Source organism: Selenomonas sp. oral taxon 478 (assembly GCF_001189555.1).
GTDB classification, from domain to species: Bacteria; Bacillota; Negativicutes; order Selenomonadales; family Selenomonadaceae; genus Centipeda; species Centipeda felix.
Genome location: NZ_CP012071.1, coordinates 1,834,693 through 1,950,035 on the forward strand (window position 1 = coordinate 1,834,693; position 115,343 = coordinate 1,950,035).

General features: G+C 57.2%; 93 protein-coding genes, 1 other RNA gene and 1 riboswitch (2 of these 95 only partly in view). Of the genes, 76 read left to right on the forward strand and 18 right to left on the reverse strand.

Going from position 1 to position 115,343, the window contains the following annotated elements; genetic code table 11:
- The 4 genes in view from ADJ74_RS08550 to ADJ74_RS08565 are tightly spaced (at most 45 nt apart) and all read right to left on the reverse strand, a layout consistent with a single transcriptional unit that may run on beyond the window.
- On the reverse strand, nucleotides 1-468 hold the 5' portion of the coding sequence (locus ADJ74_RS08550) for an aminodeoxychorismate/anthranilate synthase component II (RefSeq protein WP_050343500.1). The gene continues 108 nt to the left of window position 1, outside the view; the window shows 468 of its 576 coding nt (coding positions 1-468); the start codon lies at nucleotides 466-468; its stop codon lies beyond the left edge, outside the window.
- On the reverse strand, nucleotides 452-1,951 hold the full coding sequence (locus tag ADJ74_RS08555; RefSeq protein ID WP_050343502.1) for an anthranilate synthase component I family protein: 1,500 nt from the start codon (nucleotides 1,949-1,951) through the stop codon (nucleotides 452-454). The genes ADJ74_RS08550 and ADJ74_RS08555 overlap by 17 nt, the downstream gene beginning before the upstream one ends.
- On the reverse strand, nucleotides 1,948-2,253 hold the full coding sequence (locus tag ADJ74_RS08560) for a hypothetical protein (protein ID WP_050343504.1): 306 nt from the start codon (nucleotides 2,251-2,253) through the stop codon (nucleotides 1,948-1,950). Before ADJ74_RS08560 ends, ADJ74_RS08555 begins: the two co-directional genes overlap by 4 nt.
- Before the next feature lie 45 nt (nucleotides 2,254-2,298).
- On the reverse strand, nucleotides 2,299-3,528 hold the full coding sequence (locus ADJ74_RS08565; protein WP_050343506.1) for an FAD-dependent oxidoreductase: 1,230 nt from the start codon (nucleotides 3,526-3,528) through the stop codon (nucleotides 2,299-2,301).
- A 208-nt stretch (nucleotides 3,529-3,736) separates the two neighbouring features.
- On the opposite strand from ADJ74_RS08565, the gene ADJ74_RS08570 reads away from it, so the two are divergent.
- The 8 genes from ADJ74_RS08570 (at nucleotide 3,737) to rbr (ending at nucleotide 13,871) form a co-directional block, all read left to right on the forward strand.
- Nucleotides 3,737-5,740, forward strand: a complete 2,004-nt coding sequence (locus ADJ74_RS08570) for a methyl-accepting chemotaxis protein (protein WP_050343508.1) — start codon at nucleotides 3,737-3,739, stop codon at nucleotides 5,738-5,740.
- A 262-nt stretch (nucleotides 5,741-6,002) separates the two neighbouring features.
- Nucleotides 6,003-7,202 carry a saccharopine dehydrogenase family protein gene (locus ADJ74_RS08575; protein ID WP_050343510.1) on the forward strand — a complete coding sequence of 400 codons (1,200 nt, stop codon included), beginning with the start codon at nucleotides 6,003-6,005 and terminating at the stop codon, nucleotides 7,200-7,202.
- Complete coding sequence (nspC, locus tag ADJ74_RS08580) at nucleotides 7,202-8,338, forward strand: carboxynorspermidine decarboxylase (protein WP_050343512.1); 1,137 nt, start codon at nucleotides 7,202-7,204, stop codon at nucleotides 8,336-8,338. The genes ADJ74_RS08575 and nspC overlap by 1 nt, the downstream gene beginning before the upstream one ends.
- Nucleotides 8,339-8,461: 123 nt before the next feature.
- On the forward strand, nucleotides 8,462-10,204 hold the full coding sequence (locus ADJ74_RS08585; protein ID WP_050343513.1) for an FAD-dependent oxidoreductase: 1,743 nt from the start codon (nucleotides 8,462-8,464) through the stop codon (nucleotides 10,202-10,204).
- Between the two features lie 13 nt (nucleotides 10,205-10,217).
- Nucleotides 10,218-10,745: a NapC/NirT family cytochrome c gene (locus tag ADJ74_RS08590; protein ID WP_050343515.1), complete on the forward strand. Its 528-nt coding sequence runs from the start codon at nucleotides 10,218-10,220 to the stop codon at nucleotides 10,743-10,745.
- Nucleotides 10,746-10,915: 170 nt separating this feature from the next.
- Entirely contained in the window at nucleotides 10,916-11,494 is a 579-nt protein-coding gene (gene ahpC, locus ADJ74_RS08595) for an alkyl hydroperoxide reductase subunit C (protein WP_050343517.1), read from the forward strand.
- A gap of 83 nt (nucleotides 11,495-11,577) precedes the next feature.
- Nucleotides 11,578-13,212, forward strand: coding sequence for an FAD-dependent oxidoreductase (locus ADJ74_RS08600; RefSeq protein WP_172664544.1), 1,635 nt, complete (start codon nucleotides 11,578-11,580; stop codon nucleotides 13,210-13,212).
- A 125-nt stretch (nucleotides 13,213-13,337) separates the two neighbouring features.
- A complete protein-coding gene (gene rbr / locus ADJ74_RS08605) occupies nucleotides 13,338-13,871 on the forward strand; it encodes a rubrerythrin (protein ID WP_039980914.1) in 534 nt (177 codons plus the stop codon).
- Nucleotides 13,872-13,976: 105 nt separating this feature from the next.
- Here the strand turns inward: rbr and ADJ74_RS08610 are convergent, their stop codons facing one another.
- A complete protein-coding gene (locus tag ADJ74_RS08610) occupies nucleotides 13,977-14,837 on the reverse strand; it encodes an NAD(P)-dependent oxidoreductase (protein ID WP_050343521.1) in 861 nt (286 codons plus the stop codon).
- A gap of 148 nt (nucleotides 14,838-14,985) precedes the next feature.
- On the opposite strand from ADJ74_RS08610, the gene ADJ74_RS08615 reads away from it, so the two are divergent.
- From ADJ74_RS08615 to ADJ74_RS08650, 8 genes are all read left to right on the forward strand, one after another.
- Entirely contained in the window at nucleotides 14,986-16,596 is a 1,611-nt protein-coding gene (locus ADJ74_RS08615; protein ID WP_050343523.1) for an MBL fold metallo-hydrolase RNA specificity domain-containing protein, read from the forward strand.
- 126 nt (nucleotides 16,597-16,722) lie between these two features.
- Nucleotides 16,723-21,030: a 2-hydroxyacyl-CoA dehydratase gene (locus ADJ74_RS08620; protein WP_050343525.1), complete on the forward strand. Its 4,308-nt coding sequence runs from the start codon at nucleotides 16,723-16,725 to the stop codon at nucleotides 21,028-21,030.
- 191 nt (nucleotides 21,031-21,221) lie between these two features.
- The gene (locus ADJ74_RS08625) at nucleotides 21,222-21,578 is read left to right on the forward strand and encodes a LysM peptidoglycan-binding domain-containing protein (protein WP_050343527.1); all 357 of its coding nucleotides are present in this window, start codon (nucleotides 21,222-21,224) and stop codon (nucleotides 21,576-21,578) included.
- 144 nt (nucleotides 21,579-21,722) lie between these two features.
- Nucleotides 21,723-23,642: a threonine--tRNA ligase gene (gene thrS, locus ADJ74_RS08630; RefSeq protein WP_050343529.1), complete on the forward strand. Its 1,920-nt coding sequence runs from the start codon at nucleotides 21,723-21,725 to the stop codon at nucleotides 23,640-23,642.
- 193 nt (nucleotides 23,643-23,835) lie between these two features.
- Nucleotides 23,836-24,402: a translation initiation factor IF-3 gene (gene infC, locus ADJ74_RS08635; RefSeq protein WP_009442622.1), complete on the forward strand. Its 567-nt coding sequence runs from the start codon at nucleotides 23,836-23,838 to the stop codon at nucleotides 24,400-24,402.
- The gene (gene rpmI / locus ADJ74_RS08640) at nucleotides 24,389-24,586 is read left to right on the forward strand and encodes a 50S ribosomal protein L35 (protein WP_039980908.1); all 198 of its coding nucleotides are present in this window, start codon (nucleotides 24,389-24,391) and stop codon (nucleotides 24,584-24,586) included. The genes infC and rpmI overlap by 14 nt, the downstream gene beginning before the upstream one ends.
- 50 nt (nucleotides 24,587-24,636) lie before the next feature.
- Complete coding sequence (gene rplT / locus ADJ74_RS08645; RefSeq protein WP_050343531.1) at nucleotides 24,637-24,990, forward strand: 50S ribosomal protein L20; 354 nt, start codon at nucleotides 24,637-24,639, stop codon at nucleotides 24,988-24,990.
- A 50-nt stretch (nucleotides 24,991-25,040) separates the two neighbouring features.
- Nucleotides 25,041-25,883: an RNA methyltransferase gene (locus tag ADJ74_RS08650; protein ID WP_050343533.1), complete on the forward strand. Its 843-nt coding sequence runs from the start codon at nucleotides 25,041-25,043 to the stop codon at nucleotides 25,881-25,883.
- A 28-nt stretch (nucleotides 25,884-25,911) separates the two neighbouring features.
- Here ADJ74_RS08650 and trxA read toward each other — a convergent pair whose 3' ends face one another.
- Nucleotides 25,912-26,229 (reverse strand): thioredoxin, encoded by a 318-nt coding sequence (trxA, locus tag ADJ74_RS08655; protein ID WP_050343536.1) that lies wholly within the window; start codon nucleotides 26,227-26,229, stop codon nucleotides 25,912-25,914.
- 283 nt (nucleotides 26,230-26,512) lie between these two features.
- Between trxA and ADJ74_RS08660 the strand changes: the two genes are divergently transcribed.
- From ADJ74_RS08660 to ADJ74_RS08675, 4 genes are all read left to right on the forward strand, one after another.
- Nucleotides 26,513-28,204, forward strand: coding sequence for a bifunctional diguanylate cyclase/phosphodiesterase (locus ADJ74_RS08660; RefSeq protein ID WP_050343538.1), 1,692 nt, complete (start codon nucleotides 26,513-26,515; stop codon nucleotides 28,202-28,204).
- Entirely contained in the window at nucleotides 28,204-28,695 is a 492-nt protein-coding gene (gene queF / locus ADJ74_RS08665; RefSeq protein ID WP_009442613.1) for a preQ(1) synthase, read from the forward strand. Before ADJ74_RS08660 ends, queF begins: the two co-directional genes overlap by 1 nt.
- On the forward strand, nucleotides 28,692-29,525 hold the full coding sequence (locus ADJ74_RS08670; RefSeq protein ID WP_050343540.1) for a pyridoxamine kinase: 834 nt from the start codon (nucleotides 28,692-28,694) through the stop codon (nucleotides 29,523-29,525). Before queF ends, ADJ74_RS08670 begins: the two co-directional genes overlap by 4 nt.
- A 68-nt stretch (nucleotides 29,526-29,593) precedes the next feature.
- A complete protein-coding gene (locus ADJ74_RS08675; RefSeq protein WP_050343542.1) occupies nucleotides 29,594-30,253 on the forward strand; it encodes a TatD family nuclease-associated radical SAM protein in 660 nt (219 codons plus the stop codon).
- A gap of 105 nt (nucleotides 30,254-30,358) precedes the next feature.
- Here ADJ74_RS08675 and thiT read toward each other — a convergent pair whose 3' ends face one another.
- Nucleotides 30,359-31,012 carry an energy-coupled thiamine transporter ThiT gene (thiT, locus tag ADJ74_RS08680; protein ID WP_039980906.1) on the reverse strand — a complete coding sequence of 218 codons (654 nt, stop codon included), beginning with the start codon at nucleotides 31,010-31,012 and terminating at the stop codon, nucleotides 30,359-30,361.
- Nucleotides 31,013-31,238: 226 nt separating this feature from the next.
- Between thiT and pheS the strand changes: the two genes are divergently transcribed.
- The 3 genes from pheS to ADJ74_RS08695 are packed head-to-tail and all read left to right on the forward strand — an operon-like array spanning nucleotide 31,239 to nucleotide 34,988.
- Nucleotides 31,239-32,267, forward strand: coding sequence for a phenylalanine--tRNA ligase subunit alpha (gene pheS / locus ADJ74_RS08685; protein WP_009442608.1), 1,029 nt, complete (start codon nucleotides 31,239-31,241; stop codon nucleotides 32,265-32,267).
- A 12-nt stretch (nucleotides 32,268-32,279) separates the two neighbouring features.
- Nucleotides 32,280-34,715, forward strand: coding sequence for a phenylalanine--tRNA ligase subunit beta (pheT, locus tag ADJ74_RS08690; protein ID WP_050343545.1), 2,436 nt, complete (start codon nucleotides 32,280-32,282; stop codon nucleotides 34,713-34,715).
- A 15-nt stretch (nucleotides 34,716-34,730) separates the two neighbouring features.
- A complete protein-coding gene (locus ADJ74_RS08695) occupies nucleotides 34,731-34,988 on the forward strand; it encodes a cell division protein ZapA (RefSeq protein WP_009442606.1) in 258 nt (85 codons plus the stop codon).
- 39 nt (nucleotides 34,989-35,027) lie between these two features.
- Here ADJ74_RS08695 and ADJ74_RS08700 read toward each other — a convergent pair whose 3' ends face one another.
- From ADJ74_RS08700 to ADJ74_RS08715, 4 genes are read right to left on the reverse strand one after another with little or no spacing between them, the layout of a single operon-like run.
- The gene (locus tag ADJ74_RS08700; protein WP_050343546.1) at nucleotides 35,028-35,834 is read right to left on the reverse strand and encodes a TonB family protein; all 807 of its coding nucleotides are present in this window, start codon (nucleotides 35,832-35,834) and stop codon (nucleotides 35,028-35,030) included.
- Nucleotides 35,835-35,838: 4 nt separating this feature from the next.
- Nucleotides 35,839-36,246: a biopolymer transporter ExbD gene (locus ADJ74_RS08705; RefSeq protein WP_009442604.1), complete on the reverse strand. Its 408-nt coding sequence runs from the start codon at nucleotides 36,244-36,246 to the stop codon at nucleotides 35,839-35,841.
- Nucleotides 36,246-36,866, reverse strand: a complete 621-nt coding sequence (locus tag ADJ74_RS08710; protein WP_050343548.1) for a MotA/TolQ/ExbB proton channel family protein — start codon at nucleotides 36,864-36,866, stop codon at nucleotides 36,246-36,248. The genes ADJ74_RS08705 and ADJ74_RS08710 overlap by 1 nt, the downstream gene beginning before the upstream one ends.
- A 22-nt stretch (nucleotides 36,867-36,888) precedes the next feature.
- Nucleotides 36,889-39,324: a TonB-dependent siderophore receptor gene (locus ADJ74_RS08715; RefSeq protein ID WP_050343550.1), complete on the reverse strand. Its 2,436-nt coding sequence runs from the start codon at nucleotides 39,322-39,324 to the stop codon at nucleotides 36,889-36,891.
- A gap of 528 nt (nucleotides 39,325-39,852) precedes the next feature.
- On the opposite strand from ADJ74_RS08715, the gene ADJ74_RS08720 reads away from it, so the two are divergent.
- The 5 genes from ADJ74_RS08720 to ADJ74_RS08740 are packed head-to-tail and all read left to right on the forward strand — an operon-like array spanning nucleotide 39,853 to nucleotide 44,145.
- Nucleotides 39,853-41,004 (forward strand): PIN/TRAM domain-containing protein, encoded by a 1,152-nt coding sequence (locus tag ADJ74_RS08720; protein ID WP_050343552.1) that lies wholly within the window; start codon nucleotides 39,853-39,855, stop codon nucleotides 41,002-41,004.
- 22 nt (nucleotides 41,005-41,026) lie between these two features.
- Nucleotides 41,027-41,797, forward strand: coding sequence for a 2-C-methyl-D-erythritol 4-phosphate cytidylyltransferase (gene ispD / locus ADJ74_RS08725; protein WP_050343554.1), 771 nt, complete (start codon nucleotides 41,027-41,029; stop codon nucleotides 41,795-41,797).
- On the forward strand, nucleotides 41,794-42,270 hold the full coding sequence (ispF, locus tag ADJ74_RS08730; protein WP_050343556.1) for a 2-C-methyl-D-erythritol 2,4-cyclodiphosphate synthase: 477 nt from the start codon (nucleotides 41,794-41,796) through the stop codon (nucleotides 42,268-42,270). The genes ispD and ispF overlap by 4 nt, the downstream gene beginning before the upstream one ends.
- A gap of 11 nt (nucleotides 42,271-42,281) precedes the next feature.
- Nucleotides 42,282-43,226: a nitronate monooxygenase gene (locus ADJ74_RS08735; RefSeq protein WP_050343558.1), complete on the forward strand. Its 945-nt coding sequence runs from the start codon at nucleotides 42,282-42,284 to the stop codon at nucleotides 43,224-43,226.
- Between the two features lie 16 nt (nucleotides 43,227-43,242).
- The gene (locus ADJ74_RS08740) at nucleotides 43,243-44,145 is read left to right on the forward strand and encodes a hypothetical protein (RefSeq protein ID WP_050343560.1); all 903 of its coding nucleotides are present in this window, start codon (nucleotides 43,243-43,245) and stop codon (nucleotides 44,143-44,145) included.
- Nucleotides 44,146-44,248: 103 nt separating this feature from the next.
- Here ADJ74_RS08740 and tnpA read toward each other — a convergent pair whose 3' ends face one another.
- The 3 genes from tnpA to ADJ74_RS08755 form a co-directional block, all read right to left on the reverse strand.
- On the reverse strand, nucleotides 44,249-44,722 hold the full coding sequence (gene tnpA, locus ADJ74_RS08745; RefSeq protein WP_050342360.1) for an IS200/IS605 family transposase: 474 nt from the start codon (nucleotides 44,720-44,722) through the stop codon (nucleotides 44,249-44,251).
- A 165-nt stretch (nucleotides 44,723-44,887) separates the two neighbouring features.
- Nucleotides 44,888-46,651 (reverse strand): nicotinate-nucleotide--dimethylbenzimidazole phosphoribosyltransferase, encoded by a 1,764-nt coding sequence (locus ADJ74_RS08750; RefSeq protein WP_050343562.1) that lies wholly within the window; start codon nucleotides 46,649-46,651, stop codon nucleotides 44,888-44,890.
- On the reverse strand, nucleotides 46,648-48,837 hold the full coding sequence (locus ADJ74_RS08755; protein WP_050344265.1) for a Tex family protein: 2,190 nt from the start codon (nucleotides 48,835-48,837) through the stop codon (nucleotides 46,648-46,650). The genes ADJ74_RS08750 and ADJ74_RS08755 overlap by 4 nt, the downstream gene beginning before the upstream one ends.
- A gap of 169 nt (nucleotides 48,838-49,006) precedes the next feature.
- Between ADJ74_RS08755 and ADJ74_RS08760 the strand changes: the two genes are divergently transcribed.
- Nucleotides 49,007-49,456, forward strand: a complete 450-nt coding sequence (locus tag ADJ74_RS08760) for a Fur family transcriptional regulator (protein ID WP_050343564.1) — start codon at nucleotides 49,007-49,009, stop codon at nucleotides 49,454-49,456.
- Between the two features lie 257 nt (nucleotides 49,457-49,713).
- On the opposite strand, the gene ADJ74_RS08765 is transcribed toward ADJ74_RS08760, so the two are convergent.
- Nucleotides 49,714-50,172, reverse strand: a complete 459-nt coding sequence (locus ADJ74_RS08765) for an S-adenosylmethionine decarboxylase family protein (protein WP_050343565.1) — start codon at nucleotides 50,170-50,172, stop codon at nucleotides 49,714-49,716.
- A gap of 298 nt (nucleotides 50,173-50,470) precedes the next feature.
- On the opposite strand from ADJ74_RS08765, the gene ADJ74_RS08770 reads away from it, so the two are divergent.
- The 10 genes from ADJ74_RS08770 to ADJ74_RS08810 all read left to right on the forward strand — a co-directional run bounded on the left by ADJ74_RS08770 (nucleotide 50,471) and on the right by ADJ74_RS08810 (nucleotide 60,495).
- On the forward strand, nucleotides 50,471-51,505 hold the full coding sequence (locus ADJ74_RS08770; protein WP_039980900.1) for a rod shape-determining protein: 1,035 nt from the start codon (nucleotides 50,471-50,473) through the stop codon (nucleotides 51,503-51,505).
- On the forward strand, nucleotides 51,502-52,443 hold the full coding sequence (gene mreC / locus ADJ74_RS08775) for a rod shape-determining protein MreC (RefSeq protein WP_050343567.1): 942 nt from the start codon (nucleotides 51,502-51,504) through the stop codon (nucleotides 52,441-52,443). The genes ADJ74_RS08770 and mreC overlap by 4 nt, the downstream gene beginning before the upstream one ends.
- Entirely contained in the window at nucleotides 52,440-52,934 is a 495-nt protein-coding gene (gene mreD / locus ADJ74_RS08780; protein ID WP_050343569.1) for a rod shape-determining protein MreD, read from the forward strand. Before mreC ends, mreD begins: the two co-directional genes overlap by 4 nt.
- Before the next feature lie 46 nt (nucleotides 52,935-52,980).
- Nucleotides 52,981-54,768 (forward strand): penicillin-binding protein 2, encoded by a 1,788-nt coding sequence (gene mrdA / locus ADJ74_RS08785; protein WP_009442587.1) that lies wholly within the window; start codon nucleotides 52,981-52,983, stop codon nucleotides 54,766-54,768.
- A gap of 9 nt (nucleotides 54,769-54,777) precedes the next feature.
- Nucleotides 54,778-55,425, forward strand: coding sequence for a septum site-determining protein MinC (minC, locus tag ADJ74_RS08790; RefSeq protein WP_050344266.1), 648 nt, complete (start codon nucleotides 54,778-54,780; stop codon nucleotides 55,423-55,425).
- A 10-nt stretch (nucleotides 55,426-55,435) separates the two neighbouring features.
- Nucleotides 55,436-56,230: a septum site-determining protein MinD gene (minD, locus tag ADJ74_RS08795; RefSeq protein WP_009442585.1), complete on the forward strand. Its 795-nt coding sequence runs from the start codon at nucleotides 55,436-55,438 to the stop codon at nucleotides 56,228-56,230.
- A 12-nt stretch (nucleotides 56,231-56,242) separates the two neighbouring features.
- The gene (minE, locus tag ADJ74_RS08800; protein WP_050343571.1) at nucleotides 56,243-56,524 is read left to right on the forward strand and encodes a cell division topological specificity factor MinE; all 282 of its coding nucleotides are present in this window, start codon (nucleotides 56,243-56,245) and stop codon (nucleotides 56,522-56,524) included.
- On the forward strand, nucleotides 56,521-57,627 hold the full coding sequence (gene rodA, locus ADJ74_RS08805; RefSeq protein ID WP_050343573.1) for a rod shape-determining protein RodA: 1,107 nt from the start codon (nucleotides 56,521-56,523) through the stop codon (nucleotides 57,625-57,627). Before minE ends, rodA begins: the two co-directional genes overlap by 4 nt.
- A gap of 39 nt (nucleotides 57,628-57,666) precedes the next feature.
- Nucleotides 57,667-57,792, forward strand: coding sequence for a secretion protein HlyD (locus tag ADJ74_RS11615; RefSeq protein ID WP_071586092.1), 126 nt, complete (start codon nucleotides 57,667-57,669; stop codon nucleotides 57,790-57,792).
- 93 nt (nucleotides 57,793-57,885) lie between these two features.
- Nucleotides 57,886-60,495: a TIGR03960 family B12-binding radical SAM protein gene (locus ADJ74_RS08810; RefSeq protein WP_050343575.1), complete on the forward strand. Its 2,610-nt coding sequence runs from the start codon at nucleotides 57,886-57,888 to the stop codon at nucleotides 60,493-60,495.
- A 45-nt stretch (nucleotides 60,496-60,540) separates the two neighbouring features.
- Here the strand turns inward: ADJ74_RS08810 and ADJ74_RS08815 are convergent, their stop codons facing one another.
- Together ADJ74_RS08815 and ADJ74_RS08820 are read right to left on the reverse strand one after the other, a co-directional pair.
- Nucleotides 60,541-61,440, reverse strand: coding sequence for a transglycosylase domain-containing protein (locus ADJ74_RS08815; protein ID WP_084708974.1), 900 nt, complete (start codon nucleotides 61,438-61,440; stop codon nucleotides 60,541-60,543).
- Entirely contained in the window at nucleotides 61,428-62,201 is a 774-nt protein-coding gene (locus tag ADJ74_RS08820; protein WP_050343577.1) for a DUF4931 domain-containing protein, read from the reverse strand. Before ADJ74_RS08820 ends, ADJ74_RS08815 begins: the two co-directional genes overlap by 13 nt.
- 160 nt (nucleotides 62,202-62,361) lie before the next feature.
- Between ADJ74_RS08820 and trmD the strand changes: the two genes are divergently transcribed.
- From trmD to ADJ74_RS08835, 3 genes are read left to right on the forward strand one after another with little or no spacing between them, the layout of a single operon-like run.
- Entirely contained in the window at nucleotides 62,362-63,156 is a 795-nt protein-coding gene (gene trmD, locus ADJ74_RS08825) for a tRNA (guanosine(37)-N1)-methyltransferase TrmD (RefSeq protein ID WP_050343579.1), read from the forward strand.
- A 37-nt stretch (nucleotides 63,157-63,193) separates the two neighbouring features.
- A complete protein-coding gene (locus ADJ74_RS08830) occupies nucleotides 63,194-64,651 on the forward strand; it encodes a nicotinate phosphoribosyltransferase (protein ID WP_050343581.1) in 1,458 nt (485 codons plus the stop codon).
- Nucleotides 64,652-64,668: 17 nt separating this feature from the next.
- Nucleotides 64,669-65,541, forward strand: coding sequence for a shikimate dehydrogenase (locus ADJ74_RS08835; protein ID WP_050343583.1), 873 nt, complete (start codon nucleotides 64,669-64,671; stop codon nucleotides 65,539-65,541).
- 146 nt (nucleotides 65,542-65,687) lie between these two features.
- A riboswitch (molybdenum cofactor riboswitch) is annotated at nucleotides 65,688-65,838 on the forward strand.
- A gap of 111 nt (nucleotides 65,839-65,949) precedes the next feature.
- Here the strand turns inward: ADJ74_RS08835 and ADJ74_RS08840 are convergent.
- Nucleotides 65,950-66,885 (reverse strand): aldo/keto reductase, encoded by a 936-nt coding sequence (locus ADJ74_RS08840; protein WP_253271690.1) that lies wholly within the window; start codon nucleotides 66,883-66,885, stop codon nucleotides 65,950-65,952.
- Between the two features lie 187 nt (nucleotides 66,886-67,072).
- Here ADJ74_RS08840 and ADJ74_RS11300 point away from each other — a divergent pair, with 187 nt between their 5' ends.
- The 34 genes from ADJ74_RS11300 to addA form a co-directional block, all read left to right on the forward strand.
- Nucleotides 67,073-67,228 carry a hypothetical protein gene (locus ADJ74_RS11300; protein ID WP_157040604.1) on the forward strand — a complete coding sequence of 52 codons (156 nt, stop codon included), beginning with the start codon at nucleotides 67,073-67,075 and terminating at the stop codon, nucleotides 67,226-67,228.
- Nucleotides 67,218-68,525, forward strand: coding sequence for a nitrogenase component 1 (locus tag ADJ74_RS08845; RefSeq protein WP_050343588.1), 1,308 nt, complete (start codon nucleotides 67,218-67,220; stop codon nucleotides 68,523-68,525). The genes ADJ74_RS11300 and ADJ74_RS08845 overlap by 11 nt, the downstream gene beginning before the upstream one ends.
- Nucleotides 68,518-69,810 carry a nitrogenase component 1 gene (locus tag ADJ74_RS08850; RefSeq protein ID WP_050343590.1) on the forward strand — a complete coding sequence of 431 codons (1,293 nt, stop codon included), beginning with the start codon at nucleotides 68,518-68,520 and terminating at the stop codon, nucleotides 69,808-69,810. The genes ADJ74_RS08845 and ADJ74_RS08850 overlap by 8 nt, the downstream gene beginning before the upstream one ends.
- A gap of 27 nt (nucleotides 69,811-69,837) precedes the next feature.
- The gene (locus ADJ74_RS08855; protein WP_050343592.1) at nucleotides 69,838-71,238 is read left to right on the forward strand and encodes an MATE family efflux transporter; all 1,401 of its coding nucleotides are present in this window, start codon (nucleotides 69,838-69,840) and stop codon (nucleotides 71,236-71,238) included.
- A gap of 283 nt (nucleotides 71,239-71,521) precedes the next feature.
- Nucleotides 71,522-72,469 (forward strand): aspartate carbamoyltransferase catalytic subunit, encoded by a 948-nt coding sequence (locus tag ADJ74_RS08860; RefSeq protein ID WP_050343595.1) that lies wholly within the window; start codon nucleotides 71,522-71,524, stop codon nucleotides 72,467-72,469.
- Nucleotides 72,470-73,762, forward strand: a complete 1,293-nt coding sequence (locus ADJ74_RS08865) for a dihydroorotase (RefSeq protein ID WP_050343596.1) — start codon at nucleotides 72,470-72,472, stop codon at nucleotides 73,760-73,762.
- Nucleotides 73,759-74,832, forward strand: coding sequence for a glutamine-hydrolyzing carbamoyl-phosphate synthase small subunit (carA, locus tag ADJ74_RS08870; protein ID WP_050343598.1), 1,074 nt, complete (start codon nucleotides 73,759-73,761; stop codon nucleotides 74,830-74,832). Before ADJ74_RS08865 ends, carA begins: the two co-directional genes overlap by 4 nt.
- Nucleotides 74,833-74,836: 4 nt before the next feature.
- Entirely contained in the window at nucleotides 74,837-78,064 is a 3,228-nt protein-coding gene (gene carB, locus ADJ74_RS08875; protein ID WP_050343600.1) for a carbamoyl-phosphate synthase large subunit, read from the forward strand.
- Nucleotides 78,036-78,821: a dihydroorotate dehydrogenase electron transfer subunit gene (locus tag ADJ74_RS08880; protein WP_050344269.1), complete on the forward strand. Its 786-nt coding sequence runs from the start codon at nucleotides 78,036-78,038 to the stop codon at nucleotides 78,819-78,821. The genes carB and ADJ74_RS08880 overlap by 29 nt, the downstream gene beginning before the upstream one ends.
- Complete coding sequence (locus ADJ74_RS08885) at nucleotides 78,811-79,743, forward strand: dihydroorotate dehydrogenase (protein WP_009442566.1); 933 nt, start codon at nucleotides 78,811-78,813, stop codon at nucleotides 79,741-79,743. The genes ADJ74_RS08880 and ADJ74_RS08885 overlap by 11 nt, the downstream gene beginning before the upstream one ends.
- Nucleotides 79,744-79,890: 147 nt before the next feature.
- An RNA gene (rnpB, locus tag ADJ74_RS10645) (RNase P RNA component class A) lies at nucleotides 79,891-80,249 on the forward strand.
- A gap of 36 nt (nucleotides 80,250-80,285) precedes the next feature.
- Nucleotides 80,286-80,948, forward strand: coding sequence for a C40 family peptidase (locus tag ADJ74_RS08890; protein WP_009442565.1), 663 nt, complete (start codon nucleotides 80,286-80,288; stop codon nucleotides 80,946-80,948).
- Nucleotides 80,949-81,140: 192 nt separating this feature from the next.
- Nucleotides 81,141-82,232, forward strand: a complete 1,092-nt coding sequence (dprA, locus tag ADJ74_RS08895; RefSeq protein WP_009442564.1) for a DNA-processing protein DprA — start codon at nucleotides 81,141-81,143, stop codon at nucleotides 82,230-82,232.
- Nucleotides 82,195-84,525, forward strand: a complete 2,331-nt coding sequence (gene topA, locus ADJ74_RS08900; RefSeq protein WP_172664526.1) for a type I DNA topoisomerase — start codon at nucleotides 82,195-82,197, stop codon at nucleotides 84,523-84,525. The genes dprA and topA overlap by 38 nt, the downstream gene beginning before the upstream one ends.
- A complete protein-coding gene (gene trmFO / locus ADJ74_RS08905; protein WP_050343605.1) occupies nucleotides 84,522-85,844 on the forward strand; it encodes a methylenetetrahydrofolate--tRNA-(uracil(54)-C(5))-methyltransferase (FADH(2)-oxidizing) TrmFO in 1,323 nt (440 codons plus the stop codon). Before topA ends, trmFO begins: the two co-directional genes overlap by 4 nt.
- Nucleotides 85,841-86,380, forward strand: a complete 540-nt coding sequence (gene hslV / locus ADJ74_RS08910; RefSeq protein ID WP_050343607.1) for an ATP-dependent protease subunit HslV — start codon at nucleotides 85,841-85,843, stop codon at nucleotides 86,378-86,380. The genes trmFO and hslV overlap by 4 nt, the downstream gene beginning before the upstream one ends.
- Nucleotides 86,377-87,774, forward strand: a complete 1,398-nt coding sequence (gene hslU / locus ADJ74_RS08915; RefSeq protein ID WP_009442560.1) for an ATP-dependent protease ATPase subunit HslU — start codon at nucleotides 86,377-86,379, stop codon at nucleotides 87,772-87,774. The genes hslV and hslU overlap by 4 nt, the downstream gene beginning before the upstream one ends.
- A 170-nt stretch (nucleotides 87,775-87,944) precedes the next feature.
- Nucleotides 87,945-89,282 carry a replication-associated recombination protein A gene (locus ADJ74_RS08920; protein WP_050343609.1) on the forward strand — a complete coding sequence of 446 codons (1,338 nt, stop codon included), beginning with the start codon at nucleotides 87,945-87,947 and terminating at the stop codon, nucleotides 89,280-89,282.
- 2 nt (nucleotides 89,283-89,284) lie between these two features.
- The gene (gene speD, locus ADJ74_RS08925; protein WP_009442558.1) at nucleotides 89,285-90,106 is read left to right on the forward strand and encodes an adenosylmethionine decarboxylase; all 822 of its coding nucleotides are present in this window, start codon (nucleotides 89,285-89,287) and stop codon (nucleotides 90,104-90,106) included.
- 26 nt (nucleotides 90,107-90,132) lie between these two features.
- Nucleotides 90,133-90,699: a helix-hairpin-helix domain-containing protein gene (locus ADJ74_RS08930; RefSeq protein ID WP_050343611.1), complete on the forward strand. Its 567-nt coding sequence runs from the start codon at nucleotides 90,133-90,135 to the stop codon at nucleotides 90,697-90,699.
- Nucleotides 90,696-93,143, forward strand: a complete 2,448-nt coding sequence (locus ADJ74_RS08935) for a DNA internalization-related competence protein ComEC/Rec2 (protein WP_050343613.1) — start codon at nucleotides 90,696-90,698, stop codon at nucleotides 93,141-93,143. The genes ADJ74_RS08930 and ADJ74_RS08935 overlap by 4 nt, the downstream gene beginning before the upstream one ends.
- A 237-nt stretch (nucleotides 93,144-93,380) precedes the next feature.
- Nucleotides 93,381-93,872 carry a hypothetical protein gene (locus ADJ74_RS08940; protein ID WP_050343615.1) on the forward strand — a complete coding sequence of 164 codons (492 nt, stop codon included), beginning with the start codon at nucleotides 93,381-93,383 and terminating at the stop codon, nucleotides 93,870-93,872.
- A gap of 61 nt (nucleotides 93,873-93,933) precedes the next feature.
- Nucleotides 93,934-94,824 carry a ribosome biogenesis GTPase YlqF gene (gene ylqF, locus ADJ74_RS08945; protein ID WP_050343617.1) on the forward strand — a complete coding sequence of 297 codons (891 nt, stop codon included), beginning with the start codon at nucleotides 93,934-93,936 and terminating at the stop codon, nucleotides 94,822-94,824.
- 26 nt (nucleotides 94,825-94,850) lie between these two features.
- Nucleotides 94,851-95,630, forward strand: a complete 780-nt coding sequence (locus ADJ74_RS08950; protein WP_050343619.1) for a ribonuclease HII — start codon at nucleotides 94,851-94,853, stop codon at nucleotides 95,628-95,630.
- Entirely contained in the window at nucleotides 95,620-97,758 is a 2,139-nt protein-coding gene (locus ADJ74_RS08955; protein WP_050343621.1) for a hypothetical protein, read from the forward strand. Before ADJ74_RS08950 ends, ADJ74_RS08955 begins: the two co-directional genes overlap by 11 nt.
- 96 nt (nucleotides 97,759-97,854) lie before the next feature.
- Nucleotides 97,855-98,166, forward strand: coding sequence for an EscU/YscU/HrcU family type III secretion system export apparatus switch protein (locus tag ADJ74_RS08960; protein ID WP_009442488.1), 312 nt, complete (start codon nucleotides 97,855-97,857; stop codon nucleotides 98,164-98,166).
- Nucleotides 98,163-98,519: a YraN family protein gene (locus tag ADJ74_RS08965; RefSeq protein ID WP_050343623.1), complete on the forward strand. Its 357-nt coding sequence runs from the start codon at nucleotides 98,163-98,165 to the stop codon at nucleotides 98,517-98,519. The genes ADJ74_RS08960 and ADJ74_RS08965 overlap by 4 nt, the downstream gene beginning before the upstream one ends.
- A gap of 148 nt (nucleotides 98,520-98,667) precedes the next feature.
- Nucleotides 98,668-100,314, forward strand: coding sequence for a putative manganese-dependent inorganic diphosphatase (locus ADJ74_RS08970; RefSeq protein WP_039980876.1), 1,647 nt, complete (start codon nucleotides 98,668-98,670; stop codon nucleotides 100,312-100,314).
- 79 nt (nucleotides 100,315-100,393) lie between these two features.
- A complete protein-coding gene (gene pcrA / locus ADJ74_RS08975; RefSeq protein ID WP_050343625.1) occupies nucleotides 100,394-102,634 on the forward strand; it encodes a DNA helicase PcrA in 2,241 nt (746 codons plus the stop codon).
- 7 nt (nucleotides 102,635-102,641) lie between these two features.
- Entirely contained in the window at nucleotides 102,642-104,675 is a 2,034-nt protein-coding gene (gene ligA, locus ADJ74_RS08980; protein ID WP_050343627.1) for an NAD-dependent DNA ligase LigA, read from the forward strand.
- Nucleotides 104,676-104,733: 58 nt separating this feature from the next.
- Nucleotides 104,734-105,879 carry an exonuclease SbcCD subunit D gene (locus tag ADJ74_RS08985; protein WP_050343629.1) on the forward strand — a complete coding sequence of 382 codons (1,146 nt, stop codon included), beginning with the start codon at nucleotides 104,734-104,736 and terminating at the stop codon, nucleotides 105,877-105,879.
- On the forward strand, nucleotides 105,876-108,956 hold the full coding sequence (locus ADJ74_RS08990) for an AAA family ATPase (RefSeq protein ID WP_050343631.1): 3,081 nt from the start codon (nucleotides 105,876-105,878) through the stop codon (nucleotides 108,954-108,956). Before ADJ74_RS08985 ends, ADJ74_RS08990 begins: the two co-directional genes overlap by 4 nt.
- Nucleotides 108,953-112,549 (forward strand): PD-(D/E)XK nuclease family protein, encoded by a 3,597-nt coding sequence (locus tag ADJ74_RS08995; protein WP_050343633.1) that lies wholly within the window; start codon nucleotides 108,953-108,955, stop codon nucleotides 112,547-112,549. The genes ADJ74_RS08990 and ADJ74_RS08995 overlap by 4 nt, the downstream gene beginning before the upstream one ends.
- Nucleotides 112,503-115,343 carry the 5' portion of a helicase-exonuclease AddAB subunit AddA gene (gene addA / locus ADJ74_RS09000; RefSeq protein WP_050343634.1) on the forward strand. The gene runs 942 nt beyond the window's last position, so 2,841 of the gene's 3,783 nt are visible here — the first part of the coding sequence; the start codon lies at nucleotides 112,503-112,505; its stop codon lies beyond the right edge, outside the window. Before ADJ74_RS08995 ends, addA begins: the two co-directional genes overlap by 47 nt.

The following is a 115,343-nucleotide window of genomic DNA, read 5'->3' on the forward strand; positions in this document are numbered from 1 at the left end:
GCGCACCCCCATGATCGTTCCGTCGTCGAGCTGACTCGTCACGTCCAGCACATCGGGCAGGTTCTCGCGCGCGATGATGAGGGAGTGGTAACGGGCGACCTCTGTGGGATTCGGAATATCGCGGTAGAGCCCCGTGCCGGAGTGACGGATGGGGGATGCCTTGCCGTGGACGATTTCTCCCGCGCGGACGACGCGTCCGCCGAAGACCTCGCCGATGGCCTGATGCCCGAGGCAGATGCCGAGAAGCGGGATCTCGCCGCCGAGCTGACGAATGACCTCCTCGGAGATGCCCGCGTCCTGCGGAATGCCGGGACCAGGCGAGATGATGATGCCGCGGTAGTCTTTCGCGCGAATCCCGTCGATGGAAATTTTGTCGCTGCGGACGACCTCGACCTGCGCGCCGATGTCGCTGAACAGCTGATAGATGTTATAGGTAAAGGAGTCGTAGTTATCAAGCAAAAGCAGCATTGTTCTCGACCTCCTCTACCACCTCAAAGAGAGCCTTTGCCTTCTGCAGGATCTCGAGGTATTCCTTCTCGGGCACGGAATCCTTGACGATGCCCGCCCCCGCCTGGATGATTGCCGTATCGTCATGCTCGATGCACATGGTGCGCAGGGTGATGCACATATCCATGTTGCCGCGAAAGTCCATGTATCCTACGGTTCCCGCGTAAAAGCCGCGTTCCTGCGGCTCGAGCTCGTGGATGATCTCCATGGCGCGCAGTTTCGGTGCACCGCTGACCGTGCCGGCAGGGAATGTGGCACGCAGGACGTCCATGGGTGCGTAATGCGGGGCGATTTCACCGACGACACTGCTCACCATGTGGGAGACGTGGGAGAACCGTTCGACCGCCATCAGCTTCGGCACGCGCACCGTGCCCGGGACGCTGATGCGGCCGAGGTCGTTGCGTGCGAGGTCGACGAGCATGGCGTGCTCGGCACATTCCTTTTCATCTGCACGCAGATCAGCTGCGAGACGCGCATCCTCCTCATCGTTCGCACCGCGCTTTCGCGTTCCCGCGATGGGGTAGGTATAGACCGTGCTGCCCGCCACCTTGATCAGCATCTCAGGGGATGCTCCGACGAGCTTAACTGCGCCGAAGTTGTAGTAGAACATATAGGGGGAAGGGTTGACCTGCCGCAGACGCCGATAGAAGAGGAACGGCGGGCGCGTGATCTTGGCGCGGAAGCGGAAGGAGGGAACAGCCTGAAAGATGTCGCCGGCATAGATATGTTCCTTGACCGTTTTGACTGTCTCCAGAAATTCCGTCGGCGCCGTTCCGTACTGCGCCATAAAGTCAATGGGCGCTGACCGTTTGCTCGGCGGTGCTGTGGGCAGGGCACAGGGAGCGGCAAGGCGGCTGCGCATGGCGGAGAGGCGATCGGCGATCACATCGTAGAGCTCGCCCGCATCATCCCCCTCCTTGATGTCGGCGAGGTAGTGCAGACGTGCACTGTTGCGCAGAGCATCGTAGACGACGAGATAGCGGCACATCATGAATTGCCCGAGCAGATGCTCACCGCCGAGATGAACGCCGCGTACGCGGTCAAACGTCGCAGCCGTTTCGTAGGAGAAGTAGCCTGCCAGTCCGCCGTGGACGAGCGGCAGCTGTTCTTTGTCCTCCGCAGGGGTAAAGCGTGCCGCATATTCCTTCATTGTATCATGCGGCGCACCCGAGATGCTCTTCATCAGGCCGTTTTCGTTGATGAGCAGCTTGTCGGCAAAGACCTGCACGCGCACGAATGGCTCACCGCCGATGAAGGAGTATCGTCCGAACTGCTGCTGTGTCGTATCGACGGACTCCATGATGTAGCCCTTCTTTTCGCCGACCAACTTATAGTAGATGGAGACGGGTGTGTCGAGATCCATCGTCAGCTCTGTGGAGACAGTGATGAGATTTGCCGTTTTTGCCGCGCTGATAAAATCCTCTTTGGTGTGGCTCAGCTTCATTGATTGATCTCCATGACGACCTCGCGCTCCTTACGTCCGAGAATCCAGCCGAGCACCTTCAGTTCTGCGTAGAGCATCTGCTGCTGCTCACGGTTGTTCTCGTGGCTGCCTTTCAGCTGTTTGTACTGCTTGCGGCCGAGATTGTAGCGCGCGAGGATCTCCGCCTCACTGCGCATCTTGTGGCGTCCGCCTGCGTGCATCCGCACCAGCTCCTCCACATCGGCGTCGGTGTAGGTGGGGGGAGCGGGGGGCTTTGCCATCTGACGGACGAGGTCGGTAATCTCGTGATCGTTCATGCTCATGGCACTCTTCCTTTCTTCTTGGGGAAATACGGGCGTTCTTGGCGGTTACACGTTGGCTTCGCGCGCTTTCAGGTACCGGATCATGGCGTCGGCGGTATGCTTCGCCTCCTTGACGACCTGCACGACATTCCACGGGCCGAACACGACGTCACCCGCCGAGAATACGCCGTCACGGTCGGTCATGCCGTTCTCATCGACCTTGACCAGGCCCTTCTCATTGAGGTGGATGCCCGTCGTCGTGCGTACGATCTTGTCCTTCGCTGCCTGACTTGCCGCGATGACCGTACTGTCGGCGGGGATGAGATACGGCTCGCCCTCACTGATGAGCTTCTGATTCTCATCGAAGACGCGGTCATACATCATGGGTCCCTCTGGTGTGACGGAGTGAATGCCTTTTGCGTACTGGATCTCGCAGCCATCCATGAGTGCGTATTCCAGCTCGCGCTCGCTCGCAGAGATGCCGTTGCGTCGTGCGTAGATCGTGACGTAGCGGCTGCCCTTGCGGATTGCCGTACGCGCAACATCCATTGCCGAGTTGCCCGAGCCGATGACAGCGACGCGGTCGCCGAGGTGGTAGACGTCGGGGTTCTGGAGATAGTTGACGGCAAAGTGGCAGTTGCCGAGCGTCTCGCCGTGAATGCCAAGACTCTTGGCGCGCCACGCGCCCGTGCCCATGAAGATGGCCTCATAGCCGTCGCGGAAGAGATCGTCGACGCTGATTGCACCGCCGATGGTCGTGTTCGGACGGATGTGGATGCCGAGCGTCAGGAGTTTCTCGGCGTAGCGGTCAAGCGTCGAGGGCGGCAGACGAAAGTCGGGGATGCCATAGCGCAGCATGCCGCCGATCTTCTGCATCCGCTCGAAGATGGTCACGCCGTAGCCCTCCTGTGCCAGCTTGACCGCTACGACGATGCCCGCAGGTCCCGCACCGATGACGGCGACATTGTGTCCGTTGTAGGATTTGCGCGCGAGGACGAGCTTGTCGAGATAAGTGTCTGAGATGTAGTGCTCGATGCTTGAGATCTGGATGGGTGCGCCACGTCGTCCCTGAATGCAGTGCCCTTCGCACTGGGCATCATGGTCGCAGACCAAGGAGCAGAACACACTCATGGGATTGTTGTCGTAGAGCATCGCACCCGCCTCATTGATCTTCCCGTCGAGGAAGAGGCGGATCATCTCAGGGACATTTGTCTGCACGGGGCAGCCCTGCAGGCGGCACAACGGCTTTTTGCACTGGAGGCAGCGCCGCGACTCGTTAATTACGTGAACAGCCATGTAGCTAATCCTTTCGTTTTGTCGTATCGCTTCTTAAAATGAAAATACACGAAAACATTATAGCACAACTCGTTCCCGCTGTCATAGATGCAGAAAAGAAAGCGTTCTGTCGTAATACAATATATTGTTGCTTTTAAAAATTATTTGCAAAGAATTAGAATACATGATACTATTTCTGCGTTGGAATCATGATGTGGGAGGAGATATCATGCAGTTCAGATCCATTCGGACAAAGTTTTTGGCATCGCTGCTGCCAGTGATGCTGATCGGATTTCTCGCGTTCTTTGGCATCAGCTATAAAATGGCAAGCAATATGCTCATTGACAACGCGGATACGATTGGCAAAGGGGTCGGCAAGCAGGCGGCACTTGAGGTGCAGCGTCTCTTTGAGACGAATGTGGTGCATTTGGAGATCCTCGCGGAGGACAATGCCATTCTGCACGGCAGCGATGAGGAAAAACTTGCTGCCCTGCAGGCGGTGCAGTCTCAGACAGAGGTGTTCTCGAATGTGGCATACCTCGATCGAAACGGTGTCGGAATTGATACGGAGAGCGGCTCTGTCGACCGTTCGGATCGCGGCTATTTCAAGCAGGCAGTTCAGACGCAGAAGACGGCAATCTCGGGGCCGATCATTGCGACATCAGGGAAGGCGATTGCCGTCATCGGTGTTCCTGTAAAGGAGAACGGCTCGGTCGTCGGCGTGGTCGCGGGGACGGTCGTTCTGTCGCGCTTCGACGAGCTCCTTGCGAAGATGAATCCCTACCGCACAGGACAGGTGCTTGTGATGGATGAGTCGGGCATCGTGATGATCCATCCTCACGATGAGGCACAGGTTGGCAAGCTGGATTTCAGCAAGGAGAATTCGAGTGCCAAGCTCTCAAAGGATCTTGTGGATGGCTTTAAGTCCATGCTCGACAAGGATCAGCCGACGCTCGTCCACTATGAGCGTGAGTCCGGCGAGGAGATGACGGGCGTTCTTGTGCCGATTCATCTCGACGGACGGCGCTGGGTGGTCATGTCCGAGGCATCGAACAGTGAAATCCTTGCGAATGCCCATGACCTCCTGCTGGTGCTTGCAGGGCTGACCCTCATCATTGTGATCCTTGTTTCGGGCGTTATCTTCTATATCTCGAATAGCTTTGCAGATAACATCAAAAAGGCGGTACGCGTCTGTGAGACCATCAACAGTGGCGACCTGCGCGAGATGCCGCGCACCATTACGTCGCAGGATGAGATGGGGCAGCTCTCCGATGGCTTGGCACAGATGCGCCATACGCTCAACGTGCTGATCAAGAAGATCCAGTCCAACGCCGCAGAGCTGTCGAACTCGGCAGAGGGGCTCACGGAGGCATCCCATCAGACGGCAGAGGCATCCAACCATGTTGCCGCGTCGATTGCCGAGATCGCCGAGGGGATCGAGCGGCAGTCCACCTCGTCCACCTCGGTGGCAGGAGCGGCAACGTCGATTTCCGGGCATGCAGCCGATATGGCGAAACAGGCGGATGCCGTTGCCGAAGTGTCACAGCATACCGTCGAGCGCGTACGCGAGGGGCGCAGTTCCATCGATGAAGTCGTGAACTACATGGAGCAGATCAAGACGGGCTCGGAGACGGTCGATGCCGCGATTGCAGCACTCGGCAAGGGCTCGGAGGAGATCAGCAAGAGCGTTGAGGTCATCGGCAGCATTGCAGAGCAGACAAATCTGCTTGCGCTCAATGCCGCCATCGAGGCTGCGCGTGCAGGCGAGCATGGGCGCGGTTTTGCCGTCGTCGCCGAGGAGGTCAGAAAGCTTGCCGAGGAATCGGGTGAGTTCTCAAAGAAGATCTCTGAGATCATGACGTCCGTGCAGGCGGATATGGAACGCGCTGTTGAGGCGGGAAAGCGCGGCAATGAGTACGTTGGACACGGCCTCACCTCCGTGCGCACAGCAGATGAGGTGTTCCAGTCGATTGCTGCGGCGATTCAGCAGCTTGGCGACGGGATCGAGGGGATTACGTCCGGCATCCGTCAGATGGAGACCGAGACGCAGACCGTACGCGCCCAGATCGACGAGATCCAAAAGATCAGTACGGCAAGTGCGGACAGCAGTCAGAGTGTCTCTGCGGCGACCGAGGAACAGTCCGCCTCCACGCAGGAGATCGCCGCCGCGTCGCGCCGTCTCTCGGGGCTTGCCGAGGAACTGGCGGAGGAGACCAAGAAGTTTAAGTTATAGGGAAACACTGATAAAATGAGGTCTGCCAGATTGGCGTAGATTTTTCGTCCGAACGAGGTGGAAAACCGGACGCAGAGTGGTGCTCTGTGGAGGATTTTCCGCCGAAGTGCGGACAAAAAAGATGCGTCAAGATGGTTGAACCGAATTTATCAGTGCTTCCATAGAGCTCATCAAAACGGATGGGCTGCGTAAGAGGGAGTCACTGCTCTTGCAGTGGCTCCTTTCCTGTTGTATGATAAGAAGCATAAAAGGAGGCGTTTTCATGGGAAAAGCGATGATTATCGGTGCGGGCGGCGTGGCGAGCGTTGCCGTGCATAAATGCTGTCAGAACCCCGAGGTGTTTGAGGAGATCCTCATCGCCTCGCGTACGAAATCAAAATGTGATGCGCTGAAGGAAAAACTGGATGGCGGTAAAACGAAGATTCACACCGCTGCCGTAGATGCAGACGATGTGCCTGCCCTGACGGCACTCATCAAGGATTTCGCGCCGGACGTCGTGCTGAATCTGGCACTCCCGTATCAGGATCTGCACATCATGGATGCATGTCTCGCAGCGGGCGTTCACTATGTGGATACGGCGAATTACGAGCCGGAGGATACGGCGAAGTTTGAGTACAGCTGGCAGTGGGCATATGCTGACCGCTTCCGTGCGGCAGGGCTGACGGCTCTCCTCGGCTCAGGCTTTGACCCTGGCGTGACGGGCGTTTTCAGCGCCTATGCGATGAAGCATGAATTCGACGAGATCAACTACATCGACATTCTCGACTGCAACGGCGGCGACCATGGCTACCCCTTTGCGACGAATTTCAATCCGGAGATCAACATCCGCGAGGTATCGGCAAACGGCAGCTATTGGGAGAACGGTGCGTGGGTTGAGACGAAGCCGATGGAGATCAAGCGCGTCTACGACTTCGCCGAAGTCGGCAAAAAGGATATGTACCTCCTCCATCACGAGGAGCTGGAGTCCCTCGCGAAGAACATCAAGGGGATCAAGCGCATCCGCTTCTTTATGACGTTCGGCGAGAGCTATCTGACGCACCTGCGCTGTCTCGAGAATGTCGGCATGACCTCGATCGAGCCGATTGACTTTGAGGGGAAGCAGATCATCCCGCTCCAGTTTCTGAAGGCCGTCCTGCCCGATCCTGCGAGCCTTGGCCCACGGACGAAGGGCAAGACGAACATCGGCTGCATCTTCCGCGGAAAGAAGGGCGGTGCAGAGAAGAACTACTATCTTTACAATGTCTGCGACCATGAGAAATGCTATGCCGAGGTCGGATCGCAGGCGGTCGCCTATACCACGGGCGTGCCTGCGATGATCGGCGCGATGATGGTCATGACAGGGACGTGGCGGAAACCCGGCGTCTTTAACGTCGAGGAGTTCGATCCGGATCCGTTCATGGATGCGCTGAATCGGTGGGGGCTGCCGTGGCAGGAGAGCCATGACCCCGTGCTGGTGGACTGATGGCGGCGAATGCATGGCGTGCGGAGTGGAACGAGGTTCCCACGCCGGCCTATCTCGTCTATGAGGAGCTCTTGGAGAAGAACCTCAAAGTCCTTGCCGAGGTCGCAGAGGATACGGGAGCAACGATTCTCCTCGCACAAAAGTGCTTCTCCATGTATCACTACTATCCGCTGATTGGGCGCTATCTGGCAGGGACGACAGCAAGCGGCATCTATGAAGCGCGCCTCTCGCAGGAGGAGATGGGCAAAGAAAACCACGTTTTTAAGCCCGCCTATGAGGATGAGGAGATCGAACAGCTCGCGTCGATCTGCGATCATATCATCTTTAATTCGTTTTCCCAGTGGGAACGGTTTGGCACGGTGGCACGTCTGCACGGTGCGTCCTGTGGGATGCGCATCAACCCCGAGTGCTCGACGCAGGATCATGCCATCTACGATCCGTGTGCACCGGGGTCACGCCTTGGCGTAAAGATTGCGGATTTTCGTCCCGATCTTCTCGCGGGGCTCGACGGCCTGCACTTTCATACGCTCTGTGAGCAGGGGGCGGATGCACTTGAAAAGACGCTTGATGCCGTGGAGGAAAAGTTCGGAAAGTACCTCCATGGGATGAAGTGGCTGAACTTCGGCGGCGGTCACCATATTACGCGCGCGGGCTACGATATTTCCCTGCTCAAGAAGCTGATTCGCCGCGTACAGGAAAAATACGATGTGGCGGTCTATCTCGAGCCGGGGGAGGCAGTCGCGCTGAATGCGGGCTTTCTTGTCTCCGAGGTACTCGACGTGCAGGCGGGCGGGAACGTGATCCTGAATACCTCCGCCGCCTGCCACATGCCGGATGTCATCGAGATGCCCTACCGCCCGCCTGTCGTCGGCGCGGGCGAAGCGGGGGAGAAGGCGCATACGTACACGCTGGCAGGGCCAACCTGTCTGGCGGGCGACACGATTGGAACCTACTCGTTTGATGCGCCGCTGCGCATCGGCGACCGCGTTGTATTCGGCGATATGGCAATCTATACGATGGTCAAGAACAATACGTTCAACGGGATGCCGCTGCCGCATATCATTGCCGTCTCTCCGCAGGGAGAATGGGAGACGGTACGCACATTCGGCTATGATGATTTTAAGATGAGACTTTGACCAAAGGAGAGAACTGCTGTGAGGGCAGATTCTCTCCTTTTGAATAGATATTGCCTATGACAAACTAACTTGTGTTTATTTCTGCGCCGCCTTATAATATTCCCATAGAAGGGAGCAGATCGTATGAAAGAGAACGCAGAACTGAGCCGCAGAAACTTTCTCAAAGGGAGCGCACTTGCATTGGGGGGGCTCGTCGCCGCGCCGACACTGCTGACGGGCTGCGCCGCGAATCCCAACGATCACCTCATCCCGCCCAAGGCGCCGGAAGGAGCACCGCCGCCGCCCGCGTGGCTCGGGACAGCACCGGAGATTCCAGCGGAGAAAATCAGCGATACGTACAGTGCGGACATTGTCATCGTCGGCGCAGGCCTTGCGGGTCTGACGGCGGCGCGTGCGGCATCGGAGCACGGGGCGTCTGTTCTTGTCATGGAGCGGGCGAGTACATGGCAGTGCCGCAGTGGACAGTTCGGCACGATCGGCAACCGTTATCAGCGGGAGTTGGGCATCAGCTTTGACAAGAATGCCGCCATCCTCGAAAATATGAAGCAAATGGGCTACCGTGCCGATCAGCGCATGTGGAACTACTGGGCGGAGCACAGCGGCAAGGATTTTGACTGGATGCTCAACCTCGCTCCTGCCGTTCACGTGATGAAGGAGACGGATACGGAGCTCGACCGCACGAAGATCAACCTGCAGATGATGCACTATCCGCTCCCGCCGGGATACAATCGCAGCGAGGAGAACAGCCCGACCTATCCGACGGTGATGACGCTCCTGCCGAGTCAGGAGCCGCTGCTGACGTTGGTCTATGAAAAATGTCTCGCGCAGGGCTGCAAATTCATCTATGCAACGCGTGCCAAGAAGCTCGTCCGTGAGGCGGACGACGGGCGTGTGACGGCGGTGATCGGCGAGGACATTCACGGAAAGATTGTCCAGTGTACGGCACGCAAAGCCGTGATTCTGGCGACAGGGGACTACGGCAGCAACAAGGAAATGATGTCATATTTTGTTCCGTGGGCAGTCGATTATCTGAACGTCTTCCCAAATCGCGACGCGTGGGATACGCCGACGAATACGGGCGATGGGCATCGGATGGCGGCATGGGTCGGCGGCAAGATCGAGGACGGTCCTCACGCGCCGATGATCCATACGCTCGGCGGTCCGCTCGGCGTCGATGCCTATCTCCTGCTCAACGACGACGGACAGCGGTTCGTCAACGAGGACATTGGCGGACAGCAGCTCTCCTGCGCCATTTATCGTCAGCGCGGCAGCTACGCATGGCAGATCTTTGATGACAACTGGCCGGAGCAGCTGGGGGCGATGGGCGTTTCCCACGGGAGCGTAAACCACTGTGTTCCTGCCGCAGAGAACCCGAAACTTCCGCCTGACTGTCAGTGGGCGATCGGACGGACGTCCTATACCTCGCGCGAGGATCTGGACAAGACGCCGGGACTCATCAAGGCGGGCAGCATCGAGGAACTCGCGGCGGCACTCGCGCCGGACCGCCCTGCCGTACAGCGTACGATATTGGCGGAGATCGCACGCTATAATGAGCTTGTCAATGCGCATCAGGATCGGGATTTCGGTAAGGCAGCGAAGCGCCTCTTTCCCCTTGAGAAGCCGCCGTTCTATGCGGGCAAGATGCTTGGCGGGGCTCTCCTGGTCAATATGGGCGGACTGACGGTGAACCCCGAGGACGGCAACGTACTGGATGCAGAGAACCACGGCATTCCCGGACTGTATGCGGCCGGCAATACACAGGGCGGACGCTTTGTCGGAGATTACCCTGTGGTGACGGCAGGCGTCAGCCATGCCTTTGCGCTCGTCTATGGGCGGCTTGTCGGCAACGTTGCGGCGCAGCTCTGAGAAAGGCGGGACAATGAAGATGTTTCAGAAATTCAAAGAGCCGCGCACCCTATTGGTGCTCGTGATCGTACTCGCAGCGTGCGGCTTCGGCGGACTCGCCATCCTTTCCCAGGTCAGTGCAAACCCTGCGTTCTGCGTGAGTTGTCACAATATGCAGCCCGAGTATGACAGCTATGCGCAGGGGAATCTGCTCGCAAAGCAGCACGCAGATGCAGGCGTAACCTGTCACGACTGTCATGAGCCGACGCTGCTCCAGCAGATGAATGAGGGCTGGCTCTTCGTAACGGGGAACTATGAGAGCCCCATGCCGAAGTACGGCTATACGAATGAGCAGTGTCTCTCCTGCCACACCTTTGAGGGGATCAAACAGGCGACGGCGCGGTATGGCAAGGAAAATCCGCACGACCCCGTGCATCTGGCGGGCAATGAGAATCCGCAGAACTGTGCGGACTGCCATTCGATGCATCATCCGCAGTCGGCAAAGAAATGTACGGCCTGTCATCCTGTGAGCTGGAAACTGGATTCGAGTTGGGAGAAGTAGGGGAGAAGGCAAAGTACTTTGACAATATCCATGTAAACAAAAATAATTATTAAAAAGTATAAATTTCTATTGACATGAAAAATTTTCCGTGCTATGATGTGACCATCAAAAGAACAACGATGGTCGTGCAAATGATAGACGGCCATTTCCATCAACAAAGGAGGATATTCATGTCACTCATCAACAAGGAAATCAGCGATTTTAAGGCAGATGCTTTCCAGAAGAAGGCAGGCGCACAGGGCGAGTTCACGCAGTACACAAAGGCGGATCTCAAGGGTAAGTGGAGCGTGTTCTTCTTCTATCCCGCAGACTTCACGTTTGTCTGCCCGACGGAGCTTGCGGATCTGCAGGACGAGTATGCAGAGTTCCAGAAGCTCGGCTGCGAGATTTTCGGTGTCTCCTGCGACTCCCACTTCGTCCACAAGGCATGGCATGAGAGCTCCGAGCTCGTCGGCAAGATCACCTATCCGATGCTCGCTGACCCGACGGCAAAGCTCGCACGCGATTTCGACGTCTACATCGAGGATGACGGACGCGCTGAGCGCGGCACGTTTGTCGTGAACCCCGAGGGCAAGATCGTCTCCTATGAGGTAAGTGCGGGCAACGTCGGCCGCAACGCGAAGGAGCTCCTGCGCAAGGTGCAGGCACTGCAGTTCGTCGCAGAGCATGGCGATGAGGTCTGCCCCGCACGTTGGAAGCCGGGCGAAAAGACACTGAAGCCCAGCTTTGATCTTGTCGGCAAACTCTAAGCGTATGGAGTGGGGCACTTCGCGAGAGCGCTCGTGAGGTGCTTTTTCCTATGAGGTGGAAAAGAGGCGGTTTTGTGGAAAATATGTATGATGCCGTGATTGTCGGCGGCGGTCCCGCAGGACTGTCTGCCGCGATCTATCTGGCGCGTGCGAAGTGCAAGGTGCTTGTCATCGAAAAGGAGAAGATCGGCGGGCAGATCACCATCACTGCCGATGTGGTCAACTATCCCGGGACAGGACGCGTGAGCGGCACCGAGCTCGCAGCGCAGATGGAACATCAGGCGCGTGGCTTCGGGGCGGAATTCATCAGCGCCGAGGTCACAGGACTGAAGTTGGATCAGGACATCAAGGAAATAGAGACGACAGCCGGTGCCGTACAGGCACTGAGCGTGATTCTCGCGACGGGAGCGAACCCACGTCGAATCGGCTTTGCCGGTGAGGAGGAGTTCCGTGGGCGCGGCGTCGCCTACTGTGCAACCTGCGATGCGGAGTTCTTTACGGGGATGGATATCTTCGTTATCGGCGGCGGACTTTCTGCTGTTGAGGAGAGCATCTTTCTTTCCCGCTATGGGCGGTCGGTCACGATTCTTGTACGCGGCGATAAATTCCGAGCACCGCAGACGACAGTGGATGCACTCGCGGATTACGAGAACATCAGCGTGCGTTTCAATACCGTGGTGGAGCGTGTCGGCGGCGATGCAATGATCTCCTATGCAGATTTTCGCAACAATGCGACAGGTGAAGTCGAGCATCACATGGCGGCGGAGGGAGAGACCTTTGGCGTCTTTGTCTTTGCCGGCTACGTACCGAATACGGAACTGTTTCGTGGGCTGATCGATCTCAATGAGCAAAACTACATCATCACGAACGAGGACAAGGAGACGAATATCAAGGGCGTCTTTGCCGCCGGCGATGTCTGCATCAAGTCTCTGCGTCAGGTGGTGACGGCGGTCTCTGACGGTGCTGTCAGTGCCGTTTCGGCGGAGCGTCACGCGGCAGCGGTCCATGACCGCCTGAAACTGCCCTCGTTTCCGCGCTCCGGTGTGGATCCGAAGCGTTTTGAGCAGCGCAAGGCCTCCATCGAGAAGAAGTCGGCTGTCGGTGATGAGGAGGAAGGTTTCATCTCCGAGGAGCTGCGCGAGCAGCTGCTGCCTGTCTTTGATAAATTTGCCTCCACGGTTCGCTTGGTCGGTCGTTTTGATAGCGGCGCGCTTTCGGCCGAGCTGCGCGGCTTTATGGATGAGTTCGCGGAGCTGTCGCCCAAGGTGAGCTGCACGGAGACCGCGATAGAGTCTGGTGAGGAGCCGGGGATTTCCATTCTGCACGCGGACGGTACACCGAGCGGGATCGTCTACCATGCTGTTCCGGGCGGACATGAGTTCAACTCGTTTATTCTCGCGCTCTACAATGTCGCAGGGCCGGGACAGGAAATTCGCCCTGAGACGCGCGAAAAGATCGCACGGATTACGTCACCCGCCGATGTCAAGGTACTCATGTCCCTCTCCTGCACGATGTGTCCCGACGTGGTCACTGCCGTGCAGCGGATTGCGGCGGAGCGTGCGGATGTGCGTGCCGATATTTATGACATTCGCTATTTCCCTGACCTGAAGAAAAAGTATAATGTCATGAGCGTTCCCTGCGTTATTGTGGGGGAGGAGCTTTTCTTCGGCAGGAAGAATATCGATGAGATTGCCGATGTTTTGGTCAGTCGTGCCTAAGAAATCAGTGATTCCCTAGGGAATCAGCGATTTCCTAATATGCTGCGCCTCTGAGCAGGGCGCAGAACGGCACTTTTGATAGATGTAATATATGTGTATTGTGTATTTGTGGAAGGAGAAACATGATGGAACTGAAGGGATCACAGACGGAAAAGAACCTCTGGGCAGCGTTTGCGGGTGAGTCGCAGGCACATACGAAGTACCTCTACTACGCCTCGCAGGCGCAGAAGGATGGTTATCAGCAGATCTCGGACATCTTTAACGAGACGGCGCGCAACGAGAAGGCACATGCCAAGATCTGGTTCAAGCTCGTGCACGGTGTCGGCGACACGAAGGAAAACCTTGCCGATGCCGCTGCCGGCGAGCATGGCGAGTGGACGAGCATGTACCCCGAGTTTGCCCGTGTGGCGCGCGAAGAGGGCTTCGATAAAATTGCCCGTCTCTTCGACGCAGTCGGCAAGATCGAGAAGGAGCATGACGAGCGCTATAAGATCCTCCTCTCGAATGTGGAGGAGGGCAAGGTGTTCCGCCGCGATGAGAAGATCATCTGGCAGTGCCTGAACTGCGGCTATGTCTGCGAGAGCCCGCAGGCACCGGCAAAGTGCCCGGTCTGCGAGCATCCGCAGTCGTTCTTCCAGCAGCTTGTTCGTAACTACTGATTTCGATAGTAGGATACTGAAAAGCCCCGCCGTTTGGCGGGGCTTTTTGCTGTCATTTTTAGGAAATAGCAGTAAGACTATTCCTTAAATCAGCTGGATATTTCGTTATTCATAGTACTTTAAGAGACTCTGTGTTCCCTCTGTACCACTGCCGCTCTCCTCCAGGGAGCGCGCCTCACGCAGGACCTGCTCGAGCACGGGGAGGTCGATGCCGTATTCCCGGCTCGTCTCGGCACCGATATTCATATCCTTGACGAAATGCTTGATCATGAACCCGGGGGCGAAGTCTCCATCGAGTGCCTTACGAATCATATTGCTCATCTGGAAACTCGCGGCCGCACCACCCGAGATGGAGGAAAACACCTTCTCGAGATCAAGCCCAGCGGCACGCGCATAGGCAAATGCCTCACAGGCACCTGCGAGCGTCCCCGCAATGGCGATCTGATTCGCGGCCTTGGTCTTTTGTCCCGCGCCAGCAGCACCCTCATAGACGATATTTTTGCCCATCGCGGCAAAGATGGGCTGCATGACGTGGAATGTGTCCTCGTCGCCGCCGACCAAAATGTTCAGCGTAGCGTTTCGCGCTCCCATATCTCCTCCCGTGACAGGGGCATCGAGGGCATGGATACCGCGCTTTTTCGCCTCCTCATAGATGCGGACGGCGAGCGAGGGGGAGGAGGTCGTCATATCGGCGACGTATGTACCGGGGGCTAGGTTGTCGAGGATACCGTCAGCATCGAGGTAGATCTCCTCCACGTCCTTCGGGTAACCGACGATGGTGATGACAGCATCCTGTCCCGCCGCGCACTTGCCCGGGCTTTCACAGTAACGTGCACCGCGCGCAAGGAGCGGCTCTGCCTTGCTTTTCGTACGGTTGTAGACGCTGAGCTCATAGCCTGCATCGATGAGATGCCCTGCCATCGCTGCGCCCATGATGCCGAGACCGATGAATCCAATTTTCTTCATAGCATTTCCTCCATTCTTCTTCATATACCTTCAGTGTAGCAGGATGAAGCAAAAAATCAAGGGAATCACGGATAATTGCAGGATTTTTTCGATTGATTCCGAATCTTATACGTATATAGGAATGAAATGTAGGAAGGACGGATGACGGATGCGATTGGAATTTTTAGGGGCAGCACATGTCGTTACGGGCTCGTGCTTTCTGATCCATACGGGTGACCATAAGTATCTGGTGGACTGCGGTATGTATCAGGGCACGCGGCGGCTGCGCGAGATGAACTATGAGCCATTCCCGTTCAACCCTGCTGAGATCGATGCGGTCTTTCTGACCCACGCGCACATCGATCACTGCGGGCGGATTCCGCGCCTCGTGCGTGAGGGCTTTGTGGGCAACGTCTACGCCACGCGTGCTACCTGCGACCTCGTGCACATCATGCTGCCGGACTCGGCGCATATTCAGGAGAGCGATGCGGAGATACTGAACCGCAAGAATGCGCGACGCAGCGAGGCGCCGATTACGCCGCTCTATACACAGGCAGATGTCTTTGCTGCATTGGAGCACTTTACGCCTGTACCCTATCAGGGGACGGTGGATCTGGGGCCTGTTTCTGTGACATTCCGTGATGCGGGGCATATTCTCGGCTCGGCGATCCTTGAGATCGCGGTGCGCGAGGGGATGCAGGAGTCCAAACTGGTTTTTTCGGGCGATCTTGGACAGCCGCATCAGCCGATCTTGCGTGACCCGGAGCAGATCGCAGGGGCGGATTTCCTCATCGTCGAGTCCACCTATGGCGACCGCATTCATCGCGACTATGACAAGGAGACGGCACTCCTCGAGGTCATCCGTGACACGATGGACCGGGGCGGCAACGTCATCATCCCGTCCTTTGCCGTCGGGCGGACACAGACGCTCCTCTATTACTTCTACAATCTGTGGAAGGAGGGGCGCCTCGACGATGACATCCCGATCATCATCGACAGTCCTCTTGCGATTCAGGCAACGCGCGTCTTTCTCAAAAACTACGAGGAGTTCGACGAGGAGACGATTGCGTTCTTCGGGAATGAAGGCATGATTCCGGCGTTTCCGCAGGTGCGCATCGCCGAGACAGCGGCAGAGTCGCGAGCACTCAACTCGGCAGAGGGCTCGGCGATCATCCTCTCCGCCTCGGGGATGGCGGACGCGGGGCGCGTGCTCCATCACCTGAAGCATAATCTCTGGCGCCCGGAGTCGACGGTGCTCTTCGTCGGCTATCAGGCGGAGGGGAGTCTCGGGCGGCGGCTGGTGGACGGCATCAAGCGCGTGCGCGTCCTCGGTGAGGAAATCGCCGTCAAGGCAAAGATCGAGGTGCTCGACGGGTTCTCCGCTCATGCGGATGCAGCGCAGACCGTGGAGTGGATGCGTGCAGTCACCGCACCTCGTCCTGCAAAGGTATTTCTGGTACACGGCGAAGGGCAGGCACAGGAGGCTCTGAAAGAGCGTATCCAAGAGGAACTTGGGCTCGAAGTCTATGCGCCGTTCCTCGGCGATCTTGTAACGATTCAGGGGCGGAGTGCCGTTCTGATCCCGTCGAACAGTCCCACCGTCTCCATCGAAGCGGAGATGGAGGATGCGCTGCGCGACTTCGACGCCGAGTATCGTCTCCTGCGCAAGTCGCTCATCCGTGCCGTCATTCGCCAGCCCAAACTCATGGAGCCGCTCATCCGCGCCCTCCTGAAGGCGCGCACCTACTTCAAGAAACTCATCGCTCCGTACAACATCTGACGGGACAGCGCGGCAGAATGCCGTGAGCTGTGATGTCTGTGCTTGCATCTCTTTATGAAATACGTTAAAATAGGGAAGCCTTGAGAAGGGCTTTCCTATTTAATACAGAATGAAGGAAAGAGGGACATGTCCCTCGTTTTCCTATGGAAAATGATGGGTGGTGTAATAGTGGAATTACCATTTCGCGTCGGTGTAGATGTCGGCTCGACGACCATCAAGCTGGTCGTTATGGGGGAACAGCACGAAATTCTCTATAAGAATTACGCGCGGCATTTCTCAGAGATCGGCAAGGCGCTGCAGGAGAACCTGAGCCAGCTGCGCGATGTCGTCGGTGAGTCGAAGTTCTTGTTTGCTCTGACGGGGTCGGCAGGCATGGGGATCGCGCAGCGCATCGGCCTGCCCTTTGTGCAGGAGGTTGTCGCGTGCGCCTCTGCTGTACGGCGGCTCATTCCCGATACCTCGACGGCAGTCGAGCTCGGCGGCGAGGACGCTAAGATCACGTACTTCGGCGATGCGCCGGAGCAGCGCATGAACGGTGTCTGCGCAGGCGGTACGGGCTCCTTTATCGATCACATGGCATCCCTGCTCTCGACCGATCCAATCGGTCTGAATGCACTTGCCGAAAAGGGAAAGCGTGTCTATGCGATTGCCTCGCGCTGTGGTGTCTTTGCCAAGACGGATGTTCAGGCACTCATGAACGACGGTGCAGAGAAGGCGGATATTGCGCTTTCGATCTTTCAGGCGGTGGTCAATCAGACCATCGGTAACCTTGCGCAGGGGCGTCCCATTGAGGGCAAGGTCGCCTTTCTTGGCGGACCGCTTCACTTTCTCCCGGAACTGAAACGACGCTTTATCGAGACGTTGAAACTTGACGAGGAACACGTCGTCAATGTGGAATATGGCAATTATTTCGTCGCGGTTGGCGCGGCGCTCTCCGATGATGCCAAGGCAACCGATATGCGGGAGATGGAGGCGTGTATTGCGCGTGCGGAGGCAGCTGCGGCAGCGGAAACACGCACGGCGGACTTCGTGCTTTTTAAGGATGCGGCGGATTATGCTGCGTTCAAGGAGCGACACGATCAGGACCGCGTGCGGCGCGGTGAACTTTCGTCCTATCGCGGTCCGGTTTGGATCGGCATCGATGCAGGATCAACGACGACGAAGCTCGTCGCCATTGGAAAAGACAAGGAACTGCTTCACACCTATTACGGCAGCAATCAGGGCTCGCCGCTGCGCTCGGTCATCGAGGCACTGCGGGACTTCTATGCTGTGATGCCCGCGGGCTGTCACATTGCAGGTGCTGTGACGACGGGCTACGGCGAGGCGATTGTCAAGGCGGCACTCCATGCGGACGGCGGTGAGGTGGAAACCTTTGCCCACCTGCGCGCAGCACAGGAGTTCTGCCCCGAGGTGAGCTTTGTGCTCGACATCGGCGGACAGGACATGAAGTGCTTCTTCGTCCAGAATGGCAGCGTCGGCAACATCACGCTCAACGAGGCGTGTTCGGCGGGCTGCGGCTCCTTCATCCAGAACTTTGCCGAGGGGCTGCACATGACGCCGGCGGAGTTCGCGGGCAAGGCGATTGACGCAAAGGCACCCGTTGACCTCGGCACGCGCTGCACCGTTTTTATGAACTCCAAGGTCAAGCAGGCGCAGAAGGAGGGGGCGGAGGTCGCCGACATCTCGGCGGGTATCGCTCTTTCGGTCGTGAAGAATGCCCTTTTTAAGGTCATGCAGCTAAAGGATGTTCATGCTCTCGGCGACCACATCGTCGTGCAGGGCGGGACGTTCTACAACGATGCTGTCCTGCGCTCCATCGAGAACCTGCTCGGCAAGCACGTCATCCGTCCTGACATCGCAGGGCTGATGGGCGCATACGGTGCGGCGATCCTTGCGATGGAGGCAGGGACGGAACACTCCTCCCTGCTGGGTGCGGAGGAACTGGGCACGTTTTCTGCCAAGACGAGCACCTACCGCTGCGGAAAATGCGGCAACAAGTGCCTCATTACGATGCAGCAGTTCCCCAATGGGGAGCGTTACTTTACGGGCAACCGCTGTGAGCGCGGCATCGGCGGCGAGAAGGCGGCGGACGAGACGCCAAATATCTATAAGTTCAAGTATCGCCGTCTCTTCAAGCACTATAAGTCACCGGATGAGCCGCGTCGCGGACGTATTGGTATCCCGCGCACGCTCAATATGTACGAAGACTATCCGTTCTGGTTCACCTTCTTTGATCGGCTTGGCTATGGGGTCGTGCTCTCAGGAAAATCCTCGCCGCAGCTTTTCTACAAGGGCATGGCAACCGTTCCATCGGACTCTCTCTGCTATCCGGCAAAGCTCGCCCACGGACATATTGCCGACCTCATCGAAAAGGGTGTCGATACGATCTTCTATCCGTGCGAACCGCACAACATGGAGGACAAGACTGACCCCTCGGCGAACAACTACAACTGCCCGATCGTGGCATCCTATGCGGAGAACATCCGCATCAACATGGATGTCCTGCGCGAAAGGCACATCCGCTTCCTGCAGCCGTTCCTGCCCATCAATGACCGCAAGCGCATGATTGAGCGTCTGGTGGAGGAGTTCGGCAAAGCCGAGGGCATCGGCAGGACGGAGATCACCGCGGCGGTCGATGCCGGTTACGCCGAGATTGAGCAGTACCGTCAGGATGTTCGTGACTACGGACAGCAGATCCTAGACCGTATTGAAAAGACGGGCGAGCACGCCATCCTGCTTGCGGGGCGGCCGTACCACATCGACCCCGAGATCAACCACGGGATCCCCGAGATGATCCAGTCCTATAAGCTGCCGATTCTCTCCGAGGATGCCGTGTACCACATGCCGGTCAGTAAACGGCGTCTGCAGGTCGTCAATCAGTGGAGCTATCATGCACGTCTTTACCATGCGGCACAGTTCGTTGCAGAGCATCCGAATGTGACGCTGATCCAACTGAGCTCCTTCGGATGCGGTCTCGATGCACTCACAACGACGGAGGTGCGTGAGATCCTCGAGTCGCATGAGCGCATCTATACGATGATCAAGCTCGACGAGGTGTCGAACCTCGGTGCGGCACGCATTCGCCTGCGCTCGCTGATCGCAGCGCTCGCGCGGCGGGAGATGCCTGTCTACCACGATGCACCCGTCATCGAGCGTCCGCGCTTTACTGAGGACTGTCGGAAGACGCATACGATTCTCGCCCCGCAGATGGCACCGATTCACTTTGATCTGTTCCGTACGACGATGAGAAAGCACGGCTATAACGTCGTCATTCCGCCGATGCCGGACAAAGCGGCCATTGACCTCGGTCTGCGCTATGTGCACAATGATATGTGCTACCCTGCCATCGTCGTCATCGGGCAGCTCCTCGCCGCACTGAAGGCGGGGCTGTGCGATCCCAATCACACGAGCATTGCCCTCTTTCAGACCTGCGGTGCCTGCCGTGCGACCAACTACCTCGGTGTCCTGCGCAAGGCTCTACGTGACGCGGGTTTCCCAAACGTCGCCGTCTTTGCCGTGCGCGGTCTGCCCGAGGAGACGGATTCCTTTGCCTTTAACCGCGAGATGATGGTCGACGCCATCAAGGCGGCGATCTACGGCGATCTCCTGATGAACGTGCGCAACCGCATGATGCCGTACGAGCTGGTCAAGGGGAGTACGCAGGCAGCGTATGAGAAATGGATGGTGCGCGCAAAGGAGGAGCTGCTGCACGGCAGCATCTTCAAGTTCCGCCGCATGGTGAAGGACATCGTGCGAGACTTTGATCATATCCCCATCGACGAGACCTTGTGGAAACCGAAGGTCGGCATCGTCGGCGAAATCCTCGTCAAGTACCACCCAGTCGCGAACAACGACATCGAAAAGGTACTGATGGGGGAGGGGGCAGAGGTCGTGATGCCCGACTTTGTCGACTTCTTCCTATATTCCGCTTACGACCCGATCGCACAGCACAAGCTGCTTGCGGGCTCGTACAAGGATCGTCTCTATGGACGTATGTTTATCAAGGTGATCGAGTTCTTCCGCGCACCGATGCGCAAGGCACTGAAGGAAAGCCGTCACTTCCGTCCGCCGCAGTCCATCGACCATACGGCGGAGCTTGCGGCGCGCCACGTCAGCCTCGGCAACATGGCAGGGGAGGGGTGGTTCCTTACGGGCGAGATGGTCAAGCTCATCGAGGAGGGCGTTCCCAACGTCGTCTGCCTGCAGCCGTTCGGCTGCCTGCCAAATCACATTACGGGCAAGGGCGTCATGCACGACCTGCGTAAGGCGTATCACGGCGCGAACATCACGGCGATCGACTGCGATGCGGGCTCGAGTGAGGTCAACCAGCTCAATCGCCTGAAACTGATGCTTGCCGTGGCAAAGGAGCGTCGCCCGCAGGAAGCGGTGCATCCTGAGGCGCAAATGGATCGGGCGGTCAATTTGCCTAAATAGTACCGAGTTTATCAAAGAGATGTTGTACGATGTGCAGCATCTCTTTTTTTTTGCAAAAACTCGTTCTGCGAACAAATTTTTCGCAAAGATGCGTTCGAAAATGCTTGACCGAACACCTTTTCTGTGTTATCTTATATACGAACAAAGGTTTTAAGAATATATATGCGATATGAGTGTTCGGAGGTACGGATATGAGACGCAGAAAAACACGCAGAACAGTGAATAAGAAGCGCGTCGGACTTCTCTTCGGCGTAATCGCGCTCGTCTGGATGGGCATTTCTGCCCTGCATCTGACGAATCCCTATCTGCGCTCGGCGGACTTTGTTGAAGTGTCCGTAGCACATGGGGAGAGCGTCTGGTCGATTGCACAGACCTACTCGGCAAAAGAATCCACGGCAAAGGATCTTGAGGAAGCAATCATTGAGGTGAACGATCTGCCGCCCGACGGCACAATCCATGCGGGGAGACATCTTCGCATCCCCGTGATTGCCCCATCAGAGCAGCTGCAGGCGATGGCAGAACACAAATCCCTTGACACAGAGAATTGACCGCCTTATAATGACCTTACCGATTAGGGTGGAAACTTATGGGAGCACGAAATCACGGTGCTTCCTGTCGCCTTGTCCCCGAGAGGATGGATTTCCTATCCCACAGGGACAGGGCTTTTGTATATTTGGAAGGGAGAGCATTTTATGATAAAGCTGACACTGCCGGATGGCTCCGTTCGCGAGGCAGAGGCAGGAACGAGCATACTGGACGTCGTCAAGGGCATGAGCAACTCCTTGGCGAAAAAGGCACTTGCGGCGAGCCTCGACGGCGAGGTCGTCGATCTGACGACGCCGGTCACGAAGGATGCTGCACTGCGCGTGCTGACCTTTGATGATGAGGGCGGCCGCCACGCTCTGCGCCATACGGCGGCGCACGTCATGGCGCAGGCAGTGAAGCGCCTGTATCCGGAGAGCCATGTGCAGCTCGCGATCGGGCCTGCGATCGAGAACGGCTTCTACTACGATTTCGACATGGAGCACCAGCTGACGGATGCCGATCTTCGCGATATCGAAAAGGAAATGAAGAAGATCGTCAAGGAGAACCTGCCGCTTGTCCGCCGTGAGATTCCCCGTGCAGAGGCGATTGCACTCTTCCGTGAGAAGGGTGAGAACTATAAGGTGGAGCTGATTGAGGATCTGCCGGAGGACGAGGTAATCTCCCTCTATACGCAGGGCGAGTTCACCGACCTCTGCGCAGGCCCCCATGTCGTCTCGACCGGCAAGGTCAAGGCATTTAAGCTGCAGAGTGTCGCAGGTGCATACTGGCGCGGCAGTGAGAAGAATAAGATGCTGCAGCGCATCTATGGCACGGCGTTTGAGAAGCAGGAAGAACTCGATGCCTACCTGCACATGCTGGAGGAGGCGGCAAAGCGCGACCACCGAAAACTCGGCAGAGAGCTGGATCTCTTCAGCCTGCACGAGGAGGGACCGGGCTTCCCATTCTTCCATCCAAACGGCATGGCACTGCGCAACGCATTGCTCGACTATTGGCGCGAGGTGCATCGCCGCTACGGCTATCAGGAGATCAGCACGCCTGTGATCCTCAGCCGTAAGCTCTGGGAGACCTCGGGGCATTGGTTCCACTATCGCGAGAATATGTATACCACGGAGATCGACGAAGAGGACTACGCAATCAAGCCGATGAACTGCCCCGGCTGCATGCTCGTCTATCGTTCCCAGCTGCACAGCTATCGCGACCTGCCGCTGCGTCTTGCCGAGCTGGGACTTGTCCATCGTCATGAGCTTTCGGGTGCTCTGCACGGGCTCTTCCGCGTCCGCAACTTCACGCAGGATGATGCGCATCTCTTTGTGACCCCCGATCAGATCGAGGGCGAGATCCAGCACACGATTGACCTCTTCGACGAGGTCTACCGTACGTTCGGACTGACGTACAAGGCGGAGCTCTCGACGCGCCCCGAGGACTCGATGGGGACGGATGAGATGTGGGAGATGGCGACGAATGGCCTGCAGAAGGCACTGGACAACCGTGGTCTGGACTATGTCGTCAACGAGGGAGACGGCGCATTTTACGGTCCGAAGATCGACTTCCACCTGCGCGACTCCATCGGACGTACGTGGCAGTGCGGCACGATCCAGCTCGATATGAGTCTGCCCGAGAAGTTTGACCTCACCTATGTCGGCGAGGATGGCGAAAAGCATCGCCCCGTCATGCTGCACCGTGTGGTCTATGGATCGATTGAGCGCTTTATCGGCATCCTGATCGAGAACTATGCAGGTGCGTTCCCCGTATGGATGGCACCCGTGCAGGTACGTATCCTGCCGATCACGGAGCGTCATGCCGCATACGCGGAGGAACTGTATAAGAAGATGTTCGACCTTGGCCTCCGCGTCGAGGTGGATGCACGCAACGAAAAGACGGGCTACAAGATCCGTGAGAGCCAGGTCAAGAAGACGCCGTACACGCTGGTGGTCGGCGATCAGGAGATGGAGAGCGGCACAGTCGCCTTCCGCAAGTATGGAGAGAAGGACAGCGCAGTCCTGCCTGTCGCGGACTTTATCGCGCTCGTACAGGAAAAAATTGCGACGCGTGCACTGGAGTATTGACAGGATACTCCGATTTGTGGTAATATATCTCACGTTGAAAGCAGAAGCCACCGCTTCTCACCTGCGGGCAGATGTCTGACGGGTTGCATGAGAGAGTGTATCAGGGTGGCTTTATGCCGCCCTTTTCTATTGCCGGATGGCGTAATCATGCGCATCCGTACCAGGAGGTGTTCTTGCCATAAGCAGGGAATCTTTGCGAATCAATGAGGAAATCCATATCCGTGAGGTGCGTGTCACCAGTGCGGAGGGGGAACAGCTTGGCATTATGCTGACGCGCGATGCCCTTCGCATGGCGGAGGAGCAGCATCTCGACCTGGTCGAGGTGGCGCCGAAGGCGAAGCCGCCCGTCTGCCGCATCATGGACTTTGGAAAGTTCCGCTATGAGCAGCAGAAACGTGAGAAAGAAGCGAAGAAGAAGCAAAAGACCATCAGCATCAAGGAAGTCAAGCTGCGTCCGAACATCGACGAGCATGACTTCAATGTCAAGCTGAAGAATGCGCTCCGCTTCGTCGAAGAGGGCAACAAGGTCAAGGTGACGATCATGTTCCGTGGGCGTGAGCTCTCCCATCCGGAACTCGGGCGCGTGGTTCTCGACCGCGTCTCCGAACGGCTGGGCGATCTCGTGTCGATCGAACGCGGTGCGAAGCTCGAGGGAAAGAATATGACGATGATTCTTTCGCCGAAGGTGCAGAAGCCCGCCAAGGCGGCAAAACCCGCGAAGCAGGAAGATAAAGGAGGAAATGGCGATGCCGAAGATTAAAACGCGCCGCGCTGCAGCAAAGCGCTTCACCGTAACAGGGAGCGGAGAGTTCCGCCGCAACAAGGCGTACAAGAGACATATTCTGGAGAAGAAGACGCCGAAGCGCAAGCGCAACCTGCGCAAGGCAGCACTTGCCGACAATTCGGACTACAAGCGCATCCGCAAGATGCTCCCCTACGCATAAACGGGGCAATGAAGAGAACCCTACGTGGGTAGGAAACAGGAGGAATTGCTATGCCAAGAGTAAAGAGCGGTGTTACGGCACACCGTCGTCATAAGAAGATTTTAAAGCTTGCCAAGGGCTATCGCGGCTCGCGCAGCAAGCAGTTCAAGAAGGCAAACGAGACCGTCATGAAGGCGCTTTACTATGCGCGCCGTGACCGTCGTGCAAAGAAGGGCACGTTCCGTCGTCTCTGGATCGCACGCATCAATGCAGCATCGCGTGCGAACGGCATCTCGTACAGCCGCTTTATCGCGGGTCTGACGAATGCAGGGGTCGAGGTCAACCGCAAGATGCTTGCCGATCTCGCCATTGCCGATGCAGCGGCATTTACGCAGCTTGTGAACGTCGCAAAGGAAAATCAGTAAGATGGGAGCAGCCTGATGAGTCATCGGATTCATCAGGCTCTTTTTATACGATGAAAAAGATCGAGACAATCACGAGTGCGGAGAACCCACTCATCCGCCGCCTCTCCGTGCTGGTACGAAGTCCGCGCCGCGCCGCCAAGGAAAATGTATTCTTGGTGGAGGGACTGCGCCTTGCCGAGATGGCAGCGCGCTCAGACGGACAAATCCTACACGCCGTATTGACGGAGCGTGCCTTGGCAGCGGAGCGAGCTGCCATACTGGCAGAGCAGCTGCATCTGCGCGGCGTGCCGGTTAACTGTGTCCCGCCGCGGCTCTTTGCCGCCTGCGCGGAGACGGACGCGCCGCAGGGAATCCTGCTGCTGATGCAGCGTCCCCCCCGCAGATCATTGACCGATCTCGTACACGCGGCGGAGAAAGTACCGTTTTATCTGGCTCTTGATCGTGTGCAGGATCCCGGCAACGTCGGCATGATTCTGCGCACGGCAGATGCAGCGGGCGCAGCGGGCGTGATACTCCTGCGCGGCTGTGCGGATGTATACAGCAGCAAGGTCGTCCGTGCAACGATGGGCTCTCTGTTTTACGTTCCCTTTATCAGCGGCGTCGATGATGAGGAACTCCTGCGTTTCGCACAGGAGCAAAGCCTATATCTCTATGCGGCTGCGTGCGACGCCGATGCTGTGACGCATTTTGCAGCGGATCTGTGCCGCCCCACGATTGTCGTCCTCGGCAACGAGGCAAACGGTGTATCGGAGCGCCTCTTGGGCGCGTGTCAGCACCTCTACGTCCCAATGTGCGGGCAGGCGGAGTCGCTCAACGTCGCCTCGGCCGCCACAGCGATCCTCTATGAGTCGATGCGTCAGCGCAACTACGAAAAAAACTGCTGCACGCAGTGAAACACTGTCATGCAGCAGCGCAGCCGTGCTATTTGTTTTTTTCGAGGATGGCGAGCAGTTCATCCTTCGTGATGAGCCCGATGGACTCATCGACGGGCTCTCCATTCTTGAAGAAGATGAGGATCGGCATGCTCATCACGCCGTATCGCTCGGCGATGTCCTGTGCATCATCCACGTTGATCTTACAGAACTTGACATCGCTGCGTGTGGTAGAGGCCTCCTCCAGCACGGGGATGAGCATCCGGCACGGCATACAGTATGACGCCCAAAAATCGACGACGACCATACGCTTTTCCGCTAGGACTTCGGAGGTAAATGTTTCTCTTGTTAATTCAATGACAGCCACAGCCTGAATCTCCTTTGCCGTAGTATGGGATGTACGGAGAACGCCACATCAATGATGACGAATTTTCGTTTATCCGCATTTTTATGAACGCTGTCTATTATCATAAAAAAAAACAAGAGATTTTTCAATAGGTATAGGAAAAAAGTCATTGAAACTTTTTTCCTAATAAAATGAGCTCTTCCTAGCGTCCGTCGGTTGCATGTGCCGGAGAAAAAGTATATAATGATAGAAATGGAAGTTTAATTTATTTGCCATAGAGTGATGGAGAAGAGGGGAACGGAAGATGGCAGGGAAGAAAAGAGCACCGCTGAGCCCGATACTCAGGCAGAACAAGCGGATCTTTGATTTGATGAAAAACACGACCTCTGACTATGCCTTCATGATGGATCCGGCTGCCGATGTGTTTCTTGCTTCACCCACGTTTGTCCGTGATTATGCGCTGCCATCGGAGACGCTGACTCATGTCGCCGACGTGCTGCACCCCTTGATCTGCGCACAGGATCGCCGCGCCTTTGATGCGATATTTTCCTCGCTGATGGACGTGACGGAGGGGCGGGAACGGCAGCTGGACTTTCGTATTACGAATGCGAAGGGCGATCTCACATGGCTGCGCCTGAAGGGGAAGATCGGACTGTCCGAGGATGGACATCCGAATCTCTTCGTTGGGACGATCAGCCAGCTTGCACGTCGTAATGCGGCAGACTCGGTGACGGGGCTGCTGAATCGCTATCAGTTCACCGAGGACCTTGGCGAGGCGCTGCGCACGGCGCGTGAGACGGGGAAGGGCGGCGGTCTCCTCGTCATGGGCATCGATAATTTCCGCACGGTGAACGAGGCGTTTAACCATGAGATCGGTGACGTGATTCTGCGGGAGATTTCGGAGTGTATCCTGCAGAATGTGCCGCGGCGTCTTTCACTCTATCGCCTGGATGGTGATGAGTTCGGACTCATCTATCCGGAGGCAGATGAGGAGATGCTGCGGGAGTTTTTCATCCGCGTTCAGCGTGAGTTCGCGCACCCGCAGGTATATGACGGACGGCAGTATCTTGTCACCATGTCGGCGGGCATGGTGTTCTATCCACAGGCGGCGCGTGATCCTCTTGTTCTGCATAAATACGCGCAGGCGGCACTGGATACGGCGAAAGCCGGCGGAAAGAACCGACTGAATGCGTTCTCAAAGGAGGTCTATAACCGCTGGCTGCGGTCGCTGACGATTCAGGAGCAAATTCTTGAGGATGTCAAGGCTGGCTGCCGCAATTTCGAGCTATACTTCCAGCCGCAGGTCGCAGGCGACGACCAGCATATTGTCGGTGCGGAGACGCTGCTCCGCTGGAAGAACGAAAAGGGGCACATGGTCGCGCCCATGGAATTCATCCGCATCCTTGAGGAGACTAAGACCATTGTGCCCGTCGGGCGATGGATCTTTGAGCAGGCACTGCGCGTCTGCAAGGAGTGGCGGAAGAAGATTCCGAACTTCTGCATGAGTGTTAACATGAGCTATGAGCAGATCAAGGATCTCTCGTTCCTTAAGTTTGTCGAGGACTGCCTGCATCGGCATGATATGCCGCCGGATGCCGTCGTCCTCGAACTGACGGAGAGCAAGATCGTCAGCGATCTGAAATTTGTCAATGCGCAGTTCGATGCATTTCGGCTGCATGGCATCAAAATCGCCATGGATGATTTCGGTACGGGGTATTCTTCGCTGTCCTCACTCAAGAATCTGAACTGTGATATCATCAAGATCGACCGTGCGTTTGTCATGCGGATTCTGGACAATCATTTCGATCAGAAGCTCGTCGAGTATACGGTGGAGCTCTGCCACAGCATCGGCAAGACCACCTGCATCGAGGGGGTAGAGAGTCAGGACGAGTACGACTGCCTCGTCAAGATCTGCAAGACCGATACGATTCAGGGCTATCTCTTTGGACGCCCTGAACCGCAGGATGTATTTGAACAAAAGTTTTTGGGGATGTAATGGGAAGAGAAAAAGCAGAGGAGGGGCTGACCTCACTCGGCGCGCAGCGGACGGACTACGGATATGACTATGCGCCTGAGGCATTGGAGACCTTTCAAAATCAGCATACGGATCACGACTACTGGGTACGCTTCAACTGCCCCGAGTTTACGACACTCTGTCCGATTACGGGGCAGCCGGACTACGGAACGATCTATATTTCCTATATGCCGGCGGAGCGCATGGTCGAGAGCAAATCACTGAAGCTCTATCTGGTGAGCTTTCGCAACCACGGCGACTTCCACGAGGATGTTGTCAATGTCATCATGCGTGATTTGATCCGCCTGATGGCACCGAAGTACATCGAAGTACAGGGGAAATTCCTGCCGCGCGGCGGTATCTCGATCGACCCCTATGCAAACTACGGCATCTCGGGGACCAAGTACGAGACACTGGCGTGGGAGCGCCTCGCACAGCACGACCGTGTACCAGAACGGGTGGACAACCGTTGACGGCGCGGCAAAAACGGATCGCTCTCATCAATGACATCACGGGCTTTGGCCGCTGCTCAGTGGCAGTCCAGCTCCCGCTGATCTCTGCGATGCGCGTGCAGGCGTGTCCGCTCCCAACGGCGATTCTTTCCGTACATACGGGCTTTCCGAACCACTATCTCGACGATTACACGGCGCGTATGCGCCCGTACATGGAGAACTGGGCGGAGAACGCTCTTGATTTCGATGCGATCCTCACGGGCTTTCTCGGCTCGGAGGAGCAGATCGAGGTCGTGCTCGATGCGGTGCATACGTTTAAGGGCAAGGACACGCTGGTCATTGTCGATCCCGTGATGGGAGATCATGGAAAGCTCTACTCCTCGTATACGCCCGCACTCTGTGCGAAGATGCGTCAGCTTATGCCGTACGCAGACGTCGTGACGCCGAACCTCACGGAGGCGTGTCAGCTCCTCGATCTGCCGTATCCGCCGGGCGGCGCAGTGACCGATGCAGAGCTGTCTCACATGGCATACCAGCTCGCAGCGATGGGGCCGCGTGCTGTTGTCATTACCGGCCTTCACGCGGGTGACTGCGTGCGCACGTACCTCTATGAGGATGGAGAGAGCCGCTGCTACGACCATGTGAAGATCGGGCGTGATCGTTCCGGTTCGGGTGATGTGTTTGCGGCGATTGTCGCGGCGTCCCTCGTGCGCGGTGTCCCACTTGCGGACGGGGTGAAATGTGCCGCCGACTTTATCGGTCACTGCCTCACCTATGCGGAGGAGCTGGATCTGCCGTGGAATTACGGGCTGCCCTTTGAGGAATTTATGGGCGAGCTGACCAAACTGTAAGGCTGTACAACAAAAAAGCTGCCGTAAGGGCAGCTTTTCTCATTTCTGTGTATGATTAGGAGCATATTATGATTGTTTACGCGACCCATGCGGGCGGACGTTATTTGCCGATGGAGGAGAGTCTGCGCGAGCAGCCTGAGGGCAAGCGTGCCATCTACGTCAATATTACGAACTCCTGCAACTGTGACTGCGTTTTCTGTCTGCGCAGCATGAAGGAGATGGCAAAGGAATCCTCGCTCTGGATTGACCATGACCCGACACTTTCTGAGATCACGGAAGAGCTCGACCGCCTGCCGTGGGAATACATCTCCGAAGTCGTATGCTGCGGCTTCGGAGAGCCCCTGATGCGCCTAGACATAGTGCTCGGTGTCCTGCGCCATGTCAAGAAACATCATCCGCAGGTGCCGACGCGCGTCAATACGAACGGACTGGGCGAGCTGGAGCATGGCACCGTCTTTGCACAGCGCTTTGCAGGGCTGCTCGACACCATCTCCATCAGTCTCAATGCATCGAATGCCGAGCGTTATCTTGCGCTCACGCGCTCGAAGTTCGGCATCGGTTCCTATGAGGCGATGCTCACCTTTGCCGAGCACTGCAAGCACTATATTCCAAATGTCGTACTCACCGTCGTGGAGAAGGTGGAGAACGAGGAGGAGATCGCTCGCTGCCGCAAGATCTGTGCGGAGCGCGGACTGACCCTGCGCGTGCGCACGTACGAGGACTCGTGAACGACGCGCCGATGCCGAGCAGGATGCCGACTGACCCTGCGCGTGCGCACGTACGAGGACAGCTAAGGGCTCACTGCTTTCAGATCACCGTCATTCCCTAAGCCATTATAGCGTCAGCTTCGCCCCATAGAGCGGCGTTTGCCGGTCCATCGCGGCGAGGAGGCGCGGCACGGGGAGTACGCGCAGCAGGATGAAGCAGATCACCGCCTCGGGGACGAGGTAGGTCGCGTTGAACACGAGGGAATACAGATAGGGCGACATTCCCTCCGGCGCGTACGAGCCGAAGAATACAGCACCCGAGATAAAGTGGCAAGCGAAGCGTGCCGCAAAGGCGAGTGCGGCTCCCGTGAAGATCCGTCCCGGTACGGCAGCGGCAATCGCGAGTGCCATATAGGGCAGCGGATAGTCGAAGAGCACCTGCAGGGGGTGCAGGATGAACGCATCCTGCATGAGGTTGATCATGCCGTAGAGGAAGCCCGCGAGACAGCCGATGCCCGCCCCGTAACGGTAGGTGAGAAAGAGGAGGGGAATCATCCCGCCGATGGTGACGCTGCCGCCCTGCGGCATGTGAAAGATGCGCAGCTGATGCAGTACGATCGTGAGCGCGAGCATCAGTGCGACGCTGATGAGCATGTGGGTCGTGAAGTGAATGCGCCGCATCTGCAGATAGCCGAGGATCAGGATGAGTACGGCGAGCAGCGCAAAGAGACTGGTCGGCTGCGCGATCAGATCGGCAGTACTTTTCATGAGTGTATCCATGGAGACCTCCTGTGGGGATACAATTTGTGTGGGGGACATCGGTGTCCGGTACTTCGTATAGAATACTATAAAAACGATGTTTGTTCAAATTGAAAATGTGCTCTTTGCAGACATTCCCTTCATCTTATCCGCATGTCCATAGATTTTTTGGCGTGAATATGGTAAACTGAGAATTGTTGTTTGAATCGTATTGTGTCGTGACGACGTGCACATACAGGAGGACGTTATGGACGAAAAGATCAGAGAACTCAAGGCGCGTGCCCGAGCTGCGATTGCAGAGACGGCGGGCTCGCTGAGTGAGCTTAACGATATACGCGTCAAGATTTTGGGGAAAAAGGGCGAGCTGACGACCCTCATGCGCAGCATGGGCGCCCTCGCGCAGGAGGAACGACCGCGCATCGGCAAGATCGTCAACGAGGCGCGTGCCGAGCTCGAGGCGCTCCTCGCGAAGAAGTCCGAGGAACTTGCCCAGCGTGAACTGGCGGCCAAGATCGACGCCGAGCAGATCGACGTCACGCTGCCCGGCCGCACGATGCAGATCGGACATCTGCACCCGCTCACAATCACGCTGAACCGCATCAAGAAGATCTTTCTGCAGATGGGCTTTACGGTAGAGGAAGGCCCTGAGATCGAGACGGACTACTACAACTTTGAGGCGCTCAACCTGCCGAAGGATCACCCCGCACGCGATATGCAGGACTCCTTCTACATCACGGAGGATATTCTGCTGCGCTCTCAGACCTCGCCCGTGCAGGCGCGTACGATGCAGAAGAACGAGCCGAATGCTCCGATCCGCATGATCGCGCCCGGGCGCGTCTATCGCCGCGACTCCTACGATGCGACGCACTCGCCGATGTTCACGCAGGTGGAGGGGCTCGTCATCGACAAGGACATCTCCTTTGCCGATCTCAAGGGAACGCTTGAGCTGTGCCTGCATGAGCTCTTCGACGTCGACGCCAAGGTGCGTTTTCGCCCGAGTTTCTTCCCGTTCACCGAGCCGTCCACTGAGGTTGATATTTCCTGCTCCGCCTGCCATGGTGCGGGCTGCCGCGTGTGCAAGGGCACGGGCTGGCTCGAAATCCTCGGCGCGGGTATGGTGCATCCGAACGTTCTGCGCATGAGCGGCTACGATCCAAATGTAGTGTCGGGCTTCGCATTTGGCATGGGCGTGGAGCGCATCGCGATGCTCGCGTACGGCGTGGATGATCTGCGCCTGTTCTACGACAACGACGTGCGTTTCTTACATCAATTCTAAGGAGGCGGGACTATGCAGGTTTCCATCAAATGGCTGAAGGATTATGTTGAGATAGATGAGCCGGCGGAGAAGATTGCCGACCGCCTGACGATGGCCGGTGTGCCCGTCGAGCGCATTGTGCGTGCCGACGAGGGGCTTGAAAAGGTCATCACCGGGCGCATCGAGAAGATCACGCCGCATCCGGACTCCGATCATCTGCTCGTCTGTCAGCTGAACATGGGCAGTGCGGAGCTGACGCAGATTGTGACGGGCGCATCCAATGTGCGCGAGGGACATATCGTTCCGGTCGCCACGGTCGGGGCAGTGCTCCCCGGCGGCAAGAAGATCTCGAAGGGCAAGCTGCGCGGGATTCCCTCGAACGGCATGATGTGCTCGGCGGGAGAGCTTGCCATTGATACCGAGGGGCTGCCCGACGAGCAGGTGAACGGCATTTACATTCTGCCGCCCGATACACCCATCGGTGTGCCGGCGGCGCAGGTACTCGGCCTCGACGATGTGATCCTCGAGTTCGAGCTGACGGCAAACCGCGCCGACTGCTTCAGTGTCATCGGGATTGCGCGGGAGGTCGCCGCGCTGACGGGCAAATCGCTGCGCATGCCGACGATTGAGGTGAAGGAGACGGCGGGCGTACGCGCTGCGGATCTCGTCTCCATTCACATCGACGACAAGGAGCTGTGTCATCGTTTTTCCGCGCGTGTCCTGCGTGATGTGAGGGTCGCTCCCACGCCCGCATGGATCGTGGATCGTCTGCGCGGTGCGGGCATCCGCTCGATCAACAATGTCGTCGACGTGACGAACTTCGTCATGCTGGAGCTGGGCCAACCCCTCCACGCATACGACTACGATCGTATCGCAGGACATACGCTGACGGCGCGGCGCGCTCGTGCAGGAGAGCAGCTCCATACACTGGATGATTCCAACCGCATCGCCGCCGGGGATGAGCTCGTCATTGCCGACAGCGAGAAGCCCGCAGGGCTTGCCGGCATCATGGGCGGACTCGATTCCGAGGTGACGGACCAAACGACGACGGTCGTCCTTGAGGCGGCGTCCTTCCATGGGCCGACTATCCGCCGCACGGCGCGGCGCATCGGTCTCCGCTCAGAGGCATCGGGACGGTTTGAGCGCGGCGTGGATGAGACGGAGACCATTCGTGCCGTGACGCGCGCCGCACAGCTCCTCACGGAGATGGATGCCTGCACCGTGGCAGAGGGAGCGATTGACGTCAATCCCGCGCCGCGCGTCCCGACGGTACTCACGTTCCGTGCGCGTGCCGTCGCAGAGCGCATCGGCGCGAACATCCCGGGCGAGTGGATGGCCTCGGCACTGCGCTCTCTCGGCTTTGTCGTCGAGGAGCAGGGGGTTGAGACATATCGCGTCGTCGTTCCCTCATGGCGCGGAGATGTGACGCTGATGGAGGACATCTCGGAGGAGGTTGCGCGGCTCTACGGCTTTGACAACATCGCATCGAAGATGCCGTCGGGGGCAGTCCTGCAGGGATCGGTCAGTGAGATGCAGGCGTTTGTCGATACCATGCGCGAGACCTTTGCCTCCCTCGGCATGACGGAGGAGCTCTCGTTCAGCTTTACGAGCACAGCGGCACTCGACAAGCTCTGCGTGCCCGAGGACAGTATGCTTCGCCGTGCGATTCCCATCATGAATCCGCTCATGGAGGAGTATCCGCTCGTCCGCACGACCCTTCTGACGAGCATTCTCGAGAATGCGGCGCGCAACGTCGCCCGTCGGAACCTCGATCTGCGGCTATTTGACATTGCGCCCGTATTCTTCCCGAGGGCACTGCCTGTCACGGAACTCGTCGAGGAAAAGCGCAAGGTGGCAGGACTCCTCACAGGGCGGCGCAATCCTATCGCATGGGATACAGATAATGCGATGGTCGATTTCTACGATGCAAAGGGCGTACTGGAGCGCTTCCTCTCTGCCATCGGCGTACAAAAATACACGGTGGAGCGCGGCGAGCACTTTGCGATGCACCCCGGCAAGACGGCATTTTTCAAAAAAGGACGCGACGTGATCGCCATTCTCGGTGAGATTCATCCGACGGTCGCCGCGAACTTTGGCATCGGACAGAGTGTCTACGTCTTTGAGATGGATGCTGAGACACTGCTGCGCTACCGCAAGAAAAAGACTGCTATTAAGCCCCTGCCGAAGTACCCCGCATCGACGCGTGACCTCGCAATCCTCGTGGATGCTGGCCTTACGACGGTGGAGATCGAGCGCGTCATTGCGAAGAAGGGCGGCAGTTACTTCCGTGGTGCGACCCTCTTTGATGTCTACGAGGGCAAACAGGTGGGGGAGGGGAAGAAGAGCATGGCGTTCCACCTGCATTTCCAGTCCGATGACAAGACCCTGACCGATGAGGAAGTGGATGCGGCATTCGCCGCAATCCTGCAGGCAGCGGAGGAGCAGCTTCACGCACAGCTTCGCGGATAAAAGGCGGTGAGAGCCATGGCAGAGGAAAAACAAACGATACAGCGTGTTGTCGTCGAGATGTTTGGGCAGAGCTACCAGCTCAAGACCGATGAGCCAGATCGTCTCAAGCGGCTGGCGGCAGAGAGTGACCGCCGCATCAAGGAGATGTCGAAGAAGGTGCGCAGCTTCGATGTGCAGCGCATCGCAGTGCTCTCCGTGCTCCAGCTGATGGATGAATATGAGCAGCTGCGGCGCGACTACGATGAGCTCGTACAGCTCCTTGAGGAAAAGTAAAAAAATAAGCTATGATGCACACACATCATAGCTTATTTTTTACTGAATGTTAAATCGGACGTTCGTATCTACGGTTACCGTTTTGCCCGTGGGATTGGGATAACTGCCAACTGCGTACGCTGCGGCGACAGCCGCCTCATCCAGCACGCTGTGTCCGGAGGGGGAGGAGACGGAGACACTTGTGATTGCTCCCGAGGCGCTGATCGTTGTGGTGATCGTCGTCGTTCCCTCCAGATGGCGCTTGAGTGCCATATAGGGGTACTCCTTATTTGCATCGACCGCGGCACGGAATCCTGCCACATCAAATGGTGCGGTGCCTGTACCGGGGGCCGTACTGTCCCCTGATCCCTGACTTGCCCCCGCTCCGGCACCGGCACCTTTTCCATCACCCGTGCTGTCGCCGCTGCCGTTTCCTAATCCCGAACCTGTGCCGCTTTCTCCGCCGCCGCTGGTGCCTGAGACAGAGCCGCTTGGGGAGGATGATGGTGCCGCGGAGGAATCTGTCGCTGATGCAGCAGGTGATGCCGCATCCGGTATGGTCACTGCATCCGGGGATGGGACGGCAGCTGTGGACGGCGTTATGGGCACCGGCATCTGCTGTACCGTCTCAACGCGCTTTGCGACCTCCTCCGCCTTCAGCGGCTCAGGGAAGAGGCTCTCGCCACTGCCGCCGCCCTCATGCCCGCTGCCCTGACTGAAATCCGATGCCTGCAGATCGATCTCATAGACCTGCTGCTCCTGCTTTGCAACGACGGCAGCAAGTCCGACGGCGAGCAGGAGAAAGATGACGACGTGAATGGCGGCAGAGACAATATAGGCCTTACTCCATGAGAGGTGTTGCTCCATAGATCTATCCCTTCTGTTCTGCAGCAATCGAGAGCCGTTTGACCCCCGCTCCTTTGAGCATATCCATCACGGCGACGACCTGACCGTGTGCCGTGCGCTTGTCTGCCTGCAGGACGACCGCCGCATTCGGGTTCTCCTCCATGTGACGCTTCATGATTGCCGCCGACTCCGTGATGCTCACAGGATTGTTGTCAATCGTGATATGCCCCTGCTCGTCGATCGTCATAATGATCGGGAGCTGTGCCGGTGCAGTCGCGGTCTGTGCCTGCGGCAGCTGAACGGCGAGAGCCTTCTGCGCCACTGTCTGCAGGCTGTTCATCATAAAGAAGACGAGCAGGAAAAAGATGATGTCGATCATCGGAATAATCATGAACTCCGGCTTCTTTTTGAGGCGGTGATTGCTAAAATTCATTACGCATCCCAGCTTTCTTTCTTCGCAGTAACGATCGTCGCGCAGAGACGCTCCGTATCCGTCACAATCGTATCGAGCTGATGGCTGAAGTAGGTGTAGACGCAGAATGCAATGATCGCAACGCAGAGTCCCGATGCCGTTGCGACAAGAGCCTCACCGACACCGCCCGTAATCGCGGCTGCGCCGCCGCCCGCATCGAGCACGCTGAACGTCTGGATCATACCCGTGACCGTGCCCAAGAGGCCGAGCAGCGGGGCAATCGTAACGATTGCACTCAGATAGTCGAGATAGCGGCGGAAGTTGATCGACTCCATCGACATGCGGTCGGAGAATGCGCCCTTCATCGAGGTCTCTGTGCGGGCATTGTCCATACCGCTCTCGATGATGCGGGCGATTGCAGAGGGGAACTCCTTGCAGAGTTTGCCGACTGTGTCAAAGTCCTTCTGCATGGCGGCGTGATAGACCCCGTGGAAGAACACACGCGAACCCTTGCGGTTGATGCGGTAGTAGTAGAACCGCTCCACCGCAATCGCAAGCGTGATGAGCGAGAGAATCAGCAGGGGGTACATGACTAGTCCGCCGCTGTGAAAGAGGTGAACTGCACTTTCAAAACCTGACATAAGTTGAGCTCCTTTGTATAGATTAGAACATCATGCGCATACCGAGACGGTAGACGCGCCCGCCCATTCCGAGGAACGGGTCATATTGGTTGAACAGATTCGTGATGCCGGCGTAGAACGTGAGGAAGTGGTGATAGTCCTTTTCGACCATGAGATTCCATAGACCGTAGTTCTTCTCGCGGGCAAGCTTTTCACGGGTGAAGTCATGCTGAATACCGCCTTTTACATGGGTATTGGCATCTGTTTCGTTGGGGAACAAATGATAGACTTCACCTGTTTCGGGGTTCGTGAACGTGTAATGAGGTGTCTCCGTAATTGTGTTTCCGCTTGCATCCATCAGTCGACCTGTGATAATGCGGTCGCGGATATCAAGATAGTTCCGCGTATAGTCGCCCCAGAATGTGGCACGCCAGCCGTTCTTCGGGTCGCTGTAGGTCATCGTGAGGTTCAGCATGTGCCGACCGCGTCCCTCGAGACGCTTGCCCGTCTGACGATCATAGGCATCAAGGAAGGTATATCCCGCCTTGATGCTGAAATCGCGTGCAACCTGATGCGTAACCTCCGCCTCGATGCCCTGCGTACGCGCCTTGGAGATGTTCCGGTAGGTATAGACATCATCCGTAGCAGGCACATTGGACACCATAGATGTTTCATCAGGATCAAGGATATTGTCCTCAATATACTGCCAGTTGGGCGCAGACTCTATCATGGATATAAGCGTATGATAGTCATATCCGTAGTCGCTCGGATAGCGTACCTGAGGATCATAGTAGGTGCGGCCATAAAGGTTTTTGCTCTCCTTCTCTCCGTTATACATGATCTGCATATAATCTTTGTAATCGTTACGGAAGAGGGTGAGCTTTGCACTGGTCTTCTTGTCGAAATCCTTTTCGACAGAGATGTCCATATTGAGCGCCTTCTCGGGCTTCAGCTCGGGATTGCCTTCGAACAGCCAACCGTTGCGAATCGGCGGTTTAGGATTCAGCGACGGTTCGTACATTTCCCAATCGTGATAAAGCTCGGCAATGCCGCCCGTTGCGAAGCTCGTACCGATGTTCGCCTTAATGCGGACGTTATTGCGTGCCTTGTATGTCGCACCGATGGATGGGGAGACGTTTACGCCGAAGTGACTGTGATTCGTATAGCGCAGGGCTGGGATGATGAGCAGCTTCTTGCCAACCTGCCAGTCATCCATGATGTAGGCACTGTAGTAGTTCAGAGAGGCATTATAAATATTGCCGGTGTAGGAGCGGATATTGGGATCAGAGGGATCCGACGGGTTTGGGAAACTATAGGATCTCGTTTCCTGACGCGCCGTCTGTCCCGGAACACTGATTCGTGTTCCCTCACCGTATTCATCGTGATAGTCGGCTCCGATGGTCACATAGTGTTTGTCGTGTGCCATCACACCGACCGATGCCTCGATCACATTGTCCTTACGATTGAAATTATCGAAATAGAAATGATGATAGGGGATTCCTCTGCCAAAAACACGATAAGTAACATCGGAGTTATGTTCCGTTTGGTAGAGGCGCACGTGGTAGTCCGCGCGGCTCGTCTGCTTCTTCCAGTCAACGCTGAAATTATTGCGCCACGCATCTTCCAGTGCCGCCATATCTATGACCCTGCCTCGCGTAAATCTGCCGAGCGTTGTATCTTTCTGCAAGTCTTCTGTCTGACGATCCGCCGAGAGGGTGAGCGTTTCATCCTTGCCGATCGTAAACTCGGCGCGTGCACTCATCGGATTGCGCTTGCCGTAGTATTGCATGGATGTGCCGTCATTATCGTAGAGGAACGGAGCGGTCTTGCTCCAGCCATAGGAGAAGTCCATATAGGTGCCGCCGCCGAGGTCGCCTGTGGAGAGGCCGATGCTGTGGTTATACTGGCTGCCGCCCGCGTCGATCCACGAGCCCTCGGTCGTGAGACGCACGCCCCTGCGATGGGAGACCTTCGTGATGATGTTGATGACGCCGCCGATGGCATCCGCCCCGTAGCGTGCCGTTCCCGAGCCGCGGATGATCTCGATGTGATCGATGTCATCGAGCCCGAGACGGTTCACCTCGTCTGTTGCACCGTAGTACTTGCTCAGGCCTCCCGCGAGCCTGCGTCCGTCGACGAGGATGAGGGTGTGGCGCGGCTCTGCGCCACGGATGCTGACAGTCTTACGTCCCATGTTGTCCGTGCCCATCTGGACATCCTGCTCCGCCGCGAGTGCGTCCGAGAGCGTACGTGCCCCCTTGCGGTCGAGATCGGCACGGGAGATGATCGTCTTCGTTTCAGGGGCTTCCTTCAGCATCTCCTTATCGAAATCCGCATCCACATGGATATCGTCAGTTGATACGTGGGTTCCCTCATCCTCCGCTGGTGCAGCGTACGTGATACTGCTGCCCATACAGGCGAGTATGGCGGCGGTCACCATCACATACCTTCCGTGTCGTAGTTTAGCATGAAATGACATTGTTCGTCTCTTCCTCCTTCTTGCCATTTATGAATGTGATTATCATTATAGACAAAATAATGTAAGTGTCAATAGAAAAATTCATATTTTTAAATTTTATCTTGGGCATCATGAATAAAACTTGTCAGATACGCGCAGATTTTTACAGGAACAAGGCGGCGAGCAGGATGCAGAGCGAGACTCTGCCTAGGACTTTTTGCTGACGTGCGAGAAAAAGATATATTAAGGAATCGCTGATAAAACGGTCTCTCAGATTGGCGTAGATTTTTACCCAATTGAGGCAGTAAACCGGACGCATAGCAGGGGCTTGTGGAGGATTTACTAACGATAAGCGGGCGAAAAAGATGGACTAAGACGACGGTGCTAAGTTTATCATTGCTTTCTTAAGACCGAGCGACCGAAAATCTCCGTGCTTTCTTTGTTCACTCTGTTTTGACAATGGGATTGTTTTTTATTATACTGGGCATGTTGGGGAGATTGTGTTTATGGCATTTTCCCAATCTTTCGGATGAGAAGGGAGGTGAATGTTTGTTATTCGAACGAATTTTACGCTTTTTCATCGTACTCATTACGGCAGTTGTCGGTGCGACTGTCTTTGAGCTTGCCGTTCCGACGGCGAACGCCTATTTTTCTGCGCCGCTCTGGCATACGGAGCTGGGGATCTTCGACCTGTCGCTTGCGGGACTGCTCTGCATTCTGTGCGGGACGGTGCTCGGCGGGCTGATCGGCTATCCATTGGCTCCATTTTTTACCGGACGGCTGCGCAGTCTCTCCATCTGGGTGGAGGGGCAGCTCGCGAAGATGCCAACACGCGATGTGATTGCCGGGGCAATTGGGCTTTTTATCGGACTTATCATAGCACGCCTCCTAAGCGATGCGTTTTCTACGATTCCCATTGTCGGTGACTACATCCCCATCGTGTTCAGCATTGTGATCGGGTATCTCGGTGTGCATATCATGGTGCAGAAACAGCAGGAGATCGCCGAGGTCTTTGACTTCGTTCCGCGCTTTTTGCGCGAGGTGATCCGCATGCGCCCCGATGTGCGTACCTCCATGCCGCTGGCGGTGCGAGATGGGCAGGAGGACAGGCAGTACAAGCTGCTCGATACGAGCGTCATCATCGACGGCCGCATTGCGGATATCTGTGAGACGGGCTTTCTTGAGGGGACGCTGCTCATCCCCGTCTTTGTGCTGGAGGAGCTGCAGCATATCGCCGACTCGCCGGATGCCCTGAAACGCGTGCGCGGACGGCGCGGGCTCGATATCCTGCAAAAGATCCGCAAGGAGTCGCGCATGAAGGTGGAGATCACGGAGGTGGACTTTGAGGATATCGCCGAGGTGGATTCCAAACTCCTCCAGCTCGCACAGGAGGTCGGCGGGAAGATCATCACGAACGACTTCAACCTCAACAAGGTGGCGCAGCTGCGCGGTGTCCTCGTGCTCAATATCAATGCGCTCTCGAATGCGGTCAAGCCCGTGGCGATTCCGGGCGACCTGATGTCCGTACAGATTGTCCGACCGGGTAAGGAACATGGACAGGGGCTTGCCTATCTCGATGATGGTACGATGATCGTTGTGGACGGTGGATTCCGCTGCATGAATGAGGTCGTCTCCGTGGAGGTGACTTCGGCACTCCAGACGGCAGCGGGACGGATGATTTTTGCCAAAATGGCACGATGATGGAGTGCATTGGGAGGAATGTATGGTAAGTGTAGTTTTTCCGGCGGCAGGGCAGGCGCATCGGATGCGGGTTGGTCTCAACAAGGTCTTTCTGACCCTCGCGGGAAAGCCAATGCTGTTGCGGACGCTGCTGACCTTTTCAAAGGTTCCAGAGGTCGGCGAGCTGATTATCGCGGTCGGTGCCGATGAGGTGACGGCGGTCAAGGGGCTGCTCAGTCGTGTTAAGGGACTTGCTCCGTGGCGCGTGGTCGAGGGCGGCACGGAGCGGCAGTATTCGATCCGCAACGGGCTTGCCGTCGTATCGGAGGAGGCGGACATCGTCCTCGTCCACGATGCGGCGCGGCCGCTCATCCGCCGCGAGACGATCGAGGAGCTGATCCGCGTCGTGCGCGCAGAGGGCGCGGGCATCGTCGCCGTGCCGGAGAAGAATACGATCAAGATTGCCGCCGCGGACGGTACGGTCGCTGCGACGCCGCCGCGCCAGACGCTCTGGCAGGTGCAGACCCCGCAGGGCTTTCGCAAGGAGATCCTGCTCGAGGCGAACCGCAGGGCGGAGGCGGATGGTTTTCTCGGGACGGATGATGCGAGCCTAGTGGAGCGCATCGGCGTTCCCGTTCGCATTGTGCAGGGGGAGTACAGCAACATCAAGGTGACAACGCCAGAGGATATGGTGGTCGCGGAGGCGATCCTGCGCAATGACATGGGCGCGGGAGAGCTGATGAAGACCGCCGTTCACGAGGCAAAGCGCCTACTTGGCGGTGTCGTCCGTCGGCGTAAGGAGGACAGCGTATGACGAGAGTGGGTATCGGCTACGACGTGCATCGACTGGTGGAGGGACGCAAGCTCATCCTCGGCGGCGTGGATATACCGTATGAAAAGGGGCTGCTGGGGCACTCGGATGCGGATGTGCTGCTGCACGCCATTTCCGACGCACTCCTCGGAGCAGCGGCGCTCGGCGACATCGGGCAGCATTTTCCCGATACCGACCCGCACTATGCGGGCGCAGACAGCGGGAAGCTCCTTGCCGAGACGGCACGGCTCGTCCGCGCGGCAGGGTTTTCCATCAGCAACGTGGACGCTGTCATCGTGGCGCAGGCACCGAAACTGCAGCCGCACATTCCGGCGATGCGTGAGAACATCGCCGATTGGCTCGGCATCGACTTCCGCGATGTCAGCGTCAAGGCAACGACGGAGGAACGACTTGGGTTCACCGGAGCGGGCGAAGGGATGTCCGCCCATGCCATAGCAGCCATAGAACGTATATAGGAGGGATTTACATGGCAAATCAGCTGAAGGAACTCTTGGGACTCGATGTACCCATTCTGCAGGGAGGTATGGCGTGGATTTCGGAGGCAAACCTCGCGTCTGCCGTATCCAATGCGGGCGGCGCAGGCATCATCTCAACCGGAGGACGCACGACGGAGTATACGCGTGATGAGATTCGCCGCTGCCGCAGCCTGACGGATCGTCCGTTCGGGGTCAACATCATGCTCATGGCGCCCAACAAGGAAGAGATCGTGGATGTAATCTGCGAGGAAAAACCTGCATTCGTCACGCTCGGGGCAGGCAACCCTGTCCCGTACTTTGAGAAACTCCATGCGGCAGGAGTCAAGGTCATTCCCGTCGTGCCGAGCGTGAAGCTCGCAAAGCGCGTCGAGGAAAAGGGCGCCGATGCCATCGTGGTCGAGGGCATGGAGGCGGGCGGCCACATCGGCGTTCTCTCCACGATGCCGCTGATGGAGCAGGTCATCCCCGAGGTCTCGCTGCCCGTGATCATGGCGGGCGGCTTTGGTGATGGACGCGGACTCGCCGCTGCACTCCTCATGGGCGCGGCCGGCGTTCAGATGGGCACGCGCTTCCTCGTTGCGCAGGAGTGTGTCGTCCATCCGAATATGAAGGAAAAGCTGATCGCAGCGGTGGACACGGATACCATCGTGACAGGCATCACCATCGGCGGTGCAGTGCGCGGCATCAAAAATAAGTTTGCCGAGGACTTCGTCGCGCTCGAGTACTCGGGCAAGGCGACGAAGCAGGAGCTCCTCGACCGTGCGACAGGTACCAATAAGCTGGCGGCGGTCGAAGGCGATGTCGTCAACGGCATGATGCAGGCGGGTGAGACACTGACGCTGCTGCGCAAGGTCGAGCCGGTCAAGACCATCATCGACGACATTGTACGTGAGGCGCGTGAGACGCTTGCCCACGCACAGTCGATCACAGTCTGAGAGGTAAGACGGGGGAATGGGAACCGACGAACTGACACGGATTCATGAACTCGCGAAACGTGTCACGCTGCTCGAGAAGATGGTGCTGCGTCAGCAAAGCCGTATCGACGAACTGACGCAGGCTCTTGAGGCGCAGCACGTCACAGGGACGTCAACACGCCCTGCGCAGGAGAGGGAAGATGCGAAGGAACGCGCCGCACAGGAAGAGGCGGCACGCTCCGTTCCATCGGTAAGCGATCTCCTCGATGAGGAGATGAAGCGCGAGCTGGCGCGTGCCTATACCGGTGCACAGCCCGCAAAGCCACCCGAGAAAAAAATGGAAAAACCGCCGAATGCCATGCAGCGTGCGGCCGGCAGCTATGCGCGCGCCGGCGGCGGCAGGGAGCCGGCGGTCAACGATCAGGCAAAGCAGACGGAAGCCGCACGCAAAAAAACCGCTGAGGCAACGCTGGCGGGGATTCCGCAGCATGAGCTGCGCGAGCGAACTCCTGAGGAGCGGACGGCGGACTTCGTGCGGGACTATAATGCCCTCTATGATGTGCCGGGAACAATGTTCCAGAAGAAGAAGGCACAGGACGATTTCATCCGAGACTATGAGGTGCAGGGGATGCGCTGTACGAATATGCAGCTGCGTCACAGCCGCCCCGAGCTTGAGCCGCGCTTTGTCGCTGTGACGCCGACGCGGGATGCGGACTACTGGGGCATGCCGCTCGGCAATAATCTCTTTGCCGTTGTGCCGAATCCCTTTCTCGTTTACGGAGAGGAGATGCATACGGCGGGCGGGATGCGCGAGGCATTCAACTCGAACTATCGTCTGGGGAATACCTATGGACGGTTCACGATCAAAGAGGCGGCGATCTTCCAGTTCGGTACGATCGGCAAGGTGTTTCGGCGCGGTCAGTTAGAGGCAGAACAATAAATATCCACCCGCATAGCGGGTGGTTTTTCATTTTCGGGCATAGCCCTTATGTAATTGGCGGCGTACAAGTACGCCTTTTATTGGCCTGCCAGCCATGCACAGATTACTTGCCACCCATAAATGGGTCTCTTGGGTCAAACAAGCTCAGTTGATCCTGCTCCCGATCCTTCTTCAACTGGTCAGCTATGTACTCCTTAATCGCCTTGGTGTTCTTTCCTACGGTATCGACATAATACCCTTTGCACCAAAATTCTCGATTTCTGTATGCAAACTTCATGTTTCCATACTTTTGGAATATCATTAAGCTACTCTTGCCCTTTAGGTATCCCATAAAGCTCGATATGCTGATCTTCGGCGGGATACTTAACAGCAGGTGGATATGATCCGGACAGATCTCCCCTTCAATGATCTCTACTCCCTTCCACGCGCACAGCTTTCTTAGGATCTCCCGGATTTCCAGCCGTTTCCCTTCGTAGAATACTTTTCGCCGATACTTCGGTGCAAACACAACGTGATACTTACAATTCCACTTTGTGTGTGCTAAACTATGCGTATCGGCATTTTGTTGTTTCGACATAATGCTGTTTCCTCCCTAGTGTCTTCACTATTTTTAGGCTGGCAGGCTTACGCATAGTTTAGCACACTGGGGATTTTCTGTTCACCGCTTAAGCTCTTTCCAACCACGCGACTATCGCGTGGTTTTCTTTATACAATAAAAAAACGGCAGTGATCTGCCGTTTTTTTATTCCCGTACCTGCCGTCCTGCCCCTGCTCCGTCGATGGCGACCGCAACTTCTGCCTCGGTAAAGGTCTTCATATCGTTCATGATATGGAGGGCGGCGTGGACGATCTCAAGACCGAGGATGCCGACGATGCCGGCGGGGGCATCGATCTCCGCTGTGATCATCTCTGGCAGGAGATGGAGCACATAGTGGGTAAGGGCTGGGCTTATCACACAGTACTCCCGCACAATGTGGTCGGTCGCCGCATCCCCCGGGAGAACGAGTGCACCGCCCTCTGCCGCTGCACAAAGTGCCGTACGGACAGCTGGTGCGTCACTCCCCATGCTGCCGATGATGAGGAGCGAATGGTCGGCGGCGACGGCGTGCATGGCGGCGTGACACTCCGCGTTTTCCATCGCTGTAGGGAACAGGTATACGTCAATATCACGCGCTGCTGTCATGGCGGAGATGATGGCGTGGCGTTCGGGGGGCAGTTCCTCTCCGCCAGAGAGAAGGCAGAGTGCTGCCCTGCTGTTTGACGGCAGACGAATTTTCCCCGTGATTCCTGCAAGCTGTACCGCGATGTGCTCAAGGAACCCGAGACTGTGAATCGGCTTTGTGAGATTGTCGAGACGGTACTGTGCCGCATCCATCACCGTGCGGTTTGGCGCGGGGATGTCGTATGTATTTTCCCCAGTTGCTGAGGAGGCAGGGAGTGTCCTGTGCGGCGGCAGGAGAAAGGGCTCGCAGCAACGCGGTGAAGCGTCCGTCGCCGCCCATGCCCTGAGCATCAGCTCCAGCATCCGCAGGGCAATCGACGATCCCGCCGCCTCGCTCAGGCGGATGTCGAGCCGCAGCATTGGGGTGAGTCCCAGATGGCGCAGTGCGTGGGGCTGAGAGTGCTCTGTCAGTGATGCGTGGGATGCGAGCAGCGCGTGCACGCAGTTCGGTGCAATGGCGTGCGCGATGAGTGCCGCTGATGTCGTATTTGCGCCGTCCAGAACAACCAGAATGTGATGTGCGGCGGCACCGAGGATGATGCCCGCGATACAGCCAAGCTCAAAGCCGCCGACCTTGGCGAGTACGTCGATGCCGTCCTGCGGATCGGGCTGATTGACGGCGAGCGCACGCCGCACAATCTCCACTTTGTGATGCAGACGCTCATCCGAGATATTTGCCCCGCGCCCTGTGACCTCCTCAGGGGTGAGGCAGAGGATGGCGGCGGTGATGGCGGCACTCGATGTTGTGTTCGAGATTCCCATCTCGCCGGGCAGAATGCAGCGGTCGCCGCGTGCAGCACAGTCCGCCGCGAGACCGATCCCCGTCTCGATTGCCTGTATTGCCTGTGCGTGCGTCATGGCGGCACCCTTGGTCATGTTTGCCGTCCCGCGTGCAATGCTGCGGTAAAGCAGGTCGGGGATTCCCGCCGTGTCGGCATTGACGCCGAGATCGGCAACGCAGAGACGGGCGGGGACGTAGTTGGCGACGGCGTTTGCCGCGCCGCCTCGTGCCATCAGATAGTTGCACATCATGTTCAGCGTCGTCTCAGGCGGGTACGCACTGACGCTCTCTGCGGCAACACCGTGATCGGCACAGGAGATGACGACACTCGTCTGCGGTGGGGCAGGATGACGCTCACCCGTCAGTGCAATATAGCGTGCGAGGGCATCGCCCAGCTGCCCGAAATGAATCCCGCTGCGCGTGCAGAGCGCAGCAGTCACGCGGCTGGCGAGCGCAGCATCGGGCACAGTGATAGCGGCGATGGTCTTTTGCAGGAGATTCATGCGTTCTTTTTCTCCTTTTCCATGCGCTTCAGGGAGAGCCCGATGCGGCCGCGCTCTTCATCGAGGCTGATAACCATGACGTCGAGCGTGTCTCCGACGGACAGCACATCGAGCGGATGCTTAACACGGCGGCGGCTCATCTCCGAGATGTGGAGCAGTCCCGCCTGCTTCAGGCCAATGTCGATGAATGCGCCGAAGTCCGTGATGTTGCGCACGGTTCCGCGCATGATCGTGCCGACGGCGAGGTCGGAGAGCTTGACGATATTCTGCCGCATCAGCGGCGCGGGCAGATCCTCGCGCGGGTCGCGCCCAGGTCGTGCAATCGCTTTCAGAATGTCGGTGACGGTCGGGATGCCCGCGTGCAGTTTTTCCGCCAGTGCCTGTGGGCTGGTGTGGGCGGTCTTTTGGGCGAGTGCAGGCAGCTTTGTGCGGTCGCTGAGATCACTCTCTGATGCGCCGAGTTCGGTGAGGATGCTGCGCGCAAGCGTGTAGGACTCTGGATGGATCGCCGTGCCGTCGAGCGGCGTTTCCCCGTCATGGATGCGCAGGAACCCTGCGCATTGGGTAAACGCAGCATCGCCCAGACGCGCCACATCGTGCAGAGCACTGCGGCTTTTGAAACGGCCATGCTTGTTGCGGTAGGCGACGATGTTCTTGGCGACCGCGGTATTGATGCCCGCAATACGACCGAGGAGTGCCGGGGAGGCGGTGTTGAGATCCACGCCGACATGGTTGACGGCGTCCTCGACGGTCGCATCGAGCGTTTCCTTCAGTTCCTTCTGGCTCACGTCATGCTGATACTGTCCGACACCGATCGCCTGTGGGTCGATCTTAACGAGCTCTGCCAGTGGATCCTGCACGCGGCGCGCGATGGATACTGCGCCGCGAATCGTCACATCGTAGTCCGGCAGCTCTTCCTTGGCGAGTGCGGAGGCGGAGTAGACCGATGCGCCTGCTTCGTTTGTGATGAGATAATGCACGTTCTTCCACTTATTCGTGCGGATCAGTGCCGCAACGAATTGCTCCGTCTCATAGGATGCCGTGCCGTTGCCGATGGAGATGAGCGTAATGCCGTGTTCTGCCACGAGCTTCTCCACCGACTTTGCGGCTGCCGCGCGCGCGCTGTCGCTCTGTGTCACCTGAATGACGCCGCTCGCGCGGACGTTACCCGTCGCGTCGACGACCGCCATCTTGCATCCCGTGCGGTAGCCAGGGTCAAGCCCGAGTACCGTATGCCCTGCAAGCGGAGGCTGCAGGAGCAGCTGGCGCAGATTGTGTCCAAAGATGCGGATTGCCTTTTCCTCCGCCTGTGCCGTCAGGTCGGCACGCAGTTCGCGTTCCAGTGCAGGAACGAGGAGACGCTTGTAGCCGTCCTCCACGGCAGCGCGCAGCTCCTCGGTGAAAATTGACGGACGCCGATGGATACGCCGACTGATCCATGCAGTGTTTTCCTCGTGATCTATGCTGATGTGTACGGTGAGACAGCCCTTCTTCTCACCGCGGTTAATGGCGAGGATACGGTGAGAGGGGAGGGTACGGGCGGGCTCACGGTAGCCGTCATACATCGCAAAGGTATCCGCTCCCTCCGCCGTGTGGTCAAGGGATGTCTCGAGGATGGCGGTGCGCCGGTATACGTCGCGCAGGGTGCGGCGCACCTCTGCTTCGTCCATGATCTGCTCGGCAAGAATGTCGCGTGCCCCTGCCAATGCGTCGGCAGGGGAGGGGACGTCTGCTGCCGAATTGACAAAGGCAGCGGCGTATTCCTCGGCATTGCCCTTCGTCTCGCGCTGTAGGAGGATCGCGTCGGCGAGCGGTGCGAGCCCACGCTCGCGTGCGATCGAAGCACGCGTGCGCTTTTTTTGCTTGTAGGGGCGGTAAAGATCCTCTAGGGTCTGCAGCTTTTCGGTCGCCTCGATTGCCGTGCGCAGCTCCTCGTTCAGCTTGCCCTGCTCCTCAATGCGCGTGAGAATCTCCTCCTGCCGCTTGACGAGACTGCGCAGATAGGTCAGTCGTTCCTCCACGCGGCGCAGCACTTCATCCTCGAGTGAGCCCGTCGCCTCCTTGCGATAGCGCGCAATAAACGGGATCGTATTGCCCTCGTCGAGGAGGGAAATGACGGACTCTACTTGTTTCGGCCGAATGGAGAGCTCCCTGGCAATTGACGCAGGAATATCGGAAATACGCATGACATCCAACCTTTCTCTTGTGATTCTTTCATCATTATAACATGAATTTTTTTGGTGCAAAAGAGACAGCCGATCAATCGGTATTAGGACTATTGACAGAAACCCGTGGATAGAGTATTATAATACATAAATAATAATGATTTTAGATTTATAGGAATTAGGGATTACTATGCGCGAACGTATATTATTAACGCCGAGCGAAGTGACGGACATCCTTCGCCGGAACAAGAAAAAAGTGACACCACAGCGGCTTGCCGTCTATGCGGCTCTCGCCGATACGACAGAGCATCCGACGGCGGAGACGCTCTATAAGGAGCTGCGCGCCGACTATCCGACCATGAGTCTGGCGACGGTCTATAAGTCCCTCGACGCGTTCTGTGAGATCGGCATTGTCCGCGAGCTGAATGTGGGCGAGGAGGCATTTCGTTACGATGCGGATATTTCGCCACATCCTCACATCCGCTGTATGTCCTGTGACAGGGTGGCAGACGTCCCGATTACGGCGCTTCCGGCACTGGACAAGAATGTTGCCTCGGTGACGGGGTACCGCATCGTCTCTCAACAGATGTATTTCTTCGGGTACTGCCCCGAATGCCAAAAGAAGAAAGCAGGAGCATGAGCTTGTAAATAGGGAAATACTGTGCGCCGCGCATGAGCGTTATTGGCAACACTCATACGAACTGAAATACGGTATCGTATGGGTGTTTTTTGTGTGCCGAATTTATCAGTGCTTCCTTAAGTTGCACTTGACTTGATAATTCGACGCGTAAAATAGAGGCGGGATTGCTGATCTTCTGAAATGATCCGTACTAAAGCAAAAGGGACTGTTGTACGAAGCTGTAAACTTCGTGCAGCAGTCCCTTTGAATTATACCGGTCAGCGGCGATTTCTGCGTGCGAGAATGCGAATGACCTTTGCGCCCGTGCTCTTGATCTTGCGGATGGGGGCGACGCGCGTCGTCGTCTTGGGGCGGATCTCCGTCGGTGTACGGAAATCACCGCGCCGCAGATGCGTGCTCTTGATCTTGTCCGGTTGGAAAAATTTGCGCAGGACGTGGGCGATGGGGTCGAGTGGCACGTTTTCCCGACAGAGGTAGACGTCGAGGGAGACGTGGCGCATGGCCGGGTGCACATGGAGGGCAACATGTCCACCCGGCACGAGTGACAGCAGCGAGAGCACGCCGCTCTCCTGTCCGTTGCTGATGATCTCGATGGGTGACAGCCCTACCGTGCGCAGTGCATCAGAGACTTGATCGCGCAGGGCTTCTTCCGTGCTGCACCGATCGCCTTTACAATCATAAAAATCCACGGTCAGCAGCCTTGATTGAATCTCCATCTGCTTCAGTCTCCTTCTTACATGTATAATCTTACACTCATTATAGAGGAAGAATGGTGCTCCCGTCAAGGCATATCGCAGAAGGCTCGAATATGTATGGATAGCAAGAGAATGGACGCGATGTTGTTTCTATAAAATAAAATCTCGTGTCACATGGAAAAAAATCACTTCTTATGTTATACTGATTCTGCACGTCCATTGACAGATGGCAGGGAGTATATCTTCTTAATTTAGAAATTCTGCCAATGCGCGAATGCATATCATGCTACACATATTGCGGAAGGAGACTCCATTAACAATGTTTGGTCTTTTTGGTGGACACGATATGGGGATTGATCTCGGTACGGCAAACACGCTCGTTCACGTCAAAGGACGTGGAATTGTGCTGCGTGAGCCGTCCGTGGTTGCGATAAAAAGTGATACAGGGGACGTTCTCGCGGTGGGCGAGGAAGCAAAGCAGATGATCGGCCGCACACCGGGCAACATTGTGGCCATTCGCCCGATGAAGGACGGTGTCATTGCGGACTTCGACGTGACGCAGGCGATGCTGAAGTACTTCATCCGCAAGGCGATGCGTTCCAAGTCGTTCGTTCGTCCGCGCGTGGTGGTCGGTGTGCCCTCGGGGGTCACCGAGGTGGAGAAGCGTGCCGTCATTGATGCTGCACAGCAGGCGGGCGCGCGCGAGGCGTATCTCATCGAGGAGCCGATGGCAGCAGCAATCGGTGCGGGACTTCCTGTCGAAGAAGCGACGGGGAGCATGGTCGTCGATATCGGCGGCGGCACGACGGAGATCGCCGTGATCTCGCTCGGCGGCATCGTTACGAGCCGCTCCATCCGCATCGGCGGCGATGAGATGGACTCCTCCATCGTCCAGTATATTAAGCGCATGTATAACCTCATGATCGGCGAGCGTACGGCAGAGGAGATCAAGATCTCTGTCGGTACGGCGATTGTGACGCCCGATACGGATCGTACGATGGACATCCGCGGACGCGACCTCGTGAGCGGTCTGCCGAAGACGCTGACGATCCATGCCAAGGAGATCCGCGAAGCACTCAACGAGCCAATCTACAAGATCATCGATGCAGTGAAGAACACGCTTGAGAAGACACCGCCGGAACTCGCGGCGGACGTCATGGATCACGGCATTATGATGACGGGCGGCGGGGCACTCCTCATGAACCTCGACAAGCTGCTCTCGCATGAGACGGGGATGCCCGTGCTTGTCTCGGAGGATGCGCTCTCCTGTGTTGGTGAGGGGACGGGGCGCACACTTGAGAACATCGGGCTGCTCAAGAATGTCGTCATGTCCTCGAAGAAATTAAAACAATGATTGACCGACTCGAACGGGCACGGCAGTCCGGACGCAAGATCTGGGCGCTGCTCTTTGTTCTGCTTGCCCTCTTCTGCATTATTTTCTTTGCGGCACGCGGTCGATTTCAGGTTACAGCATCGACGGGGACGGTGGGCACGGTGCTCGCGCCCTTTGAGATGGCGGCGTCCTTCATTGGACAGCAGATCCAGACCGTTACGGCGAACGTATGGGAAATTGCGACGGTACATGAGCAGAACAAGATGCTCAAAAACGAAGTCGAGCAGCTGCGGCAGGAGAATACGACAGCGGCGGAGTACGCCGCTGAGAATGAACGCCTGCGCGAGCTCTTGGCCTACAAGCAGGGAGCGCATCAGTTCGATCTCCTCGCTGCACGCGTGATCGGCAGAGATGCAGAGCTGTGGACGAGTACGATTGTCGTCGACCGCGGCTCCAAGGACGGCGTGCGGGAGAATATGCCTGTGGTCACGGGCAAGGGGCTCGTCGGTCACGTGACCGAGGTCGGCCTGGTCTCCTCCAAGGTGCAGCTCATCCTCGATGCGCGCTCCTCGGTCGGTACGATCATTCAGCGGCCTGAGTCGCGTGTGACGGGCATCCTCACGGGAACGATGGATAATCCCTATATGCCGCAGATGGTCGATATCCCGCGAAATGCAGACGTAGAGGATGGCGATGCGGTCGTCACATCGGGGTTCGGCGGCATCTATCCCAAGGGGATTGCCGTTGGGCATGTCGCTGCACAGCACAGCGACGACAGCGGCCTTTTGAAGGTCGCTGTCATTGAAACGGCGGTGGACTTCCGGCGGCTTGAGGACGTCGCGATCATTACAGCGTCGCGCGAAGCGCCTCCGACGCCAATCCAGCCGACGCCCCTCAGCCCGGGGGCTGAGGCAGCGGCACAGATCTCAGCAGCACAGACAAAGGCGGCAGCACAGTGAAGAAATATCGGATTTTTGTCCTGTTTTTCCTCGTCCTCTTTGTCCTGCAGTTTTCCTTTCTCCCGCTGATTTCCATCTACGGTGTGGTTCCTGATCTCCTCGTTTTGGCAACCGTCTCCTTCTCCTTTTTGCGCGGCAGCGCATGGGGGGCTCTGATCGGCTTTTCGCTCGGTCTCATGCAGGATCTCAGTGCGGGCGCATTCTTTGGACTGAACGCATTTTTGCTGACACTGATCGGACTCTTCTTTGGTCGCTTTTCGGATCGCGTACTGCAGGAACAGTTCTTCTTGCCGCTCGCGGCGTCAGTTGCAGCAACACTGGCAAAGTATCTGTGCTCGGCACTGATTGTCTATTTGCTCGGCTATCGCTTCAATCTCTTCCTGCACATGGAGCGCGTGCTCTTTGTCCTACTCGTATTCCAGGTGGTCTTTGCCTATCCGATTCACTGGGCAACCTTTTACATCAGCCGGCGCATACATGAACCACAATAAGGGAGTGTATCATTGATCCCTCAGACAGTTTTCTCGGAGTGTAATTTTGAACGAACATGAAGATTTCAGCGGACGTCTGCAAGTCCTCGGCGGTGTGATCGTTCTCATCATCGCCGTTCTCATCGGGCGCGCGGCGTATCTCCAGATTTACGATGGGGAACTCTATGCACGGCTGGCGGAGGGCAACCGCATCCGCATCATTCCGGCGGAGGCGGCGCGCGGAACATTCTTCGACCGAAACGGAGAGCTGCTGGTCACGAACCGCCCCGGCTTTACGGTATCACTCCTGCCGCTGACCGAGCCGATTTCCCCCGAGGTGATCGCGCGCGTCTCAAAGCTCATCAATGTTCCCGTTGCCGAGATTCAAAAAAAGATCGATGCTCACGTCGGCTTTGACCCCATTCGCATCAAGAATGATGTTCTGCCCGATATCGTTACCATTATCGAGGAGCAGAAGGACGCCTATCCCGGTGTCGTCATCGAGGTTCTCCCCGTGCGTGACTACATATACGGCGAGTATGCGGCACACGTCTTTGGCTATGTGAGCGAGATCAATGAGATGGAGCTTGAAAAGCGCAAGGATGAGGGGTATAAATCCGGTGACATCATCGGAAAGTTCGGGCTGGAGCGCGTCTACGACAAGGAGATCCGCGGCGTCAAGGGCGGCGATCAGGTGGAGGTCGATGTATCGGGTCGCCCCGTGCAGATCCTCGGACGTCAGTCCCCTGTGCCGGGCAATGACCTTGTCCTCACCATCGACAAGCACATCCAGGAGGCAGCGGAGCGCGCCGTTGATGAGCAGCTAGCCATCGTCCATGCGAATGCGGCAGCCGCCGTCGTCATGAACCCGCAGACGGGCGAGGTGCTCGCCATGGTCAGCCGCCCCGCGTTCAACCCGAATCTCTTTGCGGGCGGCATCTCCACGCAGAACTGGAATGTCCTGAACAACAACCCGTTTCACCCTATGGACAACAAGGCGATTACGGGAGAGTACCCGCCGGGCTCGACCTTTAAGATTGTCACGGGCACGGCGGCGCTCGCAGAGCACAAGGTGACGCCGCAGGAAAAGATCTTCGACTCCGGCCGCCACTGGATTATCCCCAAGACGAACGCGGGCGGCGAGGCACTTGGCTGGATCAACTTCCAGCAGGCGATGGCGCACTCGGACAACGTCTACTTCTATGAGATGGGCAACCGTCTCGGTGTCGATACACTCGAACGCTATGCGCGGATGTTCGGTCTCGGACAGCGCACGGGCATTGATCTCCCCTTTGAGGCGGAGGGACTAGTGCCGAACCGTCAGTATAAAAAGGACAACTACGAGGACGGTGACTGGTATCTCTCTGAGACCTTCGATGCGGCGATCGGACAGGGGTTTAACCTTGTAACCCCGCTTCAAGCAGCGATGGTCATGGGGGAGATTGCGGCGAACGGCAGACGCTATCAGCCGCATCTCGTTCAGCGTATTGTCGATGTCAACGGCAATACGGTGCGTGACTTTCAGCCCGTCCTGCTCTCCGAATTGGATGTCAATCCAGGGGTTATTCGTCAGGTGCAGGAGGGACTGCACGAGGTGACGAAGTTCGGTACGGCAGCCGGCGTGTTCGCCGGATTTTCGATTGATATTGCCGGTAAAACAGGGACAGCGGAGAACTCGCAGGGGCGCGACCACGGCTGGTTCGTGGCGTACGGGCCGTTTGCGAATCCGAATATTGTGGTTGCCGTGATTGTGGAGCAGGGTGGTTTTGGCTCTATGTCAGCTGTGCCGATCGGGCGCAGGATTATGGAAGCCGCCTTTGGTCTGGATCGTGAGCAGCCCGCAGGGAGCAAGTGAGGGATGGAAATGAGTGAGGAAAAGATCAAGATCAAAGGGGAGAACGGTGGCCTGTCGCTTGCCTTTCCCGCCGCCATGCCCTTTTCGGAGATCATGGAGGAACTGGGGAAGAAACTGGACTCGGGGGCTGGGTTCTTTCTGCGCGGCACGCTCGTTCGTGTTCCGCGTGATCGCTTCTCGCAGGGAGAACTCGCCGATGTGCAGGAGCTCTTTCGGACGCACGGGCTGATCTGCCGGCTGGCAAAGCCTGCGGCAGAGTCCGCGCCTGTCGCATCACCACAGACATCTGCCCCGCAGCCGTCCGCCAAAGGGAAGGGTGAGCCAGAGCTGCAGCAGATGGTCGTTGTCGATAAGACGCTGCGCGGCGGTCAGGCGATTGAGACCGAGGGCTCAGTCATCGTTTTTGGCAACGTCAACCCCGGGGCGCAGATCACGGCGGGGGGGAGCATTGATGTGCGCGGCACATGCCGCGGCGTGATCCATGCCGGAGCAGCAGGGGACTCGACGGCATTCATCATCGCGGATCGGCTGATGCCGACCCAGATTCGCATCGCAAACTATGTGGCGCGCTCCCCGGATGAGCCCGAAGACAGCGGCAAGGCAGAGCGCGCCTATGTAAAAGACGGTCAAATCGTCATTGAACCAATAGAGAGGTAGGTTCTAAGGTATGAGTGAAATCTATGTGGTGACATCGGGTAAGGGAGGCGTCGGAAAAACGACGACGACAGCGAACATCGGTGTCGGATTTGCCATGCGCGGCAAGAGTGTCGTGCTCATTGATACCGACACGGGGCTGCGCAATCTGGATCTCCTGCTCGGACTCGAGAATCGTATCATGTACGATCTCGTCGATGTGACATCAGGGCATGTGCCGTACAAAAAGGCACTTGTCCGCCACAAAAAATACGATTCACTCTACCTGCTGCCGACCTCGCAGGTCAAGGACAAGAGTGCCGTGAATCCCGAGGAGCTTGCGGCGCTCTGTGAGGATTTGCGTCGTTCCTACGATGTCATCATCATCGACTGCCCCGCAGGGATCGAGCAGGGATTCAAGACGGCGATTGCCGCCGCCGATACGGCGATCGTCGTTACCATGCCGGAGATCTCGGCGGTGCGTGATGCGGACAAGATCATCGGTGAGCTCGGACGCGCGGACAAGGAGGATATCCGCCTCGTCGTCAATCGCATCCGTCCGAAGATGATCGAAAAGGGCGATATGCTCGATATGGACGACATCGACGAGATCCTCTCGGTCACGTGCATCGGGCAGATTCCCGATGATGAGATGGTCGTGACGAGCACGAACCGTGGCGAGCCATGTGTTACGATGAAGGACTCTCCGGCGGGGCAGGCGTACCTCGATGTCGTTGCACGGCTCTGCGGCGAGGACGTTCCCTTCCGTGAGTTGGCGAAAGAGAGTCTTTGGGAAACAATCAAGGGAAAACTCTTTGGGAAGAAGTAAGGAGGCGTTGGCGTGATTGAAGCACTGAGAAAACTTCTTGGAAAGAAAGAGAGCTCAGGCGATGTGGCACGCCGTCGTCTGCAGCTGGTGATCATCAATGACCGCGCAAATGTCTCGCCTGAGATCATGGACAGCATGAGGGCAGAGATCGTGCAGGTCATTTCAAAGTATATGTATATCGACACGCGCGAGATGGAGTTCGCGCTTGAGAACGAGAATGATGCCATGGCACTCGTTGTCAACATCCCCGTTGTCAGCGTACAGCATGGCGGCGCGCATAGGCATCGGAGATGATCCTCTCAAAACGGCTTCTGCGCCGTACGGATGTCACGCTGATTCTCGCGGCTGCGGCGATTGTCGTCATGAGTCTCGTCATCATCGGCAGTGCGACCCATGTCAATACGCTGAGTGAGGAACGCTACTGGTTCGTTCAGCGGCAGGGTATCTCGATCATCGTCGATATTGCCCTCGCAGCGTTCTTGATGAACTTTGACTATAAGATCTTGCAGCGCTATGGGAATCACTTCTACGTGTTCAATCTCGTGCTGCTCGTCCTCGTCATGCTCGTCGGACAGACGGCACTCGGTGCGCAGCGATGGATTGCGCTCGGTCCGATCAGCATACAGCCGTCGGAGTTCTCGAAACTCATCATGATCATCGCGCTTGCCGCCATGATCGAAAAACGCGATAAGATTGACTCCATCGTGGACCTCGTCCCCGTGGCAGCGTATGTCGGCGTTCCGTTCCTTCTCGTTCTGAAACAGCCGGATCTCGGTACGTCGCTCGTCTTTCTGGCGATCTTTTTCGGCATGGTCTTTGCGGCGGGGATACGACTGCGCCTTTTCTTTGGCATCTTTGCCGCGGGACTTGCGGCGATGCCCGTGCTCTGGCATTTTCTCAAGGACTACCAGAAAATGCGCATCATGGTGTTCATGGATCCGAACGTCGATCCGCTCGGCGCGGGCTATCACATCATCCAATCGAAGATTGCGATTGGCTCGGGCATGCTCTTTGGAAAGGGGCTTTTCGGCGGCACACAGAGTCAGCTGAACTTCCTGCCCGAGAACCATACGGACTTTATCTTCTCCGTTGTGGGCGAGGAACTCGGCTTCGTTGGCTGCACGGTTCTGCTCCTCCTCTATCTCATCGTCCTCTGGCGCGGGATACGGATCGCGCAGAATGCGAGCGATACCTTCGGACGGCTGCTCGCGGTCGGCATCACCTCGATGATTGCCTTCCACGTCCTCGTCAACGTGGGCATGACGATGGGGATTATGCCCGTCACGGGCATACCGCTGCCGCTCATGAGCTATGGTGTCAGTTCCCTGACGACCAACATCATGGCGATTGCCATCCTGCTGAACATCCAGCTGCGACGACAAAAGCTACTCTTTTAAGGAATCGCTGATAAAATGAGGTCTGCCAGATTGACGTAGATTTTTTGTCCGATTGAGGCAGCAAACCGGACGCATAGCAAAGGCTATGTGGAGGATTTGCTAACGAAAAGCGGGCGAAAAAGATGCGTTAAGATGGTAGTGCCGAATTTATCAGTGCTTCCTTAAGGAGTTATTGACTCTGTAGACACTTCGGGGCTGTCTGCCTTCGTGCAGCGCAGCCCCCTTTTCTTGTGAACGACACAATGTGGGGGATAGGAAATGGTACATCTCGATCACAGCATGCTCCAGTCGGTGCTGAAGCCTGCACGCTATACGGGGGGCGAATGGAACGCCGTCCACAAGGACTGGGACAGCGTTCGCTGCAAATTTGCCTTGGCTCTGCCCGACGTCTACGAGGTCGGCATGAGCAACCTCGGACTCGCCATCCTCTACGAGATTCTAAATCGCCGTGCGGATCTTGCGGCAGAACGCGTCTATGCTCCGTGGATCGATATGGAGGAGGAGATGCGTGCACGCGGGATACCTCTTTTTTCACTGGAATCTCGCCATGCGGTTCGTGCCTTTGACTTCATCGGCTTCTCTCTCCAATACGAGATGATCTACTCGAATGTGCTGAATATGCTCGATCTGGCGGGTATTCCACTGTATGCAGAGGAGCGCGGTGAGGACATGCCGTTCATCGTCGGCGGCGGTCCATGCGTTTACAACGTCGAGCCGATTGCCGACTTCTTCGACTTCTTCGTCATTGGCGAGGGGGAAGAGGTACTGCCCGAGATCTGCGACACCTTTATCCGGTGGAATGCAGCGGGCAGACCGAGCGGACGGCGTGGGTTCTTGACCCAGCTGCTCCGTGTGGACGGCATCTATGTGCCGTCGTTCTATGCACCCGTCTACGATGCACGAGGGGATTTCGTGCGCATGGATGCGCTTCACCCCGATGCGCGCCCCGTAATCTACAAGCGCGTCGTAAAGGATATGAACGATGCGGTCTCGGCAGAACATCCCATCGTCCCCTACATGGACATCGTGCACAACCGTGCCATGCTTGAGCTCTTTCGTGGGTGTTCACGCGGCTGTCGCTTCTGTCAGGCAGGCATTGCCTATCGCCCCGCGCGTGAGCGCACGGAGAAGCGTCTGCGCAAGATGGCGCATGGGATGATTTCCTCCAGTGGTTATGATGAGATGAGCCTAACCTCACTCTCCTCGGCGGACTATTCGGGGCTTGGCTGTCTGGTGGATGATCTCATCGGTGACTATCGAGACGAGAAGGTCAGCGTCTCCCTTCCGTCCCTGCGCATTGACAGCTTTTCCGTGGAGCTTGCCCAGAAGGTACAGCGCGTGCGCAAGTCCGGGCTGACCTTCGCGCCTGAGGCGGGGACGCAGCGTCTGCGCGATGTCATCAATAAAGGGGTGACGGAGGAGGATCTGCTCACGGCGTGTGGGGCGGCATTCCGCCACGGGTGGAAGCAGGTGAAGCTCTACTTTATGATGGGACTGCCGACGGAGACGGATGAGGACATCATCGGGATCGCCCGCCTCGCGAAGAAGGTCGTCGATCTCTATACGGAGATTCGCGGACGGCGTGGGTGCAAGGTCACCGTCTCCGTCTCCTGTTTCGTGCCGAAACCGTACACACCATTTCAGTGGTTCGGGCAGCTCTCGATGGAGGAGTTTCAGCGCCGCCAGCAACTCCTGAAGGAGCATATCACGGATCGTGCCATTACGTTCCACTATCACGACGCACGGCTCTCCGTGATCGAGGGGATTTTTGCGCGCGGCGACCGACGCCTTGCGCCAGCGCTGTACGCTGCATGGAAACGTGGGGCAAAGTTTGACGGCTGGTCGGATCTTTTCGACGATGCACACTATTTCGCCGCATTTGCGGACTGCGGCATCGACTGGACGTATTACAGCCGCCGCACGCGCACGATCGGTGAACCGCTGCCGTGGGCGCACACCTCGCCCGGCGTGCTCGAACGCTATCTGAAAACGGAGTGGCAGAAGGCACTCACAGCGTCTCTTACGGAGGACTGCCGCCGCACGCACTGTACGGGCTGCGGGATTTGTCCGACGCTCGGCGTCGATGTGATCGACTATGCCGGCGAGGAAGAACGGCAGGAAAAGCATGGGGAAACGGGTGTGACTGCCGATCCTGCACTGCAGGAGAGTACGCCGCAGGAACGCACGACCGTACGCTATCGCGGACTCATCACGAAGGGGGAGGAGCTGCGCTATGTCTCCCATCTCGACTATGCAAACCTCTTTGTCCGCGCGTGCAAGCGCGCAGGGCTTCCCATGGCATACTCAGAGGGCTTTAACCCACACATGAAGGTCGCCTTTGCCTCGGCGCTCTCGTTGGGCGCAGCAAGCGATGCGGAGTATGTGGACTTTGAGATGACCGAGGAACTGCCGCCCCATGAGGTCATGCAGCGGCTGCGTGCTCAGCTCCCGCGCGGGGCGGAGATCATCCGGCTGCGCATTCAGGAGGGGAAACACCGCGCCCTGATGGCGGACGTGGATGAGGCCCGCTATCGGCTCAAGATCCCCTACGAAGGAGAGCTCGCACCCGTACGTGAGAGCGTACGCCGCTACAACAGTGCCACGCACGCCGTATGGGAGCGTGTGACCCCGAAGAAGCGCCGCAGCATTGAGACGAAGGAATACATAAAGGCACCCATTTCGTTTCAGTACGAAAATGGATGCCTCATTCTCTGGATGAATTTTCTTGTCACTCCTGCGGGCAGTGTAAAGCCCATCGAGGTGCTCAGCGTGATGGCGCGGGACTTTGCTCTGCCCATCGATCCTGCCAAGGCATACGTGACGCGCACGGGACTCTTTGCGGAGGGAGCAGCGCTCATCGACCGCTAAGACGGCAGTGCTGAGTTTATCCGTACTTCCACTTCCCCATACCTCCTAATGGCGCGGGCGCAGGATAAGAGCCTGCATCTTCGCATCCTCCGCCGTCCGCACGTCAATCATTCCCTGTGCCTGCATTGTGTCCAGCACGATGGCCTGTCGCTTCTTCGCTGCAATGAAGTTCACGAACGGCGAGACCTCGGACGGTGCATTCGGAACGCCTGCGAGCATGGATGCCTCGGGCAGATCGAGTGCCGCGGGAGATTTTCCAAAGTACCCGTCAGATGCCGCCTGTACGCCGTAAAATCCGCCGCCGTAGTAGACGACATTCAGATACATCTCGAGGATCTCCTCCTTTGAGCAGGCGATCTCGATGTCGAGGGCAAGCAGAAGCTCCTCGGCTTTACGTGCAAAGGTCTGCTCGCTGCCGAAGAAAAGGTTCTTCACCAGCTGCTGTGTGATCGTGCTCGCCCCCTCTTCGATGCGCCCGTGTTGGATGTTGACGAGGGTCGCGCGTGCCACCCCCGTCATGTCGAATCCATGATGCTCATAGAAACGGCGATCCTCTACGGCGACGATGGCGTGCTGCAGATCGGGGGCAATGTGTCCGATGGGGACGTAGTCCGCACGGTCAAGACGCGCATCGATGGCGCGTCGTACAAAGAGCACGCGCAGAATCCGATCGGCCGCATCCGGCTCGCGGATCTCATGCAGCTGATTCGCAGGCTTTTGATGTTCCGCCTCGGGCAGCAGCGCACCGAGCTCCTGCCATGTATGTGGAGCGAAGAAGAACGTCCCCGCGCAGACGAGAAGCAGTATAGGAATCAGTATCATGAAAAAACGCCCGATGGAAAGGGGCGTTTTTTTTCTGCGCGATGGCTTCTTTCGCGCGCTGCTTCTGCGCCGCGTTTTCCTGCGGCGCGGCATTTCCTCAATCGTGTCGTTCATGTCCTGCATTTGGTATGGTCGCTTTCAAAATATATGGTTCGGATCTCATCCCGCATCTCCTCGAGATTCGATGGGAGCAGACGGATATCGTAGCCGATAAAGACGGGGGAGGTGGCAAAGCGCGGCAGAATCTTGATAAAGACATCCGCACCGTCGTGATAAAAGAAGATATTATAGCTGTTGTTGCGTCGTCGGATAAAATCCACGGCAATCTGTATGTAGTCGGCGATCACATCGGTCGCACGCGCATCCCGCGGGATAATATTGAGCTCGCGAAAGCCAACGCGCGGATGCGTGGAGAGTGTGAATGTTACGCCGTCCGTTTCATCGATCATCAGTCCCTCAAATTCCTGGCGGGAGAAGGAAAGCTCCGGGCGAAAATGAGGAAACCCGACGAGCTGCATGTGCGGATGGCGGATGGTACCGCCCGAATAAGGCCCGTAGTTCTTAAAAAAGAGAACCATATCGTATGCGCCGCTCGCGCGCATACGCTGCCAATGCCGCATGCCGAAGGAAATGAGGCGACGGATATGTTCCTTGGAATAATCGGGAATATCGGCGTGGCAGTCTGCCCCCTCGATGAGGATAAATTGGTCGGCTTCCTCGATGACGTTGTATTTATTTTTGAGCAGGATGATGTCGCCGTCTCTCTCGATGATCCCCGTCAACTTTGACGTGTCGCAGAACGGGCAGGGGACATCACTGTGGAGGATATTCTCGGGCTTTTGCCGTCCGATACTGACATTGAAATGTGCAAGATTGATTTCCATGGTACTGCTCCGAATCACTGCCATTGTCTTACCCCTATATTATATATCAAAGCAGAGGTTTTCTGAATATATTTATCAAATATTTTGCAGAGACGGCACAATTTACCTACGGCTTCATGCTATAATGGGGAGGATATGCAGAAAGTAGGATGAAGCAGCTATGAGAATTGACCTTGTGACGCTCTTTCCCGCGATGTTTGCGGGCGTGTTCGGCAGCAGCATCATCGGCCGCGCAGTACAGCGTGGGCTCATCGACATCCACTATACAGATTTTCGCGACTACGCGACGGATAAGCATCATCATGTGGACGATACACCGTGCGGCGGCGGGGCAGGCATGGTGCTGAAGCCCGAGCCCCTGTACGCCGCCGTGCGAGACCTATATGGGAAGACCGCTGCCTATGCGGAGCACCGCTGCACGATCATCTTTGACCCTGCAGGCGAGGTGTTCACCCAGCGGACGGCAAAGGAACTCGCATCCTATGAGCAGCTGGTGCTCATCTGCGGGCACTACGAGGGCTTTGATGCGCGGATCTATGACCTCGCAGATCGTCTGATCTCCGTCGGCGATTTTGTCCTGACGGGCGGGGAGATTCCCGCCATGCTGACCGTAGACGCCACAGCGCGGATGCTGCCGGGCGTGCTCGGTGATGCCGCATCCGCCGCAACAGACTCCTTCTTTGATGGGCTGCTCGGCTATCCGCAGTACACACGCCCACGTGACTTCGAGGGCAAGGCTGTACCCGACGTCCTCCTCTCGGGCAATCATGCAGAGATCGCCCGCTGGCGGCGCGAACAGGCACTCCTCACGACACTGTTGCATCGTCCCGAGCTCCTTGCACGTGTTACGCTGTCACAGGCAGATCGTATTTTTTTAGAGCAACAGAAGAAAACAAAAGAAAATAAAGAATCTTTGCGTGAATCTCGTGAAAATGATATAATGGGTTCGATTTGATCTGTCTTGTTTCTATGCTCGATAGGGGGAGCGCGCTGTGACACAGTTTGATAAACGAAATCTATCCATGATGATGGATTTCTACGAAATGACCATGTCCTATGGATATTTTCATCAGCCGAACCGCGATGTTCGCGTGGCGTTCGATCTCTTTTTCCGCTCCGTCCCCGACAAGGGGGGATACGCCATCTTTGCGGGGCTTCAGCACGTCATCGAGTTCGTGGAGAATCTCTCCTTCTCCGATGCGGACATTGCCTATTTCCGCAAACAGAACCTCTTCTCCGAGGAATTCCTGGACTTCTTGCGCGGTTTCCGCTTCCGCGGCGATATCTACGCCATGCCTGAGGGAACGATCATCTATCCGAATGAGCCGCTCCTGACGATTGTTGCACCGATCATCGACGCACAGCTTGTGGAGACGGCGATCCTTGCGCAGATCAACCATCAGTCCCTCGTCGCGACAAAGGCGTCGCGCATCGTGCGTGCCGCCGAGGGACGCAAAGTTGCGGACTTCGGTGCGCGGCGCGCGCACAATATGGACGCGGCAACCTATGGGGCACGCGCGGCGTACATCGGCGGCATCGACATGACGGCGACGGTCTCGGCAGGGCAGCAGTTTAATATTCCCATCTCGGGCACTATGGCGCACAGCTGGGTCATGTTCTTCAAGGATGAATACACGGCGTTCAAACAATATGCAGAGATCTACCCACAGGCCACCGTCCTCCTCGTCGACACCTACGATGTGCTTCACTCGGGCATCCCAAACGCCATCCGTATCGCCCGTGAGGTTCTCGCGCCGCAGGGACATCGTCTCGCAGGCGTGCGTGTGGACTCGGGCGACCTCGCCTATCTTTCGAAGCGCATTCGAAAAATGCTCGATAAGGCGGGTCTTGACGACTGCAAGATCATCCTCTCGAACAGCCTCGATGAGTTCACCATCTCATCACTCCTCCTGCAGGGCGCACGCGTGGACAGTTTCGGTGTCGGCGAACGGCTCATCACGGCAAAGTCCGATCCTGTCTTCGGCGCCGTGTATAAGCTTGTTGCTGTGGAGGAGAACGGCATCTTTCAGCCGCGCATCAAGATGTCGGAGAATGTCGAGAAACTGACGAATCCAGGACTGAAGGATCTCTACCGCATCTATGACCGTCACGGCAAGGCGGTCGCGGACATGATTGCGGTGCAGGGCGAACAGGTCGACCTCACGCAGCCGTTCCGCTATGTTGATCCGCGCAAGCCGTGGAAAAACCGCTTCTTCGAGGGTGGTTCGGCGGTGAACCTGCGCCGTCTCTATGTCAGGGATGGGGAGCGGGTCGAGGAGCTGCCGCCCTTGGAGGAGATTCGCGCATATGTGCGCCGTCAGCTGGCGGAGGAGATCTGGCCGGAGGAACAGCGATTTGAGAATCCGCATCGGCACTATCTCGATACGACGCCGGACTACTATGAGCTGAAGATGGGACTGCTCGAAGAGGTGCGCGGGAAGCACAGCTGACGGGAAAGATAAGAGGGATGCATGTGATTACGGGGAAAACAAAACTACTGGGCGTGATCGGTGCGCCGATTGCCCACAGTCTGTCGCCGATCATACAGAATGCGGCACTGCATGAGTCCGAATTGGACTATGTTTATACGGCATTTCCCGTGCACCGCGAGGCACTCGCCTCGGCGGTATGCGGACTGCGCGACGCGGGCATAGCGGGGTTCAACGTCACGATTCCGTTCAAGACAGAAATTATGCCGCTCCTCGATGCGCTGAGCGAGGATGCGCAGCGCATTCGCGCGGTCAATACCGTCGTTATCGCAGCGGACGGGAAGATGACGGGGCACAATACGGATGTAACAGGCTTTATGGCAGGCTTTGCCGCGTGTGGGATTGGGCTTGCGGGAAAACGCACTGTCCTCATCGGCGCGGGCGGTGCAGCACGTGCCGCCCTCTGGGGACTCCTGCGCAGCGGCGTATCCTCTGTGTGCATCGGTGTGCGGAATCTCGCAAAAGGCAAGGCGCTCTGCACCGACTTTGCGGAAGACGGCACACTTGCCGTGTACTGCTTTGACGACCCGCACTTTCGGGATGTGCTTTGTACGGCAGACATTGTCGTGCAGACCACGCCGATCGGCATGAGCCCGCAGACGGATGCAATGCCGCCTGTGGATCCTGCGGCAATCAGCCCGTCTGCCGCCGTCTACGATCTCATCTATACCCCCGCCGAGACTGCATTTCTCCGTGCGGCGGCGGCGCATGGCTGCACGACGATCAACGGTGAGACCATGCTCGTCATGCAGGGCGCGGAGGCATTCTATCTCTGGACGGGCGTCCGACCGAACACCGACCTCATGCAGCGCGTTCTGCGCGAGGAACTTGCACGGAGGGAAGGTGCATGAAGCTCTTCTGTCGTTGCAGAGGACTGTTTGCAGCTTTTTCGGTCACTGCCGCTGACGGTACGAGTCGGCATGCGGTCGGATGTCAGCGGTATTTCAACATTCTCTTGATTTAATGCAATTCTCATACTATACTAAGTAAGCAATTTACGCGCTATGTTTTTCAAACCGCCGTACCTGTGGCATACGCTATGGTACGGCGGTCTGACTGTGGCATGCAGTTACGGGGGAGCAGGCGGAAACGCCGCTCCCTGCCCGCAGAGATACTCTGCACTGCAAAGGAAAAACGGCAGAATGGCTGCTCTTTTTGTGTGCAAATTCTCGGATTTCCGGGGATTTTTTGTTGTATAAAAGAAAAGCTGCGGTACGGGGATATACCTCGTACCGCAGTCTTTTTGCATTTGTACTGATCTATACCATCCCTTTTTCCCAGTCGCGGATGATGTCAAAGTCGAGCTTGTCCGCCGTGCTCTCGAGGAGGGTGATCTCCTCGGCGGTGAGTGTGATCTCCGTCGCGCGCAGTGCATCGGTAACGTGATGTTCCTTGGTCACGCCGATGATGGGAACCGTACCCTTGCCGATCGCCCATGCGATGGAGATCTGGGCGATGTTCGCCTTGTACTTGTCTGCGAGCAGTTTGAGCGAGAGGTTCAGTGTGTCGATCTTGTCCATGATCGGGTTGTAGACTGCTGCGCGCGCCGCGTCCGCCGGCATCGGATACAACGTGCTGTAGTGTCCCGTGAGCGCGCCCTGTTCGAGCACCATGTAGGAGAAAAAGGGGATATCCTTCTTGCGGCAGTAGTCAAGGATGCCAGCCTCCTCGGAGAAGCGGTTGATCAGGCTGAAGTGGTTCTGTACCGCGCCGAGTTTCAGTCCATGATGTTGAAGGACTGCATCGGCCTCCTCGATCTGTCCTATGTTGTGGTTCGATACGCCGATGATGGGCGCATGTTCCACGTTCTCGAAGAATGCGGCAAGGCGCTCGATCCACTGTGGTGCCTCGATTGCGTTGTGCACCCAGTAGATGTCGATGCTGTCTGTACCGAGCAGCTTTTTCTGCACGGCCCACATATCCGCGACAGGATTGGCGAATGACTCATCCATGCACTGCGGTGTGAGCTTATCCGAGAGGAGGAAGGAGTCGCGTGCATACCCTTTGAGAAATGCGCCGAGTGTCTTCTCCGCTGTGCCGATCCCGTATGCATAAGCCGTGTCCCAGAGGGTCAGCCCATGCTGCATAGCGGAATCAAAGACGGGGCGCAGCTGATCCTCCGTGTATGCCGTGCCGAACGTGCCGTCGTTGCCCCATGCCCATGTGCCGAGTGCGATCTTTGGCAGTTTTGTCATTGTGAGTCCTCCCATTCCCATTGTGCTGCATTCTTTCTCTGTGTTGTTCTATCGATAGTATACCATAAGTTGTCGGTGTTCGGCAAAACGATGGAGCATTATATCCATGGGCGGATGGCGCAAAACGCACAGAATTTTTCGTGCCGTTGTGGTATTCTATATGAAAAGACAGTAAGGAGAGATGAGTTTGAAACAAATTGCGTTCCGGCAGATGCTTATCGCCTATGCTCCTGATTCCATACAGGCGCAGGGTGATCGAAAGCTGGCGGAGGACATTGATCGGAACGAACCATTCAGCGTCGTCGAGGAGCTGGAGGACAGAGTGGAGCAGTATGGGGATTGAGGTAAAGCGCGCCGGTGTGCGGCGTGCCCAGTGCAGCTGCAGTATGCCTGCCGTCTGGTGGGCGCTGTCGTACGCGCGCGGCGCGTTGGTGATCTTTCACAGTCCGCGTTCCTGTGCTCATGTCGTGCGCGAAAAGGATGTCGGGACGTTTCATCGCATGGTCGGGGCGGAGACGTATGCGCCGCCGTCGCCCGTGCCGCTTCTCACGAGCGGAATCGGCGAGAACGATGCGGTGTTCGGTGCGGTGGAGCGCCTGCGCGCGTGCGTGCGTTATGCTGCAGAGAAATATCATCCGCGTGCGGTCTTTATCGGCGGATCGTGCGTGAGCGGCATTATCGGAGATGATACGCGTGCAGCGGCGGAGGGGATGGAGGCGGAGCTCGGTCTGCCCATCATCGCCATTCCGACGGGCGGCTTTTTGGATGATGTGTCCTTCGATGGCTACCTGTCCGTTGGCCGTGTGCTGGTGGAACGCTTTATGCAGCCGCCCAAGGAGACGCGCAGGGGGACGGTCGTGTTCTTCGGTGACTACGGCGGGCTCTACAGTGCCTATGTGCAGGAGCTGAAGCGGCTGCTCGAAGGGATCGGGCTGCATCTTGCGGGGCAGTTCCCAACCTACATGCCGCTCGATGAGATGCAGGCGGTGCCGGAGGCAGAGCTGCTCGTTGTGCTCGGGAGTGCGATGTCGGATGAGAAACAGGAAATGCTGATTTCCTTTGCACAGGAGATCCATGCGCGTTTTGGCACGCCGTACTTTGCCGATGCGTTTGCGGGCGGTGCGGAGGAGACTGCGCATTGGCTGCGCGCCATCGCGGCATGCTGTGGGCGTACGGCAGCGGCAGAGAAGGTCATAGAGCGCGAGAAAAAGGCATTTGATCGCGTGCTCGTCCGTGCGCGGGAGATGCTCAACGGGCGGCGCACCGTGCTCGTCGTCGGGCGGGAACTGCACTGGCTGCAGCCAGAGATCCTCCTGCGGCTGATCGAAAAGGCAGGAGTGCGTCTCGCGGGCATCATCCTCCTCGATCTTTTTACTGCCGAACAGCGGACGGGGGTAGAGGACGGGCTGCGCCAATGCACCGACGCGCCGATTCTCGACGCAGACGATCCATCAGGCGAGGAGCTGCTGCATGCCGTGGATTTTGCCTTTACGACACATGAACTCGTGGATGTGCAGCTGCGTCAGATTCTGCTCGGCAAGCTGCCCACGGTCGGCTGGGCGATGGAGCGCCAGCTGATTGAGGATATGGAGCACGTACTCTATCGGCATATTGAGAGGGGAGGGCTGATCTATGGATGAGGGCAATCTCAGTTTTGACGATATGTCCATGTGGATGGAGAGCTGCGCGCTGACGGGGGCGGCGGCGTTCTTTGCCGGTATGAAGGGCTGTGCGGTCATCGTCAATGGGCCGCTCTGGTGCTATCTCTTTACACAGCGGCATATCGAACAGACGCAGAGCGATATCTCGCATCGAATGCAATGCACACAGCTCGATAACGATGCGATTGTGTTCGGTGCAGAGGCGTATCTGCGCGAGGCGCTTCAGCCGTATATTGCGCATCCGCCTGCGCTGCTTGCTGTCATCAGCGGCAGTTCGGCGAGCCTAATCGGTGACGATGTCGGCGCGATTGTACGTGCCGCAGGGGTGACCTGTCCCATTGTTTCCCTTGACAGCGGCGGACTGATCGGGAGCTTTGCGGATGGATGGCGGCGCGCTTCCTGTGCGGCGCTTGAGGTGCTGCTTCGGGCGACGGAGCCATCCGTGCGCCGGGGCGTCAACCTCATCGGCATGACCTCCTCCTACTACAACGGGGAGAACGATGCACGGGAACTCGTGTGCCTCTTGACGAGGGCAGGCTATGAAGTCCGCCATGTATTCGGCTGCGGCATGCGCCCCGAGGATGTCGATTCTCTCGCTCAGGCGGAGCTGAACATCGTCGTGCATGACGAGCTCGGATTGGCGGCGGCAGAGTACCTCGAGGAACGCTGCGGTATGCCCTATATTGCTCCGCTGCCTCCCTACGGACGAGCAGGAACGCGGCGATGGCTGGAGGAGATCTGTGCCGTACTGCCGCCTCCGCAGATGGCGGCGGCGATGGCGGAGATCCATGCGGCGGAGCGCAGGGATTTCCTGCGGATTAACGATCTCAAGAATACGTGGGGAGAGCTGTGCTTTGATACAGTGCTCATTCGTGCGCCGCGTACGACGGCGTGGGGGATGGCGCAGGCACTGCGTACAGAGTGGGCGGATGTACGCCACCTTGCTGTTGCAGCAGTATTACGAGCAGATGAGGCTGGTGCAGCAATCGCCGATGAGCTGCTGGCGGAGACGGATACGGCGCGGGCGCAGGAACTCCTTGCGGCGATGGAGCACGGGCTGCTCATGGGCAGCAGCAGCGAGTCCGTGTACGCCGACCCTCGCCGAATGCTCTATCTGCCCGTCGCCTATCCTGTTGTGGATCGCCTGCTGCTCTCCGATCTTCCCTTTATGGGGCTGCGCGGCGCACGCTGTATGGAGGACGCGCTTTGGAACGGGAGCGTCCTGCGGCGTGAACTGTCTGTCCGCGCATGGAAGAACCAATGACGATACCGCGCTAGTCAGGAGAGCATTATGACGGAATCCATTGTGACACCAAAGGAGAATCCGCTTGCCATTGCGCCCGTGGGCGGATTGATTCGAAAGTTTGCCCTGCCCGCCATCGTCAGTATGCTCGTCAATACGATTTACAACATCACGGATCAGATCTTCATCGGGCATACGGTCGGCATCTTGGGAAATGCCGCGACGAATACCGCCTTTCCCATCGTGATTCTCTCCACGGGACTGGCGCAGCTCGTGGGCATCGGGACGGCGGCAAATTTCAACCTCTTTATGGGGGAAAAGGCGCAGGACGCTGCACGCAGCTACGTCGGCACGGGGCTCGTCATGTCCGCCGTGCTCGGTATCCTGCTCGGCGGTCTTATTTTCATCTTCCAGACACCTGTGCTCCTGCTCTGCGGAGCGACGGAGAACGTTCTGCCGTATGCACAGCGTTACCTCGGAATTACGGCATGCGGACTGCCGTTTCTCCTCTTTTTCACGGCGAACAGTATGCTCATCCGCGCGGATGGCGCGCCGTCCTATGCGATGCGGTGTATGGTCAGCGGAGCCGTTCTGAACATTTTGCTGGATGCACTCTTCATGCTCGGATTCGGCTGGGGGATGGAGGGAGCGGCGCTCGCTACCGTCATGGCACAGATCGTCTCATTCCTCGTATGTATTCGTTATTTCTCCCGCTTTCAGGCGTTTCCCATCGTGCGCTCCATGCTGCGTGTGCGGGGGCATGAGATGCTCCGTATCGTCAAACTGGGTCTGTCGAATTTTTTGAATCAGATCATTATGATGACCATCGGCATTACACTCAACAACATTCTCACACACTATGGCGCAGCGAGTGTCTACGGTGCGGATATTCCGCTCGCTGTGGCAGGGATTGTCACGAAGCTCAACAGTGTGCTGATCGCCTTTACCGTTGGCCTTGCACAGGGGTGTCAGCCGATCTTCAGCTTTAATATGGGGGCAGGGAACTACGGGCGCATCAAGGAGACCTATCGCAAGGGACTGGTTTTTGCGCTGCTCCTGAGCATGGCAATCTTTCTGGTCTTTCAGCTTTTTCCACGGCAAATCACCGCCATCTTCGGCGGTGGATCGGAGCTCTATTTTGACTTTGCCGAAAAATATCTGCGCATCTATTTGATGATGGTCTGCATCAGCGGCGTTCAGCCGCTCACCGTCAACTACTTCACGGCGATCGGCAGCGTGCGAACGGGGCTCATACTCTCCCTCTCGCGGCAGGGTCTCTTCCTCCTGCCGCTGCTCATCCTCCTGCCGCGCATCTTTGGGCTGGACGGCGCGCTGTACGCGGGGCCCATCGCCGAGATCCTCGCCTTCATCCTCGCTATGTCAACGATGTACCGGCATTGGCAGCAGCTGACACGCATGGAGCGGGGGGAAGTGCTGGAACAGAGATAAAAGTATCGTATGCAATTACTGTGTTTTGGGGATTGCGTTTACAATCTAAGAACACAATGCCCCCCGCGATTTTTCCATTGCTTTTTTTGTCATGACCTCGTATAATGATAAAAAAGAAAGTGAGTGCTGATGCACTCTTCTCTATATTGCCTTTTAAGAGGTCCTGTGAGGCCTTAAGGGAGTTTTCAATGAAATATTCGACGCGGTCATTCGAGTTTATTTTGGATGCAAAGCTTTCTTATGCCTTTCTTTCGGCGTGAGAAGGCTTTTTTGTTGAAAGGGGATGCACATGGGACAGGAGTTATCGCTCAAAGGACGGGATGTGCTCGGTCTGGAGAATTTTTCCGCCGAGGAGATCCGTCTGGTTCTCAGTACGGCACGAGAAATGAAGAATATCGTCGGGCGTGACATCAAGAAGGTGCCTGCGCTGCGCGGCAAGGCGATAGTGACGCTTTTTTACGAGCCGAGCACGCGGACGCGGACGTCATTTGAACTGGCGGGAAAGTATCTGGGCGCCGATGTGGTGAACATCACGGCGAGCGCATCGAGCATCGTGAAGGGGGAGAGCCTGCGCGACACGCTTTATACGATCGAGGCGATGGGCGTGGATGCCATTGTCATGCGGCATAAAGCTGAGGGTGCGGCTGCCTACGCCGCCAAGGCGGTCTCTCCCGTCATCATCAATGCGGGGGACGGCGCACATGCGCATCCCTCACAGGGGCTGCTCAACCTCTATACGATTGAGGAAAACAAGGGGAAACTCGCAGGGCTGAAGGTTGCCATTCTCGGTGATGTTCTGCACAGCCGCGTGGCGCGTTCTGACATTCAGGGCATGCGAAAGATGGGGATGGATGTCCATATCGCGGGACCGCGCACACTTCTCCCGCGCTTTCTGTGTGAGGAGGAGGGCGTCACGATCCATGACCGCGTGGAGGATGCTCTTGAGGGGGCTGACGTAGTAGAGGTGCTACGCATACAGCTCGAGCGCATGAAGGGCGGGCTGTTCCCGTCGACGCGTGAGTACGCGCGTATCTACGGGCTCAGTGAGGAGCGGCTCGCACTGGCGAAGGAGGATGCTCTCGTGCTGCATCCCGGCCCGATGAATAAGGGATGGGAGATCTCCGAGTCCGTCGCCTACGGCGTACAGTCGCGGATCCAGGAGGAGGTCAAAAACGGGGTCGCCGTGCGGATGGCGCTCTTTACACTGGTACTGATGGGAGGGAAGGCCTGAATGCGTGCGTTGCTGCTGAAAGGGGGACGGGTGATTGATCCCGCCTCCAAACGAAATGAAGTTGCCGATGTCCTCGTCGAGGACGGTGTGATCCGCGCCGTTGGCGCAAATCTTACTGCCGATGGCGCAGAGATTTACGATGCTGCGGGAAAGGTAGTTGTGCCCGGTCTGATCGATATGCACACGCATTTCCGCGAGCCGGGTCAGGAGGCAAAGGAGGATTTTGCCTCCGGCTCACGTGCCGCAGCGGCAGGGGGATATACGACGATTGCGACGATGCCGAACACGCGCCCTGTCGTCGATACGGCGGCACTGGTGACGAGTCTGCAAAAACGCGCCGAAGAGGCGGCGGTCATGCACATCCGCATCATCGGTGCCGTGACGAAGAATCAGGAGGGCAAGGAGCTGGCAGAGCTCGGCGATATGGTTGAGGCAGGGGCGGTCGCCTTCTCAGACGATGGTCATTTCGACCCGTCGGCAAAGGTTCTTCTCAGTGCATACGACTATCTTGCGCCGTTTGATAAGGCAATCATCAATCATGAGGAGGATACCTCCCTCGTAGAGGAGGGGGCAATGAATGAGGGGCATCGCAGTGCGATGCTCGGCATCAAGGGGCGTCCGATTGTCGCCGAGGATATTGCCGTCGCGCGCGATATCATGCTCGCCGAGTACGCGGGTGCGCATGTTCACGTCGCGCACATCAGCTCGGCGCGTGCCGTCCAACTGGTACGCGAGGCGAAGGCGCGCGGTGTGCACGTGACGACAGAGGTCACCCCGCATCATCTCACGATGACGGAGGACTGCGTTGATCCAACGGACAGCTCGACAAAGGTCAATCCGCCGCTGCGGACGGAAAAAGACACAGCGGCCATGCTGGCGGGTCTGCTCGATGGGACGATTGATATGGTCGTAACGGATCACTCGCCGCACGCACGTGAGGAGAAGGATCGCGAGTACATCTATGCGCCGAGCGGCTTCCCGGGGCTTGAGACGGCACTCGGCGTGCTCATGACGGAGCTGGTCCACACGGGGAGGCTCCCGCTCGAGACGCTAATCGAGCGCATGACCTATGCGCCTGCGCGCATCTTTCATCTCGATGCGGGGACGCTGCGCGAGGGGGCACCGGCGGATGTGACGGTCATTGATCCGAACTGCGTATGGACGGTGAACGAGAAAAAGTTCTACACGCGGGGAAGTCACTCGCCGTTTGTCGGACGGGAACTTCGAGGAAAGGCTGTGCTGACGGTCGTGGACGGGAATATTGTAATGAAGGACGGAGTCATAACAATATGAGAGGAAAACTGATTTTGGAGGACGGTTCGTCCTATGCGGGAGAGCTTCTGGACGGCAGCTCAAAGACGGTGGGGGAGGTTGTCTTTACGACGACCATGACGGGGTATCAGGAAAGTCTGACCGACCCGTCGTTCTGCGGACAGATTCTCACGATGACCTACCCGCTGATTGGGAACTATGGTACGGCAGAGAAATTTATGCAGTCCCACCGCCCCTTTGTGCGCGGCTTTGTCATCGGTGAGCTCTGCGATGCACCGAATAATTGGCAGTCTGAGAAGAGCTTGATTGACTTTCTCACGCAGAGCAAGGTTTCGTGCCTTTATAACGTAGACACGCGAGCGGTGACGCGACATATCCGCGCTGCGGGCTCGATGAAGGGCGTGATCGTCCCCGACGGCACGGACCCGGATGAGATCGCTGCACTGCAGGCGGAGGAGCTGCCGCGCGATCTCGTGGCGATGGTCACAACGCCCGAAGTCTATGTCATGGAGACGGATCAGGAGGACGCGCCGCATATTGCCGCGCTGGACTTCGGTGTCAAGCGCAGCATTTTGGAAAATATCAACCGCCTTGGTGCGAAGATCACGGTACTGCCTGCGTATACGAGTGCCGAGGAGGTGCTTGCGCTGAATCCCGACGGCATCTTTCTGTCCAACGGACCGGGAGACCCGCAGGATGTGCCTGAGATCGTCGCGGAAATTCAGAAGATGGCGGGAAAGAAGCCAATCTTCGGCATCTGCCTCGGGCATCAGCTGCTCGCGCTCGCCTTTGGCGCAAAGACCTATAAGATGAAGTTCGGTCATCGCGGCGGCAATCAGCCCGTCAAGAATCTGCGGATGAACCGCGTGCATATCTCGGCGCAGAATCACGGCTATGCAGTTGACCCCGCCTCGCTTGAGGGGACGCCGCTCGTCATTACGCATACGAACGTCAACGATGATACCGTCGAGGGACTGCGGCACACGTCGCTGCCAATCTTCTCGGTGCAGTATCATCCCGAGGCCGCGCCGGGACCCGACGATAATATGTATCTCTTCGATGAGTTCTGGGCACTGATGAAGGGGGAGTGAGAGGATGCCACGTAAGGAAAATCTCAATAAAGTCATGGTGATCGGCTCCGGCCCCATCATCATCGGACAGGCCGCAGAGTTTGACTATGCCGGCTCACAGGCCTGCCGTGCATTGAAGGAAGACGGGCTGGAGGTCGTCCTCGTCAACAGCAATCCCGCCACCATCATGACGGACACCAATATCGCCGACCGTGTTTACATCGAGCCGCTGACGGTGGAGTTTCTGACGGAGATTATTGCCAAGGAAAAGCCGGATGGCCTTCTCGCCACGCTCGGCGGACAGGCGGGGCTGAACCTTGCCGTTCAGCTTGCGGAGAAGGGCATCCTGGCGGAGTACGGCGTGGAGCTTCTCGGTACGTCTCTTGATGCCATCGAGAAGGCGGAGGATCGTGAGCGTTTTAAGGAGACAATGGAGAAACTCGGGGAGCCAATCCCCGAGAGCCTGATTGTCGAGGATGTCCACGCAGCTGTGGATTTTGCCAACACGATCGGCTACCCTGTCATCGTTCGCCCTGCCTATACCATGGGAGGTACGGGCGGCGGCATTGCTGAGAATGAGGAAGAACTCATCGCCATCGTCATCAAGGGGCTGAACTACTCCATGATCGGGCAGGTGCTCATCGAGCGCAGTGTCGCGGGATGGAAGGAGATCGAGTTCGAAGTCATCCGTGACGGGAACGACAACTGCATTACCGTCTGCAGTATGGAGAATTTTGACCCTGTCGGTGTCCATACGGGAGACAGTATCGTTGTTGCGCCCGCGCAGACCCTGACCGACCACGAGTATCAGATGCTGCGCAGTGCCAGTCTGCGGATCATCCGCGAGCTCGGCATTGAGGGCGGCTGCAACGCACAGTACGCGCTCGATACGAAGAGCGATCAGTACTACGTCATCGAGGTGAACCCGCGCGTCAGCCGTTCCTCGGCACTCGCGTCGAAGGCAACGGGCTACCCGATTGCCAAGGTGTCGTCGAAGATCGCCATCGGCTATACGCTGGATGAGATCGTCAACTCGGTAACGAAGAAGACGAAGGCGTGCTTTGAGCCTGCCATTGACTACTGCGTGGTGAAGTTCCCGCGCTGGCCGTTCGATAAGTTCGTCTATGCGGACCATACGCTCGGCACGCAGATGAAGGCGACGGGCGAGGTCATGTCCATTGACCGCAGTTTTGAGGGCGCCATTCTCAAGGCGGCTCGTTCCCTCGAGATCGGCGTGAACCGTCTCTATCTGGAACGTTTTGCCGACTGGGATGATGAACGTCTGGAAAAACAGCTTGCCCTCATCAACGATGAGCGCATCTTTGTCATGGCGGAGGTGCTGCGCCGCGGCAAGCTGTCCGTGGACGACATCTCGCGCATCACAAAGGTGGACAAGTGGTTCATCCATAAGCTGAAGCATATCGCCGATGTTGAGCGTCAGCTCGCGGAGGAGCCACTCACACCGGAACTTCTCGCTGCGGCAAAGTGGGTCGGTCTTGCCGATGTTTCCATTGCCGAGATCACCCATAAGACGCGCGATGAGATCCGCACGATGCGCCGCAGCAACAATATTCTGCCGTGCTATAAGATGGTGGATACCTGTGCCGCTGAGTTCGAGGCGATGACGCCGTACTACTACTCCACCTTCCGCGGGACGGAGGACGAGGTCGCCGTATCGAACAAGAAAAAGGTGATTGTGCTCGGCTCGGGGCCGATCCGCATTGGTCAGGGTGTGGAGTTTGACTATTGCTCGGTGCATTCCGTGTGGGCGCTGCGCGAGATGGGCATCGAAGCCATCATCATCAACAACAATCCGGAGACGGTCAGTACGGACTTCGACATCTCCGACCGTCTCTACTTCGAGCCGCTGACGGTGGAGGATGTGCTGAACATTGCCGACAAGGAGAAACCGGACGGCATCATTGTCCAGTTCGGCGGACAGACGGCCATCAACCTCGCGGCTGAACTTGAACGCGCCGGCCTGCATGTCTATGGCACGTCCGTTGACGATATTGACCGCTCCGAGGATCGTGAGCGATTCGAAGAGGTGCTGACAGAGACGGAGATTTCACGTCCTGAAGGCATCAGCGTGACGAATCTCGACGATGCTGTCACAGGTGCTGCGCGCATCGGCTATCCCGTCATGGTTCGCCCCTCCTATGTCCTCGGCGGCCGTGCGATGGAGATCGTCTACAATGAGGATGAGCTGCGCGACTATATGAGCCGTGCCGTCAAGGTGACGCCGGATCATCCCGTGCTCGTGGATCGCTATATGCAGGGCACCGAGGTCGAGGTTGATGCCATTTCCGATGGTGTGGATGTTGTGATTCCGGGCATCATGGAGCACATCGAGCGCGCCGGCGTCCACTCGGGCGACAGTATCGCGGTCTATCCGCCGCAGACGCTGTCTGCACGCGTGATCTACACGATCATCGACTATACGAAGCGTCTTGCCGTTGCCCTGCATGTCAAAGGGCTGCTCAACATTCAATTCGTCGTGGCGCATGACGAGGTGTTCATCATCGAAGTGAATCCGCGTTCGAGCCGTACCGTTCCATTCCTTTCGAAGATCACGAACGTCAATATGGTTCACGTTGCGACGCAGGTTGCGATGGGGCATACGCTGAAGAAACTTGGCTTCCACTCGGGGCTCGTTCCGCCGCGTCCCTACGTCGCTGTCAAAGCCCCCGTATTCTCCTTTGCCAAGATGACGGATGTCGATATCTCGCTTGGCCCTGAGATGAAGTCCACGGGTGAGGTCATGGGCATTGACTATCACTATGCCCGTGCGCTCTACAAGGCGATTGTCGGGTCGGGGCTCAATGTGCCGACCAAGGGGTGCCTGCTCTTTACGGTGGCGGATAAAGATAAGGACGAGCTCAAGCAGCTTGCAAAGGCGTTCTCTGAGTTCGATTTTGAGATCGCGGCGACGGAGGGGACGGCGAAAGTCATCGCGTCGCTCGGCATTGACGTTGAGATCGTCGGCAAGGTGCATGAGCGCAGCACGGACATCATCGAGATGATCAAGAGCGGGCGCATCAGCATGGTCATCAACACGTTAACGCAGGGGAAGCACTCGGCACGCGACGGCTTTAAGATTCGCCGCGCGACGGTCGAGCATGGGATTGCATGCCTCACCTCGCTCGATACGGCTTGGGAGGTGCTCCGCGTCCTCGAGTTTATGCAGAAGCGGCGCCTCGTCTATGCGCTTGCACTGCAGGACTATGTCGGCGGAGGGGATGATCTTGCCTAAGGTATGTGAGGATGCCCGCGTTCTGCATCAGCGGAGTCCGATGGCGGGGGTCTATGATCTGACGCTTTCTGCTCCGACGATTGCCCGCAGTGTGCGGCCGGGTCAGTTCGTTGAGGTCGCTGTTCCGCATGGCGGAGCACTCCTGCGGCGTCCGCTCGGCATCGCGGAGACCTCTGCGGAGGAAGGGGAGATTCGCCTCATCTATCGCGTTATTGGGCGTGGGACAGAGCTCCTCGCTGCGGCGGACGCGGGAGAGACGATCTCTGTACTCGGCCCTCTGGGGCATGGCTTTAACGTCACGTATCGACATCCTCTGCTTGTCGGCGGAGGGATGGGGCTGACGCCCCTTCTCTTTTTCGCGGCGGCGCATGGCAGCTCCTCTGTGTTGATGGGCGGACGGACGAAGGCAGAGCTCTTCTGGGAGGAGCTCTTCCGCCCCTATGTTCGCGCCGTTCACGCGACGACGGATGACGGTTCATACGGGACGGAGGGCTTTGTGACAACGCTTCTGCCGGAGCTTTTGCAGGAGGGGGACTATGATGCTGTCGCCGTCTGCGGCCCGCCGATCATGATGGAGCGCGTCGCTCAGATGGCGGCGTCCTTTGGGCTGCCCTGTGAGGTGTCGTTGGAGCGCCGCATGGCGTGCGGCCTCGGGGCGTGTCTTTCCTGTGCCGTGGATACGCGCAGCGGACGCCGCAAGGTCTGTAAGGACGGCCCCGTGTTCTCTGCCGAGGAGGTGTACGGAAATGTCTCATAGCGCTGCGACGCGGTATGACGTGCTGCTCTGCACCAATGTCGCAGGCATTGCGATGCGGACGCCTGTGCTTGCGGCGTCCGGGACATTCGGCTTCGGCGAAGAGTTCGCGGACTTTGTCGATCTCGCGCGTCTCGGTGGCGTGATGGTCAAGGGGACGACGCTCCTCCCGCGACGTGGAAATGATGGGGTACGGATTGCGGAGACGCCGCAGGGGATGCTCAACTGCATCGGCCTCGAGAACCCCGGGGCAGACGTATTCCTCCATGAAACACTGCCGCGCATCGCAGACTATGGCATGAACGTCATTGTCAATATCTCAGGCAGCTCCGTGGAGGACTATGCGGCACTCGCCGCACGGCTAAATGTCACGGGTGTCGCGGCGCTCGAAGTCAACATCTCCTGTCCGAACGTCAGGGAGGGCGGGATTGTCTTTGGCACGGATCCGCGTGCGGCGGCAGAGGTCGTGCGTGCGGTCTGCGCGGAGAGCACGCATCCCGTCATCGCCAAGCTGTCTCCGAACGTGACCAGCATCACGGAGATGGCTCTCGCTGTAGAAGATGCGGGGGCGGATGCCATATCGCTCATCAATACGCTCATCGGGATGCAGATTGATATACACCGCTGGCAGCCTGTTCTCGGCAATCGGACGGGCGGACTTTCCGGCCCTGCCGTGAAGCCGGTTGCCGTGCGCATGGTGTGGGAGGTGGCTCATGCTGTCCGTGTTCCCGTGATCGGTATGGGCGGGATTGCCTCGTGGCAGGATGCGGTGGAGTTCTTTCTCGCGGGAGCGTCTGCCGTCGCTGTCGGCACGGCGAACTTTGCTGATCCCGAGATTACGATGAAAATCTGTGACGGTCTTGGACAGTATCTGCACGATAAACAGCTATCGAATATACAGGAAATTGTCGGAAAAGCATGGTAATCGATGTATTTTTCCAATAATTTTTAGAGAAATTTGATCCAAAATCGTCGCTTTGTTCCTATGAAATCGTTTCTTTCCGCATCCTACAAGGCGTTGGGGCGTTTTTGACACCTCTCCCCCAGATGTGGTATAATCTCCCCGTTGGTATGAGAGACCAAGACAATCGCGTCTGCGTTTCAGCAGATGAGGAAAGTCCGAGCTCCATAGGGCAGTGTGCTGGATAACGTCCAGCGAGGGTGACCTCAGGGACAGTGCCATAGAAATTTAAACCGCCGACATTGTCGGTAAGGGTGGAAAGGTGCGGTAAGAGCGCACCAGCGGTCGGGTGACCGGCCGGCTTCGGTAAACCCCACATGGAGCAAGACCAAATAGGGAAGGATTTCCGGCGGCCCGTCGGCCTTCCGGGTAGTGTCGCTTGAGATGCCTGGCAACAGGTGTCCCAGATAAATGATTGTCACCGCCTTTTTGGGGGCGGAACAGAACTCGGCTTATTGGTTTCTCGTAGCCAATGTAATTGTGCACTTGTGGAAGGAAGTGTTTGCTTGCGAAAGAAAATCAAGATTCTTGCGTTATCCGCTATGCTTCTCTGCTCCGCATCAATCGCGAGCGCAGAGTCATTCCAGATCGGTGATCAGGGAACGGATGTTGCCGAGATTCAAGGTCAGCTTTCTAATTATGGTTATGATGTTGCCGCTGATGGTGATTTCGGCCCGGCAACGGCGGAGGCAGTCAAGGAGTTCCAAGCAGCACACGGCCTTGCTGTGGATGGTCTTGTGGGACCGTCAACCTATGAGGCTCTTCTCGGAAAGGCGATGCCGCAGGTTAGCCGCGGCTCGAACTATTTCGTGCGCCGCATTGTTTCGGACTCCATGCAGTACCTCGGTGTGCCGTATTCGTTCGGCGGAACGACACCGGCAGGGTTCGACTGCTCCGGCTTTGTCCGCTACGTCTTTGCCAATGCAGGGATCTATCTCCCGCGTACGGCAGATGCGCAGTATGAGGTCGGCTATCCAGTCTCGTCAGCAGAGATGGTTCCCGGCGATCTCGTCTTTTTCTCCACGTATGACTATGGTCCGTCGCACGTCGGCATCTACCTCGGTGATGGCAACTTCATCAATGCCTCGTCGAGCCGTGGAGTCGCAATTGATAACCTGTACGGCGGCTATTGGGGCGCATGCTATATCGGTGCACGTCGCGTGATGTGATGATGCAGAATCTGAGAGGGGCTCAGCCCCTCTTTTTTGATAGGAGCGGTTCGGATGGCGGATATTTTCTTACTTCTGCTTATCTTTCTGATGGTCTACTATGTCTTTGGCGATGAGCTGTTTCCACGATAATAATATAGAAGATAGTTGCATTCTTTCCTAAATTTAGGTAAGATGAGGAGCGTGTAGAAGGTGGAAGATCGGTGGTATCTGGCGGCGCTTCTGCGCTGTCCGCAGGTGGGCAGCGTTCGTATGCAGCGGCTGCAAAGCGTATGTCCTGCGGCAAAGGACATATGGTCGATGACTGCCGCGGAACTGCGTGCGACAGGAGTGCTCACGGATGCCGCTGCCGACGCACTTGCGCGGCACATACAGGGGGATCCTAATCTGCCGGAACGCATTGCGGAGGACTGCCGACGCGCTGATGTGTCGATGGTGACGATGGAGGATGAATGTTATCCGCTCGTTCTGCGCGAGATCTTTGACCCACCGCTCGTGCTCTACTATCGCGGCACACTTCTGCCCGATGCACGGCGCATTGGCATCGTCGGTGCGCGTAAATTCTCAGGCTATGGGGAGGCTGCCGCGCTCGAGTTTGCGGAGCATCTCGCGGCGGCGGGAGTCACCGTTGTCAGCGGTGCGGCGCGTGGGATCGACACGCGCGCGCATCGCGGTGCACTGCGCGGTGGACGAACGGTTGCGGTTCTTGGCTGTGGCGTAGATATTGCCTATCCGCCCGAGAACCGCCGTCTGTTGACGGAGATCGTCGCGGCGGACGGAGCAGTCCTTTCCGAGTATGCCCCCGGGACACAGCCACTGCCCATGTTCTTCCCTGCACGCAACCGCATCATCAGCGGACTTGCGGAGGGGGTGCTTGTCGTTGAGGCGGCACGGCGCAGCGGCTCTCTGATCACTGCTGAGATGGCACTCAGCGAGGGTCGTGAAGTCTATGCGATTCCCGGCAGCATCTATTCGCCGCAGAGCGGCGGCTGCCATAACCTCATCCGTGCAGGGGCGCGTCTTGTGGAATCTCCACGTGAAATTCTCGAGGAGATGCACCTCGTGGCACAGCCGCGCCGCTCTGCGCGTGCACAGCTGACGCCGGATGAGGCACACGTCTATCAGGTGCTCTCCTTCGATCATGCGCTGACCATGGATGAAATCATCGACAGTCTGCCCGTGAGCACGACAACGAGCCTCCCGCTCCTTCTCCTGCAAATGCAGCTGAAGGGCGTTATCATAGAGAATGAAATGCACGCCTATCGGCGTGCCGAAAGGAACTGACGGATTGGCGACGCAAGCATCTGCCCGCAAGGCGAAAGCCGGCACAGCGAAGAAAACGAAGACAGCGAAAACGGCAGGAAAAAAACCACAGAAAAAAATACTGGTGATTGTGGAGTCTCCTGCAAAGGCAAAGACCATCGAGCGGCACCTCGGCAAACAGTATACCGTTCGTGCGTCGATGGGACATCTGCGCGATCTGCCGAAAAGTCAGTTCGGCATTGATGTGGAACATAACTTTGAGCCGAAATACATCAATGTGCGCGGTAAGGGGGGCCTGATCCGCGCGCTCAAAAAAGAGGCAAAGGACGCCGATAAAATCTATCTGGCAAGCGATCCTGACCGCGAGGGGGAAGCAATCGCTTGGCATTTGGCGCACATTCTCGGCGTTGATCCTGCGACGGACTGCCGCATCGTCTTTCACGAGATCACGAAGCCTGCGATTGAGGAGGCTGTGCATCATCCGCGTCCCATTCACATGGCGCAGGTCGATGCTCAGCAGGCACGACGGATGCTGGACCGCATCGTCGGCTATCAGCTGTCACCGCTCCTCTGGCGCAAGGTGCGCAAGGGGCTTTCTGCCGGACGTGTCCAGTCGGTCACGGTACGCCTGATCTGCGACCGTGAGCGCGAGATCGAGGCCTTTCAGTCCGAGGAGTACTGGACCGTCGAGGCGAAGCTGAAAAAGGATAAACATGCCTTTATCGCCGAGGTGACACATGCACACGGCAAGAAACTCGCCCTACACAGCGAGGCAGAGACGAAGGCACTGACGGATGATCTGGCACAGCAGAAATTTTCCGTGCAGGAGGTCAAGCGGAGTGAACGCAGGAAGAAAGCTGCGCCGCCCTTTACGACCAGTTCTCTGCAGCAGGATGCGGCGCGTAAGCTTGGATTTACGTCGGGACGCACGATGATGATCGCCCAGCAGCTCTATGAGGGCGTTGTTCTGGGGCGTCACGGTGCGACCGGTCTCATCACCTATATGCGTACCGACTCGACGCGCATTTCAAATCTTGCCGTGGATGAGGCACGCAGTTTTCTCAGTGAGGAGTACGGGAAGGAGTATGTTCCGTCTCGTCCCAATGTCTACGCGATGGGGAAGAAGGCGCAGGACGCACATGAGGCAATCCGTCCGACAAGTATCCTGCGCACGCCCGCAGAGGTGGAGAACTATCTGAACCGCGATCAGCTCCGTCTCTATACGCTAATCTGGCAGCGGTTTGCCGCCAGTCAGATGTCTGCCGCCGTCTACAACACCATCGCGGCACAGATTGCGGCAGGGGACTATCGCCTCCGCGCGCATGGCTCAAAGCTGAAGTTCAAGGGATATACCGCTGTCTACGTTGGGGCGGAAACAGCAAAGAAGGAGAAGGACACGCTCCTGCCCGACCTCGTGGATGGTGATCCCCTGACGCTGGGGGCGTTGAATCCCGAGCAGCACTTTACCGAGCCGCCGCCGCGCTATAACGACGCGTCGATCGTCAAGACACTCGAGGAACTGGGGATTGGGCGTCCGAGCACGTACGCGCCCATCATCGAGACCATCCAGAAGCGCGGCTACGTGGAGCGGCGGGAAAAGCAGTTCCGTCCGACGGAGCTGGGCTTTATCGTCACGGATATGCTCGAGGAGCATTTCAAGAACATTGTCGATGTCAAGTTCACGGCGAATCTGGAGGGAGAACTCGACGGTGTCGCCGATGGGACGCTCGACAAGAATGAGCTGCTCGGCAGCTTTTACAAACCGTTTGAACAGACGCTAAAAAAGGCGGAGGATGCCATCGGTACGGTGGAACTCCCCGAGGAGGTCACCGATATCCCCTGCGATAAGTGTGGCCGCATGATGGTCGTCAAACAGGGGCGTTTTGGCAAGTTCCTTGCGTGTCCCGGCTTCCCTGAGTGCCGCAACGCAAAGCCGCTCCTGCGCGACACGGGTGTCGCGTGTCCCAAGTGCGGCGGGCGGATCGTCGAGCGAAAGAGTCGACGCGGGCGCGCGTTCTTCGGATGCGACCGCTATCCCGAATGTGACTATACAACGTGGGATGAGCCCCAGAAGGAGACCTGCAAGACCTGCGGTGCCTTTATGCAGAAGCATCGCTACCGTACGGGGCGCGCCATTCTCTACTGCAGCAACGGGGCATGCCCTTCGCGTATCGGCAGCCCCATCGAAAAGGAACTGGCGCGCCAGAAAAAGCGTGCACAGGAAGCCCTTGAAAAGACGAAGGAGACTGATGCTGCGGCAAAGGAGCCGGCAACGAAACGAAAGACAAGTGCGCGTAAGGGGACACGCTCGTGAGCGGCGTACGCATCATCGGGGCCGGACTTGCTGGTGCCGAGGCAGCATGGCAGGCGGCTGAAGCAGGAATTGCCGTGGAGCTTTTTGAGATGCGTCCGCTGCGCCGTTCGCCGGCACATAAGACGGATGCCTTTGCGGAACTCGTCTGCAGCAACTCCCTGCGGGCGGCGGGGCTGATGAATGCCGTCGGCGTGCTCAAAGAGGAGATGCGCCGCATGAACTCCATCATCATGCAGGCGGCAGATCATACGGCTGTTCCTGCCGGCGGCGCACTGGCGGTGGATCGCGAGGCGTTCAGCGCCTATGTGACGGAACGCATTGTGCAGCATCCACTGATCCATGTGCATCACGAGGAGATCACGGAGCTGCCCTCCACGGATGACAGCGTCCTCATCGTCGCCTCCGGACCACTGACCGATGGGCAGCTTGCGGAGGCGATACGTCGCCTGCTTGGCGATGATGGGCTATATTTCTATGATGCAGCGGCACCGCTTGTCAGCTTCTCCAGCATTGATATGAATGTGGCGTACCGCGCCTCGCGCTATGGGAAGGGCGAGCCCGCCTATATCAACTGCCCCATGAATGAAGCGGAATACGATGCCTTCTGGCAGGCACTGACGACGGCGGAGGCGGCAGAGACACATGATTTTGAAAAAGCAATTTTCTTCGAGGGCTGCATGCCGGTCGAGGTCATGGCAGCGCGCGGGCGCGATACACTCCTCTACGGTCCGCTGAAGCCCGTCGGCCTTGAGCATCCCGTGACGGGGGAGCGTCCATACGCTGTGGTGCAGCTGCGGCAGGACAACGCAGCGGGATCGATCTACAACATCGTCGGATTCCAGACCCATCTCAAGTGGCCGGAGCAACGGCGTGTTTTTCAGATGATTCCGGGGCTGGCAGCGGCGGAGTTCCTCCGCTACGGTGTGATGCACCGCAACAGCTTTATCAGTGCACCGCGGCATCTGCGTCCGACGTTCCAGTATACGGGAGATGATCGTCTGCTGTTTGCGGGGCAGATGACCGGTGTGGAGGGCTATGTCGAGTCCGCCGCCTCGGGGCTTGTCGCGGGGAAAAATGCCGCGCGGCTGGCACGGGGGGAATCACCTGTCGTATTTCCCGCCAGCACCTGCCACGGCGCACTCACACACTATATCACGACCTGTGATCCAGAACACTTTCAACCCATGAACATCAACTTCGGGCTGCTGCCGCCGCTCGCGGATTTGCCGCGCCGCACGCGCAAGCCGGAGAAAAAGAAGATGCTGGCAGAGCGTGCATTGGAGGACTTGGAGCATTTTCTGGAAGGAGAGACACTGTGACATTTCATGCAACAACCATTGTGGCGGTCAAAAAGGATGGAAAGGTTGCCATCGCGGGCGACGGTCAGGTGACCTTCGGCGAGCGTGCGATCATGAAGGCGAACGCGCGCAAGGTGCGGCGTCTCTATCATGGGAAAATCCTTGCGGGATTCGCGGGCTCGGTCGCAGACGCGTTTACTCTTTTTGAAAAGTTCGAGGTCAAGCTGGAGTCGTACAGCGGCAATCTCCAACGCGCTGCCGTGGAGCTGGCGAAGGACTGGCGTACGGACAAGGTACTGCGCAAACTGGAGGCACTTCTCCTCGTTGCGGATCAGGACAGCATCCTCATGATCTCCGGCAACGGCGAGGTCATTGAGCCGGATGGTGACTGCACGGCGATTGGCTCGGGCGGGTTCTTTGCCCTCGCGGCGGCACGTGCGCTCGTGGCGCATTCGGCGCTGGATGCACCCGAAATAGCAAAGGAGTCTCTCTCGATTGCTGCGGATATCTGCGTCTATACGAATCATCACATCACGGTGGAGGTACTGGAATCATGAGTCAGATCGGAGTCAACGAACAGACGCCGCGCGAGATCGTCGCCGAGCTCGACAAGTATATTGTCGGTCAGCACGAGGCGAAGCGCTCGGTCGCGATCGCTCTGCGCAACCGCTGGCGGAGCCGTCAGCTCGATGCGGATATGCGCGAGGACATTATTCCGAAGAACATCCTCATGATCGGCTCGACCGGCGTCGGCAAGACGGAGATTGCCCGCCGTCTGGCGCGCCTCGTGCGTGCGCCCTTTCTGAAGGTGGAGGCGACCAAGTTCACCGAGGTCGGCTACGTCGGACGCGACGTGGAGTCCATTGTGCGCGATCTCGTCGAGACCTCCGTGCGGATGGTGCGTCAGCAGAAGATTGAGGAAGTGGAGGACAAGGCAAAGGAGAACGCAGAGGAGCGCCTCATCGATGTCTTTGTTCCGCCGCCGAAGAAATCGACGAATCCGCTCGGCAGCCTGTTCTCCTCGCAGGAGGATGAGCCGGAGGAGAAAAAGGAAGAGCCGCCGAAGTATCAGGCGGGACGTGAGTGGATGCGCAAGCGGCTGCGCTCCGGTGAGCTCGAAAATGATGTCATCGAAGTCGAGGTGGAGGAATCCGCGCGCCCGATGGGCAATATGTTTGCCGGCTCCTCCTTGGAGGGGATGAGCGACAACCTCCAGTCCATGATCGGGAAACTCGTGCCGAAAAACCGTCACAAGCGCAAGGTGACAGTCGCACAGGCGCGCAAGATCTTCGCGGCCGAGGAGGCGGACAAACTCGTCGATATGGATGTTGTCGCCGAGGAGGCAGTGCGCGCTGCCGAGTACAGCGGCATCGTCTTCCTCGATGAGATTGATAAGGTCGCCGTGAGCAATGGACGCAGTGCGGGCGCCGACATCTCGCGTGAGGGCGTTCAGCGCGACATCCTGCCGATTGTGGAGGGCTCTACGGTTGTTACGAAGTATGGCCCTGTCAAGACCGATCATGTCCTCTTCATCGCGGCAGGGGCATTTCATACGGCGAAGCCGTCGGACCTCATTCCCGAGCTGCAGGGGCGTTTTCCGATTCGCGTCGAGCTGAAGTCGCTCGTCAAGGAGGACTTCGAGCGCATCCTCACCGAGCCACGCAACGCACTCATCAAGCAGTACAGTGCGCTGCTCGGCGTGGAGGGCGTCTCTCTGCGCTTTGCAGATGATGCCGTCAGCCGCCTTGCGCAGCTGGCGGAGACCGTCAATGAGCAGACGGAAGACATCGGCGCACGACGCCTCTACACGCTGCTCGAAAAACTCTTGGAGGAGCTTTCCTTTGACGCGCCCGATCTCACGGAGAAGGAGGTCGTTATCGACGCAGCGTATGTTGACCGTTGTCTCGCGGACATCGCCGGCGACCACGACGTATCGCGATTTATTCTCTGACAACAGGAAGCACGGATAAACTCAGCCACGCCATCACGATTGACGGACTTCACTTTATCCGTGCTTCCGATAAGAACGGTTTGGATGAGTCCAAGCCGTTTTTTCTATTGCCTAAGTGTGCATTTTATGAGATAATTCAGAGTGAAAGAATCTGTGCAGGGGGTGCGGCTATGGACGAACAGGGGGGGCTCTTTGCACGGGCGGCATATCAGCCGCTCGCGGAGCGCGTTCGTCCACGCACGCTTGACGACTTTGTCGGGCAGCAGCATCTTCTGGGGCAGGGGAAGATACTGCGCCGCCTCATTGAGAGTGACCGCATCACCTCGATGATTTTCTGGGGACCGCCCGGCGTCGGCAAGACAACGCTGGCGCAGATCATCGCCGCGCGTACGAAGGCGGAGTTCATCACGTTCTCTGCCGTGACGAGCGGGATCAAGGAGATCCGCACGGTGATGCAGGAGGCGGATCGGCGCCGTATGTACGGGGAGCGCATCGTTGTCTTTGTCGATGAGATTCATCGCTTTAACAAGGCACAGCAGGATGCGTTTCTGCCGTTTGTGGAGAAGGGAAGCATTGTCCTCATCGGCGCGACGACGGAAAATCCCTCCTTTGAGATCAACAACGCTCTGCTCTCGCGCTGTCGTGTCTTTGTCCTGCAGGGGCTGACGGAGGCCGACATCGAACGCCTCCTCCGCCATGCGATTGCAACGGACAGAGAGCTGTCGCAGATGCACATCCATCTGTCCGATGATGGGATCACTGCCGTCGCCGCCTTTGCCAACGGTGATGCACGCAGTGCGCTCTCGACGCTCGAGATGCTCGTCCTCAATGCGGATGAGCGGGATGGCGAGCTATACATCACGGAGGAGAATCTCGCACAGTGCATTACGCGAAAATCCCTGCTCTATGACAAGAACGGCGAGGAGCACTATAATCTCATCTCGGCGCTTCACAAGTCCATGCGAAACTCAGACCCGGATGCGGCAGTTTATTGGCTCGCGCGGATGCTGGAGGCGGGGGAGGACCCGCTCTATGTGGCACGGCGTGTGACGCGTTTTGCCGCAGAGGATGTCGGACTTGCCGACCCGCGTGCGCTGGAGCTTGCCGTCGCCGCCTATCAGGCCTGTCACTACATCGGGTATCCCGAGTGCAACGTCCATCTGACGCAGGTTGTCGTCTATCTTTCGCTCGCACCGAAATCGAACGCCATGGAGACGGCATATCTCGCGGCGGCGGCCGATGCCCGCACGATGCTCGCCGAGCCCGTCCCACTGGTGATACGGAATGCACCGACGCGGCTGATGAAGGATCTGGATTATGGCAAGGGCTATCAGTATGCGCATGATGCAGAGGAGCACATCACCAATATGCAGTGTCTTCCGGACGCGTTGGTGGGACGCGCGTACTATCAGCCGACGGATCAGGGAATGGAGAGCCGTTTTCGGGAGCGGCTGGAGTGGATCAAGGCGTGGAAGGCAGAGCATGCCCCCAAGAAGAATAATGGATAAATATGTATGACGAGGAAGGAGCTCCTGCGTTGGATGGGAAGCTGAAACTGTACGGGTTTAACAACCTGACGAAGGCGCTGAGTTTCAATATTTATGATATTTGCTATGCGAAGTCGGCGCGTGAGCAGCGGGATTACATCAAGTACATTGATGAGCAGTACAACTCCGACCGTCTCACGAAGATTCTTTCGCAGGTGACCGATATGATCGGTGCGCGGATCCTGAATATTGCAAAGCAGGACTACGAGCCGCAGGGAGCGAGCGTGACGATGCTCATCGCCGAGGAGGCAGCGGTCATCTCGGGAAGCAAGAAGCCCGTCAACGGAACAGCACTGACGGGGGAGACGATACTTGCCCATCTAGACAAGAGCCACGTCACCGTACATACCTATCCTGAGTTTCATCCCGATACGAGCATTGCAACCTTTCGCGTGGATATCGACGTCGCGACCTGCGGAGAGATTACACCGCTGCAGACGCTGGACTATCTCATCAGTCAGTTCGACTCGGACATCATCACGATGGACTATCGTGTACGCGGCTTTACGCGCGATCTGCAGGGACGCAAGCTGTTTATGGACAGCAAGATGACTTCCATCCAGGAGTTTATCAAACAGGAGACGCTGGATGAGTATGATGCCGTGGACATCAACCTCTATCAGGCAAGCCTTTTCCATACGCGGATGCTGATCAAGGAGCCGCAGCTCCAAAACTACCTCTTCAATACGGATGTCGATGAGATCCCGCCCAAGACACGGCTCCTCATCAGTACGAGTCTGCGCCGCGAGATGATCGAGATCTTCAGCGGGAGAAACGTGTACTAGGTATTTGTGTGCTGGGAGATGATCGGATGCCGCTCTATAAAAAATCGCTTTTGATTCTCCTGGCGCTGCTTGGTGCTGTCCTGATCGGTGCGACCTACGGCTACTATCGAGAGCAGGATGCCATCGCGCTCGACGCGGCGACGACCGAGCACGTCGAGCCCCTGCGCAAGGTTACCGTCTATGTCTCGGGTGAGGTAAAGAAGCCCGGGCTGGTCACGCTGGATGAGGACAAACGCGTCGCCGATGCGGTGAATGCTGCCGGCGGTGTGATCGAGACCGCAGACGTTGACCATATCAATATGGCGGCGCATCTTGAGGATGGAATGCAGATACGTGTGCCCATGCGCCTGCGCGATGCAGGAGAAAAGGGAGCGGCGGCATCTCCCGGCAGGCAGGCAGACGGAAAGATCAATCTCAACACGGCGACCGAGAAGGAGCTGCAGGAGCTGCCCGGCATCGGTCCCGCCATGTCTGCGCGTATCGTGGAGTATCGTGAGAGCAATGGCGCATTTCAGTCCATCGACGATATCAAGAAGGTGCGCGGCATTGGTGCGGCTAAATTTGAAAAACTGAAAGATCGTGTGACGCTATGAAAACGGGACAGCACCCGCTGCGCTTCCTCATGGGGCTGCTGGCGGTGTTTTGTCTCGGCATTGTCTGTGGTGCCTGCTGCGGTATCTCTCTTTCCGTGCATCGTATCTATCTTATCGCCGCCATCCTGATCTTTTTTTCAGCCTCCGTTATCCTCGTTCTGAAACAGCATGAACGAACATGGATCGCGTTTGTGGGGCTTTTTTTCGTTGCGGGGATGTTTCGATTTGCGGGGGCGTATGAGCTGCCGGCGCAGGATATATCTCGTGCGGCAGGAGAGGAGACTGTTGTCTCTGGGATCATCACGGAGATGCCGCGCGTCACGGAGCGCACGGACGGGTCGCGGCAGATTCGCTATACTGCAGCGGTATACGCTCTGGGGCAAGGCGATGCAGAGCGTACGGCGAGCGGACAGCTGCTCCTCTATGAACGGGAGGAGGAGGATACGTCACCGCATGTGGGGCGCATTGGAGACAGGATCACGGCAGAGGGGAAGATTCGCCGCCCCCATGGATATCAAAATCCTGGGCAGATAGACACGGCGCTCCTCCTCCGCACGCAGGGGATCACGGCCTCTCTGTCGGCACATCGGGGGAGTGTATCCATCGAGTCCCGTGATGATATCTCTCTATGGGAGCAGTGGATGCGCCGCGCGGCAGAGATTCGTACGCACTATCTTGAGCACATGCGTGCGGTCATGCCGCATACAGATGCGGCGGCAATCTTTGCGATGCTGTTCGGCGGCTATGAGGGAATCGACCCCGCCCTGCTAGAGGCGTATACAACAACGGGGATCGTTCACATTCTGTCCGTGTCCGGTTCTCATATCAGTCTGATTGCCGCCGTGATTGCGTGGATTGCTGTGATCCTGCGTCTGCCGCGAGGGCTCAGTGCCGCTGCTGTACTTTCTGCGATTTTTTTCTATGTTCTGTTGGCGGGTATGGTACCGCCTGCCGTACGCTCCGGCATCATGGGCGGGGCCGCCTTTATCGGACTGGTGCTCGGGCGCGAGCGCGACGCAAAGTATCTGCTCCTTTTGACAGGGCTGCTCATGCTTATGGTGTCGCCACTGCTCCTCTTTCACATCAGTTTTCAGCTGTCTTTTTTGGCGACGGCAGGGCTTCTCTTCCTCGCCCCTGTCCTCGCAGGAAAGATGCATCGTCTGCCGCGCCTCGTTTCTATGGCTTTTTCCATTACGATTGCCGCGCAACTCATGGTGCTTCCCGTACTGGCATGGTATTTCAATCAGGTGTCGATCTCCGCGCTCCTCGCCAATCTTATCGTTGTGCCCATCGTTGAACTCATCATCATCATGGGACTCTTTGCCGGTATTGTCACCTATCTCCTGCCGCTCCTCGGCGGCATTCTCTTTGCCGCTGACAGCGTCTTGCTCGGCATATCGTTTGAGCTGACACGCGCCCTAGCAGCTCTTCCCCTGTCCAAGGTATGGCTGCCGTCGATGGGGCTTTTCCCATCGGTCTGCTATTATGTGGTGATCCTGATCCTCTGTGCACCATCCGAGATGCGCAGGAAGATCCTATCGCGTCTCTTAACATATCGCCATATTGTCGCTGTGCTGTGTCTCGCCCTCCTTGTCGGTGTGTGTGCGTGGCGGATGATCATGCCGCGCGAGATGGCCGTACACTTCATCGATGTGGGGCAGGGGGACTGTGCCCTCGTTGTGACGCCGCACGGACATGCGATGCTCTTTGATACGGGCGGAACGCGAGACGGTGCGTTTGATGTTGGCGCACGCGTCGATGTTCCCTATCTTCTCCACTACGGTGTGCGCGAGGTGGACTACATCTTTCTCTCGCATGCCCACGAAGACCATGCGGCAGGCGCGGGGGCGATTCTCTCCCGTCTGCCGGTAAAACACGTCTATACGGCGGATGAGGGACGCCATGCCTACGCCATGAGCATGCGCCTCGGCGATGCAAATCCTCTGCTGTCGAAACTCAGCCGGGCGGAGGCGGGGGAGACCTTTGTTCTGGACGGAGTTACCGTGGAGGTGATCTATGCACCGGCACGTGACCCATCGGACAATGCGACGGGCAACGAGGTGTCGAACGTCTACCGTATCCGCTACGGTGATGCGTCCTTCCTATTTACGGGCGATCTCGTTCGGGAACATGAGCTGAAGATGCTCAGTGCGGGCACGGATGCCTCTGCAACCGTTCTAAAAATCCCGCATCATGGCTCGCATACATCCAGTTCAGAGGAATTTATTCGTGCCGTTCATCCCATGTATGCCGTCTACTGTGTCGGTGCAGGGAACAGCTTCGGACATCCGCATGCCGACGTGGTGGAGCGCTATGATCGGATGGACATAAAAACGCTCCGAACGGATGAGGACGGCGCGATTGTCTTTCATACCGACGGGCATCATCTCTCGGTGGAAACCTTTGCCGAGGGGCGACTGATACGTGAAATGAACGAAAAGTAGCATCCTATGGTTTCCCTTTTGTCGCCCACTCATGGGATTTTGCTTTGGATTACCACAGCACTGGAAACGTACTTCCGCAGGACATCCGAGTGAGACTTGACGCATTCACAGAATGGCTGATAGAATAAACTATAGTTGAGGACAGAATTCACGTAGAGACAATATCCGCACTGTCACAGGGCATCCTGCCAGCCAAATGAGCGGGATGGATGTGTCAGCTTCTTGGGAGAAGAAAACATGGCAAGCTGGAGCGGAATCCGAAAAAAACTCGAAAAGGACTATCTGGCGCTGAGCCTCAGAGGGCATATTCAGTACTATGCGACATCGTATAGCAAGAGCCCGGATCACGAGGGACGCGCCGCTATACGATACAATGGAAAAGAAATCATCAAGGGCTGTTACTACAATAATTGGCTGAAAGCAACTCATTTTCCACAAGGTGAGACTTACGAAAAACGCATGAAAAAAGAATTTGCGTTCATGGATGACACTGCCTTACGGTTGGGCGTGTTCGATCAACGATCATTCTATCGCGCCTTTACGGAATTTGAGCAGCAATGTATCGAAGCGAGCCTCAAGAGCGAAAACTTGCTCGTACGCATATTTGCCGTATTGGATCGGCGCGTTGGGAAAAGGAGGCTGCTTGCGATGAAAGAATCCATCACAGAAGAACCAGCAGTGTTTCAGGAGTTTTATGCCATCCGTGCGAAGGCAGAAGAATTGGAGTAGAGCGGAATAAATCCATTTTTTGTGAATGGTGGGATCGTTCAGAGCGGACAGGATGAAAAATATGATGCAAAATGACAACGTAATCGACATACCAAGTCTCCAGTGGTACCCGGGGCACATGCGAAAGGCGGAGCGTCTGGTTCAGGAGAATCTAAAGTCGGTGGATGTGGTGGTAGAGCTCCTCGATGCGCGCATTCCGATGAGTTCTGCAAATCCTGTTCTGCGAGAGATTGTGGGCGGGAAGCCGCGCCTCATCGTGCTGAACAAGGCGGATCTTGCGGATGAATATGTGACACGTGCGTGGGTCAAGTATTATGCCGCAGAAGGGCTTTCTGCGGTTCCCGTGGACGCCGTGAAGGGGAAGGGAACGAAGGAACTCGTACAGGCGATTGCGCGCTGCGCAAAGCCGAAAACGGATAAATTGGTGCAGCATGGGGCGAAACCACGTGCCGCACGCTGTATGATTCTCGGCATTCCGAATGTCGGCAAGTCGTCACTGATCAATCGGCTGTCGGGCGGCACGAAGACAAAGGTAGAGAACCGTCCCGGTGTGACTCGCGCAAAGCAGTGGATTCGCCTTGGTGCACAGCTCGAGCTGCTGGATATGCCCGGCATCCTCTGGCCGAAATTTGAGGATCAGCAGGCGGCGCTTCATCTTGCATTTACAGGGGCAATCAATGACAATGTTTACGATGTAGGAAGTGTGGTGCTGCTTCTCCTGAATCGTTTGAGAGAGGACACTCCGCAGTCGTTGTGTACGCGTTATCGACTGGATGAACCTCTGCCTGAGGGGATTGAGTTGCTTGATGCCATTGGACGAAAGCGCGGATGCCTCCGCGCTGGCGGCAAAATTGATTACGAAAAGTCAGAGCAGGTAATTTTGTCGGATTTTCGGAGTGGCAGACTAGGGCGGATTTCTCTAGATGCAGTGCCGTGCATCCCATCAGTATAAGCAGTGCGGTGAAGGAATCAGAGAAAATGACGATAAAAGAGATAGAAGACGTTTTTCGTCGCGGAGATGTGACGGAGGATTTCCTCAATACCTGCAAATGTGACGCGCGAAAAACCGTCCAAGCGATTCTTCGCCGTTACGAACGTACACAGCAGGAGCGTGCGCGTCTCTATGCAATGTATGCGTATGAGCGTTGTGCCGCCGAGCGCGGGCACTGTATCGTCGCCGGTGTGGATGAGGCTGGGCGTGGTCCTCTGGCGGGTCCCGTCGCAGTAGCGGCGGTGATTCTGCCGCAGGAGTACCTGCTTCTGCGCCTGAACGACTCAAAGAAGCTGTCTGAAAAAGTGCGGGAAGAGCTTTACGAAAGAATCGTTTCGGATGCTGTTTCCTATCATGTCGAGCTCATTGACGCTGAGACGATTGACCGAATGAACATCTTGGAGGCGACACGTAAAGGGATGTATGATGCTGTCGCTGCGCTTCTGCCGACACCGCAGGAGGTTCTGATTGACGCTGTGGCGCTTCCACATCTGAGAATGGCATCACAGTCGATTGTCAAAGGGGATGCCAAATCCGCATCAATCGCGGCGGCGTCGATCTTGGCAAAAGTGACACGAGATCGCCTGATGCTGACGTATGACGAGGCGTATCCGGTGTATGGCTTTGCTAAGCACAAGGGCTATGGAACACAGGAACATATCGACGCGATCCGCAACTATGGGATCTGTCCATTGCATCGTAAAACGTTCGAGCCCATTCGCTCGATGATAACTAACAGAAAAGGCTGTGAATACTGTGCCGATTGAAGCAAATGCAACTGCAGCAGCGGCTGCCGTCTCCGCACCACAGCGGATTTCATCGGAACGCCCGACCGAAGGAGTACAAGGCCGCGGCGATCAGGAGAATGCCTCAGCGGCATTCAGTCAGCGTACCAACGTGTCCATTGAGACTGCGATTGACCGTATGGCGGATGTTCTGTCCAAAATCAGCGGACGTCAGCAGACGAATGTTGAGCAGATTCCGCAGGAGCTCAAAGAGGTCATACGGAATATCATTCGGCAGTCTTTTTCGATTGAGTCCACACTTGCACAGGGGCTTGGCAGTACGGCGGCAAGTCAGCGCTTTTCGACGGATCAGCTGACGACGCTGGCGCGGATGTTGAATCAGATGGGAACGATGGCGGAGACAAACGAAGTTCCCCGTGTCAGCGACGACGTGGCGACCCTGCTTGCAGCGTTGAAAAGTGCCATTGCCAAGGATGCGGGCGGAACATTTGAGCCGATCATGCTGACGAAAGCCGCGTTTCAGCTGATTGATACAGGAAACGCCGAACTCCTCCCGAAGGATTTACAGACCGTCCTCTCTCAGCTGAATGCAAGTGCAGGTACTGCACCCGCTGCGGCAAACGGCGGCGGTACATCCTCCATGACGTTTCTAAATCAGCTGGTTCAGCTGCTGATGCCGCGTGACGCGGAAGCGGCGACGCAGCAGGGAGGGACGCAGTCACCGGTGCAGACAGGAGAGGCACAGGCAACACCGCAGCAGGGAAGCGCAGCACTCTCCGTAGAAGAGGGCGCGGCGCAGATGCCGGCAAGTGGACAGACTGTACGCATGACAGCACCCGCAGCGGGAGCTATGCAAAATCCTGCGCCTGCTGCCACAGCTGCATCAGATACAGCGGCTGCCCCAGAGGAACTTCCCGCCGACAACATTACACAGGGGGCAAAACAGGGGGAGGGCTTCTCTGCACCATCGGCAAAGGGAACGGAAGCCCCTGCACTTCGTCAGGCAGATACTGCCGCAGTCGGTATCGGCACGAAAGGCAATGCCGCGCCCTCTCCATCTGCGGCAGAGGCACAGCGCGGACAGGGAGCAGAGGTGGTGCAGGGAAGCGCTGCGCAGCAGGGGAAGACTGCCGTGCAGCAGGAGACTTCTCTCCCGCAGGGCAGTGCACCCGCGCGTCAGGAAGGCACGGGCGGGACACTGAATCCTGCTCGTCAGCCCGTTGGCGAAGAGGCGCGGACAGGAACCGCAGAAGCCGCAAAGCAAACGCCTCAGAGCACGGAGCAGGCCGCCCGTTCACAAGCGGGACGGGCGGAGACAGCGGCGGCACAGCCGCCAGCTTCCACGATGCAGGGCTCAGATGCTGTAAAGACGGCCGAGACGCCGACGCTCATTCCGAAGTTCATCACACGCCCCATGGAGAATGTACCGCAGATGATGAGCACGCTTCGCGACATGGCACGCGTGCTCCTGCAAAATGAAAATCTCAGCCAGCGCGAGACACTTTTGCTCCAGAACTTCGTCAGCGGACGCACGCAGACACTGAGTGAAGGTGATGCGAAGCAGCTCCAGCAACTCATCCAGCTGACGCAGCAGAACATTCCGGGAACCGTCCGCCAAGCGGCGTTTGAACAGCAGATGCCGGATCTTCCGCGCCTATGGGCTTTTATGCAGATGGCCGATCTAGTCAAGGTGCGCAAGATGACGGCGGAGCAATACAGACGTGCGGGGCGGGATGTCGCGGCACTGGCTCTGACCATGCGTCACTCACTGGAGGGGGAGAATGCGGCACCGCAGCCGGGACAGCGCTCTATGAGCTATGTGATGCCGCTCTTTATGGGAGAGACCGAGTATCCCGCCTACATTCATGTCTATGATGAGTCCCACAAGGATGAGGCGACGGATCAGGTCAAGAAAGAGACGTGGCTTAGAATCTGTGTTCTCACGGATCACATCGGCACTGTCGAACTCATCAATCGCATCTACGAAGAGAATCATGTCGATATGCGTCTCTATTTTTCTGATGCAGATGCCGCATGGGAGTTCCGTAACGAACTCGACAGTATACGTGAGTCCGCTGACGGAACCTCTTTGGTGATCGAGGGCATACAGATCGGCGCGATAGGCGAGCGTCGTTTCTTCACGAACTGATGATGACAGTCATGGTATAGCCTATTGACGATCATGAGATCGCCTCATATAATGTTGCTGAGGGATCGCGGGACGAAAAGACAAGGATGGTGAGATATGCCAGATCACGCGGACAGGGAAGAGGAGCAGCGCGAAGAAGAACCGCGTGCTGTTGCCATCAAATATGATGCAAAGTCGGATCGTGCGCCGCGCGTGACGGCAAAAGGCCGTTCCCTCGTTGCTGACCGCATTTTGGCGGAGGCACGCAAAAACGGCATACCAGTCTATCAGAACAAATCGCTCGTCAATATGCTGATGGCGCTTGAGATTGACCGCGAGATCCCTCCCGAGCTCTATCGTACGATCGCTGAAGTGCTCGCCCATGTCTATCGGATTGATCGTCACATGGGGAGCAGGAAATCGCCATGAGCAATAAGGTGCTGGGAGATCGAGGAGAGTCCTGTGCTGCCCGCTATCTCGGTGCGCAGGGATATCGAATTCTGGCACAGAAGTATCGCACAAAGATAGGGGAGATTGATCTGATCGCAAAGGATCGTGATACATTGGTCTTTGTCGAGGTAAAGACACGACGAAGCGTCCGTTGCGGACTTCCAGCAGAAGCGGTAAACTACCGAAAGCAGCGCAGGATTATACAGACGGCGATGTGGTATCTGCGCGAAAAACAGATGGATCAAACACCTTGCCGTTTTGACATCGTTGAGGTCTATGCCGCGGGAAACGAGTGGGGGATTCATCACCTCAAGGGGGCTTTTGAGGTGTGAGGCGGATACAAAGGATGCAGGTGCGGTTCATGTCCTGCATCTTTTCTTTTGCTTATCGAATCTCTTTTGCTTATGGAATCGAATCAGTGAATATGCTATAATAACAAGGATGTATGCGGTGGATAGAACCGTAATAGGAGGTACTATTTTGAACGTTGCGAAGCCAATTTATGTCATTGGGCATCGTAATCCGGACACGGATTCGATCTGCTCCGCGATCGGCTATGCCCATCTGAAACAGGCCATGGGCGTCAATGCCATTGCCGCACGCGCCGGCAAAGTGAATAAGGAAACGCGGTTTGCACTGGAGTACTTCCATGTCGAAAAGCCGCTCTTGATCCCCGATCTTTATCCGCGTGTCAAGGATATTGCGATGGACTGCAAGATCGTTGTGCGCCAGCATGATACCCTGCGCAATCTGGGGGAGGTTCTGCGCGAGAATGATCTGCGCTCGATTCCCGTGACGGACAGCCAGGGACTTCTCGTTGGCATCGTTTCGGTCAGTGATCTTGCCAAGCGGTATTTTCAGGAGCTCGGCATGACGAATCTCGCGGATATGCGTGTACGCTATCGCGACATCATTCATGCCACCGACAGTCAGGTGCTTGTCTCCGGTGATGAGTCGGAGACAATCAAGGGACAGATTCGCATCGCTGCCGGAAGTATTGCAACGATTAAGAAGATCATCAAAGGGAACGACATCGTGCTCGTGGGTGACCGAAAGCCCGAGACGATTCTGACCTGCATTAACCAGGGGATTTCCTGCCTTGTCGTGACCGGGGACGGTCGCGTTCCGGCAGAGGCGCTGGAGGAAGCAGAGACGCGTGGTATCTTCGTCCTCTCGACGCCGTATGATACCTATACCGTAGCGCGGCTCATCAACCAGTGTGTGCCCATTCGGCGCATCATGCACGATAATCCCGTCTGCTTCAAGCCGCTCGATCTCCTGTCTGATATCAAGGGAATCATGGAGGAGACCAACTACCGTAATTATCCCGTATTGGAGAACGGCCGCATCGTCGGTCTCGTGAGCCGTGACCGTCTGGGGGTCTCCGATCCGGCACAGGTGATTCTTGTCGATCACAACGAGCGCAACCAGGCGGTCGAGGGCATCGAGGAGGCGAAGATCATCGAGATCATCGATCATCATCGCTTCGGTGGGATCAGTACGAGCGAACCAATCTACACTCACGCCGAGCCAGTCGGGTGCACGGCAACGATTGTCTCTAATATGCACTGGCAGAACGACATCGACATTCCTCCGTCGATTGCAGGGCTCTTGCTCTCCGCCATCATCTCTGATACGGTGCTGTTCAAGTCTCCGACCTGCACGCCAAAGGATAAACAGGCGGCGGAGCGTCTCGCTGAAATCGCAGACGTGGATATGAACGCGTACGGCCTCGAGATGCTGAAGGCGGGCTCCAGTGTCGGCAATATGACGCCGATGGAGATTGTACGCAACGACCTCAAGGAATTCACCATCGGTGCCTATCGTGTCGTCGTCAGTCAGACCTCGGTGATGGACACGAAGGAAATCATGGCAAAGGAGGATGAGCTCCTCGCAGCGATGAAGTCCATCTGCGACACGGAGGGCTTTGACCTCAGTCTCGTCATGATTACGGATATTCTCGAGGAGGCGACCTATCTGCTCTTTACGGGCTCACCGCGCACGCTGATCGGAGAGGCGTTCCGCAAGGATACGAGCGGAACACATCTCTATCTGCCGGGCGTCATGTCGCGCAAGAAGCAGATCATTCCGCCGCTCTCGGAAGCGGTCAAGCGAATTAAGACATAAGGGATACTGTATACGGGAGGGGCGGAGTTGCCGTGGCGGCGGCCCCGCCTTTCTTATTTGGAGTGAAAGGGACGATTCTATGGATTTGATGCAAGGGCTGAACGAGCCACAGCAGCGCGCTGTCGCGTGCCTGCAGGGGCCTCTCCTCATCGTTGCCGGCGCGGGGTCCGGAAAGACCCGTGTGCTGACATTTCGCATCGCCAATTTGTTGGAACATGGTGTTCCGCCCTACCGCATCCTTGCCATTACATTTACCAATAAGGCTGCCCGCGAGATGCGTGAACGCGTGGATGCACTGATCGGAGATGCGGCGCAGGACGTTTGGCTGAGCACATTCCATTCGTTCTGTGCCCGCTTTCTGCGCATGGAGCTCGAGCACTACGGGCGCTATGCGAAGAACTTCGTCATCTACGATGCTGCGGACAGCAAGGGGCTGATCCGTGAGTGCCTGAAAGAGCTCAATATCGACGAGAAGCATACCGCTCCCGGCGCGGTGCAGGCGCATATTTCCGATGCGAAGAACCGTCTGCTTGATGTCGCGGCATTTACGGCGCAGGCAACGGATTTCTTTGCCGAGCAGGTCGCCAAGATCTATGCACTCTATCAGTCCAAGCTGCAGGAGAACAATGCACTGGATTTTGATGATCTGCTGATGCTGACGGTGGAACTCCTCACGAAGAATGAGGAATTACGGGCGAAGTACCAAAAGAAGTTCCAGTACATTCTTGTGGATGAGTATCAGGATACGAACGGCGCACAGTATGCGATCACCAAGCTGCTTGCCGCAGAGCACCGCAATATCTGTGTTGTCGGCGATGCTGACCAGTCGATCTACGGCTGGCGCGGCGCAGATATGCGGAACATCATGAACTTTGAGAAGGACTACCCGGAGGCGACGGTTATCCTGCTCGAGCAGAACTACCGCTCGACGAAGAATATTCTTGCGGCAGCGAATGCTGTGATCGAGAACAACCTGACGCGCAAGAAGAAGGAGCTCTGGACGGATAATCCGACCGGCGACCGCATTACGATCTATGAGGGAGCAACGGAAAAGAATGAGGCCTCCTATATCGTGCGGGAGGTGGAGCGTCTGCACACGATGTTTCATGTCAAGTATGGCGATATTGCCGTGCTCTACCGCACCAATGCGCAGTCACGCAATATTGAGGAGGCTTTTTACGCGACAGGTGTCCCGTATGCGATGGTTGGTTCGGTGCGTTTCTATGATCGACGTGAGATTAAAGACATTATTGCCTATCTGCGTGTGATCTACAATCCTCGCGATACACTGAGCCTTCTGCGCATCATCAATGTCCCGCGCCGTGGTCTTGGCCCTACGTCCATCGCTCGCATGATGGAGACGGCGGAGGAGTACCGCATATCTCTCTTTGAGGTGATTACGGATGCTCAGTTGCTCTCCATGATTCCAAAACTCTCCGCCAAGGTAAAGCTGGCGCTGGAGGAGTTCGCTGCCATGGTCTTTACCTTTATGGGACAGCTCGGAACGCGTCCCATCCATGAGATTGTCGAGGATGTGATCGAGACGTCCGGCTATGCCGCTGCGCTCGAGGAGGAGAAGAAGGAAGACAACCGTGACCGTCTCGAAAACCTGCGTGAGTTCATCAGTGTGGCGAAGAACTTTGATGATGGTGCAGCGGAGGGGGAGAACGGACTTGCGGATTTCCTCGCACAGATTGCGCTGATTTCCGATGTCGATCAGACGGAGCAGTCGGACGGGACAGTGACGCTCATGACGTTTCACGCGGCGAAGGGGCTGGAGTTTCCCGCCGTCTTTATGGCGGGGATGGAGGAAGGGCTCTTTCCGCATTCCCGCACGCTGCTCGATGATACGGAGATTGAGGAGGAGCGGCGTACGTGCTATGTCGGCATCACGCGCGCCGAGCGTCGGCTCTACCTCACTTATGCAAGGCAGCGGACGATCTACGGGCGTACGGAGATGTCGCGGCCTTCGCGCTTTCTGGCAGAGATTCCGGAGGAGCTGGTCGAGCATAAGGAGGCGGACTTTTTCGGCGGGGCTGATCTGCGTGCACCATCCAATATATGGAGTGAGCGCAGTACTCGCACGGAGCGAAAACGCTATATGCCGCCGCCGCAGCATACGGCGGCGGACGGCAGTGTGATCCGCCCCGACGCGTCGGCAGCCTTTAAGGCGGGGGATGCCGTACGCCACAGCAAGTGGGGGGACGGGCGCATTGTCGCCATCAGCGGATCAGGTGAGGATGCCGAGCTGTCCATTGCATTTCCGGGGGAAGGAATCAAGAAGTTCGTGCAAAAGTATGCACCGATTTTGAAGCTGTGAGGAGATCATGAGCAAGATTGATGAGGTAAAGACAGAGCTGTCAGAGCTGCGGCGTAAAATACGGAAGTATTCCAAGCAGTATTATGACGATAATGAATCTGAGATTTCGGATTATGACTTCGATATGCTGATGATGCGCCTGAAAAAACTTGAGGCAGCGTATCCGGAGCTCATTACGAAGAACTCGCCGACACGCACCGTGGGAGGCTCAGCACAGCGCGAAGTCGGCTTACTCGTTCCTCATGATGTTCCGATGCTCTCCCTGCAGGATGTATTCTCCGAGGAAGAGATTCATGCGTTTGTCGATAATGTCCTTGCGCATTTTCCTGCGGCGGAATTTGTCGTCGAGGAAAAGATCGACGGATTGTCTCTGGCGCTTCGCTACGAGAACGGTGTGCTTGCACGTGCGATCACACGAGGTGACGGCATTGTGCAGGGAGAAGACGTGACAGCGAATGCACGCGTGATCGACGATGTTGTACAGAAGCTGCATGATGCACTGCCATATTTTGAGGTGCGCGGCGAAGTCTATATGAAGCGCGCCGCATTTGCCGAGGTCAATGAGCGGCAGGAACTCCTCGGGCTGAAGCCCTTTGCCAATCCGCGCAACTGTGCTGCAGGAACTCTGCGGCAGCTGGATTCGCGCATCACGAAGGAGCGCAGGCTGTCTATGTTCGTATTCAATTTGCAGCGCAGTGACGGCCGCGTATTTTCCTCTCATACCGAGGCGTATGCATTCATGCAGTCTCAGGGGATCAAGACGATAGCGAATTACCGCGTTTGCCGTACGGCGGACGCGGTCTGGGCCGCCATCGAGGAGATCGGTGTGCGGCGCGGCAGCCTGCCCTATGACATCGATGGAGCCGTGGTCAAGGTGAACTCCTTTGCCATGCGTGAGGAACTTGGCGTGACGGCAAAGGCGCCGCGTTGGGCGATTGCCTATAAGTATCCGCCGGAGGAAAAGGAGACGGTACTTCGCGATATTGAACTTTCCGTCGGACGGACTGGGCGCATCACACCGACGGCCGTGTTCGATCCTGTGGGGCTCTGCGGAACGCGTGTCGAGCGGGCAACCCTGCACAATCAGGACTATATTGACAGTCTGGACATCCGTATCGGTGATACCATACTCGTCTATAAGTCGGGGGAAATCATCCCGCGCGTCAAGGCGGTGCTGAAGGACAAACGACCGCAGAACAGTCGCCCCTATGTGATACCGGATGTCTGTCCCGTCTGTGGCGCACATGCCGTACGAGAAGCAGATACGGCGGATATGCGCTGCCAAAATCCTGTATGTCCGGCACAGATCGAGAACCATCTCCTGAACTTCGTCAGCCGCAGTGCAATGGACATCAAGGGACTAGGAGCGGCTGCTGTTATTGCCCTTGTCCACGCAGGATATATCCATGATGTTGCAGATATCTTTTCTCTGCATGAACATCGAGAGGAGCTCGTTGCCTCTGGACTGATCGGCCGCGCAAAGAGTGTCGATCAGCGTCTTGCGGCAATCGAAGCGAGTAAGCAAAACCCTCCCGAGCGTCTATTGACGGGGCTGGGAATTGCTGGTATCGGACGTGCGGCAGCTGCCGCGCTGATGCAGGAGTTTTCGTCCATTGATGCCCTGCAGGAGGCGGCGCATGAGTCCCCGGAACGCATTCTCGCTGTCCCGGATATGGGTGAGATTACGGTACAGAAGCTGACGGAGTTCTTCTCCTCTGCATCCGCCTGTGCCCTGCTGGATCGCCTGCGTGCAGCTGGGGTAAACTTTGCGGGAACACGAACGGAGCGTGTGGGGGAGGCACTCGCCGGAAAGAGTTTTGTCATCACGGGCACACTTCCGACTCTGTCCCGTGAGGAATGCAGTGCCCTTATCACGGCGCATGGAGGGCTGGTGAAGGGTTCTGTTTCAAAGAAGACCGATTATCTTGTCGCGGGAGAAGCGGCAGGAAGCAAGCTGAAAAAGGCGGAGGACCTCGGCATTCCCGTCTTGGACGAGGCAGCCCTTCACGCCATGATTTCGGAAGAAAAGGACGGCGTGTAAAGGGCGAGAAAAGCCTCCGACGATCAGTATGAATTGTCATGTAGTATGAGGGACTATCATGCGATTTATCCATACAGCAGACTGGCATCTGGGCAAACTCTTTGGACAGCGGCACATGACGGAAGATCAGGCGTATGTGCTGGAAGAACTTTTGGCATTGTGCCGCGACGTCCGACCGGATGCACTCGTTATCGCGGGTGATGTCTATGATCGGGCAGTACCGCCGCCCGAAGCCGTAGCGTTGTTTAATGAAGTGCTGACACGACTGGCAGAGCAGGGGATCAAGGTTCTCTGTATTGCAGGCAATCATGACAGTGCTGTTCGTCTGGCATTCGGCGCACAGCTGCTGCAATCCTCCGGTGTGTATATTGCAGGCACTGTCGACGCGGCGACAGCTCCCGTGGTGCTGTCCGATGCATTCGGGGACGTGTACTTCTCGCTGCTTCCCTATGGGGATCCGCCGCATGTCCGTGAGGCTTTTTCGCTGGACGAAACACCGTCCTTCGATACGGCATTGGATGTTCAGATTGCCGCATCACGGGCGATGATACCGCAGGGCGCACGCAGTGTTGCCGTTGCCCATGCCTTTGTGATCGGCGGTCAGACCTCCGAATCCGAGCATACCCTCTCCGTGGGCGGCAGTGATCAGGTGCATGCGGATAAATTTAGACCATACAACTACACGGCTCTCGGACACCTGCACGCGCCCCAGCGTGCGGGGGCGGAGCAGATTCGCTACGCCGGGTCTCTGCTCAAGTATTCCTTTGATGAGTCACATCAGAAAAAGGGCGTCACGTTGGTTGATATCGATGCAGCAGGGGCTGTCTCCCACACATTCTATCCGCTGACACCGCGGCATGATGTGCGGATCGTGAGAGGAAAAATGGCTGAGATCATGTCCGATGGATTCGATCCTCTTTCTCATGAGGACTATATCTGCGTGGAGCTTACCGACACAGATGCCGTACTCGCCGCCCATGAAAAGCTGCGCCGCGTCTATCCAAATCTTTTTCTCATCACGCGCCCGAACATTCACATGGGACATTCCTCCAGCGAAGTACGAAACTATGAGCGCGGCAAGTCAGATCTCCATCTCTTTGCGGATTTCTATGCGGAGATGACCACGGAGGAGATGACGCAGGAGGAGACCGAGGAACTTACGCATGTCATCGATGCGTTGGAACGGGAGGAGAGAATGCAATGAGACCGCTGAAACTCCGCATCCAGGCGTTCGGTTCCTATGTGGACGAGCAGATTTTGGACTTTGAGACAGCCCTTGCCGATGCCCCATTCCTTTTGATCCATGGAGCGACGGGCTCCGGAAAGACCACGATTTTGGACGCGATCGTATTCGCCCTCTACGGAGAGTCCAGCGGGGATATACGCGAGGGAGCAATGCTGCGTTCCTCCACAGCACCGCCGGATCGGGCGACGGAGGTGGAGTATGTATTCGCGCTCGGGCGCCGCCGCTACCGTGTGCTGCGTTCACCGGCCTATTCTCGCATGTCACGCGGTAAGATGACGCGGCGGGCAGCAACGGGACAGCTATTTCGTCTGCCCGATGTTGGCGAGACGGGCGAGGAAAAACTGCTTGCCGCGAACATCACGGATGTCTCGGAACGCATCAGTCAGCTGATCGGCTTCGATGCCGACCAGTTTCGTCAGGTTGTTCTCCTCCCACAGGGACAGTTTCAGCGGTTTTTGTTGGCAGAAGTCAAGGATCGCAGCGCCATTATGCAGCGTATTTTCCGTACGGAACGGTATCAGCGCATTGAAGAAGCACTGACGAAAGAGGCACAGCAGCTTGAGCGGACGGCACAGGCGGAGCGTGAGCGCGCGGAAGGCATTCTGCGCGCAGAGGGAATGGCGTCATCGGACGAACTCCGCACGCGTCTCTCTGAACTTTCGGAGGAGATACGCCGTCAGGACGAAATCTTGCGGGAGCACGAAAAGGTGCAGAAGAGTGCACGGCGGGCACGTGAAGAGGGGGCTGCTGCACAGCAGAAACTCAGTGCACGGGATGCGGCACAAAGTGATTTGGAAAAAAAGCGCGAACAGGCAGAGTCTGTCCGCGACTTTCGTGTGCGCCTGTCACGTGCACAGCGTGCACAACCGGTGCTCTACAAGGAGCGCAGCTACATCGAAGCGTTGAACACGGAACGCACCCGCAGAGAGGCATACGCATCCGCAGCAGAGGACTGCGCTGCTGCGAAGACGGAACATGATGCATCCATAGAATGCCTAAAGCAAGTGGAAGCCCATACAGATGAGCATACGAAAAATGTAGAGCAGCTGCGCCGCATGAGGGATTACGAACCGCTGGCGAGCCGTTACCAGGAATGTACTTCTGCCTTGCGCGATCTTCGCGTCCGTGCCGTAGAGGGAGAAGAAAAATATAAAAGCGGCGCAGCGGAGATTGAACGTCTCACCGAGGCACAGAAGAAGTACGAAGAAGAACGTGCAAGACTGCATCAGATCCTGGTCGGGAGTGAGATCGTTCAGCAGAAGAAGAAACAGCTTGAACACTGCCAAAAGGCGTCAGACCTGATACGTGAACTAGAAGATGCACTGACATCAGCACGCACACGTGTCAAAAAATCGCAGAAAAAACTGCAGACGGCAGAGGAGGCATTATCCGACGTGCGGACGACGCAGCACCGTCTGCGCACCCTCTACGACATGGGTAGTGCCGCACGTCTGGCGCAGACACTGCAGGCAGACACACCTTGTCCGGTCTGCGGATCTCTCACACATCCAAGTCCTGCCGTCCATGCGGAGGAGATCCCGTCCGCACAAGAGATGGAGGTATGCATGCAGCATGTGGAAACAGCAGAAAAGGAGCTGCAGAAATGCACTGCTCAGGCAGAGCAGGAAAAGGCAGCGTGCCTTCGGCTTGAGCAGGAGCTTCTCCATGAGCAAAAACGCATAAAAGAGCTTCTCGCGGATGAAACCATGGAGGCGTTCTGTGCGCGTGTCGCGGAACGGGAAAAGCAGCTTCGCCGTGCACAGAATGCGTGCAAAGCCCTTGAGAAAACGTATGCCGAAGAGCAGCAGCAGCTCTTTGCGCGGAAGGAGCAGCAGAAAGAGCAGGAAGCCCTGCTTCAAAAGAATCGTAATCTCATAGGGCTTCATGAGGGGGAGAAGAATGCATTGGAGCGTCAGCTGCCCGAGGAGTATCGTGATGCAGAGGCAGTACGAAAAGCGGCGGCACTTCTGGAACGGGAAGTAAAAACAGCGGAAACCGCCCGCGCTGAAGCAGAGAAGCGTGAGAAGGCGGCGGCGCAGAAATGTGCTCGTACGGAGAGTGCTAAGGCGGCGGCGCAGCGCGTTCTGAAGGAAGCGGAAGAAGTGCGGCAAGCGGCGCAGGAAGCGTATACGGCTGCATATTGTGCAGCAGATTTTCTGACCGAGGAAGAATACCATCATGCGATTGTGGGAGACTGGGCAAAGAGCGACTATCTGGAAAAAGTACGTGAACGTATCACCGCGTATGATACGGCGTTTCAGGCGGCAGAGGAGCTGGTGAAGGCGGCCGAGGCAGCAGCAGAGGGGCTTTGTCCGCCGGACATGGAGGCACTGACCGAAGCGGAGCGCATCGCCGATCAGCGTGTGCAGGACAGCGCGCGAGCACAGGGCGTCCGCATGGAGCGCAAGGCTCTCTATACGCGCATGACCAAGGAAATGGATGCGCTGGAACGGGCGGGAGCAGCCCGCGATAAGCGTTACCGTGTGATCGGGAAACTCGCGAATGTCGCTGCAGCAAAACCACCCTATCAGATCCATTTTCAGACCTATGTTCTTCGCTCGATTCTGTCGGATGTCATCGATGCCGCGAACGAGCGGCTGATGATGATGAGCCGGGGACGTTACCGCTTTATCCACGGGGAGGGCGGACAAAAGAAGAAGTGGTGGGGGCTTGAGATCGATGTCTTTGATGAGTATACGGGTTTCCCGCGTCTCGCACGCACCCTCTCCGGCGGAGAGACATTCCTCGCCTCCCTGTCACTGGCACTTGGACTTTCGGACGTTGTGCAGCATTATGCGGGTGGAATGCATCTCGATATGATTTTCATCGACGAAGGCTTCGGATCTCTGGACAGTGAGACGCTTGACGTTGCCATTCGCGCGCTTCTCGATGTGCAGCGTGAGGGCGGTCGGCTGGTTGGCATCATTTCTCACATCGAGGAACTGCGTGCACGGATTCCCGTCCATCTGGAAGTGTGCCGCGGGCAGAACGGCAGCTATGCATCCTTTACGCAAAGCGGGGGATTGGCATTATGACGGCACGGCTGGAGTTTATCATTGGGCGGTCGGGTACGGGCAAAACATATGACTGTCTCACGGCGATGAAGGATGTGCTGCGGGAGGAGCCGCTCGGGCGTCAGCGTATCCTTCTCGTTCCTGAGCACATGACCTATGCGGCGGAGCGGGCACTGGCCGAGGCTCTGACGCATGGAGCGGGATTCCTTCAAGTGTATGTCTTTGGGTTTCGTCGCCTTGCTCGGCAGGTGTTGCTTGAGACCGGCGGGGAACATCTGCCGCGCATCAGCGATATCGGCAGGCGTATTCTGCTCAAGGATATTCTGCTGCAGCACAGCAGAGAACTCTCCGTCTTTCAGCGCTCCGTGCACAAGCGTGGGTTTACGGAGGTGCTCGGGCATACGATCGCAGAGCTGAAGCGTGATCGGCTCAGCTCCGATCATCTGCGTCAGGCAGCAGATGTCAGTACAGGAAAGCATGCACGACTGTCAGCGAAGCTGACAGAACTTGCCACGATCATGGACGAACTCGCTGCCCGCATGGAGGGACGACTGACCGATCACACCGATCGGATGGAGCGGCTCGCCGCACAGCTCATTGATGCACCATTTCTGCGCGGCGCCGAACTGTGGGTGGACGGATTCGATTTTTTCAATCCGCAGGAACTTGCAGTATTTCGCGCGCTGTTTCACGTTGCTGATACCGTTCATGTCAGCCTGACGATGGACGGACGTGATGATGGAACGCATGTATTTACCAATTTGCCGGAAAATATCTATGATACGGGGCTGTTTGCGCGCAGTTATCAGACGATGCACCTCCTGCAGCAGATCTTTACGGAGGAGCAGCCATCGGCGGAGATTGGAATTCGACTGATGCCAGTGCAGCATCGGGCGCGGACGGAGGGGCTTCGTCTGCTGGAAGCACAGCTGTTCGGCCACGGACATATCACGCCCGCGAAGGATGATTCCATACGTATCGTCGAGGCAGCCAATCCGCGTCTTGAGGTGGAGACGGCGGCGGCAGACATCCTCCGCCTCGCACGCGACAATGGGTATCGCTACCGCGAGATCGCCGTGCTTGTGCGTGATGTCGATCTCTACGGCGATCTGCTCTCACTTGCTTTTGCGGATTGCGGCATTCCATTTTATCTGGATGTCAAACGCCCGAGTGCGCATCATCCGCTTGCTGAGCTCCTGCGTGCTGTTGCACAGATGACGTGGCGTGGGTGGGCGTATGAGACTGTCTTCCGTGCGCTGCGCACAGGCTTCTTTCCGCTGCTCGGAACGGAGGAGGACGAAGATGCTCTTCCACTCTGTGCGGATTGGCAGGAGGCTGTCGATCGTCTGGAAAACTACTGCCTTGCCTACGGGATTCGCAGTGAATCACAGTGGACGGCGACAGAGCCGTGGGACTTTGTCCAGCGGCGGGTCACAGAACATGAGCTGCATTTGGACGAGGAGGAAGAACGCCTCAGGGAAGAGCAGTGGCTGGATCATCTACGCCGTCGGATTGCAGAACCGCTTTCCCTGCTGACCGGGCACCTGCGACGGCATGAGAGCACGGCGCGTGCGCGTACGAAGGCACTCTACGACTTCCTCGATGAGTTACGTGTTCCGCAGACACTCCGCCTGTGGAGCGAAACGGCAGACCGGGAAGGTCGATTGGCGGATGCTGCCGCTCATCGCCAGATCTGGAGTTCCTGCATGGCACTTTTTGATCAGCTGGTCGAGGTGCGCGGAGACGACCCGCTATCGAGTCGGGACTATGAGGAGCTCTTGAGCGATGGACTTGACGCCATGTCCATTGCCCTGATTCCGCCGGGGCTGGATCATGTCACCGTTGCCTCCTTTGATCAGAACAGCATCGCGGGAGCGCGTGCTGTTTTTGTCATTGGGGCGAATGCCGGCATCATGCCGCGAGCGGGAAGGACGAGTGGCGTATTTTCCGATACAGAGCTCCTCTTCATCGGTGAGTCTCTTCAGACAGCGGGAGCGGATTCCGGGCATACCGTCTTTGGGGGGCGCACGCAGCAGAGCTTTTTGGAACGGTATCAGCTCTACCGTGGATTTACGGAGGCACGCGACTACCTCTGGGTGTCGTATGCGCTTTCTTCGGTGGATGGTTCGACCCTTGCTCCGTCGCCGCTGATCGCACGGCTGCGCCGAATCAGCAGTTCCTTTTTCTCCATCCCGCTTGCCTTGGCTGGGCGAGATGATCCGCTGCTCCTCTCTGCACCGTATCCTGCATTCTCGCATTTGACTGCTGCGCTGCGTGAAAAGAAAGAGCGCGGGGAAATGCCCGCCATGTGGGGGGATGTCTACAACTGGATGCTGCAGGATGCTGTGATGCAGCCGCTCCTGCGGCGTATGCTCCATGGACTTTTTCTCCCGCCGCGCGAACGGTCCATCCCTGCTCCCGTGGCAGCTCGGCTGTTTACGCGCGACCATAGGCTCAGCGGTAGTACCACACGGCTGGAGACGTTTCGCCAGTGCCCGTTCCGCCACTTTGCTATGTACGGGCTGCGGCTGCAGCAGCGGGATCGCTACGAATTTCAGAGTAATGATTTCGGGACACTTCTGCACGGCATCCTGCGCGGCTACGGTGAGTGGGTGCGCAGTGCATACGGCAACGATTGGTGCGCGGCATTGGCAGAAGCTCCAGAGAAGATCGAGGAACTACTGCAGGAACTGATCCCGCAGGTGCACAGTACCGTGCTGATGAGCCGTGCCAGCTATCGGCACCGCATCGAGCGGATCCGCTGCACAGCACAACAGACCATACAGCATCTTACGTCATGGGCGGCGGCATCTTCTTTTCATCCCTATGGGTTTGAGATCAGCTTCGGGCGCAGGAATGACGGCGTCCGCCTGGCGGATTTTCCGCTCGCGGACGGCATGACGCTCTCTCTGCGCGGGCAGATCGACCGTTTGGACGTGATGGATCATCATGCCTACTATCTGGTTCTCGACTATAAAACGGGGGCAACGTCCCTTCTCCTGCCTGAGATTCGGCACGGCCTGAAGATGCAGCTTCTCCTGTATCTCTTCGTCGTGCGCTCCATCCTGGATACGGAGGAGGCGTTTCCCGCGGGGATGCTCTATGCTCCGGTGAAAAATCCCGTTGTCCCCTGTAACGTGCGCCTGGATGAAGCAGCGCTTCGGCGCAAGGTAATGGAGGGAATGAAACTCACGGGGATGCTGCTCGACGATGCGGATATCATGAAGCAGCTCGATCAGGCGGCGGATCATATCTGCATCTCGTTCAACAAAGATAACAGTCTCTCCAAATCCTCGGCAAAATTTGTACGTTCGCGCGAGGAGTTTCAGCAGCTTCTTGCCTTTTTGCCGCAGTTGATCCGTGCGACGGCGGAGGACATTCTGCACGGAGATATCCGCGTCTATCCCTATCGCTTTCAGGATCGTAATGCGTGTACGTATTGTGACTATCATACGATTTGCACGTTCGATCCTGCGCTCAGGCAGGGGGACGTATACCACGATATCGCCGATAATGCGCAGGAGGCGATGGAAGAAATTGCACGGATCGTAGAGGAGGTGAATTGCGATGGCGGATCGGCTGACATTCACAGCAGACCAACAGCGCGCGATTGATGCGAGAGGACACAATATTCTCGTCGCGGCAGCGGCAGGTTCCGGAAAGACGCGCGTACTGGTGGAACGTATTATTTCGCAGGTGCGGAATGAGGAGCTGTCCCTGGATCGTATTCTGGTTCTTACCTTTACGAAGGCCGCCGCTCTTGAAATGCGCGAGCGTATCGAGGCGGCACTCAATGCGGAGATCGATGCCATTGCCGGGGACGCCGGCATCAGCAAGGAAATTGACCGCCTTGAGCGTCAGCGCATTCTGCTGACAGGCGCAGACATTTCCACGTTTCATTCATTCTGCCAGCGACTTCTGCAGGCGCATATCGACGCGACCGACATACCTCCGACATTTCGTCTGGCAAGTGAGCAGGAAATACGTCTGCTCAAACGCGATGTCATGGATGAACTCCTTGAGCGAAAATATGAGGAGGCCAGCGATGAATTTCTTGCCTTTGCCGATGCCTATGGAGGTGTCAAGGGGGACGATGAGAAACTCAAGGAAGAGGTGCTCGCACTCTATGACTTCGCGCTCAGTCAGCCTTCGCCTGCGGTATGGCTCAGCCGGCAGGGACAGGAAAAAGATGATGTGCCGTACTGGAAGCGGCGTGGGTTTGATGTGCTGGCGCGAGAGCTGCACGAGAAACTGTTCGATCTATGTGCCGGATACCACAGCACAATGGACGTTCTGATGCAGGGGGATGCGGAACTGCACACGGCAGCTGAGAAATACATGGCAGTCATCCATCATAATCTGGATCTCTATGAGGAACTGCAGGGCGGGCTGCAGCTCCTCATAAGCGGCGCAGAAGATCAGGCATGGGAACGCTTTCGTGTGGATGCAGCTGCTGCAAAGAAACAGCGGAAAAGCATCCCGCACAAGTCCATCGAGAACTATGATCCAGAGCTTGGCGGTGCGTTGAGAAGAAAGATAACGAACATTTACAAGGCATGGGACGCCGCTGTCGATCAGCTGCCCGCCACAGCAGAGGAGATCTGTGCCGCGGAGAATAGGGCGAATACCGCCATTCGTCAATATGCCCGTCTGGCATTGGATTTTCATCATGCCTTTCAAAAGGAAAAATTGGATCGTTCTCTTTTGGACTTCAGTGATTTGGAGCATCGTGCGTTGGCACTCCTGTGTCGACATCCAGAGCAGCTGCAGGATGATCTTAATACCGTTGATCCGACGGATATCGCAGAGGAGCTTCGTGCATACTATACAGCGATCATGGTGGATGAATATCAGGATACGAATGGGATTCAAGAGGGCATCCTGCGGCAGATCGCGCGCGATGACAACCGCTTTATTGTCGGCGATGTGAAGCAGAGTATCTATCGTTTTCGGCTGGCGGATCCGAGTCTTTTCCAACACACCTATCGTGCCTATCGTCAGGGCAGCTCTGCGGGTGAACTGATCACCATGTCAGAGAACTTCCGCAGCCGAGCCGAGGTGCTGCAGCCCATCAATGAGATATTCTCGCAGATCATGACGGAGTCGGCGGTCGAGATCGCCTACGATCAGAGTGCACGCCTGAATCCGGGACGCACCTTTGACGACGATCCTGCGGGGAAATCTTTGGCATCGCCACTGGAGATCGATCTCCTGGATGCGGATTACTCCGCAGAGGAGGCGGATGATGAGGGCGAAGAGCTGGCTGCCTTTGCGGTGGAGTCACACTATATCGCGCGTCGCATCAAAGAGCTGGTCGATGCAGGATATACTGTCCAGAGCGGAAAAGCTCTGCGCTGGAGCGATATTGTCGTCCTGCTGCGCGGCGCAAAGGAACGGGCAGTCATCCTGATGGATGCCCTGCGAGAAGCGGGCATTCCGTCCTATGCAGATGATACGGCAGGGTATTTTGAGGCAAGCGAAATACGCATGATGCTTTCCCTTCTCGCTGTCCTGGACAATGCAAGGCAGGATACTCCGCTGACAGCCGTCCTCACATCGCCGATGATCGGGATGTCGATGGAGGAACTTGCCCTGCTGCGCATTCACACACCTGTCGGCTCGATCTACGATGCTCTGAAGGGAGCAGACGCAGAGGAGGTTCCGCCTGCTGTACGAAATAAGGCAAAGGAGGCACTGCAGACGATAAGGTGCTGGCGGCGTGAGGCCTTACTGCACAGTGTGCCTGAGCTGCTCTGGCATCTATACCGTACATCGGGGTACTATGACTATGTCGGCGCACTTCCCGACGGCATCCTGCGGCAGGCCAATTTGCGCATGCTCATCGATCGTGCGGGCGATTTTGAGCGTACGAATGAACGAGGCCTATTTCGTTTTCTGCGCTATATGGATGCCCTGCAGCGGCGCAGTACCGATCTCTCTGCCGCGCGGACATTGGGCGAGAGCGAAAATGTCGTGCGGATCATGACCATTCATCGCAGTAAAGGACTGGAGTTTCCCGTCGTTTTTCTCGCGAATATAGCCAGTGCGTTTAATACGCAGGATATATCAGGAGACGTGCTCTATCATGCACATGCGGGGATCGGCGTGCGCGTATATGAGAACACGGTAATCGGGCGGCAGAAATATGATACGCTGGGTCGGCGAAGCGTCAAAGAGGTGATCCGCCGCGAGACGATCGCGGAGGAGATGCGTATCCTCTATGTTGCGATGACACGCGCACAGGAAAAACTCATCCTGACGGGGACACTGCGCACCTCTCGGAGCGGCTTGAGCCGCTTGGCGCAGCTGCGGGATTTCTGCCGGAAATATGCGAAGGAGGAGGGAGAGACGTTCCCAGATGCCGCCATCCTCGGTGCATCCTGCTATCTGGACTGGATTGCCCTAGCA

Coding starts and splice junctions, on each gene's coding strand:
- ADJ74_RS08555 (WP_050343502.1), bottom strand. CDS start 1,951: ATGAAGCTGAGCCACACCAAAGAGGATTTTATCAGCGCGGCAAAAACG.
- ADJ74_RS08560 (WP_050343504.1), bottom strand. CDS start 2,253: ATGAGCATGAACGATCACGAGATTACCGACCTCGTCCGTCAGATGGCA.
- ADJ74_RS08565 (WP_050343506.1), bottom strand. CDS start 3,528: ATGGCTGTTCACGTAATTAACGAGTCGCGGCGCTGCCTCCAGTGCAAA.
- ADJ74_RS08570 (WP_050343508.1), top strand. CDS start 3,737: ATGCAGTTCAGATCCATTCGGACAAAGTTTTTGGCATCGCTGCTGCCA.
- ADJ74_RS08575 (WP_050343510.1), top strand. CDS start 6,003: ATGGGAAAAGCGATGATTATCGGTGCGGGCGGCGTGGCGAGCGTTGCC.
- nspC (WP_050343512.1), top strand. CDS start 7,202: ATGGCGGCGAATGCATGGCGTGCGGAGTGGAACGAGGTTCCCACGCCG.
- ADJ74_RS08585 (WP_050343513.1), top strand. CDS start 8,462: ATGAAAGAGAACGCAGAACTGAGCCGCAGAAACTTTCTCAAAGGGAGC.
- ADJ74_RS08590 (WP_050343515.1), top strand. CDS start 10,218: ATGAAGATGTTTCAGAAATTCAAAGAGCCGCGCACCCTATTGGTGCTC.
- ahpC (WP_050343517.1), top strand. CDS start 10,916: ATGTCACTCATCAACAAGGAAATCAGCGATTTTAAGGCAGATGCTTTC.
- ADJ74_RS08600 (WP_172664544.1), top strand. CDS start 11,578: ATGTATGATGCCGTGATTGTCGGCGGCGGTCCCGCAGGACTGTCTGCC.
- rbr (WP_039980914.1), top strand. CDS start 13,338: ATGGAACTGAAGGGATCACAGACGGAAAAGAACCTCTGGGCAGCGTTT.
- ADJ74_RS08610 (WP_050343521.1), bottom strand. CDS start 14,837: ATGAAGAAAATTGGATTCATCGGTCTCGGCATCATGGGCGCAGCGATG.
- ADJ74_RS08615 (WP_050343523.1), top strand. CDS start 14,986: ATGCGATTGGAATTTTTAGGGGCAGCACATGTCGTTACGGGCTCGTGC.
- ADJ74_RS08620 (WP_050343525.1), top strand. CDS start 16,723: ATGTCCCTCGTTTTCCTATGGAAAATGATGGGTGGTGTAATAGTGGAA.
- ADJ74_RS08625 (WP_050343527.1), top strand. CDS start 21,222: ATGAGACGCAGAAAAACACGCAGAACAGTGAATAAGAAGCGCGTCGGA.
- thrS (WP_050343529.1), top strand. CDS start 21,723: ATGATAAAGCTGACACTGCCGGATGGCTCCGTTCGCGAGGCAGAGGCA.
- rpmI (WP_039980908.1), top strand. CDS start 24,389: ATGCCGAAGATTAAAACGCGCCGCGCTGCAGCAAAGCGCTTCACCGTA.
- rplT (WP_050343531.1), top strand. CDS start 24,637: ATGCCAAGAGTAAAGAGCGGTGTTACGGCACACCGTCGTCATAAGAAG.
- ADJ74_RS08650 (WP_050343533.1), top strand. CDS start 25,041: ATGAAAAAGATCGAGACAATCACGAGTGCGGAGAACCCACTCATCCGC.
- ADJ74_RS08660 (WP_050343538.1), top strand. CDS start 26,513: ATGGCAGGGAAGAAAAGAGCACCGCTGAGCCCGATACTCAGGCAGAAC.
- queF (WP_009442613.1), top strand. CDS start 28,204: ATGGGAAGAGAAAAAGCAGAGGAGGGGCTGACCTCACTCGGCGCGCAG.
- ADJ74_RS08675 (WP_050343542.1), top strand. CDS start 29,594: ATGATTGTTTACGCGACCCATGCGGGCGGACGTTATTTGCCGATGGAG.
- thiT (WP_039980906.1), bottom strand. CDS start 31,012: ATGGATACACTCATGAAAAGTACTGCCGATCTGATCGCGCAGCCGACC.
- pheS (WP_009442608.1), top strand. CDS start 31,239: ATGGACGAAAAGATCAGAGAACTCAAGGCGCGTGCCCGAGCTGCGATT.
- pheT (WP_050343545.1), top strand. CDS start 32,280: ATGCAGGTTTCCATCAAATGGCTGAAGGATTATGTTGAGATAGATGAG.
- ADJ74_RS08695 (WP_009442606.1), top strand. CDS start 34,731: ATGGCAGAGGAAAAACAAACGATACAGCGTGTTGTCGTCGAGATGTTT.
- ADJ74_RS08700 (WP_050343546.1), bottom strand. CDS start 35,834: ATGGAGCAACACCTCTCATGGAGTAAGGCCTATATTGTCTCTGCCGCC.
- ADJ74_RS08705 (WP_009442604.1), bottom strand. CDS start 36,246: ATGAATTTTAGCAATCACCGCCTCAAAAAGAAGCCGGAGTTCATGATT.
- ADJ74_RS08710 (WP_050343548.1), bottom strand. CDS start 36,866: ATGTCAGGTTTTGAAAGTGCAGTTCACCTCTTTCACAGCGGCGGACTA.
- ADJ74_RS08715 (WP_050343550.1), bottom strand. CDS start 39,324: ATGTCATTTCATGCTAAACTACGACACGGAAGGTATGTGATGGTGACC.
- ispD (WP_050343554.1), top strand. CDS start 41,027: ATGGTAAGTGTAGTTTTTCCGGCGGCAGGGCAGGCGCATCGGATGCGG.
- ispF (WP_050343556.1), top strand. CDS start 41,794: ATGACGAGAGTGGGTATCGGCTACGACGTGCATCGACTGGTGGAGGGA.
- ADJ74_RS08735 (WP_050343558.1), top strand. CDS start 42,282: ATGGCAAATCAGCTGAAGGAACTCTTGGGACTCGATGTACCCATTCTG.
- ADJ74_RS08740 (WP_050343560.1), top strand. CDS start 43,243: ATGGGAACCGACGAACTGACACGGATTCATGAACTCGCGAAACGTGTC.
- tnpA (WP_050342360.1), bottom strand. CDS start 44,722: ATGTCGAAACAACAAAATGCCGATACGCATAGTTTAGCACACACAAAG.
- ADJ74_RS08750 (WP_050343562.1), bottom strand. CDS start 46,651: ATGAATCTCCTGCAAAAGACCATCGCCGCTATCACTGTGCCCGATGCT.
- ADJ74_RS08755 (WP_050344265.1), bottom strand. CDS start 48,837: ATGCGTATTTCCGATATTCCTGCGTCAATTGCCAGGGAGCTCTCCATT.
- ADJ74_RS08760 (WP_050343564.1), top strand. CDS start 49,007: ATGCGCGAACGTATATTATTAACGCCGAGCGAAGTGACGGACATCCTT.
- ADJ74_RS08765 (WP_050343565.1), bottom strand. CDS start 50,172: ATGGAGATTCAATCAAGGCTGCTGACCGTGGATTTTTATGATTGTAAA.
- ADJ74_RS08770 (WP_039980900.1), top strand. CDS start 50,471: ATGTTTGGTCTTTTTGGTGGACACGATATGGGGATTGATCTCGGTACG.
- mreC (WP_050343567.1), top strand. CDS start 51,502: ATGATTGACCGACTCGAACGGGCACGGCAGTCCGGACGCAAGATCTGG.
- minC (WP_050344266.1), top strand. CDS start 54,778: ATGAGTGAGGAAAAGATCAAGATCAAAGGGGAGAACGGTGGCCTGTCG.
- minD (WP_009442585.1), top strand. CDS start 55,436: ATGAGTGAAATCTATGTGGTGACATCGGGTAAGGGAGGCGTCGGAAAA.
- rodA (WP_050343573.1), top strand. CDS start 56,521: ATGATCCTCTCAAAACGGCTTCTGCGCCGTACGGATGTCACGCTGATT.
- ADJ74_RS08810 (WP_050343575.1), top strand. CDS start 57,886: ATGGTACATCTCGATCACAGCATGCTCCAGTCGGTGCTGAAGCCTGCA.
- ADJ74_RS08815 (WP_084708974.1), bottom strand. CDS start 61,440: ATGCAGGACATGAACGACACGATTGAGGAAATGCCGCGCCGCAGGAAA.
- ADJ74_RS08820 (WP_050343577.1), bottom strand. CDS start 62,201: ATGGAAATCAATCTTGCACATTTCAATGTCAGTATCGGACGGCAAAAG.
- trmD (WP_050343579.1), top strand. CDS start 62,362: ATGAGAATTGACCTTGTGACGCTCTTTCCCGCGATGTTTGCGGGCGTG.
- ADJ74_RS08835 (WP_050343583.1), top strand. CDS start 64,669: ATGCATGTGATTACGGGGAAAACAAAACTACTGGGCGTGATCGGTGCG.
- ADJ74_RS08840 (WP_253271690.1), bottom strand. CDS start 66,885: ATGACAAAACTGCCAAAGATCGCACTCGGCACATGGGCATGGGGCAAC.
- ADJ74_RS08845 (WP_050343588.1), top strand. CDS start 67,218: ATGGGGATTGAGGTAAAGCGCGCCGGTGTGCGGCGTGCCCAGTGCAGC.
- ADJ74_RS08850 (WP_050343590.1), top strand. CDS start 68,518: ATGGATGAGGGCAATCTCAGTTTTGACGATATGTCCATGTGGATGGAG.
- ADJ74_RS08855 (WP_050343592.1), top strand. CDS start 69,838: ATGACGGAATCCATTGTGACACCAAAGGAGAATCCGCTTGCCATTGCG.
- ADJ74_RS08860 (WP_050343595.1), top strand. CDS start 71,522: ATGCACATGGGACAGGAGTTATCGCTCAAAGGACGGGATGTGCTCGGT.
- ADJ74_RS08865 (WP_050343596.1), top strand. CDS start 72,470: ATGCGTGCGTTGCTGCTGAAAGGGGGACGGGTGATTGATCCCGCCTCC.
- carA (WP_050343598.1), top strand. CDS start 73,759: ATGAGAGGAAAACTGATTTTGGAGGACGGTTCGTCCTATGCGGGAGAG.
- carB (WP_050343600.1), top strand. CDS start 74,837: ATGCCACGTAAGGAAAATCTCAATAAAGTCATGGTGATCGGCTCCGGC.
- ADJ74_RS08880 (WP_050344269.1), top strand. CDS start 78,036: ATGTCGGCGGAGGGGATGATCTTGCCTAAGGTATGTGAGGATGCCCGC.
- ADJ74_RS08885 (WP_009442566.1), top strand. CDS start 78,811: ATGTCTCATAGCGCTGCGACGCGGTATGACGTGCTGCTCTGCACCAAT.
- topA (WP_172664526.1), top strand. CDS start 82,195: ATGAAATGCACGCCTATCGGCGTGCCGAAAGGAACTGACGGATTGGCG.
- hslU (WP_009442560.1), top strand. CDS start 86,377: ATGAGTCAGATCGGAGTCAACGAACAGACGCCGCGCGAGATCGTCGCC.
- ADJ74_RS08920 (WP_050343609.1), top strand. CDS start 87,945: ATGGACGAACAGGGGGGGCTCTTTGCACGGGCGGCATATCAGCCGCTC.
- speD (WP_009442558.1), top strand. CDS start 89,285: ATGTATGACGAGGAAGGAGCTCCTGCGTTGGATGGGAAGCTGAAACTG.
- ADJ74_RS08930 (WP_050343611.1), top strand. CDS start 90,133: ATGCCGCTCTATAAAAAATCGCTTTTGATTCTCCTGGCGCTGCTTGGT.
- ADJ74_RS08935 (WP_050343613.1), top strand. CDS start 90,696: ATGAAAACGGGACAGCACCCGCTGCGCTTCCTCATGGGGCTGCTGGCG.
- ADJ74_RS08940 (WP_050343615.1), top strand. CDS start 93,381: ATGGCAAGCTGGAGCGGAATCCGAAAAAAACTCGAAAAGGACTATCTG.
- ylqF (WP_050343617.1), top strand. CDS start 93,934: ATGATGCAAAATGACAACGTAATCGACATACCAAGTCTCCAGTGGTAC.
- ADJ74_RS08950 (WP_050343619.1), top strand. CDS start 94,851: ATGACGATAAAAGAGATAGAAGACGTTTTTCGTCGCGGAGATGTGACG.
- ADJ74_RS08960 (WP_009442488.1), top strand. CDS start 97,855: ATGCCAGATCACGCGGACAGGGAAGAGGAGCAGCGCGAAGAAGAACCG.
- ADJ74_RS08965 (WP_050343623.1), top strand. CDS start 98,163: ATGAGCAATAAGGTGCTGGGAGATCGAGGAGAGTCCTGTGCTGCCCGC.
- pcrA (WP_050343625.1), top strand. CDS start 100,394: ATGGATTTGATGCAAGGGCTGAACGAGCCACAGCAGCGCGCTGTCGCG.
- ligA (WP_050343627.1), top strand. CDS start 102,642: ATGAGCAAGATTGATGAGGTAAAGACAGAGCTGTCAGAGCTGCGGCGT.
- ADJ74_RS08985 (WP_050343629.1), top strand. CDS start 104,734: ATGCGATTTATCCATACAGCAGACTGGCATCTGGGCAAACTCTTTGGA.
- ADJ74_RS08990 (WP_050343631.1), top strand. CDS start 105,876: ATGAGACCGCTGAAACTCCGCATCCAGGCGTTCGGTTCCTATGTGGAC.
- ADJ74_RS08995 (WP_050343633.1), top strand. CDS start 108,953: ATGACGGCACGGCTGGAGTTTATCATTGGGCGGTCGGGTACGGGCAAA.